The following is a 115,343-nucleotide window of genomic DNA, read 5'->3' as shown; positions in this document are numbered from 1 at the left end:
ATTGCTGGTGAAGGTCTTCGATCTTACTGTGAAGTGCCTCCAGTGTACTGTCATTGATGACGATGTCGTCAGCCATTTCTCTACGGGTATGACGTGATGCCTGACTCGCCATGATGGCTTTTACCTGCTCTTGCGAGTTGTTGTCTCGGGCCATGGTGCGTTGCAGTTGCAACTCTTCGGCTACATCCACCAGCAAAATGCGATTGGCCAGTTTGTGCTGTTCGGTTTCAAGCAGCAGTGGCGAGACAAACACAGTATAGGGCGAGCTTGAGTTTTCCAGCTGCTGGCGGATCTCCTCGCCGATCAGGGGGTGCAGTAATTGCTCCAGCCACAGTTTGTCGTCGGGGTTGGCAAAAATTTTTTCACGCAGTAAGGGCCGATTCAATTCGCCGGCAGAAGTCAAAATGTCAGGGCCGAATTTTTTGGCGATCGCATCCAGTGCCGGTTTGCCTTTTTCTACTACCACGCGCGAGGCAATATCCGCATCGACAATGGTGATGCCCAGTGACCCAAAGTGATCGGATACGGCGGTCTTGCCGCTGCCGATGCCGCCGGTTAGGCCGATAATCAATGTCACGGGATCAAGCCAGCCCTGCGTATTGCAGGTACGCCGCGGTTATCTGCTCTCCCCAGATCAGGGCGATCCATCCGGCAATGGCCAGATAAGGACCAAAGGGAATGGCCACGTTTTTATCACGGCCCTGAATCAGTATGCCGGCAATGCCAATGACAGCGCCCACCACTGAAGACAGGATGATGATTTGCGGCAAGGCCTGCCAACCCATCCAGGCGCCAAGGGCAGCCAGTAATTTAAAGTCACCGAAGCCCATGCCTTCCTTGCCTGTAACCAGCTTGAACAGCCAGTAAACAAACCAGAGTGACAGGTAGCCAAAAATGGCACCCAGAATAGAGCTCTCCAGATCGGTAAAGGTGCCGCTGATATTGGCGATAATGCCAAGCCATAACAGCGGCAGGGTGATGTTGTCGGGCAGCAGCTGGTGATCAATATCGATCATGGTCAGGCTGATCAGTGCCCAGGTCAGTATCAGGGTGTAGAGCAGCTGTTCAGTGGGCCCAAAGGTATAGGCCAGAAAGCCGCTGAGAATACCGGTTACCAACTCAATAATGGGGTAGCGTTTGCTGATCGAGGTCTTGCAGTTGGCGCACTTGCCGCCGAGAAACAGGTAGCTGATGACCGGGATGTTCTGCCAGGCGCGAATCGGTGCCTCACAGCTGGGGCAGCGGGAATTGGGGTAGACCAGACTGATTTTCTTGATGTCGGGTGCCGGTTGTTGCAGCAGTTCGCAGCAGTCCCGTTTCCAGCTGTTTTGCATCATCAGTGGGACGCGATGGATGACGACGTTAAGGAAGCTGCCAACCACGAGGCCGAGCAGGGTGATGCTGAAAATAAGAAAGCCGGTGTTGCCACCGGCTGCAATAAAATCGTTCATACAGATATCTTTTGTTTGAGGGAGTTAGCCAACAACTTCGCCGAGTTGAAAAATTGGCAGGTACATGGCAATCAATAAGCCACCTACTAGCACGCCGAGAACGGCCATAATCATTGGCTCCAGCAGCGAAGTTAAATTATCAACCATGTTGTCTACGGCCTCTTCATAAAATGTTGCCACCTTGTCGAGCATATCGTCCAGAGCACCTGATTCTTCCCCAATCGCGGTCATTTGTATCAGCATGGTGGGGTAAATTCCCTCAGATTTAAGGGAGCGGTTAAGTGGCAAACCTGTGGCGACCTCATCTTTGATCTTCATTACGGATTTTTGATAAACGGAATTGCATGTTGCACCGGCAACCGATTCGAGTGCATCAATCAAAGGCACGCCTGCTGCGAAGGTGGTGGAAAGGGTCCGCGCAAATCTGGCAATAATGGAGTTGTATACAATGCCGCCAATTACAGGCAGCTTGAGCACCAGTTTATCCACTCCGTCCGAGAAGGCTTTATTGGTTCGTCTGAGGTAACCAAATGCCATGACCGCACCTATGGAACCAAATAGCACGAGATACCAAACTTCTTGCATGAATTCTGAAATGCCCATCACAAACAGGGTGAAGGCGGGCAGTTCTGCACCAAAGCCGCTGAAGGTATCGGCAAATTGAGGCACCACCTTCACCAAAAGAATGGCGGTTACAATCAGGGCCACGACAATGACGGCAATGGGGTAAGTCATGGCTTTCTTGATTTTGGCTTTCAGTGCTTCCGTTTTCTCTTTATAGGTGGCAATTCGGTCGAGCATGGTTTCCAGTGCGCCGGATTGCTCACCGGCATCGACCAGATTGCAGAACAGCTCATCGAAATATTTGGGGTGTTTCTCCAGAGCAACCGCAAAGCCGCTGCCAGATGCCACATCGTCTTTGATCTCAAGTATCAAATTTTTGAGATTGCTGTTGTCTGAGCCTTCGGCAACAATTTCAAAACTTTGCACCAGTGGCACACCAGCTTTCATCATGGTGGCCATTTGTCGGGTAAAAATGGCGATGTCCTGCGGGGTGATTTTTTTGCCACCACCACCAAACATGGGCTTGGGCTTTTTTCTGACGCTGCGGGCCTTAATTCCTTTCTTTGTCAGTTGCGCTTTTACGAGAGCGACACTGTTGCCAATGATTTCGCCTTCAACTTTCGCGCCTTTTTTGTCGGTGCCTTTGTAAACAAAAATTTCCGTCGAATTTGCCGTCGCCATTTTATTATCCTTACAAATTAGTCCTTAGTTACGCGGTTGGCTTCTTCAAGGCTGGTTAGACCTTGTGCTGCTTTTCGTAAAGCCGAGATTCTTAGATTATTAAAGCCCGCTTCGCGTGCGGCGTCTGCGATCTGGATCGCATTTCCGCCCTCCATAATGATGCGTGAGATTTCATCGGTAACTCTGACCACTTCATAGACGCCAACCCGGCCTTTATAGCCGTTGGTGCATTTGTCGCAACCCACCGGGTGAAACAGTTGAAGTTCTTCACGGGGAATGCCGATGTCGTCAAAGCCCTCTTCGCTGAGAATGTCGTCGGGAATATCTTCTGCTGGCTTTTTGCATTCATTGCAGAGGCGTCGAGCCAGACGTTGCGCAATGATCAGGCTGACGGAGGTGGCCACGTTAAAGGCCGGAACCCCCATATTGAGAAGTCGAGTCAATGTTTCCGGAGCGCTGTTGGTGTGCAGGGTGGACAATACCAAGTGACCCGTCTGTGCCGCTTTGATGGCAATGGAAGCGGTGTCCAGATCGCGGATCTCACCCACCATGACAATATCAGGATCCTGACGTAGAAAGGAGCGCAAGGCTTCGGCGAAGGTCAGGCCGACTTTGGTGTTAACGTTTACCTGATTGATGCCTTCCAGATTGATTTCAACCGGATCCTCAGCTGTCGAGATATTCCTTTCGGTGGTGTTGAGGATGTTCAGGCCGGTATAAAGGGAGACCGTCTTGCCCGAACCAGTAGGACCAGTTACCAGAATCATGCCCTGCGGTTGCGCCAGAGCATCCATGTACATTTGTTTTTGGTCGTCTTCGTAGCCCAAAGCATCAATGCCCAGTTTCGCGCTGCTCGGGTCAAGGATCCGCAATACAATTTTTTCGCCAAACAGTGTTGGCAGCGTGTTAACACGGAAATCAATGGCACGGGTCTTGGTGATCTTCAGCTTGATGCGGCCATCTTGGGGGACGCGTCGCTCGGAGATGTCCATTTGTGACATGACCTTGAGTCGGGCTGCCAGTCGGGTTGCCAGTGTTGTTGGCGGTTTGGCTACTTCCTGAAGTATGCCATCGGTTCGAAAACGTACTCGGTAGGACTTTTCGTAGGGCTCAAAGTGGATGTCTGAAGCGCCGGTTTTGATCGCATCCAACAGTACTTTATTGATGAATTTTACAATCGGAGCCTCATCCGCTTCGGTATCGTCGTCATCCTTAGGGCCGTCTTCATCAACCGCTTCAATGTCGAGACCGTCAAGCGCGTCGTCATCGAGCCCGCCCAATGCATCACCGATGCTTTCTTCCTGGGCATTCAGATAGCTGTCAAGCAGGGTGGCCAGCTTGTTTTCTTCAACCAATACGGCGTCGGTGTTCAGGCCGGTATTGAATTTGACTTCGTCGAGGGCATGCAGGTTGGTCGGATCCGAAACACCCAGATAAAGCCTATTGCCCCGTTGGAACAGTGGCAGGGCATGGTGTTTTTGCAGCAGTTTATTGTCCACCAGCTTCTGCGGAAGACTGTCTTCGTTGATGGCGCTTAAATCAAAAATAGGTGACCCAAACTCTTCGGCGGCAGAAGCGGCGATCTTGTCAGAGGGTATGTCAAAGTTGTGAACCAGCTCGGCAACAAAGGTGCTTTTGTTCTTTTGGGTGGCATCCTGGGCACTTCTGGCTATGTCTTCGTCAATTAGTTGGTCAGCAACCAGACGACGGGCGAGTCCACTCAGCACCTTGACTGATTCGTTCATCAGGATATCCCTAGTTATATAATTCTAAATTAGCTCTAAGAGTGTATGTTAACTGACTGAAATGTAAATATTTTTATGGTTCGGAATGGTGCCAAGAAAGCTTCGGTGTGCGGTTTTCAGTATTTGCCTGTCAGCATAGCAGTTTGATGGCATGTGTCGAACAGGGGGTGAATATGACAAAAAATGTCACATTTGTGTTTCTGTCAGAGCCGGTCAAAGCCGATTTTGCGCTCTTGCAATATTGATTTGTTCTTATGCTGTTGTTTTTAAAGGTTTTTTTGTTTGTTGGCACAAACGCTGATATATAATCGCGTAAGTGCTTAACGTGGTGCTTAATGAAATTGATAAATAATCGGAGAATTTCTATGAAAGCTCAAAAAGGTCAAGCGGGTTTTACCCTGATTGAATTGATGATCGTTGTTGCCATTATCGGTATTCTGGCTGCAGTTGCCCTGTCAGCCTATCGCGACTATGTGGTTCGCTCTGAAGGTGGTGCGGCGATGAAAGGCGCCAGTGCGTTCGTGAGTAAAGCGCTGATTTGTGTTCAGTCCAATATTGGTTGTGCCGATGCTAATGATGACGACGATTTGAGCGCTAAGTTGACTTACGCTAATGATTTTGCTGCGGGTACTGGTGGTACCATTACTTGGACTGAAGATACCTGTAGTGTTGTTGCTACCATTACTGATGATGGTCAGGTTACCTACGCTGCGGGCGGTGGTGCTCTGTGTACCGAGGGTGCGGGTCTTTAATCAGTCCTGACTTCGGTCGAAAGCCAGCTTGGTGTACTCCTTGCTGGCTTTTTTTTTGTCAAAAGCTCAGCAGTTTTGGATGTCAATTTTGGCTTGAGTGCTAGTGGATTTCTAACGGGTTACTTCGGAGGCTTCCCATGAAGATACAACAAGGCTTTACCCTGATTGAATTGATGATTGTGGTCGCTATCATTGGCATTCTTGCTGCGGTTGCGGCGCCAGTGTTCCGGGATTATACCCTTCGCGCCGAGGGTGGGGCGGCCATGAAGGGCGCTTCGGTATTTGTCAATAAGGCGGCTCTGTGTGTTCAGTCGGGCGTCGGTTGTGATGATGCCAACGATGACGATGACTTGAATGATAAGCTTACCTATGGCGGCGATTTTGCCCAGGGGGCGGGTAACACCATTACTTGGACGGAAGATACCTGCAGTGTAGTGGCCACCATTGAGGATAATGGCCAACTGACTTATGCCGCTGGTGGTGGTGCCATGTGTCAAGAGGGGGCCGGTTTATAGGGCTGTGATTGCGTGGCCTTACATACTAAACCGCATCGACAAATCCACCGCCTTGCAATCCTTGGTTAGTGCACCGATGGAAATATAGTCCACGCCGGTTTCGGCAATGGGTCTTAAGGTCTCATTGGTGATGCCGCCAGAGGCTTCCAGTTTGGCGTTGCCGCCATATTGCTCTTTGTTCAGTTTGACTGCGGCGCGCATGTCGTCGTTGGAAAAGTTATCCAGCATAACGATGTCGGCTTGGGCATCGAGAGCCAGCTTTAGCTCGTCCAGATTTTCTACTTCCACTTCCACCGGTTTGCCCGGCGCCTGTTGCTTGGCGGTGGTAACGGCTTCGGTGATGCCGCCACAGGCGGCAATATGATTTTCTTTAATCAAGAAGGCGTCGTACAGGCCGATGCGGTGGTTGTGGCAGTTGCCACAGGTGACCGCGTATTTCTGGGCAGTGCGCAGGCCCGGGATGGTTTTGCGGGTGTCGAGCAGTTTGACGCCAGTGCCTTCGACAATGTCGGCGTACTTCTGGCTGATGCTGGCGGTGCCGGACAGCAGTTGCAGGAAGTTCAGTGCCGTGCGTTCGCCGGTCAGCAGTGAGCGGGCGCTGCCTTTCAGGGTAAACAGGGTGCTGTTGGCGGCGACCTGATCGCCGTCATTGACCTGCCAGCGCACTTCGACACTGGGGTCCAGTTGGCGAAATACTTCGTTAACCCACTCGGCTCCGGCAATCACACAGTTGTCACGCGTGATGATGGTGGCGCTGGCCTGTTCGGTCTCGGGGATCAGTTGGGCGGTGATGTCGCCGTCACGAATGTCCTCTGCCAGAGCGTTCTCGACGCTGTGGATCATGTCTTGTTTCAGGCCGGCGATGGTATCTAGCATGGTGAGCTCAGTGTAATTACTTGGTTGTTGGCTGGAAAGGTGGCGATTTTATCAGGCGCTTCGGGGCCTGTCAGTCTGGATGTCACGCGCTTGTGTGATATTTATCGGTTTCGGTTTGTGCAATCGTTCACGAATTTGATCTGCTGAGGAGGTGAGTCACTGTCAGGGCGATTATACTGCCAGTCACAGCGTTTCAGTTTGATGGTCGAAGTATGAATAACCCTGCGACAGCCCAAGAATCCGGTGTTTCCAGCTCTGCCGCGAAGATGCGTCATGGTGTGCGGCTGCGCCGGATAGTACAGGGAGCATTTTCTGGTGTTGATGACGCCTTGTTTGAAAAGGCCGATGGCGCGGCGACTAATAAAGAGCAGAACGATTGGTTTGAGATAATGCGCCACCTGCGGGTGTCCAGACAGGTTGTGGAGCAGCAGTTGCTGGTGGCAATGGATCAGGAAATTGATCGATTGGCGCTGCAGGGATTGGACTTTGATCAAGCCTCCATCAGCTTTCTGACCGGTGCCTATCATCGGGCTCTCGGGCGTTTGGCGACCACGCCGGTGGTGGGAGAAATGCTGATCCAGGAATTTCGCCGCCGCCTGGAGGCTTCGGGTCCTGTTGCTGGAGCTGACACTGTCACTGGGGCTGGCGCTGAACCGGAATTTGGCCGGTCCGATTTGACTGATGCGGCAGCGGAAGATTTTCACTTCAGGGCCTGGTTGCAGGGGCAGCTAATGCAGGGTGATTGCTCGCTGCCGCGGCTGGGGCAGTTCAATGACTGGCTGCAGGAGCGTCTGCCAGAGGGAATCGACATTCCCGAGGAAGAAGACAATACCTGTCGGGTGGTGGTTGGTCTATCACTGTTGATGGTCGAGGGCAGTCCCAGACCGGAGCTGGCCGAGCGTTGTTTGTGCCGATTGCTGCCAGCAGTTTTGGCCATGGCTCTGGATGATGGGGATTTTTTGAATTCCCGTGAGCACCCGGCACGATTTCTTCTCAATGAGGTCGTGGCCGGTTGTGCCACGGCTGATGATCCCGAGGTTTTTGCATCCGAGGTGATGTCTCTGGCTGAGGTGATCGAGGCGGGCTTGGGTGACTCCTCCGAGTCGGCGGCGGCTATTTTTCAGGTGGCGCTGGAAAATGTACGGCAGTGTGCTCAGCCAGTCGGGCAGAACTTGCAACAACAGCGGTTATGTCAGGTGGAGGGTGACCGGGCCAGAGCCGATCTGGCCAGAGACTATGTGCAGCAGCAGATCGATCTGATGTCAGAGGCTGCGATGGCCGGTGAGGTGCTGCCTGATGTGGTGCAGCAGCTGCTGGAGGGGCCCTGGCTGAATGCGATGTTATTGACCTATTTGCAGCAGGGGGAGGCTTCCGAAGCGTGGCAGGAACAGCGTCAGGTGGTGCGTGATCTGGCTTGGTCTGTGAGTGGCAACTATCAGTCTGTGTCAGAATTATTGGGGACCTTGCCGGGCTTGTTGCAGCGTCTGCGGGCGGGGATTGAGTCTGTTCCCCATGATTTATTCAAGGTCAATGAGTTATTTCGGCAGTTGGAACAGGTGCATCTGGCAGCGATGCAGCCGGGTTCTGTGCGGGCAGAGGCTGAAGTGGTCGCGGTTGCCCGGGGTGTGCCGGTTGCAGAGCCGGTGGATCAGTGGTTGGAGCAGGTTGAGCAACTGCGCCCTGGCTGTTGCTTTGATGTCTCCGCAGACGATGGTGAGTTGCGCTATCGGCTGGCGGCGTTTATCCGGGATGCCGATCGGTTGGTGTTTGTGGATCGCGACGGTGCCAAGGTGGCGGAAATGAGCCGTCGGGCCGTGGCTGATGCGATTCGTGATGAGCGTTTTCGCTTGGTGGCTTCCGATGATTTGTTTGATCAGGCGTTGCAGGCGGTCATCTCGGATCTCAGGAAGGCATGAGGCTTTGGCTCATCTCCTTCACTCCTTTTTGTATCGATTAAATGGATGCTCTAGAATGAAGTTATCGATTTAATCGGAGTTTTCATGAAGTATACCCTGCGCCATCTGGAGGTGTTTCTGGCGGTTGCCCGCGAGCAGAGTATCAGTCGTGCGGCTGAGCAATTGTCCATGTCCCAGTCTGCCACCAGTGCGGCTCTTCAGGAATTTGAGCGACGCTATGATATGCAGTTGTTTGATCGCTCGGCCAAGCGGCTTAAGCTTAATCCTTTGGGCGCAGCGATTCGCACCAAGGCGGAAGGGTTGATGGCGCATGCTCAGGAATTTGATCGCGAGCTGACCCAGCACGAGGAGCAGGGACATTTGCGGGTGGGTGCCAGTCTCACCATTGGCAATTACCTGGCCTATAAATATCTGGCGACCTATGTGCAGCAGCACCCCGCTGCCAAGGTGGCCATCGATGTCTCCAATACCCCGGAAGTAGCCGCAAAGGTGCTGAATTTTGAGGTGGATGTTGGTTTGATTGAGGCCGAGTGGCACCACGACAACCTCAATCTTCAACCTTGGCGGGATGACAGTATGATCGCCTTCTGTGCGCCGGGTCATCCCATGGCGGGCAAGAGTTGCTTGAGTGATCACGACATTCTCGGCTGTCACTGGATTCTGCGCGAGCCGGGGACTGCGCACCGTCAGGCGTTTGATGGTGCCATGCATGATCTCTTATCGGGGCTGGATATAAGACTGGAGCTGACCCATAACGAGGCGATTAAAAATGCGGTGAAATCGGGATTGGGGGTTGGGTGCCTGTCGCGAATTGCCATAGAGGACGAAATCCAGCAGGGGGTGCTGATACCACTGCCATTGAAGTCGCGGGCCATCGATCGGCGCTTCTACATTATTACTCACAGGCAGATGGCGCCGAATCAGGCGGTTGACTGGTGGCTGACGTTGTGTCGAAATGCCGGCCTTTGACCTTTTGGCTGGTTGCAACTGATTTTCAATGGTGCCGTGCACCGGGATTTTTTTGGGTTTGATCGATAGATGTTTGTAGAGCAATTTGCCCCCTGGTTGGTGGCCCTGAATCTGGTCGCCATCGTTTTGCTGCTGGTCTTTACCCGTATTCGCCCCTGGAAAATTTTTATTGCCTCCAGCTGTGTACTGTATATGACCGGGCTGCTGCCTCTGGATAAAACCTTGGCGGGCTTTTCCAATCCGTCGTTGCTGGTACTGGTGTTGTTGTTTTTTGTGTCCATGCCATTGGAACGCACGGCTCTGGTGCGCCGCCTGGTGGCGGCCATCGTCAATGGCTCTGTCCGGTCGTCCACCCTCAAACTCGGCGTGTTGGGTGCGTTGGTGTCTTCAATTGTCAATAATACTGCGGTGGTGGCGGCGCTGTTGGGCCCCCTTAAAAAGCAGCAAAAGATTGCACCTTCAAGGCTGCTGTTGCCGCTGTCCTACGCTTCCATTATTGGCGGAACCCTGACGTTGATCGGTACGTCCACCAATCTGATTGTGAACGGTTTTGTCCAGCAGGCGGGTTATCCGCCGCTGGATTTCTTTGCCTTTTCGATGATTGCTTTGCCAGTGGTGCTGTGTTGTCTGCTGGTGATGGTGGTTATTGCACCCTGGGCGTTGCCGAAGCGGGAAATTCAATTGAACAGGGTGACGCAGGAGTATTTTCTTGAGCGTGAGGTGGTGCCCGGATCGGCGTTGATCGGGCGATCGCTGCAGGAGAATGGTCTGCGTCGGCTGGAGAAAATTTTTCTGGTGGAGGTGATTCGCGGTGAGCGCGTGGTGGCGCCAGTAAGCCCTGAGTTTGTGGTTCAGGCCGGGGATGTGCTGGTGTTTACCGGCGATGTTTCGGCCATAGACTTGTTGGATGAATTCGACGGCTTGGAGTCACCCGAGGCTTTTAATTGGACTGTACGGGACAATGTCCGTGAAGTGATTGTGTCGCCCACGGCCAATGTTGTGGGAAGAACCATCAAAGCGGTGGATTTCAGGGCCAAATTCGATGCCGCAGTGGTGGCGGTTCGACGCGGTAATGAGCGGCTGCAGGGAGGGCTTGGACAGCTGGTGTTAAAGGCGGGGGATGCGCTGGTATTGGCTACAGGTCCGGCGTTTCAGCGGCATAACAAGGCGTCATCCGACTTTATTCCCGTGGGTGGGGTCGATGTCAGTCGCCTGTTGTCGCGGCGTGAAGAGCTGGCGGTCTACGCCGGGTTCGGGTTGATTGTAGCGCTGGGGGCCACCGGCTTTGTGCCTTTGCTCAAGGGGCTGATTGTGCTGGTGGCACTGTTGTTGGCGCTGCGGATTCTGACGGTTGATGACATCAAGGCCCGCTTTCCCTATGAGTTGGTGATTGTGATCACCGGGGCACTGGCTCTGTCTCAGGCCGTTTTTGATAGTGGTTTGAGTGATCTGATTGGCGATTTTGCCGGTGAGTATTTGGGTGGCTATGGGGTTGTCGGGGCGCTGATCGGATTGTTTTTGCTGACCTGGATACTGACCGAGTTGGTGACCAATAATGCCGCGGCTGCCATTATTTTCCCTCTTGCCATGGCGATGTCGTCACAGTGGGGGGGCGATTATATGCCCTTTGTTATGGCGGTGGCGTTTGGTGCCAGTGCCAGCTTTCTCTCTCCCTATGGTTATCAGACCAATCTGATGGTCTACAGTGCGGGTAATTATCGTGTGGTTGATTATGTGCGCTTCGGCTTGCCGGTGCTGTTGGTCTACTGCACGGTTTCTTTACTCATGATTGTGGGTCACTACGGCCTTTGATTTTGTCCTGATTTTTCGATGCTTGATTCCTGAATATTCTGGTTTTTCGAATTTGCCTGTGGGGCTATAATGGCCGCCATTTTCAATGGCAGTAACCGGAATTCGGACACGCTTATGCAAAGTCATCCAGCCCATGGTGGCGCCCTGATTGATCTCTATGCGCAGGGAGACAACCTGCAGCAAGCCAAAGCAAGGGCCAGAGACAATCGCTCCTGGGATTTGACCAACAAACAGATGCTCGACATTGAGTTGTTGCTCAATGGTGGCTTTTCACCTCTGACGGGTTACCTGTCTCAGGCGGATTATGATTCTGTGGTGCAACAGTTGCGCCTGTCTGATGGCACCCTGTGGCCGATGCCGATTAATCTGGATGTAACTCAGGCATTTGCCGATGAGATCGCCGTAGGGGAAGAGATTACCCTGCGTGACCCGGAAGGTGTGGTGATTGCCAATCTCTCGGTAACGGATATCTGGGTGCCGGATCGCGAGCTGGAAGCAAAGCAGGTGTTTGGTACGACCGATGGTTCGCATCCGGGGGCTGATTACCTGATCAATTGCAGCAATCCAGTCTATGTGGGCGGTAGCCTGACTGGTGTGACTCCGCCGCTGCATTATGACTTTGCCCAATACCGCAAAGACCCTCGGGCTATGCGTCAGCATTTTGCCGATCTTGGATGGGATAAGGTCATTGCCTTTCAGACCCGAAACCCCATTCACAAAGCCCATGTGATCATGATGAAGCGCCTGATGGGTGCCGAGCAGGCCAACTTGGTGATTCATACGGCCGTGGGTAAGACCAAGCCGGGTGATATCGATCATTATTGCCGGGTGCGCTGTTATGAAAAGATCCTGCCGTACTTTCCTGATGGTATGGCCGAGGTGGAAATCCTGCCGTTGGCCATGCGCATGGGAGGGCCTCGCGAAGCTCTGTGGCAGGCCATCATCCGACAAAACTATGGGTTCAGCCATTTTATTGTGGGCCGTGATCACGCAGGGCCTGGCCGCAACAATCTCGGTGGTTTGTTTTATGGGGCGACTGAGGCTCAGGAGTTCGTCAGCAATTACCAGGATGAGCTTGGCATCCGCATTCTCAAGGCGCCCTTTCTGCGTTATGTGGCAGACCGGGGAGAGTTCGTAGAGGAGTCGCAGCTGCTGTCAGGAGAGGCGGGGCTGTATATTAGTGGCGCGGAGCTTAAACAGTTACTGGTTGAGGGGAAGGACGTGCCTCAGTGGTTTGCCTATCCGCAAGTGGTGGAAGAGTTGAACCGAACCATGCCGCCGCGTCACAAGCAGGGCTTTACCCTGTTTTTTACCGGGTTGTCCGGATCCGGCAAGTCAACGCTTGCCAATGGGGTTATGGTAAAATTGCGCGAGTTGGGCAGTCGCAAAGTGTCGCTGCTCGATGGCGATGTGGTGCGCAAAAACCTGTCCAGTGAATTGACCTTTTCCAAAGAGCACCGCGATCTCAATATTCAGCGTATTGGTTATGTGGCCAGTGAAATTACCCGCAATGGTGGTGTGGCAGTCTGTGCACCCATTGCCCCCTATGCTGAAACCCGCCGGACGGTGCGGAACATGATTGAGGAAGAGGGGGTGTTTGTCGAAGTTCACGTGGCAACCCCGCTTGAGGTGTGTGAAGCGCGGGATCGCAAAGGTCTTTATGCCATGGCGCGTGCCGGAAAAATCAAGGGTTTTACCGGTATCGATGATCCCTATGACGTGCCGGAACACCCGGAAATGAGGATTGATACCTCACAGTTTTCAATGACCGATGCCGTATCACAGGTGATTAACCGCCTGCGTGATATGGGGTTGCTTGAGACATCTGAAACATCAGATTAAAACGTTTTTATTTTTAAAGTTAAACATTAACAGGTTGTAACAATGGACAAGAAAACTCTGACGCACTTGAAGTTGCTGGAAGCTGAAAGTATCCAGATCTTCCGCGAAGTGGCCGCCGAATTTGAAAATCCGGTGATGCTGTATTCAGTAGGTAAAGACTCTTCGGTGCTGCTGCACGTGGCGCGCAAGGCTTTTCACCCCGGTAAGATTCCCTTCCCCATGCTGCACGTGGACACCACCTGGAAATTCCGCGAGATGATTGAATTTCGCGATCGTATTGCCAAGGAATACGGTTTTGATCTGTTGACCCATACCAACCCGGAAGGTCTGGCTATGGGTGTTGGTCCGTTTACTCACGGCTCGGCCAAGCACACCGATATCATGAAAACCCAGGCTCTGAAGCAGGCGCTGGATCACTACAAGTTTGATGCGGCCTTTGGTGGTGCACGTCGCGATGAGGAAAAGTCTCGCGCCAAAGAGCGCGTATATTCTTTCCGTGATAAAAATCATCGTTGGGATCCGAAGAATCAGCGCCCGGAGCTTTGGAATATCTACAACAGCGCGGTGGATCCCGGTGAGAGCATTCGCGTATTCCCTCTGTCCAACTGGACCGAGCTGGACATCTGGCAGTACATCTTTATGGAAAATATTGAGATCCCGGATCTGTACTTTGCCAAAGAGCGCCCGGTAGTAGAGAAAGACGGTGTGCTGATTATGGTGGACGACGATCGTATGCCGCTGGATGAAGGCGAAGAGCCGGAAATGAAAATGGTGCGTTTCCGTACTCTGGGTTGCTACCCCTTGACCGGAGCGGTTGAGTCCGAGGCCGCGACGCTGCCTGAGATTATCCAGGAAATGCTGCTGACCAAAACCTCCGAGCGTCAGGGTCGTGTGATCGACAGCGATTCCGCCGGCTCCATGGAGAAGAAAAAGATGGAAGGTTACTTCTAAACAGCCTGAATAATGGCTTGTGTTTAAGCCAAGCTGTACAGCTCCGCTGTCATCCTGAACGCAGTGAAGGATCTTAGAGATTCTTCCTCCCGTTGGTCGTCAGAATGACAGGTCTGGAGCCTAACTGAACGAATACAAAGAGAAAGACCATGATCGAATCAAACGCTTTACTCGAAGAAGATATCCTGGGTTACCTGGATCAACACGAGAACAAAGAACTGCTGCGTTTTCTGACCTGCGGCAGTGTTGACGACGGTAAGTCCACCCTGATTGGCCGTCTGTTGCACGACTCCAAGATGATCTTTGAAGATCACCTTTCAGCCATCAAAAACGACTCGAAAAAATTCAATACCACCGACGAAGAATTTGATCTGGCGTTATTGGTGGATGGCCTGCAGTCCGAGCGTGAGCAGGGCATTACCATTGATGTGGCCTATCGCTACTTCACCACGGATAAGCGCAAGTTCATTATTGCCGACACCCCGGGGCACGAGCAGTACACCCGCAACATGGCGACCGGTGCGTCTACCTGTGATCTGGCGATTGTGATGGTGGATGCCCGTCATGGCATGATGACTCAGACCCGTCGCCACAGCTTTATTGCCTCCCTGCTGGGTATCAAGCACGTGGTGGTGGCCATCAATAAAATGGATCTGGTGGATTTCTCCGAGGATCGTTACAACGAAATCGTTGCCGATTACAAAGAGTTCGCCAAGAGCCTGAATATTCCGGATATCCAGTTTGCCCCGATCTCTGCACTGCGCGGTGATAACGTCGTCAACAAGTCGGAGAATACGCCCTGGTATCAAGGCAAAACCCTGATGGAGACTTTGGAGACCATCGAAATTTCCAAGGATCGCAATCTGGAAGATTTCCGTCTGCCCGTGCAGTACGTGATTCGCCCGAACCTCGATTTCCGTGGTTTCGCCGGAACCATCGCCTCGGGCACCATCAAGCCGGGCGACGCGGTTGTGTCACTGCCTTCCGGTAAAACCAGTAAAGTAAAAAGCATTTCCACCTTTAATGGCGATCTGCCCGAAGCCAGTGCCCAGATGGCAGTAACACTGACACTGGAAGATGAAATTGATGTGTCTCGTGGCGATATGCTGGTCAAGCAAGAAAATCTGCCCAGTGTCAGTAATGGTGTCAAAGCGCACGTTATCTGGATGGCAGAAGAGCAGCTGAAACTGCACAAGCAATACGCGGTGAAATTTGTCAGTAAGAAGTCATTGGGCAATGTGGTGGCGATTGAGCACAAGATTGATGTCAATACCATGGCCACCAGCGCTGCTGATACGCTTGAGCTGAATGAAATCGGTTTGTGCGATTTGAGTTTTGAGACGCCGGTTATCTTCGATAAGTACAATGACAATCGTGTCACCGGTGCCTTTATCATTATCGACCGAATCACCAACGGTACAGTGGGTGCCGGTATGATTGTCGATGACCTGGATCTGGCTGGTTTTGATACCAATATTTCCAATGCGGATCTGAAGCAAGAGTTGCGCAATAAATTGCAAAGCCTGTCTGAAGGTCTGGACGATCTGAGTGAGCCGCAGTTGATTGCACTCTACAAGCTGTTGAATCAAGCCTGACTCTGATTTCTTTGTGTTCGTATCGAACGTCATTCCCGGTTAACGGGGATGACGTTTTTTGTTTTTTGTGGGTGATTTTTATGGCGGATTTTGATGTCTTTAATGGCGATGCCGATGGCATCTGTTCACTGCTGCAGTTGCGCTTGGCGGAGCCTCGTGAAGCGACCTTGATTACAGGGGTAAAGCGCGATATTGCTCTGTTACAACAGGTGCAGGCGGGTTCCGGTGATCGGGTGACAGCGCTGGATATTTCCATGGATAAAAACAGTGCTGATCTGCAGCGCTTGTTGAATGAGGGAGCCGATGTTCTCTATGTGGATCATCACTATCCCGGTGACATTCCCGAATCAGAGCAGCTGATGGCGATCATCAACGAAGCCGCTGATACCTGCACCAGTATGCTGGTGAATAAGCACCTGAAGGGAGCCTACAGTCGCTGGGCTGTTGTCGGCGCCTTTGGTGACAACCTGAAAACCAGCGCTACCGCTCTGGCAAAGCCCCTCAATCTCAGTCCGTCGGAGCTCGAGCAGCTGGAGAATCTGGGCATTTATATCAATTACAATGGCTACGGTTCCGATTTGGCGGATTTGCATTTTGCGCCAGCGGATCTGTTCCGCGCCTTGCTGGCCTACAGTAACCCGTTGGATTTTGTGACTGATGGTAATGACGATTTTGCCAAACTTGAAGCCGGTTATAACACCGATATGGCCAACGCTGCGAGTCTCACCCCGGAGGTGGCTACGGATATCAGCGCGGTGTACATGTTGCCCGACCAGCCCTGGGCCAGACGTGTGAGCGGTGTATTTGGCAATGATCTGGCCAATAAATTTCCGGACCGGGCTCACAGTGTGGTAACGGCTAAAGCCAACGGTAATTATCTGGTGAGTGTGCGTGCGCCTTTGAGTAATAAATCCGGCGCGGTGGATTTGTGTCGCCAGTTTGCGACAGGTGGCGGTCGAGCCGCGGCCGCCGGTATTAATGATTTGCCAGCCGATCAGCTGGATGATTTTATTGCCGCGCTTGATGCGCAATATCGCCAGTAATAGCGTTTCAAAAGATCGTTTGTGAGAGTGTTATGAATCAGGCCAATACATCTGAAAATTTCTCTGTGGCATTACCGTCGTGGCGACAGGAACTCTATGAAGAGCTGCATGCCCGTCCTTTTCCTTTTATTCAGGGGGATGCCCAGGTCAGCCAGCTTGCCTGTCGACATGACATTGGTGGCGGTGAGTTGGCACGGCAACATCTGAGTGTGCTATGTCAGCGCTATGAATTACCTCTGCCGGAAGAGGATGCCTCCTGTCTTTACGTAAAGACCGATGACTTTGAATTGCGCTGGGAAATGCATACCGAGTTTTGCTCATACACCTTTATTGGCAGCAGGATTGAAGCGGTGCCTTTTGCCAAAACAGCGATTGAGTTGTTGCCGGCGGAGTGGTTGAGAGGCATCCCGGGTGAGGTGGTCAGTGCGGCTCATGTCAGTGTGATGGCGATGCCCGATGAGTTGGATAGTCTGGATATTCTGCGACAACACTTTGAGGAGCAGCGTCTGATTGGCAGTCGCATCGGCGATGACCGTGCCCACATCTGGACCAGTTTTCTGGCCAAGCAAGATGGTTTCTCCCGCTTTCTGATCCACAATAAGTCGCTTAATAAGTGTGAAATGGGGCGCTTGGTTCAGCGTTTATTGGAGATTGAAACCTATCGCTTGTTTTCGCTGTTGAGTTTGCCTTTGGCAAAAGAGTCACTGCCACAAATCAATCGCATGGATGAAGCCCTGTGCGAAGCCGTTAAAGATGTGTCCAGTATCAATGGCCACGCGGAAGAAAAGGCCCTGTTGCAGAAGTTGACCGACTTTTCCACAGAGATTGAATCCCTGAGGGCGCGAATCAACTTCCGTTCCAATGCCACTCAGGCCTATGCCCGGTTGGTAAAAAAGCGTATTGATGAATTGGCCGAGGTGCGTCATCCCGGTTTGCAGTCGCTGGATGATTTTCTTGGTCGCCGGTTTGCGCCGGCGGTGCGCACCATTGCCGGAATGTCCAAGCGGCTGGACGATCTGTCGACCCGTATTGATCGCGCCACCGATCTGATTCGCACCCGGGTGGATCTGGAGATTGAACATCAGAACCAAAAATTGCTGTCGTCGCTGAATGAGCGGGGACGGCGTCAGTACCGTCTGCAGAAAACCGTTGAGGGGTTGTCGGTGGTGGCCATCAGCTACTACCTGGTGGAGCTGATCAAATTGACTGTGCCGGGCAGCCGCTGGCTGGGTCTGGATGTCAATCCCGATGATGTGGCGGTATTTACTGTGCCTCTGATTCTGACGGTGATGATTCTGGTGTCTCGCAGTATTCGCAACAGGATGGACTGAACCCTGAAACTCCCAACCCTGGATACAGTCTGTTACCCTTGTGTCCAGTGATCACTGGTTTTAAATGTTATGACTCTGCTCTTTCTGTATCTTGCTGTCGCCATTGGCGTTTCTTTTCTGTGCTCCATTTTGGAGGCAGTGTTGCTGTCGATAACACCCAGCTATGTGCAGCAGGTGCAGGCCAAGCGGCCCCGGGCCGGCAAGCAGCTGGCAGCGGTAAAAGACAATCTGGATGAGTCGCTATCGAGCATTCTGATTCTCAATACCTTTGCCCACACCATGGGCGCAGCCGGTGTTGGTTCGCAGGCGTTGCAGGTGTTTGGGGAAGAGTGGGAAACACTGATTGCGGTGTTGCTGACTCTGGCCATTCTGTATTTTTCCGAAATCATACCCAAGACTCTCGGTGCCACCTTCTGGAAGCAGCTGGCCGTGCCCTCTTCTTTTATCATTGGCTGGTTGGTAAAGCTGGTCTATCCGCTGGTGTGGATCTCCACTCGCCTGACCCGCTTGTTCAGCTCCGGTAAAGGCAATGAAATTACCCGTGAGGAAATCATTGCTTTGGCGTCACTCGGTCATAAGGGAGGCGCACTGGTGCAACAGGAAAATGAGTACCTCTCAAATTTGCTGCAATTGCGAGAAATCAGAACGGAGCAAATTCATACCCCGCGTACGGTCGTGCACATGCTGCAGGAAAATATCACGGTCAAAGAGGCGCTGGATCACCCCCGTACCAGTCAGTTCAGTCGCATCCCCATTTACAGTCAGGGGGTCGATTATGTGCAAAACAAGGTGATCAAAACCGATTTGTTCGAGGCGGAGAGAAACGGCCAGGGGGATGAAGAAATTCGTCAGTTTGCCCAGCCGCTTGTCCGGGTGTCTGAAAAGTTGCCGGTACAGGGGTTGCTGAATCGCTTTATCAAGCAGAAAGAGCACCTGTTTCTGGTGGAGGATGAATTCGGCCAAACCTCCGGAGTGGTGTCACTGGAAGACGCCATTGAAACCCTGCTCGGACGTGAAATCGTCGATGAGCATGATCAAGTGGTGGACCTGCAGGCGCTGGCCAAAGATCGCTATCGTGACCGCTTGCGTGAGGCGCAGCAGGACGATGACGGCAAAGGCGACACCTGACCGATTGCCAATAAGCACAGGCGCTTTGCGGGGTTTTCCGTTATAGTTCCGGAAACACTCCTGGTTTAAAAACCTGATTTATAAAGAGGCTACCTTGGCCAAGCGCACCCCCTCCAAACGCACTCCGGGCAAGCATGATCCCTATCAGCAGCGGGAAGCGGAGAAATACGAAAACCCCATTCCCAGTCGCGAGTACATTCTGGAAGTACTGGCTCAGTCCCCGGGACCTATGACCCACGAAGCACTGTGCGACGTGTTGGCGTTGACGGATGACGATTCCATCGAGGCGCTGCGGCGACGTCTGATTGCCATGTCCCGCGATGGTCAGTTGATCAGCAATCGCAAACGCGGTTTTGGTTTGATCGACAAGATGGATCTGATTCGCGGTCGGATTCAGGGGCACAAGGACGGGTTTGGTTTTCTGATTCCCTTTGATGGCGGTGATGATCTGTATCTGTCGTTTCGGCAAATGCGCAAGGTGTTTGACGGCGATGAGGTGCTGGTACGCAAGATGGGGCGCGATGTGCGCGGTCGTCGAGAAGCCCATATTGTGGAAGTGCTGGCGCATAACACCAATCAGATTGTCGGGCGGCTGTTTCTGGAAAATGGCATCTACTTTGTGCGGCCGGATAATCCCCGTTTGACCCACGATGTGATTTTGCAAAAAGAAGACATTGGTGGCGCCAGTAAAGGCCAGTTTGTGGTGGCTGAAGTAACCCAACAGCCGGGGCGCAATAATCTGCCCACGGGCAAGGTCATGGATGTACTGGGCGATCATATGGCGCCGGGGATGGAGATTGATGTGGCCATCCGCGCGCACGGCATTCCCCACTTGTGGCCCAGTGATGTGCAGGCCGAAGCCGAGCAGCTGCCCGCCGAGGTGGCGAACAAGGACAAGTCCAAGCGCGTGGACCTGCGCCATCTGCCCTTTGTTACCATCGATGGTGAAGATGCGCGGGATTTTGACGATGCGGTTTACTGTGAGACTAAAAAGTCCGGTGGCTGGCGCCTCTATGTCGCCATCGCCGATGTTTCCCACTACGTGGGGGTTGGTTCGGCGCTGGATCGCGAAGCACAGGTGCGGGGTAACTCGGTGTACTTCCCGGACTTTGTGGTCCCCATGCTGCCAGAAGCTCTGTCCAATGGCCTGTGTTCACTGAATCCGCAGGTTGATCGCCTGTGTATGGTGTGTGAGATGACTATTTCCGAGGCCGGGCGGGTCAGTGGTTACAAGTTCTACGAAGGGGTGATTCACTCTCATGCGCGTCTGACCTATACCACTGTGGGCCAGATGCTGGAGCAGAAGGCTGATAAAAACAGCGGTGTGCGCAAGGCGCATCACGCGCTGGTGCCGCACATAGATGAGTTGCACAATCTGTATGGTGCATTGAGGGCGGCCAGAACCGAGCGCGGCGCGATTGATTTTGAAACGGTTGAAACCCGTATCCTGTTCGATGAGCAACGAAAGATTTCCCGGATTGTGCCCACCATTCGCAATGACGCTCACAAATTAATTGAAGAGTGTATGTTATGTGCCAATGTGTGCGCGGCACGCTTTTTGGAGCGGCACGAACTGCCCTCCCTCTACCGGGTCCACGAAGGCCCCCGCAGTGAGCGTCTGGAAAATTTACGTGAATTTCTGGGTGAGTTGGGTATGGGCATCCGCGGTGGTGATAATCCCAAGCCGTCCGATTATCAGACGTTGTTGCAATCATTGGGTGACAGGCCCGATAAAAACCTGATTCAGACCGTGATGCTGCGCAGCCTCAGTCAGGCGGTGTATCAGCCAGACAATAAGGGCCATTTCGGTCTGGGGTATACGGCCTATGCCCACTTTACCTCGCCCATTCGTCGCTACCCGGATTTGTTGGTGCATCGGGCGATTCGTCATGTAATTCGATCGCGAAAAGAAAGTTCTTCTGTCGTGAAACGTGCGATTCGCTCTGTGGTTAGCCCTGGTAAGGACAGCACAGTACAGCGGGTTAAAGGTGCCGGTGTTATTGCCAAAGCAAAAATCTATCCCTATGAAATGGCGGATATTCTGGCGCTGGGTGAGCAGAGTTCATTAACCGAACGCCGCGCCGACGAGGCCACCCGTGATGTAGTGAGCTGGCTCAAGTGCGAATATTTGCAGGATCATGTAGGCGATGAGTTTGCGGGCATGATCAGTGCGGTGACTAGCTTCGGCCTGTTTGTGGAGTTGAAAGATCTCTACGTCGAGGGGCTTATCCATATCACCAACTTGCCGCATGACTATTACCACTATGACGAGGCACATCATCGCTTGATTGGCGAACGCACTCGGCGGATGTTCCGTCTCGGTGATGAGCTGAAAGTGAGGGTGGCGCGGGTTGATCTGGATGATCGCAAGGTGGATTTTGAATTTATTGAACAGACGTCTTCTTCAAAATCGCGAAAAAAGGTCAGTCCTGCGGCACGCATGATGGCCGAAGAGGCCGGTGCCAAAACCAGGGGTAAGAAACCTGCCAAGGGGCCTCGCTCGGTTAAGGCTGGTAATAAAACGGCCAAGGCCATTAAAGGTAGCCTGTCCAAGTCGAAAACGGCTTCGGCCAACAAGAAGCGCAAGCCCAAGCCCAAGAGCTCAAACGGCAGCGGTTTAAGACGTAAATCCAAGCGTTAAAGTATTACATTATTGAATCTGTCATCTCGACGCGCAGCGGAGAGATCTCTCACAGTCGTCCGAGATGACTTCTGTGCGGTATGCTCGAGATGATATTGGAAGTTGTTATGGCAAAACTCGAAACCGTTTTTGGCCTGCACTCGGTGCAGGCCATTCTTAAAAGTGCGCCCCAGCGCGTCAATGAAATTCTGGTGCTGGAAGGTCGGCAGGATCAGCGTCTCAATAAAATTTTGGGCGCGGCCAAAACCAACGATATCAGAGTCAGACAGGCGCGACGCAAAGAACTGGATAAGTTGGTCAAAGAGGAAAATCATCAGGGTGTGGTGGCCTTCTGTTTTCCCGGTGAGGTGCACGACGAGCGCTTCCTGTTGTCCTTGATTGAAAAACTGGATGAGGCGCCCTTTTTGCTGGTGCTGGATGGTGTGACCGATCCCCATAATCTCGGTGCCTGTTTGCGTACGGCCGATGCCGCGGGCGTACATGCGGTGATCGCGCCCAAGGATAACTCCGCGAGTCTGACCGCGGTGGCACGTAAAGTGGCCTGTGGAGCTGCTGAGGTGCTGCCATACGTTCCTGTCACCAATCTGGCCCGAACCCTGAAGAAATTGCAGGAATTGGGTGTTTGGGTGATTGGCACCGCCGGAGAATCCGATGGCTCGGTGTATCAGGCGGATTTGAAAGGGCCTTTGGCATTGGTGATGGGGGCGGAAGGTTCCGGCATGCGCCGTCTCACTCGCGAGTGTTGCGACAGTCTGATTCATATCCCCATGGCGGGCGAGGTGAGCAGTCTTAATGTCTCTGTGGCCACCGGTGTGTGCCTGTACGAGGCCCTGAGGCAACGAGCAGAGAGTTAGTTTCAGGCAGATCCATCCGATGCCGCGGCAATCCCGTAATCCTTTACAACGACTGAATTGTTTACGGGGTTGCCAGAATGCGCTTGTTTTTATTGTTGTTTGTTTTTTCTCTTCTGCTTGGCTGCAGTCACCAGTCCATTGATGACTATCAGAATGGCCAGCCACCCTTTGTTCTGCAGGATTATTTCAATGGCCGGCTGTCGGCCCATGGGATTGTTAAAAACCGTTTCGGTAAGGTGATCAGGACCTTCAATGCCGAGCTCAATGGGCAGTGGCAGGCGGGTTCGGACGGTACCTCTGAGGGACTGTTGAAAGAAGTGTTCCGGTTCGATGATGGTGAGGTGCAGTTGCGTGATTGGCAAATGATTGCCACCGACCAATCGTCTGTTTTTGTAGGACGTGCCGGAGATGTGGTGGGCGATGCCCGTTTGCGTACCGCCGGCAACGCCCTGTTTATTGAATACACCTTGAGAATCCCTTATCAGGGCCGCAGTATCGATGTGTTTGTAGATGATCGCATGTATCGGGTTTCCGATTCGGTGGTGATCAACGAGTCGCGCCTCAGTAAATGGGGGATCGACGTTGGTGAGGTGGTGTTGACCATCATTAAGCACGAAGATTGATGGAGGATTTGGCAATGCTGAATATGGATTTCGCCAAAACCGTGGTGGTGGAGACCGCTGCTCAGGAGTGGTCTGCGAGCCCTATGCCGAAAGTGTTACGCAAGCCCCTTGCCCGGGAAGACGCTGAGCGAGGTCATGCAACCAGTGTGGTGTGCTATGAGCCAGGCGCGTCCTTCTATTCGCACAATCACCCTGGCGGGGAAGAAATACTGGTGCTCGATGGGGTGTTTTCCGATGAGACAGGTGATTTTGGCGAGGCAACCTATTTTCGCAACCCCCCGGGTTTTGTCCATGCGCCTTTCAGCCGCCATGGTTGCCTGATCTTCGTCAAATTGCATCAGTTTGCCGAGGGAGATCTGACTCGGGTCGCAATCAAAACCGATCAGCAGAAATTTTTACCTGAAGTCGATGGCATCGAAAAGTTGCCACTGCATGAGTTTGGTTCTGAGCAGGTCAGCCTGATCAAAGTGAAATCCGGGACACAAGTGGTTATCGAAGACAGCAGGGGTGTTGAACTGTTTTTACTGCGAGGTGCTTTGAGGGTAGCAGGGGTGGCGTCAGATCTCAGGCTTTTTGGTTGGTTGCGCACGCCACAAAAAATTGTGGCGCACGCCAACCAGGATACCCTGTTGTGGTTAAAAACCGGGCATTTGGGAGCCGTTCAGGACTGAATGCTCCCGGTTGCGGTTAAAAGTTATAACTGAACTCCATGGAGACACTTCTCGGTCTTTCGTAGATGCCATAGTAGGCCACGCCGGTATCACCGGTGAGTGTTTCAGACAGCGGCAGTGCGGTTGACTGGGTCAGAACTCTCTCGTCAGTCAGGTTGTTGCCAATCAGGGCCAGCTCCCAACTGTCGTCGCTGCTGGCCAGTGAAATGCGAGCGCCCACTTTGACGTAGCTGTCCTGCAGGGAGTTTGGATCCAGCGTGCTGCTGGCGTAGTAGTCATCACTGTAGTCCAGATTCAGACCCCAGTACATCATGCCCCAGTCGCCCACGCTGTGGCTGTAATCCAGACTGAGGTTGGCGGCGAACTCCGGAGTATTGGCCGCACGCTCGCCGTCGAAATTACACAGTCCGGCAGAGGAGTTGCTCGGTGTCTGGGTGGCGGCTACAGCCGGCGCACACTCGGCGACATCATAGTCCTGATACTCGTAATCCAGATAGGCTACCGAGGCACTCAGTAGCAGGTCTTCCATCAACAGGAAGCGGCCATCGATTTCGACACCCTGAATGATGGCTTCGGCGGCATTTTGCACATTGAAACCCACGGAGCCATCAAACTGGGTGATTTGCAGGTCTTCGTAGGTGGTGTGGAAGATGGCGGCGTTGATTTCGCCACGCTCGAAACGGAATTTGCCACCCAGTTCATAACTGCTGGCCTGTTCGTCTTCAAATTCAAAGGTGCCGGGTGAAGCGGGTGCACCGGGGAGGTTGTTGGAACGCATATCAAAACCGCCCGCTTTGCTGCCCTCGGTGTACGACAGATAAAACATGGTGTCGTCGCTCCAGTCGTATTGAAGGTTAACCAGAGGATCGAACTGGCTTTCGTTGCGCGTATCCTCAATGCTGTGGCCATAGATACCCAGCACGGCCAGAGTAGCGTCAAAGCCGGCCTGTCCGCCCAATGTGGCGGAGCCATCATTGATCAGGGTGCGGCTGCCGTCTTTTTCTTCATCGCTGTAGCGGCCGCCGGCGGTCAGGGTGAGCTGATCGGTGATGCGCCAGTTGAACTGGGCAAAAGCAGACCAGACTTCCGAATCCTGCTCGAAGGTTTTACTGGCAACGCCATTAACCGCGGTGGCCAATGCGCCCCCGCCGGCTGTCAGCAGGGTGTCGCCAAAGAACAGGTTGTCAAACACATCGGATTTGCTGTCCTGATAATAGAGGCCGGCGATGTAGTCAAAGTTGCCATCTGCAGGAGAGGCAATGCGGAATTCCTGACTGAACTGTTTGAAGTCTTCACCCTGATTGGTGCCATTGAACACGTCCAGATCGGTGTAGTCGACATCAATCAGTTCACGGGTGGTGAACTCCACGCTGGCCGTAGTTGAGGTCAGGGTGTAATCGCCCAAGTCGTAGTCAATGTTCAGTACCAGATTGTTGACCTGATTGTCGCTTTCCTGACCGTTGTCCTGACGTTTGTAATCTTTGCGGGTGTCCACATCGGCAAAATCCGGTACCAGAGAATAGGTGCCGACCGGTGTGTGATTCTCCATGGAGCGACCTGCGGTATCGAACTCGGCGGTTTCCGCTTTCAGGGTGATGCTCAGGTTGTCATCGTTTTCCCATAGCAGGGTACCGCGAGCGTAGGTCTCCTGAGTGTTGGGTTCTTCCCTTTTCAGACTGGTGTTGGTCATCCAACCGTCCATGTCGCGGTAGGACAGCACCAGGCGGCCGGCCATTTGCTCGGAAAGGGGGCCGGACACGATGGCGACGGTTTTGCTTTCGTCGTGCTCGAATTCGTACAGGGTTGAAATGGAGGCTTCAAATTCCCGTGTCGGTTTGGCGGACGTCAGGCTGATGGCGCCGGCAATGGCGTTTTTGCCAAACAGGGTTGGCTGTGGTCCCCGCAGTACTTCCACTCGCTCAAGATCAACCAGTGGCAGGCGGATTAACTGGCCTCGACCGTAGTAAACCTCGTCAACGTACATGGCGACCGATTGCTCGAAACCTTTGTTGGAGCCGGAATAGACACCGCGCATACCGATCTGGTTGGTAATGCCGGTTTTGGTGATTTGCAGGTTCGGTATGGAGCCGGACAGGTCGCCCAGAGAGCTGATGTTGTAACTCTCCAGTTTTTCGCCGCTGACGGCGTTAATGGAAATGGGGACGTCCTGCAGCCCCTCGGCGCGCTTTTGGGCTGTGACGATGATTTCTTCCAGCATCAGGTTCTCTGCGGCCTGCAGTGAGGGTGTGCTCAGTGTCAGGCTGGTCAGGGCAATGGCAGAAGCCAGAGATTTTCTTTTAAGTCTCATAGTGATATCTCCCTTCTTGTTTTCTTATATTTAGTAATTCTTATTGTTAGAGACCGTATGAATATATATAGTCTCATAACGATAGTAAAATAATTTCACGATTTTTATTTTCTATACAATTCCCTGTTAAGTATTTTTTGCTCTATAAGGCTGTGTAATCATCTGCCTGAAAGTGGGTGTCGTACTTGCAGTGGATGGCAAGTGTTCAATAAAAGGAGGTCGCGCAGATTCAATGGCAAATAAAAAACGTTCGATAATTTTTCTGGGGACAACCCTGCTGGTAGGGGTGTTGCTGGCGCTGGCTGGCAGTTGGCAGGGGATTGATTTTCAAGGGGTTCCCCTGTTCGCCTTGTGTGTGTTGCTGGCGTTTGCCATGCAGTGGCTGATGTTTGTTCCGGCCTATATCTGGCAAACCGAGCGCTACTATGATTTGACCGGTAGTCTGACTTACCTCAGTGTTATGGCTCTGGCGCTTTGGGGATCCGGCAAAACCGATCCTGTCAGTATTTTACTGGCGGTGCTGGTTGGGGTTTGGGCTCTGCGTCTGGGGAGTTTTTTGTTTGTAAGGATTCTGCAAGACGGCTCAGATCACCGATTTGATGCCATCAAACCGAACTTTCTGCGCTTTTTTGCCGCCTGGACAATTCAGGGGTTGTGGGTCTCTTTTACCAGTGCGGCGGCGCTGGCGGCGATTACTTCTACGGCCGAATCCGATCTGGGTTTGGCGGGCTGGATCGGTCTGATCATCTGGGTGTTGGGTTTTGCTTTGGAGGTGGTGGCGGATCGGCAAAAACGTCAGTTCAGGGCCAATCCGGAGAATGCAGGACAGTTTATCCAGACGGGGCTCTGGTCTGTATCCCGTCACCCCAACTATTTCGGTGAGATTCTGCTGTGGGTCGGTGTGGCGATCATTGCGGCGCCCATGTTGTCGGGTTGGCAGTACCTGTGTTTGATCAGCCCGTTGTTTGTTACGTTGCTGTTAACCCGGGTCAGCGGTATTCCCATGCTGGAGGCTACCGCCGATGAGCGCTGGCAGGGTCAACCCGAGTATGAGGATTACAAGGCGCGTACTCCGGTATTGATTCCCCGCTTTTGATATCAGAGTGTACTCTTGGTCATGGCACCGGATCTCACCAGATCCTGTGGCCAGGGCTTTTCGTGACAGTGTGCGCATACCACCTGTTGGCGCAGAGGTTTGCCGCACTGCTTGTGAAACATGTTCGGTGGCGGCAGGGGTTCTTTGACACCATCAACAATCCATTGGCGCAGAGCTAGTACAAAATTATTGGTGCTGCGGCCTTTTGCCGTGAGTTTGTATTTGTGGCGAGTTCGGCCTTCGGCGCAATCCACGCGCTCCATCATGCCGTCGGCGATCAGGGATTTAAGCCGGCTGTTGAGTATGCCCGGCGCTATATTGAGCATTTTCTGAAAATCGTCAAAGCGGGTAATTCCCAGAAAGCCGGCAATCAACAGCAGCAGGCTCCAACGGTCACCGATCAGTTCTGCCACACTGCTACCGGATTTTGAGGCTCTTGAGCGTTTTGGTGAGGATGAACTGCTCAGGTTTTTCAACTCTTCGACACCTTCCGAGCGGACCTGCCATTGGATGTCGTCGGCGGTTACAGGCTGGTGGCAGTGTTCGCACACGGACAGGGCGATAAACTCGTGGTGACAAGTTGTGTGAACCAGGGGCGGGTGTTTTTCGGTGTCGTTCGGTTGCCACTGGGTTTCCAGTTGCGAGGCAATCAATGAGGCACCAAACAGACCCATGCCTCTGGGGGTTAGATTGTATTCGGCGTGCTTGGTGTCGCGGATTGGGCGTTTATAAAGAACGTCATAGTCGATCAGATCTTGCAGGCGACGGGTCAGGGTTGCTCTGCTGATGCCGGTGTTTTTTCGAAATTGTTCAAAGCGGTTACAGCCATAGAAAGCTTCACGCAATATCATCAGCGACCAGCGGTCGCCGACAATATCAAGCCCCTCTACGATTTTACTGAGCAGTCGCGCTTCGGTCGTTTCCATGGGGCAAGTCTAACAGGCTTTTTCAATCAGTCGCGATTGTCTCGTGGCTTTCTGGGTTTTGCGGATTTCGGTTTGCCGGATTTCGGCTTGCTGCCACGCTCTTTTCTGGAGGACTTGCCTGAATCATCCGCTCTGGAAATATTGATCTTCTGATTGCGGATGTAGACCTTCTTCAAATAACCCAGCAGTTCATCGGGCATACCTTCTGGCAGGTCCACGGTGCTGTGACTGTCGTGAATTTTGATGTGGCCGATGAACTGGCTGTCGATGTCGGCTTCGTTGGCGATGGCGCCGACGATGTCGCCCGGACGAACCTGATGTTCGTAGCCCACTTCAATGCGGAAGGTCTCCATGCCCACTTCGGGCTTACCGCCGTCTTTGTGGTGCTTGCGTTCTTTGCGAGGTTTTTTCTCTTTGCGGCCTGCTGCGTAATCGTCACGACTGGGGCGAGGGCCACGCTCACGATCTTCCCGCTCAGGACGGAATTTCTCTTCCTTGATGTTTTTTGGATCCAGCAGAGGCTTATCGCCCTGGGCCATGGCCGCCAGAGCTGCAGCAATATCCAGTGGGTCACCCTGACTTTCCTCGCTGTAATCGAGAATCAGATCGCGGAAAAATGCCAGATCTTCATTGGCAATGGTGTCGTTGATCTGGCGCTTGAAATCATCGATACGCTTGTTGGCCACCTGAACTTTGGATGGCAATTCCAGCTGGGTGATGGGTTGCTGGGTGGCGCGTTCAATGGTGCGCAGCATGCGTTTTTCGCGAGGCGCAACAAACAGGATGGCTTTACCGCTGCGGCCAGCTCGGCCGGTACGACCAATGCGGTGGACGTAAGCTTCGGTATCGTAGGGGATGTCATAATTGACGACGTGGCTGACGCGGGCAACGTCGATGCCGCGTGCGGCGACATCAGTGGCGACAATGATGTCCAATTTGCCGTTTTTCAGACGTTCAATGGCGCGCTCGCGCAGCTGTTGGCTCATGTCACCATTAAGGGCAGCGGCGGAATAGCCTCGCGCTTCCAGTTTTTCGGCCAGCTCAGCGGTGGCGGTTTTGGTGCGCACAAACATAATGATGGCGTCGAATTCTTCCACTTCCAGAATTCGGGTCAGGGCGTCGAGTTTGTTGACGCCGCGAACCAGCCAGTAGAGTTGTTCGATCTTATCAACGGTCTGGGTCTGGGCTTCGATTTTGATGACTGCCGGATCGTTGAGGTAGGTGTCCGCCACGCGGCGGATTTCCTTGGGCATGGTGGCTGAGAACAGGGCGACCTGACGCTCTTCCGGGGTTTGATCCAGAATCCAGGTGACGTCGTCGATAAAGCCCATGCGCAGCATTTCGTCGGCTTCATCCAGAACCACGCTTTGTAGATGGTCCAGTTTCAGGGTGCCGCGCTTGAGGTGATCCATCACTCGGCCTGGTGTGCCGACAACCACCTGGGCGCCACGTTGCAGGCCGCGAATCTGGCTGCGGTAATCGGAGCCGCCGTAAACTGGCAGTACATGGAAACCCTTGAGTTTGCTGGCGTAACTTTGGAACGCCTCGGCGACCTGAATCGCCAGTTCGCGTGTGGGTGCCAGAATCAGGGCCTGGGTTTTATTGAGTTTGGGGTCGATATTGGTCAGTAGTGGCAGGGCAAAGGCCGCGGTTTTACCGGTGCCGGTTTGTGCCATACCGAGGATGTCTTCACCCTTGAGCAGGTGAGGAATACTTTCTGCCTGAATCGGCGATGGGGTTTCGTAGCCAACGGCTTCAATGGCTTGCAATACGGGTTCCGCCAAGCCGAGATCGGCAAAGCGTACGGAATCATTGGACATGAGTGTGCCTATAGATAGTGGGAGGTATGGCATTCACCTTCCCAATTGTCCGCTTCACAAGCGGATCTTCTATAGGTGCTGGCCAATCTCCAGAATATTCATCTCGCCAGGTCATAATAGCCCTGATCAGAGGGGGTGCGGACTATACACGCATTGTGGTTAAAAGGGCAGCAATATTTTTGGTTGTTGGCTGTTCCAGAGTCAGAAAATAACGCTCAAATTTCTGGCTGAATAGTGTACAATTCGCCCCCTGAAAATTTATTAGTTTTTAACCATAGGGTTTTTCCATGTTTGATAAATCTATCACCATCGCAGACTTTGATCCGGAACTGTGGGCGTCGATCCAGCACGAAGAGGTTCGTCAGGAAGAGCACATTGAGCTGATTGCCTCTGAAAACTACACCAGCCCTATGGTTATGGTGGCTCAGGGCACCAAGCTGACCAACAAATACGCCGAAGGTTACCCGCACAAGCGTTACTACGGTGGTTGTGAGTACGTGGATACCGCTGAAGAGTTGGCCATTGAGCGCGCCAAAGAGCTGTTCGGTGCCGACTACGCCAACGTTCAGCCGCACTCCGGTTCTCAGGCTAATGCCGCGGTTTATCAAGCGCTGTGCAAGCCCGGTGACACCGTTCTGGGTATGAGTCTGGCCCACGGTGGTCACCTGACGCACGGTGCCTCGGTAAACTTCTCGGGCAAAACCTACAACGCTATCCAGTATGGCCTGAATCCTGAGACTGGCGAAGTGGATTACGACGAAGTGGAGCGCCTGGCCGTTGAGCACAAGCCCACCATGATCGTTGCCGGTTTCTCTGCCTACTCTCAAATCATGGACTGGAACCGCTTCCGCGAGATCGCTGACAAGGTTGGCGCCTACCTGTTTGTGGACATGGCTCACGTTGCAGGTCTGGTTGCTGCCGGTGTTTACCCAAGCCCGATCCAGATTGCTGACGTTGTTACCTCTACCACTCACAAGACTCTGCGTGGTCCTCGTGGCGGTATTATCCTGGCCAAGGCCAATGAAGAGATTGAGAAGAAGTTGAATTCTGCGGTATTCCCGGGTGGTCAGGGTGGTCCCTTGATGCACGTGATTGCAGCCAAGGCGGTATCTTTTAAAGAAGCCATGTCTGATGATTACAAAGAGTATCAAAAGCAGGTTGTTGCCAACGCCAAAGCCATGGCTGCTACCTTTATTGAGCGCGGTATCAAGATCGTTTCCGGTGGTACTGAAAACCACTTGATGCTGGTTGATCTGATTGGCAAAGAGTACACCGGTAAAGACGCCGATGCGGCTCTGGGTGCGGCCAATATCACCGTGAACAAGAACTCGGTACCTAATGATCCTCGTTCTCCGTTCGTGACCTCTGGTCTGCGCGTTGGTACTCCAGCCATTACCACTCGCGGTTTTGGCATTGAGGAAACCGTTGAATTGACCAATTGGATGTGTGACGTGCTGGAAAGTCTGGAAAACGGTACTTCCGAGCAGGTAATTGCTGAGGTTAAAGACAAGGTTCTGGCTCTGTGTAAGCGTTTCCCGGTTTACGGATGATGGCTTCCCCCTGATCCTGTCAGTCTTTGAAAAACCACCCAATTAGGGTGGTTTTTTTTGTCTGAATGATTGTTGAGCTGAATCATTTTTATATCTGCAAGCCGGTATATACTGGTGCTGTGGAATTTCCGAGGGATAGGAGATGCAGTTTTCCAGATGGGTGTTGGCGTTTCTATTGGCGGTCTTGATGTGTGCCGCAGTGGTGTTTTTGTCCTGGTATGTCAATTACCAGCGGGTGCACGCCACTTCCAATAACTTTGCCCTGATACGAGGGCAATCCTTGTTTCATCTTGTGCAAACGGTTCGTGCCTGGAATGCCGGTCATGGCGGCGTGTATGTGCCGGAGACCGACACCACGCCTTCTAACCCCTACCTCAATGTACCCGACAGGGACGTGTCTGATTCTTTGGGCCGGCAACTGACAAAGGTCAATCCGGCCTACATGACCCGGCAAATATCCGATCTTCTTAAAGGCAGTGGGGTTGAATCAAGCCTTATCAGCCTGAAGCCCATCAATCCCGTCAACCGCCCCGATGATTGGGAGCGTAAGGCTCTGGAGCAGTTTGAGGTGGGCCAGCTGGATGAGTTGCTCGAAGTGGTTGAAGGCCATTATCGCTACATCGCACCGCTCTATATCAAGGACAGTTGTCTGCAGTGTCATGGTGCATTGGGTTATCAATTAGGGGACGTTCGAGGCGGTTTGTCCTTTAAATTCCCGGTATCCCATTCAACTCAATTGATTGAGAAGCAGATACACGGTGCCACCCAATTTCATCTGTTGGTGTTTCTGGTTCTGCTGGGGTTGGCAATAGCGTTGTTTTTGAGTGTCTGGCTGCTGAAAAACCAGTTGCAGGTCAGCCAGGAGCGCCGCCAGTTGCTTGAGCAGGAAGTTAAAGTCGATGGCTTGACGGGGATGTTGAATCACAATGCCATTGTCTCGACACTGGATAATGAGCTCAAGCGGGCGCAGAGGGCGCAGCATAAATTATCGGTCATGATGATTGATCTCGATTTCTTTAAGCGGGTTAACGATACCTATGGTCATCAGGCCGGTGATGAGGTGCTCAGGTCCGTTGCCGACTGTATCAGTGTGCACTTGCGGGAAATTGACGCTCTGGGCCGCTATGGCGGAGAGGAGTTTATGGCCGTGTTGCCCGATGCCAAGCTCAAAAATGCGGTCAAGGTGGCCGAGCGTATCCGCCGCGAGATCGAAGAGTGCGATTTTGCCATTGCCAGCACAGGTGATCGAGAAAGTCTGTCCGTAACCGCCAGTTTTGGTGTGGCGGAATTGCAACTGGCGGGTTGTGAGACCGCAGAGGCGATCATCGCCATAGCCGATCGGGCGCTCTATTTTGCTAAGGAAAATGGCCGCAATCGGGTGGCGACCCAGGCTGATGTAATGTGAATTTGGAATAAAAAAGGGGGCCGATTTGGCCCCCGAAAAGTTCAGCATAAAAAACTGACTATACGTGTGCACCGCTTAATACGGCGGCCAGAGCAACCTGTTCGGAAGTTGGCGCTGGTTGATCTTTGGCTGGCAGGTTCTGACCCTTGGCGGCAGCAGAGTCCGGGAATACCTTATAAACAATATTCATCAGCTGCTCCATGGAATCTGGAGAAATCATGCCCACCGCTTTCATGGCGCTGCCGGTCAGGTTGTTGATTTCGTGAGGCTGCTTGACGATGGCTTTTTCGATCAGATCAACCGCTTCTTCCGGTGTCAGAGTCGGTACCGAGTTGTAGATTGAAGTCGGGCCGATCATCGGGGTCTTAACCAGTGGCATATGAATGTTGGTAAATTTCACATTGTCGCTGCGGTATTCGCCGCCGGCACAGCGAGAAAAGGCATCCAGTGCGGCTTTTGAGGCAGCATAGGCCGAGAAGCGAGGCATAACGCCCGCGGCTACGGCGATGGATGAAATGTTAATAATGTGTCCGCTTTGCTGCTCTGACATGCTTGGCAGGCAGCCCATGATCAACTTCACTGGACCAAAGTAATTCAATTGCATGGTGCGCTCGAAATCGTGGAAGCGGTCATAGGTGAGCTTCAGTGAGCGACGGATGCTGCGACCGGCGTTGTTAACCAGAATGTCGATGCGGCCGTGATCGGCGAGAATGCGATTGGACAGTTCACCACAGGCGTCCAGATCAGACAGGTCGCACGGGTAGACATAGGCTTCGCCACCGAGGCTGATGATGTCGCGCTGGGTTTCTTCCAGTTTCTCAAGGCCGCGGGCAACGAGAATTACCTTGGCACCGGCTTTTGCCAGACGGTAGGCGAGGGCTTTACCAATACCGGAAGAAGCGCCGGTGACGACCACAACACGGCCCCGTATGCGACCTTCCAGAGTGCTCAGAGAGGCGCTGTCTTTATCCAGATTGCGTTCCCAGTACTCCCACAGCGTGCCGGCGTATTCACGCAGATCAGGAACCTTGATGCCGGTACCCTGCAGAGCGCGCTGGGTATTGCGGCTGTCGTAATAAGCACCGAATTTCAGCATCCCGATCAGTTCGCGAGGCATGTCCAGCTGGTCAAACACGCGGTCGGTGGCAAATTTGACCACGGGCATGTGATTGACCACGGATGACAGGGGCTTGGGTACCAGATTGAGCAGCTTGTTGGCGTTTACCCGAATCGGGAATTTTGGACCGTTGGCGGCTTTGGAAAATACCTGAATCGCGTCACCCATGGTGTAGGCCTTGGGATCTGTCAGGTGGAAGCACTGACCGTGATTGCCGCCTTCGGCAACGATGTGGTCAATGGCTTGGGCGACAAAATCCACGGGCACCAGATTGATAGGTCCGGCTTCCATGCCCAGAGTTGGGATAAAGCTGGGCATGATATTGCGCAGACGCTGAATCACTTTGAAGAAGTAGTAAGGGCCATCGATCTTATCGATTTCACCGGTCTGGGAGTGGCCTACCACAATCGCGGGGCGGAAGATACGCCATGGAATGGTGGTGGTCTCACGCACAATGCCTTCGGAATCGTGCTTGGTGCGCAGGTAGGGGTTGCTGTCCAGGTCAACGGCTTCTTTGAACATCTTCTCGGTCCAAGTGCCCTTATACAGGCCGCCGGCGGCAATGGAACTGATTTGGTTAAAGCACTTGGCGTTGATCTGTTCGGCCAGCGCCAGAGCCTGACGGGTACCCTCAACGTTGCTCTGATACTGTTCTTCGGCTGGCGCTTCAATGTCATAGATGGCAGCGGCGTGGATAAATTCGTCCACTTTGCCGTCCAGATCTTTGATGCTTTCTTCGGACAGACCCAGAAGAGGCTGGTTGATGTCGCCGATAACGGGCGTCAGAAGCGAGGGCTCAAAATCGTACTTCTGGGCAATTTCATCGAGCTTGTACTTGGAGGATTCGCGCACCAGGACGTAGATCTCGCCTTTGCGCTTGACCAGCTCGCTGATCAGATTCTTGCCAATAAAACCGGTACCGCCTGTCAGAAAAACATTCATGTGGTTAGTCCTTATTTAAATGTGAGAATGTTGGGATGAGCTAAGTATTGACCAAGATGGGTGACACGTCTTTTACATCCTAGGTAAAGTAGTGCTACTTTTTTGAAAAAATTACTTCCAGGGAAAAAATATGGATGTTGGTGATCAGATTTCACAGGGGGCTTTCGGTCGTCTGTTGCGCTATTGGCGCCAGGTGCGACGCCTGAGTCAGGAGGATGTCGCTCTGGAAATCGATTCCTCAATCAAGCACATCAGTTTTCTGGAAAATGGCCGATCTTTGCCCAGTCGCGATATCGCCATGCGCCTTGCCGCTTTTTTTCATCTTAACAACTGGGAAACCAACTACCTTCTGGCAGCTGCCGGATTGTCCCCAGTGCAGTCGGTCAAGCCCAAATCGGTCGAGTCGGAATTTATGGAGAAGTCGCTGACGGCCATATTGCGCGGCGCCGACCCTTTCCCTATGGCGATTATCAATCGCTTTGGTGACGTCTACCGTATCAATAAAGGCTGGATGGAGGTTATTGGTTCCCGAGTACCCATGATGGCTGAAACGGATGAGTTCAATATCATTGATATGGTGGTCTCCAAAGATGGGCTCAGGCCCTATATCGAGGACTGGGAGTCAATTGTTTGTGCTCTGCTGGTGTTTTTGCAGCAGGAAGTGCTGATGTTTCAGGACCGCAATTCCATCGATACCTTGCAGCGCTATTTGCGCGACAGTGATATTCCCACTGACTGGCGTTCCCGGGGCTCTAACCGATTGACGACATCCGGTATGTACACCCGGGTCCGGTTTCCTGGCGAAGATCCCCAAATTTTTATGCATGTTATCAATACGGTCGGATTGTCCCGATTCCTGCCCGAGCCGGCCTTAATGACCTACAGTATTTTTCCCGAGGATTGGTCGTTGGCAGAGGTGTGGCAAGAGCGAATAGACAGCAATGATTATCAACACCCCTGTTTGAAATATTGAGCGACTGAAATGAATGCCTTGCAAAAACTGGTAGTAACCGATGGTTATACTCTGAACCCCGGCGATCTCTCGTGGAGCGGCTTTGAGCCGTTTGGCGATCTGGTGGTTTACGATCGCACGGAACCTGAACAGGTGGTTGAGCGGTGCCTTGGAGCGACAATGGTCCTGACCAACAAGGTCATACTGGATAGACAGCTGATGATGCAATTACCAGAGCTGCGCTATATCGGTGTGCTGGCCACCGGCTACAACGTGGTGGATCTGGAGGCCGCCCGCGAACTGGGCGTCGTGGTGACCAATATCCCTGCCTATGGCCCCGAGTCGGTGGCGCAATTCGTGTTTGCCCTGCTGCTGAATCAGGTTCAGCCTATTCATTATTACAGCAATGAAGTCAACAATGGCCGCTGGTCAAAGTCGCCGGATTTTTGTTTCTACGATCACTCCATGCCTGAGCTGGCCGGGCTGACTATGGGCATTATCGGTTATGGTGCCATCGGTCAAAAAGTGGCACGCATAGCCAGAGGCTTTGATATGAAGGTATTGGTGCACACTCGTACTCCGCCGGAGGTTTTGCCTGAGGGAGTTAGCTCAGTATCCTTGTCGTCCCTGTGTCAGGACAGTGATGTGATCAGTCTGCACTGTCCGTTGACCAAGCAGAATCAGGGCCTGATCGATCAGGCGTTCTTAAAACAAATGAAATCTTCGGCCTATTTAATTAACACCGCCCGGGGTCCACTGGTAAATGAAGCAGAGCTTGCCGAAGCGCTGCAGCGCGGTGAAATTGCCGGTGCCGCACTGGATGTGCTGGCGGTTGAGCCGCCACCGCAGCAGCACGTGCTGATCGATCAGGAGAAATGCACAATTACGCCGCACATTGCCTGGTCTACTCTGGCTGCCAGAGGCCGCCTGATGAACATCGCGGTGGCCAATGTTGCGGCATTTTTGTCCGGTCGGCCGCAGCATGTCGTTAATGCTTAATAAACAATCTACAACAAGAAATTAATCAACAAGGGGAATGGGTATGTTCGGTTTTGATATTTTCGCAGTGGCCTTTGTGCTGCTCGGCATTATTTTGGTGGTAAAAGGGGTTAAAAGTGTTCCTCAAGGTGAGGTCTGGACGGTGGAGCGTTTCGGTAAATACACCCGCTCCCTGAACCCTGGACTGACATTGATTGTGCCTTTTATTGATGATGTCGGTCGCAAGCAAATTGTGATGGAGCAGGTGCTCGATGTGCCACCCCAGGAAGTGATCAGTTCCGATAACGCCATGGTGACCACGGATGCAGTGTGCTTTTACCAGATTATTGATCCGGTTAAAGCGGCCTATGAGGTTAATGATCTGGATCGAGCTATGCGCAATTTGGTGATGACCAATATTCGTGCCGTGCTGGGTTCTATGGAGCTGGATGCCATGCTCTCCAATCGCGATACGATCAATATCGAGTTGTTGAAAAAAGTGGATGAGGCCACCAATCCCTGGGGTATCAAGGTGACTCGTATTGAGATCAAGGATATTACCCCGCCGCGGGATCTGGTGGATGCCATGGCAAACCAGATGAAGGCCGAGCGTGAAAAACGGGCCGCGATCCTGAAAGCTGAAGGTGAACGTGAGGCAGCGATTAAAGTGGCTGAAGGTGAAAAGAAAAGTCAGATTCTGAAAGCAGAGGGTGAAAAAGAAGCGGCATTTCTGGAGGCAGAAGCCCGGGAGCGTGAAGCACAGGCCGAAGCCAAGGCAACTTACATGGTGTCGGAAGCCATCGCCAAGGGTAACCCGCAAGCCATCAACTACTTTGTGGCTCAGAAGTACACCGATGCCATTGCCCAGATTGGCATGGCCGAAAACAGCAAGGTGATTATGATGCCGTTGGAGGCCAGCTCACTGATTGGCTCGGTTGAAGGCATCAAGGATCTGATTGAATCCGCCTCCAGTAAAAATGCTTAACAGGTAGATCCTATGGAATTTATTACTCAAATGGAGCCCTGGCACTGGATGGCGCTGGGGATTGTGATTCTTGCCATCGAGGTAATGGCATCGACCGAACTGTTGCTGGGTATTGGCATTGGCGCTTTACTGACGGCCTTGGTGCATAAGATTTATCCGGGACTTAGCTGGCAGATGCAGTTGGTGTGGTTTGCGGTATTGTCAATTGTGGCCACCGTGATTTACTGGAAAAAATTTCGTGCCTCGAAACAGACCAGTGATCAGCCATTGCTGAACCAGCGAGCCCAGCAGTTGATTGGGCAGACATCGGTATTGGTGGAACCCATTGTCAATGGCAAAGGCAAGATTCAGGTGGCCGATGCCCTGTGGGCGGTACATGGACCGGATCTTGAAGAAGGCGCTGCCGTTAAAATTGTTGCTGCCGAAGGCATGACCTTGACGGTTGAGCCTGTCGCATGAGGCGTAAACCTTTGGCAGAGTAATTGGCCATGGCGGTCGCAGGCTGACCGTCATGTTCGAGTGATTTGTTGCCCCTCCTGCTGCGACTCTTTATTATGCTCCCCCTAATTTTAGGGCAAATATCACAGTCACTATGGCGGACATCAAAGGCCAGGCTGAAGCGAATCTCTCCAGCTTACAGCGTATTTTCACCATCCCGGAATCCAGCGGAGCAACTCTGGCGCAAATCGATGCCGAGATTTCTAACAATCTCGACGGCTTTTTGAGCGAGCGTATTGTTGCTTCAGAGAAGGATTTAACCGAAATCGAAGACGCTTTTTCGTCACCGCATATCCCTGATCAACCCTATTACGTCTCCGGTTATACCGATTTCATTCTCGACCATCTGGTTGCGCAGTCTGTGCATACGGCCGCGCCCGGCTTTATCGGCCATATGACCTCAGCTCTGCCTTACTTTATGTTGCCGCTGTCTAAAATTGTTACGGCGTTAAATCAAAATCTGGTGAAGGTTGAAACATCAAAGGCCTTTACGCCATTGGAGCGTCAGGTACTGGGCATGTTGCATGGCTTGATTTATGGCTTTGATGACGGCTTTTATCAGACCTGGATGCACAATCATACCCATGCCATGGGCGCTTTTTGTTCGGGGGGGACAGTGGCCAATATTACGGCCCTGTGGGCGGCTCGCAATCATGCGCTGGGCGAAGAGGCCGTTGCCAGACAGGGGCTGCATGGTGCCATGCAGGCGAAGGGGCTAAAAGGTCTGGTCATATTGGTATCCAGACGCGGGCATTACTCTCTGGCCAAGGCGGTGGATTTACTGGGCATTGGTCGCGACAACCTGATTGCTATTGATACTGACAGCCACTATCGGGTCGATGTTGATGCCATGCGTGACAAGGCTCTGACGCTGCAGGCTGACGGCTTTGGCATTCTGAGCATTGTGGGATTGGCCGGCGCCACAGAAACCGGCAGTGTCGATGACCTGTCATCACTGGCTGCGCTCAGTAATGAGCTGGGCTGCCATTTTCATGTGGATGCGGCCTGGGGTGGGGCGACATTGTTTTCGGATACGCATCGACACCGACTCAAAGGTATTGAGCAGGCGGATTCGGTCACCATTGACGCCCACAAACAGTTCTATGTGCCCATGGGGGCGGGAATGGTGTTATTCAAAGATCCGCAACGCCTGTCAGCGATTGAGCACCACGCTGAATACATCATTCGCAAGGGCTCGAAAGACCTGGGCAGTCATACCCTTGAGGGGTCCCGTCCGGGCATGGCTCTACTGGTACACGCCGGGCTCAATATTATTGGCCGCAAAGGCTATGAGCTGCTGATTGATCAGGGCATGGATAAAATCAGGTACTTTGCCGAGCTGATCAAATGCCATCAGGATTTTGAGTTGGTGGTTGAGCCGGAACTCAATATTCTGGGTTACCGCTTTGCCCCTGACTGGTTGCAGCAAGGATTACAGCAGGCCAGTTCTCAGCGAACGCAACAAGTGAACAGATGTCTTGATCAGATTACCCGCTTGATTCAGAAGGCACAGCGAGCCGACGGCCAGACTTTTGTGTCGCGGACACGTGTCGATGTTGATCTGTACGATAAGCAGGTGATCACGGTGTTCCGGGTGGTGTTGGCCAATCCGTTAACCACCCGCGATGTTTTGGCCGGGGTGCTGGATGAGCAGCTGGAGCTGGCGCAGCACGCTGATATTCAGGCGCTGCTGGCAGAGGCCAAAGCGCTGCTGGCAAGCTGATTGTTTACCCCGCTGAATGGCGGGGCAGACTCCACTCTTAGTTTCAGACCTTCTGATTGGCTATGGTTTCATCCCAGAATGGGGTGATGTGTTCTTCCTGTTTGAGCATCGCCAGGCTCTCCTCGGCAAAGCCGCTGCCGGCCTCGGTATAGAAGTTGAATACGTTGTTGATACCGGCTTCCAGCATGGTGCGGCGGTCGTCCTCGTAGCGGGCAATAGCGGCAATTTTTCCGGTGTATCCGGCGATCAACAGCTGTTCGGTGACATTGATACAATCTTCAATTGAAGGGACGGCAATCAACACCAGCCTGACGGTGGAGATATTCAGGTTCTCCCACATGTCGGCGTTTTCGGCATCGCCACAGAAGACGTGCATACCCTCTTGTTTGAGGTTGTTGATGCGGTTCGAGTCCGCGTCCATGCCCCAGACTTTATCTCCGACTTCCGAGTGCAGAGCCATATAGGCGCCTTTGCCCACCCGGCCGAGACCGATCAACAGTATTTCGGCACCCTGAGGGTGCTCCAGAACATCTTCCTTAAGCAGCTTGTCACTTTCAAAACGGCGGTACCATTGTTTGTGACCCGAATAGAAATGGTGGGCCTTGGAGTACCAGAGATTGGTGTAGATGAAAGAGAAGGAAACCGCCAGAGCCATGATCACTAGCCACTCATTGCTGAGCCAGCCATTATTGACGCTCAGCAGGGCGACGATCAGACCGAATTCACTGTAGTTGTTCATTGCCAGCGAGCTGAGGAAGGCGGTACGGCCGCGCAGTCGGAAACCGGTGAACAGGAAGAAAAACAGAATGAATTTCAGTGGCAGCAACAGGCAAATAAACAGAGCCGTGGCGATCATCGGCAGATCCGGCAGGGCGGCAAAACCAATGTTGAGGAAGAAGCCGATCAGGAAAATGTCCTTGAAGCTCAGCAGGGACTTGGATAATTCGCTGGCCTTGTTGTGAGAGCTGAGCAGCATGCCAATGATCAGGGCCCCCAAGTCACCTTTGATGTGGACCAGACTGAACAACTCATAACCACCGAGCGCGAGGAAAAAGCCTGTCAGGGGCAGCAACTCCCCGTGACCCGATTTTTCCAGAATTCGGCTGAGCCAGGGGTGTAGAAATACCAGTCCCAGTAGGCAGACTGCCCAGATCGACGGGGTTTTACCGGTGGCAAATACCAGAAAAATAACCGCGGCAATGTCCTGAATCACCAGGACTCCAATGGCTACTTTACCGTGACGGGTTTTCATTTCCCCATTTTCTTCCAGCAGTTTTACCACGCAGACGGTACTGCTGAAGCTCAGAGCGAAGCCCAGCAATGCCGCCGAATGCCAGTCCAGCCCGGCAAAATGTGAGCCGACCACCGCTCCGCCAGCCAGCAGGGTAGCACTGACTACCAGTGTCCAGATGCCCATATGGGTAAGGGCGCCGCCGAGGATTTCCGGTTTGAACAGGTCTTTGACGTTCAGTTTTAAACCGATGGTGAACAGCATCAGGGTAATGCCCAGATTCGCCAGAGTTTCCAGCTGCTCGTCGGGCTCTACCCCAGCGTAATGCAGTACGAAGCCTGCCAGCAGATAGCCAATCATGGGGGGCAGGTTGATCATGCGGACGCCCAGACCAAAAATGAAGGCGACAAAAATCCAGAGAAAATCCATAGTAACTTTTCTAAACAGTAACTTATTCTTAGAGGTTTATATTCTGCGGCAGCGATATGTCACAGAAAGCATTCAGTTGGCGCTTATTGTACGCAAGTTTTGCCTAAAGTCAGTGCTTTGCATCAAAGGATAGGGTCAGGCGGGCAGGGTAAAATGGAAATTGCTTAGGGTAGAAATGAAAAAAGCCCTGAGCGGGCTTTTCAAAAGGTAAGAGAGCAACATCCCTGTCGGTCCTTGTCGCATTGCCACATTCCTTGTAGCAGTCCTTGCGACAACTCATCTTGGAAATAAATATATCCACTACGCTGGCTTTTGCCTTCACCCGAACGGGTGATTTTTATATTTTTTGGCTTATTGGCTGGCCAGATTGGCTTCCCAGGTGCTGATCAGAGCTGTGACACCATTCGCTATTCTCTGCCAGTCCCGATATTCAATGGCTTGATTGAGGTAGCGAAGATCCTGATCCAGTTGCCTGAGTCCGGCCATGCCCATAACCCCCTGCAGTTGATGGCAGTGGTGGGCGAGCAGTTCGGTATTTCGTTCGTCTGCTGCAGCGCGAATGGCCCTCAACTGGGATTCAATTTCACCGGACAGCTGTTTGCTGTCGACTTGCAGGAGGCTTTTTTGTGAGCCGGTCAGTTTTAGTAATTGCCGTAACGTTGAGAAGAAGGTTTCTTCCTCGATCGGTTTGTAGCATACCGCACTGATGCCTTTGAACTCTTTGGTCGACAGCGTGTGGTCGTCCAGTCGATCGGCGGTTAACAGCACAATGGGGGTTTTGCTGTTGGGGTTGTGCTGCTGGCGAATCCTCTGGCTCAAGGCAATGCCGTCGAGTTGTGGCATTCTTTTGTCGAGCAGTATCAGGTCAAATGCATGGTCAGTGACTTGTTGCCACGCCGCCTCGCCATCCTCGGTCAGTGTCAGATTGGCTCCGGCGTTGCTGAGCAGGTCGTTCAGCAGACGCAGGGTGAAGCCATTGTCCTCGGCAATCAGGATGCGCTTTTCCGCCATGGGGCGGATTGTATTGATGCCTGTGGCTGGCCCTTCAATCTCCGCGGTGGTGCCTGAGTCTTTATCGGTTGTGCCACTGTTAAGGATGCTGATGGCTTTCTGCAGCCGGTTTGCTGTCAGGGGTTTGCGGGTAATCAATAACGGTGCAAAGTTCTTTTGTATGGCAACCCGGTCCAGTTCGCTGTGATCATTGGCCGCCACCAGGACTGGGCCGCGAAAGTGTTCACGAATTTCCCTGAGTCGGGCTTGAAGGTGGCATTCACCGGGATCATTCTGTGTTGTAGCCGTCGGTGTATGGCCAAGTAACAGCAGGGAGTTGTCGGGTGTTTTGTCAAGAGTTTCCAGCAGTTCGTTGGCTGCCGGTATGGCGGTGACATGGCTGGTATGCTTGAGCAACAGATTGCGCCAGCTTCTTTGCGACCAGTTGTTGCTCTCGTGAATAATGGCTCGACGCAGCGGCAAAGCCGTAGAAACTTTTGGCATTTCCCTGTTTGTCGCTCTCAGGGTAAAGCGCACCTCCGTGCCTTTGCCCAGTTCGCTTTCTGCATCGATACTGCCACCGAGCATAGTGACAAAGTCTCTTGTGATGGCCAGCCCCAGACCGCTGCCTTCGTGGCTGCGGGTGGTGCTGTTGTCCACTTGATAAAAGGGATCAAACAATTGGGTGAGGTGTTCGCTTTCAATGCCTTGCCCCGAATCTTTTACTTCAATGCTCAATAGCGGCGATTTGATGTTGTCATCTTCAACGGACACGAACACAACAATGTCGCCGTTTTCAGTAAACTTGATGGCATTGGCGACAATGTTGTTAAAGGCTTTGCCCAGTTTGTCCGGGTCGGTTTCGATTTGACGGGGCACATCGGAGTCGATCAGCAAGTTCAGTTCGATTCCTTTCTTGTATGCCGACAAGGCGTGCATATCGAGGATGTTTTGTAACAGCAGTTCCAGATTGAAGGTCTCTTTTTCCAATTCAAAGCCGCCGGAGTTGAGTTTGGAGAAGTCGAGAATGTCGTTGATGGTAGAAAGCAGCACTTCGGAAGTGGCGGCAATCATATCAATGTATTCCTTGCGAACCTGAGGGTCGTCACTTTTTTCCAGAATGCCGAGAAAACCCATGATGGCGGTCAGAGGGGTGCGCAGTTCATGGCTCATTCGAGCCAGGAAATCATCCTTGGCCTGATTGGCTTTGGTTGCCTCCAGTGTGGCGTCACGCAGTTCGATGTTCTTCTGGCGCAAATCATCCACGGAGTGACTCCAGAGGTCGGTCACTTCAATGATCGAATCCTGTAATTGCTGCTGTGATTCACCCACTTGGCGGGCCAGTTGATTAATGCCTTGCTCCAGTTGGCCAATTTCGGCACCGCTGATTTCATCAATTCGATGGTCGTAATTGTTGTGGCTGTATTGTTCGATGGCTTCAGAAATTTTGCGGATTGGCGTGGTCACGCTTCGTGAAAACAGCAGAGCCAGCCATAAGGCCACGGCCAGAATTGCGGAGGTGATCATCAGGTTGTTGCGGATGATGGCCATCTGACGGTTCTGGCTGGCTTCCAGATTAACCGCAATAACTACCCAGCCAACGGGTTTACGAGTGGCACCAGTGGTGGCCAGAATCTGGGTGTCGGTTTCCGGAGTGTCGGAAAAACTGATGGGGTTGGGGTAGACCGCATTGATAAAAATCCAGTGATTGTCGTAAACATAATTGCGACTGTGAGCCAGTTCTTTGGTATTGATCTTGAGCGCCTTGCCGCTGTTGCTCAGAGGAAACAGGCGCTGCTCGTCGTCGTAAAACTGAATGGCATCGATATCCGGATCTGCCAGAATATTGCGGGCGGTATTTTCCAGCGTTTCCCGGTCTGCTGCGAAGATAGCCAGTTCTGAAGCGATGGCCGTCTGCATCAATAGACGCTCGGAATTATTGCGGATGTTGGATTTTTCCCGCTCGATACCCGTCGCTGTGTGATACAGGGTAATCAGCAGGGTGGCCGCTATCATCGGTAAGGCTACCAGAGCCATAATCCTCGAACGGATCGGCCAGTTAGAAAAAGTAGTATTTATCATAACCCGGAATGCTGCGTATCTAGGGACTTCCTCAAGGTTTCCATGTCGAGTTGATAACGCAGCTTCCTGGCGACGTTTTTATTCATACTTAAGCTGAAGTTGCTTCCCGGTTGCAGCGTTGGCGTGGCTGCGCTGTCGGGTTTGCTTTCAAGAATTCTGGTGATGTCCAGAGCAATGTCTTCTGGCGAAGGGTGTATCGACAGCAGTGCTCCGGCATCTGTGTATTTCTTTGAGAACCCGATGACCGGGGTTTTGTGTTTAAGGCTGAGCTGAAGGATCAGGCGGGCCGACAGTCGGTTAAGGTGACTGTTGCCCGGCAGGACAATCACGCTGTCGTTGTTGCTGACCAGAGGCTTGAGTTGCTGGATCGGGTTGTCATCAATGCCCAGCTGGGTAATGTGCAACTCAACTTTGTCTGATGCGATGGCTGTCTCCGATTCGTTGTCGGTAGACAGCAATCCTATGCGGTGATTCGGCTGTTCCGAGTGCAGCAGGGTAGCAAGGCGAATCAGTCTGGGAAGAGGCTGGTCAATGCAGAGGCCGTGAACCCTGTCACGCTCCGGGTATTTCTGAAGAAGTTGTTTGAAAGCGGCTGCGGTGATAAAGGCACAGAGGGTGGCCGTTTCCCGGGTGTGACGCAACAGGTTTTCACAGGCCTTTGAGCCAATGGCTACCTGCCAGTCCGGGTGGGGTATTGCATAGTTTGGCGTCAAGCCCTTGTCGTTTGGAACTCCCTTGGGCAGTACCTGCTGTTCGATGGCTATATGAGAATGGCTGTTACGCAGTGCATCACTGAGGGTTTGAGCGGTTTGCTGGTAGACGCTGGCTGGTGAGGAGGTGACTATGCGCAGGCTGTACTCGGCACGAGCCTCCGATCCAACGATCAGAGACGCGAGCAAAATAATCTGTATGATGCAGCGCGAGCACATTGAACAATCCTTGTTAAGTGCTGTATCAGCTATGGATCAAGCCAAGCCTTTGCGACAGAAGCACGGCTTCTGTTCGGTTATGACAGTTTAGCTCAGTGAGTATTGCTTTCAAATGCGTCTTGACCGTGTTTTCTGAGATAAACAGGGTCTTGGCAATTTCCTTGTTGCTCATCCCCTTGGCCAGGCAGGAGAGTGTATCGAGCTGACGCCGGGTCAGATTATTGAGAATGGCGTCGCGGTTACTGGGGATTTCCAGATCCAGTTCCGCTTCCTGTGATGCCGAATCATTGATAGAAACTTCGGGGAAGCTGTTGCCGCCACTGAGGATGGTATTGAGTGCCTGACTGAGCACATCAAATCCTGAGCTTTTGTGGATAAAACCTCGCACGCCTATGTCGATCACTTTCTGTATATGGCTGGTGTTTTCGGTAGCGGAAAACACCACGACAGGCAGTTCAGGGTGTTTGCGACAGAGCTTTTTCAGAAAGCCAAAGCCGTCATCGCCGGGCATAAAGAGGTCTACCAGAGCCAGATTGACCGACTCTGCAGAGCAAAGTTTGAGCACTTCAGCCGAGCTTTCGCATTCAGTGACGTGCGATGCCGGGAATATCTCTTCCAGAGAGTTTTTGATGCCCATGCGGGTAATGACATGGTCATCGGCAATGACTATTTTTAGCGGCTCTGGTTTTGTGGACCCCGGTTTACTCATAATGCATTACCAGCGTAGGGCGGCGTTAAAGTAAGCGCTGCGACGGAAGAAGTTGCCGTCCTGATATTCTTGGTATTCGTCATCCGTGACGTTCTCGACTTTCAAATTAAGATCAATTTGGTATTCGTTAATCGACAGGTTCTTGCTGATGGAAACATCGAAACGACGGAAACGATCAATGTCACTGCCGCCACGCCAGTTGGTGAAGTTCTGGCGATAGCCCATCGCAGCAAAAGTCCAGCCTGAGTCCAGCTTATGAGTAAGTAGCACGCTGGTTACGTGCTCAGGTACTTCATGGAAGCGGCGTCGACCTTCGTATTCATCCCAGTCAGTCTGGCGCCAGGCATCGACACGACTGTTGGTGTGTTGAAAATAAATGGCGGTATTATCGATGGGCTTGGCAGTAATTTGAATGTCGTAGCCGGAAACCTGCCAGTCTTTGTTGTTGGTGAAGAAATAGGCCTTGCCATTGGCCAAGGGCTCCATAGCGGGGGACCAGCCCTGATGGGGGATTTCCCACTTCATATGATCAATGGCGCCTTCCATATCTTCATGGAAGGCGCGCCAATCGATGCTGAGCTTGCCATCGAAAAAGCTACCGAAATAGGCCAGTTGTAATTCATTGAGTTCTTCCGCCGCCAGATCGTCATCACCTATGAGGTGATAATCGACATAAGCGCCAGCCTGATAACGTTGTTCACGCTTGGCCTCGGCAATGGAAGGAGACCGGTATACCTTTGATGCACTGGCGCGCAAAGTATGTTGTGGCGCTATCTGGAAGTGAATGGAAGCACGTGGCGATATGTTGGCTTCATCCAATTTGTGGTCTTCAACCATAAACCCGACGTTGGTCAGTCAGCGCTCGGAAATCTGCCATTCGATGTTTGAGAACCCATACAGTATGTCGTTATCAACGTAACCGCTGTTATTGAGCTGTTGTTTGGATTTCAGCCGTTGCAATTTATAGCCGGCGCCCACCAGTGCACGAACACTGGCAACTGGATTGAATTGGTACTCCAGCTCTGCCTCGAGACTTTGGGCTTTTCGCTGACCCAGACCCCAGTTGGCAATTGGGTCCTCACCCAGAGCACCGATGACGATGGCTGGGGTCAGATCGCTGTCAGTGGCTGATAGGGGCAGGATCAGTTCATGGTTTGAGTCACTTTCGTAAAACGAAAAGTGCGCATCCCACTGATCATTTTCATTGGTGCGGTTCCAGGCGCTGGTAATCCACCAGCTGGTATTTTCATCGTCGCGGAATTCATCTGGGGCGTCGCCGTCGCCATAACCAAACCGGCCATCGCTGTAACCGAGCTCAAAACTGAAACTGTCGGTCAGGTTTGGCGTGAGTACGGCGTTAAGAACAAGGTGGTCGACCTCTGTGTCGTCGTCAACATTGTCCGAATTGTCGGGGCGGTAGCTTGGGTCTTTCTGGCAGTCACTTATGTCATCAAGCCCAAAAACAGTGCCGGATGCCTGAGTGCGAAGGCAGTTTTCAATATCAAAGCCGCTAAAACCGGAATTCTCCCGGTGTGCCATACGCCACTGCCCGTAGCCACCCTCAAAACTGAAATTGGAGCGGACGTTAAGATTACGGGTGTTTCTGTCGCCAACAGTGCTGGTGATATGGGTGCCGCTTTCTTTCAGCGGGCTTTTGGTGATGATATTGATGGCGCCCATAATGGCATTGGAGCCATAGGCCGGGACATTGGAGCCTCGCACCATTTCGATGCGCTCAATGTCGTCCGGGGTAATGCCCAGTGATTCCCAGGCGACGGTGGGGTAGGAGGGCAGATAGACACTGCGGCCATTAACGCGCACTTCCAGTCGCCGCGGGTCGTCATCGGTTGAGTCGTGGCCTGATACTCCGGGCAAAGAGCCGTTGATGTAAAAGCTGATATAGCTGGGTGCCAGACGAAACACTTCCACCAGACTGTTGGGGGCAAGGGCCTCAATCATCTCAGCGGTGATGACGGTTACCGAGGAAGGCGATGTTGAGGGGGTTTGCTCCATTCGGGAGCCGGAACTGATGGTCGGGATGTCGGTAAAAACATCGGTTTCATCAAAGTAATTGGCGGTGTTGGCAAGAGCCGGGCACGCGGCCAGAGAGGCTGCCGCCAGCAATAGGGTGTTTCGGGTGGTCATGATCAACGGTTCACTTGCTCTAAACCACGGTCCTTGTGGGTACATTCTTGTTCTTTTTGGGGCTCCTGGTGCATCCCTGTGATTACTCACTTACAGCTGGGAGTCTGGCTAGATTACCAGCGCTCAGTAGAATAAAAAACCTAGAATTCGCAAGAGGGCTTTTAAAAGCTGTAGCGAATCCCGGCATAGGCGTTGCTGTTATCCTCAAATTGGCCAAAGAAAGTGGATGGTTTTTCGCCTGCAAACAGGTTGAAACCCGCGGTTAGAAGTAAGTGGTCACTGTACTTGTAGCTGACTTTCGGTTGGGCAAACCAGTCCTGATCGGTGGGGGAGTAAAAGATAAAGAGTGACCACTCCAGATTTTGGTTCATGCGCAGCCAGGTGAGACGGGACGTCACCAGTTGCCGGTCTTTATCCCGGTAAGTATTGCCTGCCGGTTGTGACTGCCGGTACGGGTTGTAATCTTGAAGTTGTTCCAGATACCACTGCAACGAGCCGGTCAGGTTGCTGGCAAGTTCTCGCTCATAGGCCAGCAGCAGTCTTAATTCGGAGTTGGCGATAAACGGGTTGTCGCCCGAGCTGTCTGAAACGGAATCGTAATAACCGGCCTCAGCGCTGATGATGCCACCCGCCAGAGGGCTGCGCATGCTGGCGCCCCAGGCATTCAGTCGGGCAAAGTCGGGCTGGTTACGCTCGGGGTCGAAGCTGTTGGGGCTTTTCCAGTAGCCTCGATAGCCATAGGCAGCGTATTCAATGCCACGATGGGTTTTGTACAGCCGCAGCGCCCATTCGTCGCCAGTTGGGGGATGAGGCATGATGGGGTTTTCATCCCCCGCAGGCTGACCTGTCATGGCATTAAAGTAGGAGATTCGTTGGCCGTCGATATAGCGGTCTGGATCAAACTCGGGCGTCCAGACCAGATCGATATTGATGGCATCAAAGTAGAACGCCAGTTTCAGAGCGTCCGAAGGGGCCTTGAGGTATTCCTGATCGCGACCAATAAAGAAGCTGTTCCAGTCTTTGGGGAAGAGGTCGTTGATAAAAAGCTGATCGCCGACACCCCAGGTAAGGATCTGTCGCCCCAGTTTGGCATCCAGATGATGGCCAATGGGCAGTTGTAACCAGGCTTCTCTCAGGTCGATATAGCCCTCGCCCCGGTTCAGATGGATGTGGTTGGGGTGGTCCGCCAGAGCATCGCCCTGCAGGTCGGCGGTTACCCGTGCAGTAACAAGATTACCGGAATAATCCACTGCGGTTTGCAGGCGCAGCTCATTGATGCTGCCCGTGCTGGCATTGGGGTCATCTTGCAGTCGCAGACCGCCGCGCCACTCGAGAAAGCCTTCGCTGTGCCAGGGGCTGAATGTCTCAGGTTGCGGATCGTGCAGGCTGGAATTGTTATCGAAAGTTGGCAGTTGCGGCAGGGGATCACTGCTTATTCCGCCATCCAGTCCATCGGGCAGGCCCGGTAAAGATAACTCTTCAGTCAGTGCCGGGTGAGCTACCAAATAGAGCGACAGAGTAAAGACCAGAGCAGGTTTCATGGCAGTTCTCCCGGTGTTATCGCAAGTATTTGATGGGTGCGCGACGCAAAAAGCGTTCACTGAAAATCTCATCGGGCAGGTTGATGTTGTAATTGACCTGGGTGTAGCTCATTACTGTGGTGCTGCCACTGCGCAGGTCCTGCATGCTCGCCTGAATTACCGTGGGATAGCTACCAACTTTTTCCACTTTATGGGCTTTAGCGATGCGGTATTTCTCACCGTTGTTATCAAAATATTCGGTTTGCACCGGAATAAACGTGCCCTTGTGTACGTGCACAATATAGTGGCTGAACTCTACGCTGGCGGGATCCTTGGGGGTGTTTTTGAGAATGTAGTAATCGTCGGTGGTGTCGATCAATTCGTGGTGGTCGGCATCAATTGCGCGGCCACTGACGTCTTCGTAATAATAATCGGAGCCAACAAAGCTGGTGCGTTTGTCCGCGGCAGCAATGCGTTTTACCAGATCCAGAGCTGGCAGATAGAGCCAGCGGTCGTCATCTTCCTGTAAATGTTTCCACACCAGAAAGGACATCTTGTTGACATCCGCCGGGCGCTGGAAATGTACGTACATCTGCTGATCGCTCTTGTAGGCGTTGCCTTCCAGGTTGTCTGTATCGGCCTGATCGCGGCGCAAGATGGTGAAGCGACGTTCGCGTTGACGCCCCTGACTGTCGGTGATGAGCATATGGACCTGAGCGCGGCCATCTTTGCCCTGATAATAGGCGGTCAGGTTGGCGCGATTGACGATGTCTTCGACGCTCAAAGATTGTGCCCAGGTCGTTGCTGTGGCCAGCAAAAGGGCAAGGGTCTTGATCAGTTTCATGGATTCTTCTCCTCTGTTTCCGCCTGGAATAACAGGTTTTGTAACAGTTTAAGGCAGGCCGGCAGAATCAGCAGGGTAGCGATAGCGGCACTGATGATGATGGAAGCGATAAAAACGCCTACGGTTTGATAGGGCACCAGTGGTGCCATCAGTAATGGCGTAAATCCGGCGCCAAGAATGATGGCATTGCGTGAAATGGCTCGGGCTGGCTCGCCAAAGATCAATGGCGCGGCCTGCTGCCAACTGCCGGTTTCGCGCACCAGTTCACGCGAGCGAGCCAGAAAGTGGATGGCGTAATCCACCGCCAGTCCCAGGCTGAGGGCGCTCAGTACCGCCACAGGCATGTCGTAGTCTTTGCCGATCAGGCCGATAATGCCGTAGATCAGCCCCACGGTCAGGGTCAGGGGGATCATTGCCAGCAAGCCCCAGCTCAGTGAGCGAAACAGCAGGGTCATCATGGCCAGTACAATGGCAAAGGATCCAAGGAAGGCCTCCATCATGCCGTTCACCATTTTTCCTTGCCAGATAACATTAATGTACGTCAGTCCGAACCAATTGCTCTGGAGGTTCTGAGGCGCAGGATTGGTAGCGACAAAGTGGTTAAAGTGTTCCACCACCTGTTCCATGTCCTGATTGTCGCCACTGGTCAGTTGTAGCCACATCACACTGTGGCGAAAGTCCGGGGTGACAAAGTGCCAGAGGTCGTGGGGGCGATGGCTGTTCTGATAGGTGATCAGGGTTTGGCCCACGGCGTTGGCGCTGTCGGGAATGCGAAACTGTGCCGGATCGCCCAGTTGCAGTTCCCGGAACACGGTTTTGGTGACATCGGTCAGCGAGTTGACTTTGCCTACTGCGACACTGGTGAGCATGTGCGCCTGAAGCTGTTCGAGCCAGCGCAGGACTTCCGGTTGTTTGAATATTTGCCCGCGTTGTCGCTCTTCATCCAACAGCAGTTGCAGGTCGTCCCAGCTGTAATAGTCATCGCCTTCGGCCGATTGCAGGCCGGCGTCAACCAGTTGGGTGAGTTGCTGCCAGTCGCCTTGATTGGTCAATAGCTCCATGGCCTGATCATAGGGCGGTGCGGTATTGCCGAGCAGCAGTCCCTGTTGTTTCCTTGTGGCAATGGCTTTGGCAACCCGATTCAGGTCAATGGTCTGAGTGTCGGATTGCGGAGAGAATTCCAGGTAGGCCATATAGGTGCCGCCGAAGTGGTGGTTGAGAACCCGGTCGGCAACTCTGATGGGGTGTTCCGCTTCAAACCAGCGCGTGGGGTTGTCGTTGACGTTGATCTTGCTGATGCCGAAGCCGGCGATGATGGCGACGACTACGGAGATGGCCAGAATCCAGCCCGGCTTGCGCTGGGTCAGATTGCCTATGGCGCTCAGCAGTCGATTCAGGGGTGAGGGGCTGTCTTCCTGATTGTCGGCGCCATAGCCTTCCAGACGCGCTTCATCAATGGACATGATATAGGCCGGAATAAACAGCATCGTCCAAAGCCAGGCGAGAAAAACGCCAATGGCAATATACAGGCCAAATACCTGTACTGGCGGGATCGGGGTCAGCATCAACGAGGCAAACCCGGCCATGGTGGTCAGAGTGGTAAACAGCATGGGGGCGAACAGCTCATTGAGTACATGCTCAATGGTTTTGCGGCGATCTTTGTATTTGGGATAGACGTCAAAAAACTCCGACAGAATATGAACGGCATCCAATACGGCAATGGGCATGATAAAGATGGGGATCATGGAGCTCATGATGTGCAGCGTGTTGCCGCTTATGATCAGCAGGCCCATGGTGGCCAGCGAACAAACCATGGCCAGCACCATGGGTGAAACCACCAAAATCAGTCGCTTGAAGAACCACCACAGCAGGGCAAAAATCAGCAGCATGGCCAGCGGCGCTGAGATGGCCATCTGGATAAACATTTCCACGCCGAAGGTGTCTTCAGCGACAGGCAACCCTGTGATGTGGACTTCATCGCCCGACTGCTCCCAGCCCTGAGTAAAACTCAAGAGTTGGTTGCGGATGCGATAGGAGGTGTCCTTGCTGGTGATTGGCAGGTACAGGGCCAGAGCCTGGCCGTCTTCGGATACCAGAGTGCCGTTGAGAAACGGTATTTTCTGGGCGCGTTGCAATACCGCCAGTGCCTCGGCATCGTTTTGTGGTGGCGCGGGCATCAGCCAGGAAAAGTTCACACTGCCCAGTCCGCCCTGTTCAATGTTGTCGACGGTGGATGGGGCCATTAAATCAATTCGGACAACGCCCTGCTGGTTGCCGTTGTCATCCAGCCATTGCAGGCTTTTGGCAAATTCGGTGAGTTGGTAAACCCGGGTCAGTGAATCTTTGTTGAAAATGCCCTGGGGGTGCTGGTGATTGATCAGGCCCACCACGACCATGTCGTGGAGGTTGAAGCGCTCTTTGGCGTGATCGTGAAAAACCCGCACAGGCTCATCGGCCGACAGCATATTTTCCGGATCGGTATCGACTTTCAGGGCGTGCAGTTGCGGAAACTGTTGAGGCCAGAGTGATGGCAGTGCGGCAGCCCCTACTATTGTCAGAGTAGACAGCACCATCGCCCAAATAATGGTCTTTGGGTGGTTGAGTGCGTAGTGAATCATTCTTTGCTTGATGGCTTGGTACATGCTGATGCTCTCTGGCGAAGACAGTTTTAATATTAATTTTTTCTAATATTAGATAAATATAATATTAGCGTCAACTAATGCTTGTGTTATGATGGGTTCAATCTAAGCAAAGTAATATAGGTTGAGTATGGATCTGGAGACTATGCAGGCCAATGCAGCGCAGGCATCGGCGCTGTTGAAATCCCTGTCGAATCCGTCGCGGATGCTGGTGCTGTGTGCTCTGATGAATCGCGAACACACTGTAGGTGAGTTGGAAGAATTGACGGGCCTGAGTCAGTCGGCCATTTCCCAGCATATGGCCCGGTTACGTGATGAGGGGATTGTTGCGACTCGCCGTGAGGCCCAGTGGATTTATTATTCGCTGGTGGATGAGGCGGTTAAGGCCATACTCGAAACTATGCACCGCTTGTATTGCCCGGAAGAGTACCTTTGAAGTGGTTGCTCAACTGAAACTGAAGGTCAGGTTCAGATCCACATTAGCAAAGCGCTGCTGTTCTTTTTCCAGGTCGGCCTGAAACAGTTCAGAGCCGTGACGCCATTCCTCACCAAATTGCATGTCGACACCTTTCTTGGTGAAGCTGAGTTGCACATCACTGTTATCCCCTTCCTGACGGAAGCGATTCACCAGAATTGCCAGTCGCAGGATCAGAATGATTTTGAAAATCGGTTTGCGCTTGTAGTGGGTCAGTTCGGGCAGTGATTCTGGTCGCAGTTGTTTACGCTGGGATAACAGGATGTAGGCCAGCACTTCCTGTTGCTCCTGGTTGAAGCCGGCCAGAGAGGCGTTGCTGACGATGTAGTGGGCATGCTGGTTGGCTTTGTGGTAGTTGAGCTGGTGACCGACTTCGTGCAGCTGGCAGGCCCAGCGCAGCAGGTTGCGGTAGATGCCGTCTTTGAAATTCCAGGCGGCTGTGGCCCGATCGTATACCTGCAGGGCATCGCGCTCCACCCGAAAAGCCTGTTCAATATCGGCGTTAAAGCGATTGGCCAGTTGGCTGACGCTGAAATCGCGGACATCGCTCAAGTGAATGCGATCTTCCACTTCGGCCACCAGCCCTTCACGCAGAGCGTGATCACAGTAGATCATGGTGTCGATCTTCATGGTTTCGAAGACCGCAATCAGTGTGGCCAGTCCGCCACAAATAACACCATAGCGATCTTCGTTGACACCGGGTAGTTCGATATTGCTGACGTTGCTGGCGCTCAGTAGCTGCTGTTTGATTTTGTAGAGAATATCCAGAGTGATGATGCCGTTGGCATCGATGTTGGTGCAGACGAAACCCGATAAGGCCTTGATGGTGCCCGATGTCCCCAGGACGGTTTTCCAGCCGGTTTTGCGGTAGCGGCGCTTGATGGGGTCGAGCTGTTGCTCGGCAAAGATAATGGCTTTCTTAAAGGCGGCAGGGGTGATGTCTCCTTCACTGAAATAGTGATCGGAAAGGCTGACACAGCCGACATTGCAGCTGTGCAGTTGCAGCGGGGTGTGGTCTTTGCCGATGATCATCTCGGTGCTGCCGCCACCGATATCAACGATCAAATGATTGTGCTTGAGTACGTTGTTGTGACTGACCCCCTGAAAAATCAGGCGAGCCTCTTCAGTACCGCTCATGATTTCAATGGGGTAGGGCAGGAAGGTTTTGGCCTGATCGATCAGGGTTTTAATGTTGCGTGCGGTACGGAAAGTGTAGGTGCCGACAATGCGCACCAGATCGGGCTGGAATTGTTGCAGAATGTCGGAAAACATCTTCAGGGTTTGCAGGGCTGTCTCGATGGATTCTTGACTGAGGTTGTCATTGTCGTCCAGGCCTTTGGCCAGCGCCACCTGACGTTTTTCCCGGTGAAATACTTTAAGGCCGTGATCTGAGCTCTCAGCCAGCAGCATATGGAAGCTGTTGGAGCCCAGATCAATGGCGGCAATGCGCTGGCTGCTGTCGCTGATGATATTGTCTGAAAGGTTGTTTTCCGTTTGGTTCACACTATTCCTCTTGTGCGCGCAGTTCCTGCTCAAGCAGGTAATTGTGGATTTCCCTCTGCGAGCGAATTTTTTTGCCGCTGTGGCGCTCCACGTATTGGTTGGTCTGGTTGCGATCAAGTATACGGGCTTTGGCGTTGTCGCTCAGCTGAATGTCGAGGACGTCAATGATCTGCTGCTTCAGGGTTTCATCGTAAATGGGTGTGCCCACTTCGACCCGGCGGTCGATATTGCGCGTCATCCAGTCGCCGGAGGTGATAAAAACTTTGGGGTCGCCACCGTTGCCGAACACCAAAACCCGGGCGTGTTCCAGAAAGCGGTCAACAATACTGGTGAATTTGATGTTGGCCGAGCTGCCCTTGATGCCGGGCATCATGGATACCATGCCACGGATGATCATCTGTATCTCGACTCCGGCTTCGGCGGCTTCACAGAGTTTTTCGCTGAGCTGACGATCTACCAGATTGTTGGCTTTGATTTTCATAAACGCCGGTTTGCCTGCGCGGGCCAGGGCAATTTCGTTGTCGATCAGCTCGTTGAAGCGGCGCCGACTGTTGATTGGGGACAGGATCAGGTGTTGCAGTTTGGGATGGCGGTAGCTGTATTTGATGAACTGAAATACCTGAGCCACTTCAGAAGTGATGCCATCGTGTGCGGTAAACAGGCTGTAATCGGTGTATATGCGGGCGTTGCGCTCGTGAAAATTGCCGGTGCCGATGTGGGCATAACGCTTCAGATTGCGCCCTTCTTTGCGAGTGATCAGGCAGAGCTTTGAGTGGATCTTGAGCGAGGGTATGCCAAATTCAACCTGAATGCCGCGGGCCTGTAATTCACGGGATACCTTGACGTTGTTCTGCTCGTCAAAACGGGCGTGCAGTTCAACCACCACGGTGACCTTTTTGCCGTTACGTGCGGCGTCAGTGAGGGCGCCGAGCACTTTGGAGTTATTGGCCACCCGGTAGATGTTGATAAAAATTTCGGTGACCTTGGGATCAAACGAGGCCTGCCGTAACCACTCGGTAAAATAATTGAACGAGTGATAGGGGTAGTACAACAGTATGTCCCGCTCGGCGATGGCTTCAAACGCGCTGCTGTGGCGGTCAAAGCCCGCAGAGGGGATGGCGGGCATTTTTTTGAATTCAAGTGAGGCAGCGCCCACGTTGGGCATGCCAATAAAGTCTTTGAAGTTGCGAATCGCACCGCTGGGAATCAATGAATCGTAGCTGGAAAAATGCAGACGATGCTTGAGAAAGCGCACCATGCCCTCGGGCATGTTTTCATCGTACACCAGCCGTACGGGTTCAGCCGACAGACGTTTCTTTAGGCCGGAGGACATTTTTGCCAGCAGGCTCTCGTCAATTTCATTACTGAGATCCAGCTCGGCATCGCGGGTCATTTTAAATGAATAGGCGTGGACGCTGTCGTACTCGAAGGCCACCTTGAAGATGTCATTCAGTGCAAACGCGATGGCGTCTTCAAGCAGCAGAAATTGTTTGTGGTGCTCTTTTTCCTGAGGCAGCAGGATAAAGCGGTCGGTGTCTTTGGTGGGGACTTCGACCACCGCATAAGTGGTTTTGCTGCCCCGGATCATACCAACGGCCAGATAGAAGTCGTCATCACTGAGGCTGGCTTCCAGGTCCAGTGAGTCGTGGGCAATAATCGGTGAAATAAAGGGGCGTATGTGCTCCAGAAAGTACTGGCTTAACCACTCCCTCTGGTGGGCGGTCATCTGGGTATGACTGGCAAGCAGTTCAATATCCTTTTCGGCCAGTGCCTTATTGATCTTTTTGTAAGCACGGTCAAAGCGCTTGTTGAGCTTATTGACCATGTTCTGGATTTCGCTCAGCAGTTGCTCGTTGTCCGTATCCGGATCGTCGTCATTGCGCAGCATCATCTGGCGGCGAACATCGGCCACGCGCACCCGGAAGAACTCATCCATATTGCTGGAAAAAATACCCAGAAACCGCATCCGTTCAATCAGTGGCGTCATGGGATCTTCGGCCTCTTGCAGGACTCTGGCGTTAAATGAAAGCCAGCTTAACTCCCGCGGAATGAAAACCGGAGCTGAAGAGGTGGTTGTGACGGTGTCGGGTGCAGTCGGAGTGCTTGAATTCATAATGGGTAAGGCTGTATGCATTGGCGATTAAAATCTTAACACTATATGGCAGTTATATGACGGCGATATTTCATCGTCTTGCAATTTCTGAGCATATGGAGGCCATAATTACCGTTAATTTTGAAACTTTTGGCTTCGGTGTATCTGGGCGGCTGTGTTAAAATTGCCCGAATTTGCGTTGTTTAAGGCGATTTTCCATGCATTGCCCCTTCTGTCAGGCCGACGACACCAAGGTTATTGATTCCAGACTGGTTGCCGAGGGCGGCCAGGTCCGTCGTCGTCGAGAGTGTCTGTCGTGTCATGAGCGTTTTACCACTTATGAAATTGCCGAGCTGTTGTTGCCGCGTGTCATTAAAGGCGATGGCAGTCGTGAGCCTTTCGATGAAGAAAAATTGCGCGCGGGCTTTTTGCGGGCATTGGAGAAGCGTCCTGTAAGCTCGGAAGACATTGAGCGCGCCATTAACAGAATAAAACATGTTCTGCAGGCTACCGGAGAGCGGGAGGTGGCTGCCCGGATTATTGGTGAGGCGGTAATGGAGCAGTTGCGCGATCTGGATGAAGTGGCCTATGTCCGTTTTGCATCCGTGTATCGTCGCTTCAAGGATCTCAACGAATTTCGTGAAGAAATTGATCGTTTGGAAAGTGAGCCGGAAGCCTGATTGTCTATGTCATTCCCGTCTGAGTTGTCATCGTCAGATTATGAGTTTATGGCCCGCGCTATTCGTTTGGCGAGAAACGGGCTCTATACCACCATGCCCAATCCGCGAGTGGGTTGCGTGCTGGTCAAAGACGGTGCGGTGATTGCTGAGGGCTGGCATGCCCGGGCCGGAGAAGGGCACGCCGAGGTGCAGGCTCTGGCCGATGCCCGTGATCGCGGTGTTGAGGTGGCCGGTGCTACGGCTTATGTCACCTTGGAGCCCTGCAGTCATACCGGCAAGACCGGGCCCTGTGCAGATGCCTTGATCAAGGCCGGTATTGGTCGCCTGGTGTACGGAATGAAAGATCCCAATCCGCAAGTGGCTGGTCGTGGCCTGACGCGTATTGCTGAGGTTGGAATTTCTGTGGATGGCCCCATATTGGAGGCCGAGGCCAGACAGTTGAATCCGGGTTTTATCAAGCGAATGGAGTGTGGCCGTCCTCTGGTGCGTTGCAAACTGGCCATGAGTGTTGATGGCCGCACTGCGATGGCCAGTGGTGAAAGTCAGTGGATTACCGGCCCTGAAGCTCGCTCGGATGTGCAAAAACTGCGTGCCAGAAGCTGCGCTGTGGTTACTGGTGTGGGTTCCATACTGCTCGACGACTCGTCGTTGACGGTTCGCGCCAATGAACTGGGACTTGAGAACGCCGGCGATATCGCAAAGCGTCAGCCTCTGCGGGTGGTGCTCGATTCCAACCAGCGTCTCCACGCCGAGGCAAAGGTGGTACAATCCGCCGCCGCTACGTTGGTGGTGTCAACTGCCGATAAAGCCAACAGCGCTTTGCCCGCCGAGATCGAGCAGCTGTCGCTGTCGGCTGATGAGACCGGGCGGGTGAATCTGGGGGCGTTGCTCGATGAGCTGGGCCGGCGTCAGTGCAATGAGGTGCTGTTGGAGACGGGGGCAACCCTGGCCGGTGCATTTTTGCAGGCCGGTCTGATTGATGAATTGATTGTCTATATGGCCCCCAAATTGTTGGGCAGTCGCGGTCGGCCACTCTTGGAGCTGCCGTTCGATACCATGGATCAGCAGGTGCCGTTGACTATAAATGATGTGCGTGCCGTTGGGCGTGATTGGCGTCTGACCCTGATGCCAGACCTTGACACCAGACCCTGAGACCAGAGTCTCGGGCGAAACCTTAATAGGGTGATTTATGTTTACAGGAATTATTGAGGCCGTAGGCGAAATCGTTGCGGCAGAGCCCCGCGGTGGTGATTTGCGGCTGCGCATTAAAAGTAACGGGCTGGATCTGGCCGACGTAGAGTTGGGGGATTCCATTGCCACCAATGGTGTCTGCCTTACCGTGGTCGAGTTGCCGGGTGATGGCTACTGGGCCGATGTGTCAGTAGAAACTCTGGATTTCACTACCCTGCGCAGCTGGCAGGTGGGCCGCCGGGTCAATCTGGAAAAAGCGCTGACGCCGACAACCCGTCTGGGTGGGCATCTGGTCAGTGGTCATGTGGATGGTGTTGGTGAGGTGGTGAGTCGCCATCTGGATGCCCGCTCCTGGCGCTTTCGCATCAAGGCGCCGGCAGAACTGGCCAAATACATTGCCCACAAGGGCTCGATTACCGTGGATGGCACCAGCCTGACCGTCAATGCCGTTGATGGCGATGAATTTGAGCTCAATATCGTGCCGCACACCATTGCCGAGACAGTGATTGGTGATTATCAGGCGGGCACCCAGGTGAATCTGGAAGTAGACGTTATCGCGCGCTATCTGGAGCGTCTATTATTGGGAGATAAAGCGGCTGAGTCGGGTGCAGGCAAGGGCATTGATCTGGCTTTTCTGGCCGAAAATGGTTTTTACAAATGACCTCAACGCTGATTGAAGCGTATTCAAGCAGAAGATTTTAACAGACGGTTCGCGAGAGCCAATTGGTAAGCAAGCGTATTGCTCAGGATTTATTATGGAATTGAACACCGTAGAAGAATTAATCGACGACATTCGTCAGGGTAAGATGGTTATCCTGATGGATGACGAAGATCGCGAGAATGAAGGCGATCTGGTGATTGCCGCCGAGCAGGTGCGCACCGAGGATGTCAACTTTATGGCGACCCACGCCCGTGGTTTGATTTGCCTGACCCTGTCTGAAGATCGCTGCCAGAAACTGGATCTGCCATTGATGGTGAATGACAATCGCGCTCAGCACACCACCAACTTTACCGTATCGATTGAGGCGGCCGAAGGCGTCAGTACCGGTATTTCTGCTGCGGATCGCGCGCGCACCATACGCGCAGCCGTTGCTCGTGATGCCGTGGCCTCTGATATTGTGCAGCCCGGCCATATTTTTCCTTTGATGGCACAGCCCGGTGGCGTGCTGAGTCGTGCCGGGCACACTGAGGCCGGTTGTGATCTGGCGCGTCTGGCTGGGTTTGAGCCGGCCGCTGCGATTGTAGAAATCATGAATGAAGATGGCAGCATGGCCCGTCGCCCGGATCTGGAAAAGTTTGCCAAGGAGCACAATCTGAAAATCGGTACCATCGCCGATCTGATTCACTACCGCTCCATCAACGAAAAGACTGTCGAGTGTACCCGTGAGCGTACGGTTCAGACCCAGTACGGGGAATTCCAGTTGCACACCTATCTGGACAAGGCCCGCCAGGAAAAGCACTTTGCTCTGACCATGGGCGATATTCGCAGCGACGACCCCTGTCTGGTCCGGGTTCATGTGGGCAGTACAGCTCGCGATGTGTTCAAGATTGTTCGTCCCACCGATGGCGAATACGCCCCCTGGACCTTTGATCGCGCCATTCAGCAAATCGCCGAAGAGGGACGCGGTGCGCTGGTGATGATCTGTCACGATGAGACCACCGGTGACATTGAAGAGAGCATCGACTGGATGCTGTCTGGTAAGCAGGAACGCCCGAATCAGGATCTGGTGTACAAGCAGGTGGGAACCGGCTCTCAGATTCTGTGTGATCTGGGTATCCACAAGATGCGCCTGATGAGTGCGCCCTTCCGTTTCAGTGCCCTGTCCGGGTTTGATCTGGAAGTGGTCGAATACATCCATACTGCCAAATAATTGAATTGGCTAACTTGAACTGATTAAAAACAAGCGAGAAAACACATGAGCCAGATTACCGTTGTTGAAGGCGACTTCACCCAGTGCAAGGGCAAGTACGCCCTGATTGTCAGCCGCTGGAACAGCTTTGTGGTAGAGAGCCTGAAAGAGGGCGCTCTGGATACCCTGCGTCGTCACGGTATCACCGAAGATCAGATCACCATCTACTACGTGCCGGGCGCTTTCGAATTCCCGCTGGCAGCGCAGAAGATTGCGGCTTCCGGTAAGTTTGATGCCATCATCGCGCTGGGTGCCGTCATCCGTGGTGGTACTCCCCACTTTGAATACGTGGCCGGCGAGTGCACCAAAGGTCTGGCTCAGGTTTCCCTGCAGACCGGTGTGATTGTGACCTTCGGTGTGTTGACTGTCGACTCCATTGAGCAGGCCATCGAGCGCTCCGGTACCAAGGCGGGTAACAAGGGTGAAGAGGCGGCTGTGACGGCTCTGGAGATGGTTTCTCTGTTGGGTCAGGTGTAACACCGTGACCGATAGTAAGAAATCCAATGGTGTGTCCCCGGCTGCCAGACGCCGGGCGCGTCACTATGCCATGCAGGCCCTGTATCAGTGGCAGATGACTGGCAACAGCATCAACTCCATTGAGGCCGAATTTCATACCGATAACGACATGAGTAATGTCGATACGCTGTATTTTCGCGAGCTATTGCACAAGGTGCCGCAGAAACTGCCGGAACTGGAGGAATGCTTTACGCCTTACCTGCAGGAGCGCTCACTGGAAGAACTGGATCCGATTACTCTGGCTCTGTTGCGCCTGTCCACCTACGAATTGATGTTCCGTCTCGATGTGCCCTATAAAGTGGTGATCAATGAAGCGGTATCACTGGCGAAAAAATTCGGTGCGGCGGACAGCCACAAATTTATCAATGGTGTGCTGGACAAGGTTTCCCAGCAGCATCGCGCCATCGAAGTTAAAGCCGGCCGCTAGGTCGGCATTGTTTGTTTGCGACCATGCCGGCTGATGAATTTGCCCTGATTGAGCATTACTTCAGACGGGATAGTGGCGTGGCTGCTGAGGCTTCGGTTGCACTGGGGATTGGTGATGACTGCGCCTTGTTGGAGGTTCCCGCGGGTAAACAGCTGGCGGTGTCTCTGGATACCCTGGTGGCGGGCAGGCACTTTCCGGTTGATGCTTGTGCGGAAGAAATTGCCCAGAGAGCGTTGCGAGTCAGTGTCAGCGATCTTGCGGCCATGGGTGCGGAGCCTCTCTGGGTAACACTGGGTTTGACCCTGCCCGAAGCCGATCAGGATTGGCTTGAAGGGTTTTCCCGAGGGCTGTTTGCGGCCGCTGCAGAATTGGGTGTGGCGCTTGTGGGCGGTGATACCACCCGTGGGCCCCTGACCATGTCGCTGCAGGTGCATGGTGCGGTTAATCCACAGCAGGCCCTGAGACGCGATGGTGCGTCGCCCGGCGATGGTGTTTATGTCACCGGCAGTCTGGGAGACGGTGCGGCGGCACTGGCGTTGATTCTGGATCAGGCGCAAGCGGGTGATGAAGCACGGCAATATCTACTCGAGCGTTATTACCGTCCCCGTCCGAACCTGCAAGAAGGGCTGTTGCTGGCCGGGCTGGCATCCGCTGCCATCGATATTTCTGATGGGTTGGTGGCGGATCTGGGGCATATTTGTCAGGCCAGTGGCGTAGCGGCTCAAGTACAGGTGCATGATCTGCCCAGATCTGCAGCCATGTTGCAGGTGGCTGATGAAGGCCAGCAGCTGAGTTGGCCGCTCAGTGGCGGCGATGACTATCGGTTGTGCTTCACCCTGGCGCCGGGAAAAGAAGAGAGACTGCAGCAGCTGATCGAACAACAGCAGCTGATGGCTTACAGGATTGGCGACATAGTTTCAGGCGCCGGCGTTCACTGTTTTGATCAGGGACGCCGGCTGGACATAACGGCAACAGGATATAACCACTTTAGCAATGACTGATTCCTCCGGAGCGATCGACGCAAAAAGCATATTGAAGAATCCTGTACACGCGCTGGCGTTTGGGTTCGGTTCGGGGCTGGCGCCCAAAGCCCCGGGTACCTTCGGAACTCTGGCTGCCATTCCTTTGTATCTGCTGGTTCAGGATTTGCCTCTGATCAGCTATTTGATATTTCTTCTGGTGACCTTTGCTGTTGGTGTTTATCTCTGTCATAAAACGGCGGCCGATCTCGGTGTGCACGACCATCCGGGGATCGTCTGGGATGAATTTGTCGGCTATTGGTTGACCATGCTGGCGGCTCCACCAGGTTGGGGTTGGATTCTGCTGGGGTTTTTGGTGTTTCGTCTGTTTGATGTTCTCAAGCCTTGGCCGATCAAGTGGTTTGATCACCATGTTCACGGCGGCTTTGGCATCATGATTGATGATGTGCTGGCCGCATTGATGGCTTTGGCAGTAATGCACCTTGGGTACTGGTATGTGTTGGCTTAAGTCTCTTTTGATACTGGCCATCTCTCTGGGTGCGAGTCTGGCTCAGGGCGCTGACGTGGAAGTCAAAGGGCTGTTTAAAGGCAGTGCCATTCTGGTGGTCGATGGCAAACAGAAGCTGTTAAAGGCCGGGCAGAGCTTTGCTGGCGTAACCCTGGTTTCATCGAATAGTAAAGCCGCCGTGGTGGAGATCGATGGCGAACGCCACAAGTTGGGCATGTCGCGGAAAATATCCTCCACCTACAAGGCCGCCGAAAAAGTCGAAGTGCGACTGGCGCAGGTGCGGGGTGGCCATTACATCACCAAGGGCCGGATCAACAACCGGGCAGTGACCATGATGGTGGATACCGGAGCTACCTCGGTGGCAATGAGTCTGCCTCAGGCCAAGGCGCTGGGACTTGATTATCGCAATGGAACCCCCATTAGAATCAATACCGCCAATGGCGTCAGTCAGGGCTACAAAATTAATTTGCGCAGCGTTCAGGTAGGAGCGGTGCGTGTCGATAATGTTGAAGCTGTCGTCAATATGAGCGACTTCCCAGACATTATCCTGTTGGGCAACAGCTATTTGTCGCGGGTGTCCATGAGTAAGCAAAACGGCGTGCTGATTTTGCAATCGAAACTATAAGTCGGTCCATAGGGATCGTGATGAGAGGTTAACCGGTGACGGTTCGATACATAGAGTCTTCAAAATTACCGACCCCTTGGGGGATCTTTGAAATGCATGGTTTTGAAGACGGTGACAAGGAACACGTTGTCCTGAGCATGGGCGATATTCACGGTGATCAGCCGCTGCTGGCGCGCATCCATTCCGAGTGTCTGACGGGTGATGCATTGTTCAGTTTGCGCTGTGATTGTGGTGCCCAGTTGCAGGCCGCCATGCATCGCATTTCCGTTGAGGGGCGCGGGGTTATCTTTTATTTGCGTCAGGAGGGGCGCGGCATTGGTTTGCTGAATAAAATCAAGGCATACAATCTTCAGGATCAGGGGTGTGATACCGTCGAGGCCAATGAAAAACTGGGCTTTGGTGCGGATATGCGCGATTACTCAATTCTCAAGCCCATGATTGAGCACCTCAACATTGGTCAGTTGAAACTGATGACCAACAATCCGCGCAAAATCAAAGCCCTGCAGGAGCTGGGTGTGGATGTGGTCGAGCGATTGGCTCATCAGCCGGGTCGCAATCCGCACAATGCCAAGTACCTGGAAACCAAGAAAGGCAAGCTTGGGCATATGCTGGAAAATGGTGAAGACAGCGACAGCTGATGGGTATTTCACCTCCTACGTTATAAAGGGCTCACAGTGAGCCCTTTTTTTATGCCGCAGTGACACTGTCTGGTGTCGCCAGAGGCGGGACCGGGCAATCAAGGCAGTCTGCAAGGGCACGGAACAACTCCTGCTCCTCAATTTGGATCTTCCTGTCAGCTTCGATCGTAGTGGCTATGGCTTTCAGCAGCAGTGGCTTCTTCAGGGGCGCAAGCTGCCTTAATTGTTTGAGGGCGCTGTCGAGTCGGGGCAGGGATATGTGCTCTACCGGTAACAGGGGACAGTTGCTGATGGACAGTTGTTTGATGCCTGCATCATAGGCTGCTTGTGGGTTGGCGCTGCGCCCGAAGTGGGCAACGCTGCTCAGCAGTTGCTGGCAGTCTGGGGCCAGTTGATGCAAGGTCGAATGGGTTCTTGATGGTTTTTGTTTGGTGATGCTCAATCGGTTTTTTAGCAGCTGGTAGAGGGACCATTCAAAAATGGCCACTTGCCTGTCGTCACGGATCAGTGCGATTACGTTCTTGAGAAAAACCTGCTGTTGGGGTTCGGACATCTGTTGCAGCGCGGGCAGGCACAGCTCAAACAGGGGCAGCTTTTCGTGATCGGGTAATGCTTCTACCAAAGGGAATATCTGCCGGCAGAATTTATAGGTTACCGGGTGGGCGGCTTGTTTCAGCAGGTCCCAGCATGAGTCGGGTTGCTTTTGTCCTTTTAACAGCAGACCGTAGATGATGGCCCGGGCAGAATAGCCATCTTTGGCTGCCTGCATCAATGGCTCGGGTATGGCGGCAAGCAGAGTGCCGGCATGTTCAATGGCCTCAGGCGATGGTTCGCCGATCAGTTCGATGGCGTCTTCAAGGGTTGCTGTCTGGGTGGCGTTCCTCTGGCTACTGAATTGTGACAGGCTATCGGCGTGTTCGCTCGCAGCGGCCGTTGTAGTCTGAGGCTCGATAAAATCGCCACTCCAGCCGGGCTCAATACGCTTAATGCGCTCCTGCAGGGGAGGATGCGTGGCGCCAAGACTACCCAGCGAGCTTTTGATGGCGGAGCCAAAAAACAAATGGCTGAACTGTTCACTGTTGTGATGGCTGATTCTGGCGCGATCTGGCAGCCCGCCAATTTTTTTCAGGGCACCACTGATGCCCGCGGGATTGCGGGTAAATTGCACCGCGGAGGCGTCGGCCAAAAATTCCCTCTGGCGACTCACCGCCGCTTTGATCAAGCCACCGAAAAAGGTGCCGCTGTAGCCGATGATCATTAATCCCAGACCCAGAATGGCGCCTTTGTTTTGGTCGTTGTTGCGATTGCTGCCGTAGCGAACGTAGTGGCTGCCATAGCGTCGACTGCTGTAGTGGCCACTGGAATACATCATCATGCGTCCGATCAGGCCGATCAGCAAAATCCCGTGTAACACGCCGGTGAGTTTCATATTCAGTTTCATGTCGCCATGGAGAATATGACTGAATTCGTGAGCGATAACCCCTTGCAGCTGATCACGGTTCAGTTGTTCGAGACAGCCACGGGTAACGCCGATGGCGGCGTTCTGCGGGCTGGTGCCGGCGGCAAAGGCATTGATACTGCTCTCTTCGAGAAGGTATACCGCGGGAATTGGTGTGCCCGAAGCAATGGCCATTTCGGCAACCACGTTGAGAACTTTTTGCTCAAGAGTATCGTCCGTATTGACCTGAATCAGTCTCCCGCCCATCAGTTCGGCAACGTAACTTCCGCCCCTGGCCAGTTGTCGGCTTTTATACCAGCTCCCTGCCAGCACCACGGAAGCAACAACAAAACTGACACTGCCGAAAAGCTCCCAGGTGATGATGTCGAGAATGGGAAAGGTGCCAGCACCCAAGTCGTTATAGGCCGCAAAGCGTTGATTATTGTGGTGCTGGAAGTAGTAGATAAATGCCGCTACCAGCAGCGTGGTCAGAGCGATCAGACAGGCAACCGCTGCAGCAAACAGGGCCACCAGTTTTTTGGTGTTCTGGCGGGCCTGATCCTGGTGCTCGAAAAAATTCATGGTGGGTACACAACTGTGGTTGTAACAGCCTCTTTGGCAAGAGGCTTTATGTAGAAAGATACTTTGTCCGGAAAGACGCTCTTCTTAGAAAGACGCTCTTCTTAGAAGGACACTCTTGTTAGAAAGATACTTTTGGGGCCGCCTGTATCTGCACCGAGTCTTCAAATTCAAGCAGACTCATGTCATTGCGATGGCCAAAAATACCTGCCAGAGCGACAGGCGGGAATGACTGCTTATAGGTGTTGTAGGCGGTTGCGCCATCATTAAAGGCCTGGCGGGCAAAGGCCACCTTGTTCTCGGTGCTGGTCAGCTCTTCAGATACCTGTGCCATATTCTGATTGGCCTTCAGGTCGGGGTAGGCTTCCACGACCACGTTGAGTTTACCCAGTGCCTGGGTGAGTTGTGCCTCAGCACTGGACAGCGATTGCATGGCTGCGGGGTCGCCAGGGTTGCGAGCGGCCTGCTGCAACCCTCCCAGTGCGCTGTTGCGTGCGGCAATTACAGACTCCAGAGTCTCTTTTTCGTGCTTGAGATAGGCCTTGGCTGTTTCCACCAGATTGGGGATCAGGTCGTAGCGGCGCTTCAGTTGTACTTCGATTTGAGCAAAGCCATTGTCGGCACGATTCTTAAGTTTGACCAGTTGGTTGTAGATGCCGATAACGTATAGAACGATGGCGATCAGTACGACCCAAGTAATGATGGTTGAGATGTCCATAGTGCGTCCCTGTTGCGGCCATAAATTCGTTGAGAACGAATGGCTGTCTATTGGAGTCAAGCAAAATAGCGGGCGGTAAATTCTTCTGCCGCCAGCGGTTTGCTGAAATAGTAACCCTGAATTTCTTCACAATCGAGCCCGCTCAGATATTTTAGTTGGTATTCGGTCTCGACCCCCTCGGCCACAACTTTCAATCCCAGTGAATGAGCCAGATAAAGAATGCTTGCCACCATGGTTTTATCTTCTGGCTGGGTTTCCAGATTCATGACAAAGGAGCGATCGATTTTCAGCTTGTCGATAGGGAACTGCTTCAGGTAGCTGAGAGATGAGTAACCGGTGCCGAAGTCATCGATGGAAAGCTGGAAGCCCATGGCTTTGAGTTGATGCATGATGTCGATGCTGTGATGGATATCCTGCATCAGCATGCTCTCGGTGATTTCAAACTCAAGAAATTGTTCTATGCCACTGTGGGGTTTCACCATCCGCTGCAGACGCTTCATAAAATCCGGGTGCTGGAACTGCCGTCCGGACAGATTGATGGCCAGTTTGAAATCCCCTTGGGGTTGCCACTGCAGTATCTGCTCTATGCCCGTTTGAATGGCCTGTTCGCCAATGCCAATAATCAGACCCGATTGTTCGGCTACCGGGATAAACTCATCGGGGTAATAGCGAAAGCCTTGTTCGCCCGGCCAGCGCATCAAGGCTTCTGCACCCAGAATAGTGCGGGTCTTGGCGCACATTTTGGGCTGATAATGGAGGGTCAGTTGATCACTGTCCTGACGCAGATGTTTTTCAATGGCGTTGAGGCGCTGCTCGGTTTTATGGATTTCAACATTGTAATGCTGGATATACTCACTGTCCGATTGCTTGGCTTGCAGCAGTGCGGCGTCGGCACATTTGATCAGGTCGTGCAGTTTGTCTCCATCGTCCGGGTAGCGGCTGCTGCCGAGCCGGATGGGCAAGTAGAAGTCGCTGTCGCGCTGCCTTATGGGGTGCTCGGCCAGATTGAGGATGGTCTGCATGATTTGCCGTTGTTGTTCGCTGTCGCTGCCGGTAATGACCAGGCCAAAGGTGGTGCCATCAATGCGGAAAGGTTGCTGCCCAAGCAGGGTTTGCTGTTGGCTGCGAAGGGTCTGAATCAGGTTTTGGCAGAAGCCTTTGATCAGTGTGTCCCCGAATTGATAACCGTGAATTGAGGTAATGCGGTCAAAGCGGTGCAGGTTGATCAATACCAGACAGAAATTGTTGTGGCCTGACTGTGCCAGATGTTGTTCCAGCGACTGTTCCAGAGTCAGGCGATTGGGAAGTTCGGTGAGAGGATCATGGCTGGCCTGAAATTGCAGTTGCTGTTGGGCGGCAACCTTGTCCGTGATGTCTTCCAGATAGATATGACAGGCTTCCAGATCGTCAAGGCTGGAAGAGGCATACTGGAAGGTTCGACCCTGCTGATGAAATTCGCCTGTTGCTTTTTCCCGATGGTTTGAGCTGCAGGTGAGGTCTGCGGGTAGAAATTGCTGCCACTGCGAAAGCTGCATCTGTTGTAACAGTTGTTGGCCCGATGGGTTGGCGTAGGTGATATTGCCTTCAAAGTCTGCACTCAGAACGGGGTTGGGATTGCGTTCGGCAAACATGGCGATACGTTTTCTCTCGGCCGCCTCGCGCAGATAGCGGTCGACAAAGAAGCCAACAAATAGCGCCAGAGCGGTAATGCTGATGCTGAACAGGATCACCAGTTGTGAGCCTAATTCGTTGTTTTCCAAGCTGACCATGCTGCCTTTTTCCGCCTCTGCCGCAATGGCATCCTGCAGTTGCTTGAGCTTGCTGTTTACCTGATTGCCTGCCTCGGTCAGCCGGACAAGTTGTGCTCTGGCCAGATCCCAGTCAATGCTATTGCTGTCGAGATTGGTATCCAGTGCTGTGGCCTGTGCCTTCATGTTGTCGAACAGACGCGTCATCTCCCGGATGGATTCGTCCATCCGGGTTTGTCTCGCAATTTCCATGGTGTTGTCGTAGATGATGGTTTCGGCCTGCTGCAGTTGTGTCAGCAGTCTTGGGCGGTCGGTGGTGGCGTAGTATTCATAGAGCAGGCGCTCGTATTCGGTTTTTGCTTCCTGTAATTCCCTGACGGTTTGCAGTAGGGGCAGGGTCTGGCTGAACAGGGCTTTGTGGTTGTTCTGACTGTCGCGATTGTTGCTGAAAATAAAGCTGGATACTGTAACCGCCGCGACAATAACGACAAAATAGAGGGCAGCGATACGGTGGCGATAGGTCACAGGCAGACTTCCGATTATTTGGCTAGGAAAAAAGGTTGTATTTGCTCTGGGCTGATTAGTCAACTCACAACATAATAGCCGCAGTATAATTGTGGACCATTCATTCAGCTCACTGCAGCAGTATAGGAGAATTTATGTCAGATTCAGTTGTTATCGTGGGCATGTCACGCACCCCTATGGGAGGGATGCAGGGCATGTTCAGTGGTTTATCCGTAACCCAATTGGGGGCCGAGGCGATCAGAGGTGCACTGGCTGATGCCGGGGTGGCGGCTGCGGATGTTGATGAAGTTTTGATGGGCTGCGTGTTGCCGGCTGGAGCAGGTCAGGCTCCGGCCCGTCAGGCGGCTCTGGCAGCGGGGATCGATAAGCACACCCCCTGTACTACCGTAAACAAGGTCTGTGGATCCGGCATGAAAACCGTCATGCAGGCTCACGATGCCATCCTTGCCGGCAGTGCCGAGGTGATCGTGGCTGGTGGTATGGAGAGCATGACCAACGCGCCTTATCTGATGCCACAGGGGCGCAGTGGTTATCGCTTTGGTCATGGCGAGCTGTTCGATCATATGCTCTATGACGGCTTGCAGGACGCCTACAGTGGCGGTCCCATGGGCAGCTTCGGCGAGGTCTGTGCCGAGAAGTTCGGCTTTACCCGCGAGATGCAGGATGACTACGCTATTGAATCTCTGGCTCGTGCCAATAAGGCGATTACAGAAGGTAAGTTCCAGCGCGAAATTACTCCGGTGACATTAAAGACCCGCAAGGGTGAGACAGTGATCGATACCGATGAGCAACCGGGTAATGCCCGACCGGATAAGATCCCGTCACTGCGTCCGGCGTTCAAAAAGGACGGCACCATTACCGCGGCCAATGCCAGCTCCATTTCAGATGGTGCTGCGGCGTTGGTTTTGATGAAGCGATCTGAGGCTGAAAAACGCGGTCTGAATGTGATTGCGACGGTGCGTGGCCACTCCCAAAATGCTCATGAGCCAGAGTGGTTTACCACAGCGCCTGTGGGGGCCATGGAAAAATTGATGAAGCGTTTGCAATGGTCTTCAGATTCGGTGGATCTGTTCGAAATCAATGAGGCGTTTGCGGTGGTGACCATGGCGGCCATGAAAGAGCTGGATATTCCCCACGACAAGGTCAACGTTCACGGCGGTGCCTGTGCGCTGGGTCATCCTCTGGGTGCATCCGGTGCCCGCATTCTGGTGACCCTGCTGGGTGCGATGGAGACCTATGATAAGAAGACCGGTGTTGCCAGTCTGTGTATTGGTGGGGGTGAGGCCACGGCTCTGGCGGTTGAGCGGGGCTGATAATCACACTTGTCATTCCGAGCGCAAACCCATGTCATCTCGAGCGCAGCGAGAGATCTCTCAAGAGTGCTTAGATTCCAGGAGATCCATCGCATTGCGTGGCTCTGCTCGGGATGACTGTTATTCTTCCAGCTGCTCGCGAATCAGCTTAAACAGTTTGCGGGCACTGCTTGGGGGCTTTTTCTGGCTGGTTTCTTTCTGGGCGTTGCGAATCAATTGTCTCAGCAGTTGCACTTCCACTTGAGGAAATTCCGAGACAAACTTTTGCAGTTCGCTCTTGTCTCCGCTCAATAATTTATCTCGCCATTGCTCGGCCTGATGGTGCAGTCGAACACTGTGTTGCCCTTCATTTTGCAGCCGCTCGTAGGCGGCGCGAACATCATCCAGCTCGGCGCTGCGCATCAGTTTACCGATGTACTGTAATTGTCGGCGGCGGCCTTCGCGGTGTTTCATGCCGCGGGCTTCGGTAATGGCAATTTGCAGCTGGCCTTCCAGTGGGATTTTCAGGAACTGCTTGTCGGTCAGGTTAACCAGTTTTTCGCCAAAGTCCTGCAGCTCCTGCATTTCTTTTTTGATCTGGGTTCTGGATTTAACGACGGGTTCTTCGTCGTTATTGAAATCTTCAAAATCGGACATGGTGTGGGTTCTTAAGAGTAAAAGTAAGTGGCCAGACCCAGGAAGGCGAAGAAGCCCACCACATCCGTAATGGTTGTGAGGGTGACGCTGCCGGCCAGAGCGGGGTCAATCTTCAGGCTTTTTAAAATAATCGGGAGCAACGCGCCGGCGGTGGCTGCCGTTACCAGATTGATGATCATGGCACAGGCGATGATAATCGCGATCTTGGGGTCGCCAAACCAGACGCTGGTGATGGCGCCGAGTATCAAGGCCCAGAGCATGCCGTTGAGAAAGCCGACCCTGAGTTCCCGGGATAATAGCCAGTTGATGTTGTTGCGGCCGATTTGGCCAAGGGCCATGCCGCGAATCACCACAGTCAGTGTCTGGCTGCCTGCTACGCCGCCCATACTGGCAACGATGGGCATTAAAATGGCGAGTGCTACGACCTTCTCAATGGTGTCTTCGAAAATATTGATGACCGCTGATGCAATGATGGCCGTAATCAGATTGATACCGAGCCAGGTTGCGCGGCGGGGCATGGCTCGACGTACGGTGGCAAAGGTGTCTTCGTCTTCATCCAGACCGGCCATACTCATTAACGAGTGATCGGCGTCCTCTCGAATTACGTCGACCACATCATCAATGGTAATCCGGCCGACCACCCGGTTGTTTTCATCGATCACGGGTGCGGAAATCCAGTCGTGCCGCTCAAACAGATTCGCCACTTCGCTGTCGTCCATATCCACCGGAATGGCTTCAACGTCGGTGAGCATGACTTCCCGTACGGTAATGTTAGGGGAGGTGGTGAGAATTTTGGCAACAGGCAGCAGGCCGACAAATTGCCCCTGCTTGTTAATCACAATCAGATTGTCGGTGGAGGCGGGCAGCTCTTCATGGCGCCGTAAATAGCGCAGTACCACATCGAGCGTCAGGCGCGGGCGCACGGTGATGGTATCCGTGTTCATCAGGCCGCCGGCGGTGTCCTCATCGTAGGACAGTACCGATTCGACCCGTAGCCGGTCCCTAGCGCTCATGGCCGCCAGTACTTCCTTGATGACCCGGTCCGGCAGCTGCTGCAGGATGTCAGCAACATCATCGGTATCCAGACCTTCGGTTATGCCCACCACTTCGTCGGTGTTCATGCGCTGCAGAATCTGGGTCTGGATATCGTCTGACAGTTCCTGAAGAACTTCGCCCTCGGTGTCCTTATCGATCAAGCGCCATAGCATCCAGCGCGAAGGTGGTGGTGAAGATTCCAGCAGATGGGCAATCTCAGCCGGCTCGAGGCCATTGAGCATGCGGCGAATGGGCTTGAATGTGCCGCTGTCCAGAGCATCCTGAATCTCACCCAGTTGTGACTGGGTTTGCTGCAATATTTCTTTACTGGTCGATTGCATGAATGCTCTTGGTTTGGAAAGTGTGTTGTATCTCAGGGCCTATTTTAGAAGTTAAATGACTTTGCTTCTACTGATCTTCGCCAACAGGTTTGGCTTTTGATTGAACGGCTTGAGTTTTTTTCCTCGCTATTCGTCTTCACCAAAGCGATTGGCGATCAGCTCGACGATGGCTTGCATAGCCTCTTCCTGATCTTCGCCTTCGATTTCCAATTGCAATTGGCTGCCCTGATTGGCTGCCAGCAGCATCAGGGACATCACGCTTTTGGCGTCTACCATCTTGTCCTTGACGCCGGCGCGAATGCTGCTGCCGAAACGGGCAGCGGTGCTGGCAAACAGGGCAGCTGCGCGGGCATGCAGTCCCAGTTTGTTGACGATGGTGACGGTGTTGCTGAGCATGTGGAGAGTCCTTGCCGCCTTGATGGCTCAGAGCTGAGTGGTCTGAGTCGGTTATGAATATTTGTTCAGCTCGCGGTGGCGCAGCTGAGTGTTGCCGTGCTTATTCTTGAAATTGTTATACAGCTGTTCACATAGGAATACAGAACGATGATGCCCGCCGGTACAGCCAATGGCAACCGTCATATAACTGCGGTTGTTGGCAATAAATTTGGGTAGCCAGCGTTCAATAAAGCGGGTGATGTCGTCGAGCATGGTCTGAACATCTTCCTGTTGAGACAGAAAATCGATCACGGGTTGCTCTTGGCCGGTGTGCTTTCTCAGGTTTGGTTTCCAGTAGGGATTTGGCAGGCAGCGCACATCAAATACAAAGTCGACATCCACCGGGATGCCGTGTTTGAATCCGAATGACTGGAATTGCAGGGCGATACCGGGGGCTTCTTTTTCCGTGATGCGGTTTTTAATCAGGTCGCGAAGCTGATGCAGGCTCAGGTTGCTGGTGTCGATGGTCAAATCAGCGGTGAGGGCAATGGGGTCGAGCAGTTCGCTCTCCAGAGTCACCGCCTCTTTCAGATCCCGCTCTTCGTTGCTCAAAGGGTGTTTGCGTCTGGTTTCGCTGAAGCGTTTGATCAGAATCGGTGAGCGGGCATCGAGGAACAGGATTTCAATGCTCAGTCCGGGTTGTTGCGCCTGTTTCAGAAACTCCGGGAACCGTTGTAATTGTTCACTGGCGTTGCGCGCGTCAATGCTCACGGCAATATTCTGATCGCTCTGTTGCTCGCTGATGTTGTTAACCAGATTAGGCAGCAGGGCGGCGGGCAGGTTGTCGATGCAGTTAAAGCCGGCGTCTTCCAGAACGTGCAGGGCGGTACTTTTTCCCGATCCGGATCTACCGCTGATGACGATGAGTCGCATGGCCGGCTTCCTTGTTATGTGTTTACGGCGGAGTCTTGTTGGCTGGTTGCCGCCAAGTATAGAGCTTCGTTTGTTTCACTTTGGCGAAGTTTATTGGTGTATTCGGATTCGATCAGTTTTTCCGCCAGAGCCGACAGGGTTTGCAAGTGTGAATCATCGGCTTCTTCCGGGGCAATCAGGGCAAAGACGAGGTCGACGGGTTTGCCATCGATGGCTTCGAAGTCGATGGGTTTGTCCAGCTTAATCAAGGCGCCCACGGTGCCGATGCAATTACTGATGCGGCAGTGCGGTATGGCGATTCCCTGCCCCAAGCCTGTGGAGCCAAGTTTCTCTCTGGCGATAAAGCTGAGAAAAATGTCATCGGCACTCAGGGAGGGAATGTCTTCGGCGATCAGGTTGGCAAGAATTTCAATGGTGCGCTTTTTGCTGATGCCTTCTACGCCGCACAGGGTGCGGCGAGAATTCAGAAAGGTTTTAATTTCCATAAATCAACGATGATTGTGCCGTAATTTCTCTTTGTGCTTGATCAGTTGACGATCGAGTTTGTCTGACAAGGTGTCAATGGCAGCGTAGAGGTCTTCTGATTCGGAATTGGCAAAAAAATCTTTGCCGCTGACGTGTACGGTTGCTTCAGCTTTTTGAACCAGTTTTTCCACCGAAAGGATTACGTTGGTGCTGGTGATTTTGTCGTGATGTCGCTCCAGTTTTTCCAGCTTGGCGTGCACGTAGTCTTTAATGGGAGTGGTGAGTTCTACATGGTGGCCACTGATGTTGATTTGCATGCGTTACTCCTTCTGTTTTCATGAATACCATCACAGAAATTGAGCGGTGATGGCGGTGTGTTGCCGAGGCAACGATTGCGGCTTCAATAAACTCTCGACGATGATCAGATCAATCGCTTGCGCTCATTGGAGGCCGGAATTCCCAGTGATTCTCGATATTTGGCGGTGGTGCGACGGGCTACTTTGATGCCCTGCTCTTCCAAAAGTGCCGTTATTTTGCTGTCGCTCAGGGGCTTTTTGGGGTTCTCCGCGGCAACCAGTTTTTTGATGATAGCCCGAATTGCCGTTGAAGAGCACTCCCCGCCTGAGTCTGTGCTGACATGGCTTGAGAAAAAATATTTCAATTCCAGAATGCCCTGCGGGGTGTGCATGTATTTCTGGGTGGTAACCCGGGAAATGGTGGATTCATGCATGCCCACAGCATCGGCGATATCATGCAGTACCAGCGGCTTCATTGCCTCTGGACCATGGTCTAAAAACCCCTGCTGTTTTTCAACGATGCAGGTGGCCACCTTGAGCAGGGTTTCATTGCGGCTCTGCAGGCTTTTCAGAAACCAGCGAGCCTCTTGCAGATTGTCTTTGAGAAAGGTGTTGTCGCTGCTGGAGTCCGCGCGCTTTACCAGTGCCGCATAGTCATTGTTGATGCGAATCTTGGGTGCAATATCCGGATTGAGATTGACCATCCAGCGGCCTTCCTGCTTGCTGACGAAAACATCCGGGACGATGTAAGTGGTTTCGCCACTGTAAACCTGTTCGCCAGGGTTAGGGTTGAGGCTCTGTATCAGTTTTACCGCCTCAGTCAGCCCGGCTTCTTTCAGGCGGGTGCGACGCATCAGGGTTTTGTAGTCGCGGCTTCCGAGTAAGTCCAGATGCTTTTCAACAATCAGTTTGGCGGCATCGAGAAAGGGGGTCTGGTCATCGTACTGACGCAATTGAATGAGCAGGCAGTCACTCAGGTCGCGGGCGGCTACCCCGATGGGGTCAAACTGCTGGATACGGTGCAGAACGGCCTGGACTTCATCTTCTTCCAGGTCGTCCAGTTCCTGACTCAGGCCCGCAAAGATGTCGTCAAGGCTGCTGCCAAGCAGGCCGGAAGGCTCAATGGCGTCGATGATGGTTATGGCGATGGCTTCATCGCGGTCTGACATGGGGGTCAGGTTCAATTGCCACAGCAGATGGGACTGCAGCGACTCATCGGTATTGTGGCGATTTTCGAATGACATATCGCTGTCTTCGGGGGCTGCCAAACCGGTGCCGCTGGGGGCACTTTGGTAAATGTCGTCCCACTGGGTGTCTACAGGCAGGTCCTCGGGGATATTGTCCTGCCACTCGGGGGCATCACTGTCGCTGATGGCGGGAGCTTCATCCACTTCTGCAGCACTGGCCGTCTCGTTGGCAGTCTCTGTCTGGGACTCTGGTTTGTCGGTGGTGTTTTCCTGAGATGCTGCGGCTTCGTCTTCTGAAACCTCAAGCATTGGATTGGTGTCCAGGGCTTCCTGAATTTCCTGTTGCAGGTCCAGAGTGGAAAGCTGGAGCAGGCGGATGGCTTGCTGCAGCTGAGGTGTCATGGTCAGCTGCTGGCCGATTTTGAGTTGTAGCGATTGTTTCATGTATACCGATACAGCAGGTTGCTATCTTGGCCTTGCGGCATTCTTGCTGAGCTTTGAGATGTGGCTTCAAAGCTGTCATTTCACTGTAAGAAAGTGTAGTCAGAGGAGAGGGGAAGGGCAACGGCTAAATAAGCAAAATATATGCCGCAGTCCTCTTGACATAAAAGAAAACTGCAGCTTTTGGTTAAAGGGTGTGCTGGAGTGTTCGGGTTATAGACGAAATTGCTCGCCCAGATAAACTTCCTTCACTTTGCCGTGATTCATAATAACGTCGGCGTTGCCCTCGGCAATGATGTGACCCTCGCTGACAATATAGGCGTTTTCGCAGATGTCGAGAGTTTCACGCACGTTGTGATCGGTAATCAGAACGCCAATGCCCCGGTCTTTGAGGTGCTGGATAATCTGCTTGATATCACTCACGGATATGGGGTCGACTCCGGCAAAGGGCTCGTCGAGCAGGATAAAATCCGGGTCTGTTGCCAGGGCTCTGGCAATTTCCACCCGGCGCCTTTCACCACCGGACAGGGCCATGCCAAGGCTGTTGTGGATGTGGGTAATGTGGAACTCGCGCAGCAGGTTATCGAGCTTGTCCATACGTTGCTGACGGTTCAGGTCTTTGCGGGTTTCAAGAATGCCCAGCAGATTTTCCGAAACGGTCAGTTTGCGAAATACCGAGGCTTCCTGAGGCAGATAGCCGATACCGGCCCGGGCGCGGCCATGCATGGGCAGACGGGTAATGTCCTGATCGTCAATTCTGACTTCGCCGTTATCGGCCGCTACCAGGCCGGCAATCATGTAAAAACAGGTAGTTTTGCCGGCGCCGTTGGGGCCCAGTAAGCCAACAATCTGGCCGCTGCTGACTTCCAGTGAGACATCGATAACTACCTGACGTCCCTTATAGCTTTTCGCCAGATTCAAAGCGCGCAGTGTTGGCATGGGTTACTCTCCAGTTGCCTTTTGGCGTTCCGATTTAGGGGGGATCACCATGTGAATTCGTTTCGGGCGGCTGTTGCTGGTCTTGCCTGCGGCTTTTACGACTGAGGTTTTCATGTCGTAATTGATGCGGTCGCCTGTCATGGTGGTGCCATCGTCCTGAATCAGTTTGGCGTTGTTGATCAGGTGCAGCATTTCGTTTTCAAGTTTGTACTCGATGGTGCTGCCGGATGCCTTGACCATTTGCTTGTCCACGGCCGGTTTTTGATGGAAGTGGGCCGGTTTGCCGGTGGCCACTATCTCGCTAACCTGATTGTCGATTGTGTGGATGACTACCTTGTCGGCCAGGATTTTCAGGGTTCCCTGAGTCATCACAACATCGCCCTGATAGGTGGTGATGCCTTTGTTTTCGTTACGCTCGGCCTGATCGGATGTGATGTGAATCGGCTGTTCGCGATCGCTCGGCAGGGCCAGGGTGGGCATGGCTGCGACGGTTGCGATAAGGCTCAGTATAAGAGGCAGAATAGGCCTAAGGTGATTCATATAATCCTCGTACCTGTGACAGAAGTTTGATTTTGTCTTGTTTTAGAAACGCCTGCATGCCGGTGGCGGTGGTTGTCGATTCAGGGGTGGTGATCTTAACAGGTTTGTCGGACTCGGCGTAATGCTGATCGGGCTTTACCACCAGTTTCGATGTGGTCAGCTCCGATCTGGCGCCAGTGTCGGGGTCAATGCTCCAGGCGACAACGTTGTTGGTGAGAGTAATAACGCTGTTGTTTTTCTGGGAGCGACCGTTGTTGGCCGTGATGTGCCAGGGTGGGCCGTCCTCGCGGAACAGGATCAGTCTGGGGCTGCTGGCCTCGGTAAAGTCCCGTTGGCTGGGGCCTTTGCGCTTTACCTGAAAATGGCGCACTTCATCGGCCTCGAACTGGTGGTTGAGTTGGCCGTTGTCGCCAAAATGCTGGCTGTGGTGGTTGTCGACAATCACCGTGGGGTAGTCGGCACGTGAGCTGCGTTTGCTCTGCTGGGATTGGTCGCTGAGCAGTCCGCCCAGAATGTCTTCGGGGGAGGAGTCCCAGAAAAAAATCAGCGCCAGTGTCAGGCCGCTGATGATGATCAGTGATATCCAGTTCTTATTCATTGCCCGAGATGCCACCGCTGTTAAATGACGCCTGCGCGGAGAATGTCGTGCATGTGCAGGACGCCGATGGGGTGGTGTTCATCGTCTTCGACAATCAGGGCGGTTATTTTGCCGTTTTCCATTTGCCCCAGTGCTTCAGCGGCGAGAATGTCGCGGTGAATGGTTTTGGGTTTGGTCGACATGACGTCGCCAATGGTGGCGCTGCCAATATCTTGGCCCTGATCCACGCAGCGGCGCAGGTCGCCATCGGTGAAGACCCCGATAAGCTGGTTGTTGTCGTCAACCACGGTGGTCATGCCAAAACCTTTTTCGGTCATTTCCAGCAGGGCCTGAGAAATGGGGGATTCTTTTTTAACCCGCGGCACTTCATTGTCGCCGTGCATGATGTCTTCGACTTTTAACAGCAGTTTTCGCCCCAGTGCGCCGCCCGGATGGGAAAACGCAAAGTCTTCAGCGGTAAAACCTTTGGCTTCCAGCAGGGCAACGGCAAGGGCGTCACCCATGACGAGAGTGACGGTGGTGCTGGACGTGGGGGCCAAATCCAGTGGGCAGGCCTCCGACTCGATGCTGATATCAAGATTGACTGCCGCCGCTTCGGCCAGAGGGGAGTCCGGGTTGCCGGTCATGCTGATCATGGGGATGTTCATGCGCTTGAGTAGCGGCAGCAGGGTGACCACTTCGGCGGAAGATCCGGAGTTGGAAATGGCGATGACCACGTCCTGGCGAGTGATCATGCCCAGATCGCCGTGGCTGGCTTCACCGGGGTGAACAAAGAAAGCCGGTGTGCCGGTACTGGCCAGAGTGGCGGCGATTTTATTGCCAATATGGCCGGATTTTCCCATGCCGGTGACAATAACGCGCCCCTTGCAGGTCAGAATCAGGTCGCAGGCCTTGATAAAGTGTTGGTCAATTCTTGCTTCCAGGGCGGCCACGGCCTTGGTTTCAATGTCGATGGTGCGCTTGCCTGCAGTCAGCATCAGCTGGTGGTTGTCGCTTAGAGTCATTTTACTTCTCTGTGTTGATCCGGGTTGCTGTAGTGAGCTGGACTCATTTGAACAGCAGGTAGTAATAGGCAATATAGCTCGCCAGCAGCAGACAGCCTATTCTGCGGCCGAGGCGGGCGTGTCCAGTGCCTTTGTCGCCGCGATTGCCGAAGGCGTAGTCGGCGATGATGGCAAGACACAACAGCAGTGTGACCGCAGCCATGGCAATAAAATCCCTGGAAAAGACACTGGCATCCATGGTCAGTGGGCTGACCAGACCTGGTACGGCCATTACTGCCAGAATATTAAAAATGTTGGAGCCAATGATGTTGCCAATGGCCATGTCGTGATGGCCTTTGAGTGCGCTCATTATGGAGGCTGCCAGCTCCGGCAGGCTGGTGCCGATGGCGATAACGGTCAGGCCGATAATCAAGGGGCTGACCCCGAAGGCTTCAGCGACCGTACGCGCCCCCCAAACCAGCATCTCTGAGCTGGCGATCAGGGCGCCCAGACCGATGACGAACCAGAAAATGGCCTTGGTCATGGAGTCGTCGGGTATTTCCGAGTCCTCCTCCTCCGGGGAGGGGTGTTTCTTCTTGGTCCAGATCATCAGGCTCAGGAGGGGTATCAGGCTGCCTGCCAGCAGGACGCCCTCCCAAAATGACAGGTGGGCATCGTAGAGGGTAATGCCGGCAATGGCTGTTACCAGCAGCAGGATCGGGATTTCCTGATTGATCAGGTGTTTCTGGATCGGCATGGGCGCGATCAGAGCGGTAATCGCCAATACCAAACCGATATTGGCCAGATTGGAGCCCAGTGCATTGCCCACTGCCAGTTCTCCGGCGCCTTTGAGGGCTGAACTGATGGAGACCACGATCTCGGGTGCCGAGGTACCCAGTGAAACAATGGTCAGGCCGATAATCAGGCGGCTGACGCCCAGATTGTTGGCAATGGCGGCGCTGCCTCCGACAAAGCGGTCGGCGCTCCAGATCAGGCCAATAAAACCGGCCAGAATGGCGATGCAGGCGAGCCAGAAATCGGGCATGGGGTGTCCTTAAATAATACTTAGAGAATAATTTGCTGAAGGCTGCTCAACGGCAGGCGCAAATGGTATATTGGAAAGTCTTGGTTGTCAGTAAATAGCTGAAAATAGCTGACGCGGTAATCCGTGTTGTAACCCGGTAAGAATAGTAAGAATAGTAAGAATAGAGAGTATCAAGGAATGAAAATTTTGCAGTTATCCCCAGCAGTGCGCTGGTTGTCGGTGGTTGTCTTAAGTTTGTTGGTCAGTGTGGCGGCTCGCGCAGAGCAAACTCCACATCAAGTGGTTGAGGGTGTGACCGCGGATGTGTTGCAGGTCGTGCAGGACAAGAAGGCGTTGCCCGATGAGCAGCCAGAGGTGTTTTATCAGGCTGTCAGTGAGGTGCTGTCGCCGGTGATTGCCTTTGATTACATCGCCAGAGGGGTGATGGGGCGCTATGCCAAGCAGGCCACCCCTGAGCAGCGTCAGCGTTTTACCGAGGCGTTTCAGAGTGATCTGATCAATACCTATGCCAAGGGTATGGCGGCTTTTGGTGAAGAGCGTATCGAGGTGTTGCCGCCGGAGGGCGACATCGCCGGGCAGAAGCGTGTCAGTGTGGTGCAGAAGGTTTACACCGCCGACGGTGAGAATATCGTCTCCTATACCATGGGTAAAAGTAAGAAGACCAACGAGTGGAAGTTGCTGAATGTGGTTATTAATGGTGTGAATCTGGGACAGACGTTCCGTTCGCAGTTTGCTCAGGCCATGCAGGAGGCAGGTGATCTGGAGCAGGTCATTACGGATTGGTCAGCGCAAAGCTGATCAATGGTGTGGATCAATTGATGCGCTTTGAAGGCTTTTTCTTTAGAATGCGCGCCTGATTTTTTTAAGGGATAAAAAACATGCAAGCGGAACAAATTAAAGCCTTGTTGGAAAGTGCCATTGAGAGTGCTGAGGTGACCGTTGCTATTGATGGCAGTCACGTCAATGTAGAGGTGGTGAGTCCCGCGTTTGCCGGTCTTACGCCGGTGAAGAAACAGCAGCTGGTCTACGGCGCCCTCAGCGATCAAATCGCCGATGGCACCATTCATGCGGTCAATATGAAGACCTACACCCCAGAGCAAAAAGCTCAGTCTTGATCTGCGCTGACCCTATTTCAGGATTCCTCTATGGATAAATTGATTATTAACGGCGGCCATCCGATTGATGGTGAGATCTGGATTTCCGGATCGAAAAATTCCGGCTTGCCGATTCTGGCTGCAACCTTGCTGGCAGAAACCCCCATGCATGTGGGCAATCTGCCGCATTTGAATGACATTACCACCATGCTGGCGCTGCTGCGTTGCATGGGGGTTGGCTTGACCATCGATGAAAAGATGGCGGCTGAGATTGATACCTCCTCGATTAAAGAGTTTACGGCCCCCTATGATCTGGTGAAGACCATGCGGGCTTCGATTCTGGTACTGGGCCCGATGTTGGCGCGCTTTGGTGAGGCCAATGTGTCCTTTCCCGGCGGCTGTGCCATCGGCAGTCGTCCTGTGGATATCCATTTGCGTGGTCTCGAGGCCATGGGTGCCACGATCGAGATCGATGAAGGCTATATCCGTGCTCGTTCTGACGGTCGCCTCAAAGGTGCGCATATCTTTATGGATACGGTCACGGTTGGCGGTACAGAGAACCTGTTGATGGCGGCGGTGCTGGCCGAGGGCAAGACCATCCTGGAAAACGCCGCGCGTGAGCCGGAGGTGGTGGATTTGGCCAATTGTCTGGTAGCGATGGGCGCCGATATCAAAGGTATCGGCTCCGATACCCTGACCATCCACGGGGTGGAGCGCTTGTCGGGTTGTCGTTACAACGTGATGGCGGACCGGATTGAAACTGGCACTTTTCTGGTGGCTGCCGCTGCGGCCCGCGGTCGCGTCAAAGTTAAAAATACCACTGAACATATTCTTGAGTCGGTGTTGCTTAAGCTGGAAGAGGCCGGAGGTCACATCAGTACCGGCAAAGACTGGATTGAGTTGGATATGAAAGGCAATCGCCCCAAAGCGGTAAACCTGAAAACGGCCCCTTATCCGGCGTTTCCAACCGATATGCAGGCCCAGTTTACTGCAATGAATGCGGTGGCCGAGGGTACGGGTACCGTGATTGAAACCATCTTCGAGAATCGTCTGATCCAGATTCACGAGCTCAATCGCATGGGGGCTGACATCAAGCTTGAGGGTAATACCGCCATTGTGACGGGTGTTGACCAGCTCAAAGGAGCGCCGGTGATGGCGTCGGATCTGCGAGCCTCGGCCAGTCTGGTTATTGCCGGCATGGTGGCAGAGGGTGAAACCATTGTGGATCGCATTTACCACATTGATCGTGGTTACGAGTGTATTGAGGAAAAGCTGCAGTTGTTGGGTGCCCGCATCCGCAGAACTGCAGGCTGAGTGGACTTTTATTTATGTCAAACCAATTGACCATTGCCCTGACCAAGGGGCGCATCCTCAAGGAAACCTTGCCGCTGCTGGCTGCGGCCGGTATCGAGCCGCTGGAAGACATCAGCACCAGCCGCAAGCTGATTTTTCCCACCAATCACGACAATGTGCGTTTGGTTGTGTTGCGCGGCGTGGATGTCACCACCTACGTCCAGTTTGGTTCCGCCGATCTGGGGATCTCCGGTAAGGATATCCTGATGGAGAATGGCACCGATGGCCTCTACGAGCCGGTGGACCTGAATATTGCCCGCTGTCGTTTGATGACGGCTGGCATAAAAGGCCAAAAATTACCTGAAGGGCGCATTAAGGTGGCTACCAAGTACGTCAATGTCGCCAAGCGCTACTACGCGGCGCAGGGGCGCCAGGCGGATTTGATCAAGCTGTACGGCGGTATGGAGCTGGCGCCTTTGATGGATTTGTGTGACGAGATTGTCGATATCGTGGATACCGGCAATACCCTCAAGGCCAATGGTCTGGAGCCGCGAGACCATATAGCGGATATCAGTTCCAGATTGATCGTTAATAAGGCCTCCATGAAGACCAAGCACCAGCAGATTCAGGCCATTGTTGATGCAATTCAGGCTGCCGTGCAGGTATAAGCCATTTTTATCGGGAAATCAGATTTACCATGAGTGACGCCATAGCAATGCGCCGTCTGCAGGCGGGCAGTTCCGAATTCGACAGTGAATTAAAACAATTACTGGCGTGGGAATCGGTCTCGGATGATGCCGTAGCGGCTACCGTCCGGGAAGTGCTGGATCGAGTGCGGGTCGAGGGTGATAAAGCCCTGCTGGAGTACACGGCCCGATTTGATAGGCTGCAAGTGGCTTCCGCGGCGGAGCTGGTGGTTCCCAAAGAGCGTTTGCTGCAGGCTCTGAAGGATATTCCCGAGGAGCAGAGACAGGCACTGCAGGTGGCTGCGGATCGGGTTCGCAGTTATCACGAGCATCAGCGTCAGGATTCCTGGCAGTACCGGGAAGCGGATGGCACGGTTCTGGGACAGCAAGTCACGGCTATGGATCGCGTGGGCTTGTATGTTCCCGGTGGCAAAGCCTCCTATCCGTCATCGGTGCTGATGAATGCGATTCCGGCCAAGGTTGCGGGTGTTGCTGAAGTGGTGATGGTGGTGCCCTCGCCCGATGGTGAATTGAGCGATATGGTGCTGGCTGCCGCGGCCATTGCCGAAGTGGATACAGTGATCACCGTTGGTGGTGCTCAGGCTGTGGCGGCTCTGGCCTATGGTACTGAGACGGTTCCCAAGGTGGATAAGATTGTTGGTCCGGGCAATATCTTTGTGGCTACGGCCAAGCGGGCCGTATTTGGTGTGGTGGCCATCGATATGATTGCCGGTCCATCAGAAATTCTGGTGGTGTGCGATGGCAAAACCGATCCAGACTGGATTGCCATGGACCTGTTTTCTCAGGCCGAGCACGACGAACAAGCGCAGTCCATTCTTATTGCAACCGACAAACATTATCTGGACCAGGTGGAGGCCAGCATCAATCGGCTTCTACCAACTCTTGCTCGCGAGCCCATTGCACGTCAGTCACTGAGCGATCGCGGGGCTTTTATTCTGGTGGATGATCTCGATCAGGCAGCCGAAGTGGTGAATCTTATTGCCCCGGAGCACCTTGAGTTGTCTGTAGCGGATGCCGAAGCCATTTTGCCGAAAATCCGCCATGCGGGAGCCATTTTTATGGGCCGCTACACCGCTGAGGCTCTGGGCGATTATTGTGCTGGCCCCAATCATGTCCTGCCGACTTCCGGTACGGCCCGTTTCTCGTCCCCGCTGGGTGTTTACGACTTTCAGAAGCGCAGCTCCATCATTGCCTTTTCGCAAGAGGGGGCTTCAGAGATGGGCAAGGTGGCTTCCGTGCTGGCGCGAGGCGAATCTCTTGAGGCGCATGCGCGCTCTGCAGAGTACCGGATCAAGCAATAAGGTGTTGGGAGGGGCCAGTGCATTCTGGCGCTGGAACTGTGTCAGCGGGCGGTATCCTGCAGGTCTGGCTTGATTCCCAGGGTGGCGGTGGTGTTGTGCTGCTCACCTTTTCGGAGAAAAATGACATCGACCTTGTCTCCGGGGCGTCCCCGGGCAATCTTATTCATGCTCAGCAGGCCGTTTTTCACCATCAAATCATTCAGTTTGATGATGATATCACCCGGTCGAATTCCGGCCTGATGGGCGGGACCGTTATTGTAAATCGCCGTAATGATGACGCCATCGGTTGAGTCGAGGCGGAAAGACTGTGCCAGCTCCGGCGTGATCTGCTGGGCTTCTACGCCAAGCCAGCCTCGAACCACCTTGCCGTATTTGATCAGGTCCTGCATGGCCGACACCGCAATGTCGGCCGGAATGGCAAAGCCAATTCCCACTGAGAAGCCGGTTTTATCAAGAATGGCTGTGTTGATCCCCAGCAGATTGCCGTGGGCGTCGATCAGTGCCCCGCCAGAGTTGCCGGGGTTGATGGCGGCATCGGTTTGAATAAAGTTTTCGTAGGTGTTGATGCCCAGACCGTAGCGCCCGGTGGCGCTGACAATGCCCTGGGTGACTGTCTGGCCTACGCCAAACGGGTTGCCAATCGCCAATACTACGTCGCCAACTCTGGCGCTGTCCGGATTGCCAACTTTGATGGGGGTTATGTTGTCCAGTTCAATCTTGAGGACAGCCAGATCGCTTTCACTGTCACTGCCTATCTTGGTGGCTCTGGCTTCGCGGCCATCGTAGGTGAGGGCCAGAATTTCTTCTGCGCCTTCGATGACGTGGTTGTTGGTGACTATGTAACCGTCGCGACTGAGGATAACGCCGGTTCCCAGTGCGGACTGCATTCGCTCCTGTTGGGGCAGGTCAGAGTTGTTGAAAAAATGCCTGAACAGGGGGTCGTCCAGCAGAGGATGGCGGCGTTGTTGTGACCGTTTGCGGGTGTAAATATTGACTACCGCTGGAGCGGCGATATTGACAGCTTCCGAGTAGGATACGGGGCCAGACCAGTTGCCATTGCTGGGCGATAGCGAGGCATAGTGCATGCCGTCTGAGTGTGCGTTGAGTTCGCGCTTTTGTTCCAGCTGCAGCCAGAGTGCCACGCTGACGCCCAGCAGCAATCCGACCACTACGGGCCAGCCGAGAAAATCAATCAGCTTCTTGACGGTCATTGGCCTCTGGGTTCGAACTTAATCAGGATACGATTTTTATTTCGGCTGTTTCTTCGGGTGGGGTTTCCATACCAAAGTCTTCGCTCAGCTGACCTTTATCGCCCGGGTTTTTTGGGGCCCAGTCACGCGGTGGTTCGGTTACTGCTTCCTCGGCTTGGGCCGGTGTGGCTGAGCGGGTTGGGGCACTGAGTTTGCCGTCACCGGCATCGATCAGCTGGCGGCTCAGATCCGGGTTGGAAAGCTTCAGGGCGCTGTCGGCTAGATGCTCGTATACATCTTTATAGCTCTGAGTGAGGCTGTTGACGAGACGCGAGGTTTCGGCAAAGTGTTCAGAGACTTCCTGTTGATAGCTCAGTAGCTTGTCTTCCGTTTCCTGCAGGCGCTTTTCAGTGACGCGATTCTGTTGCTGCTGTGGATGCAGGGTTTTGGTGAGCAGGGCGCCAATCAAGGCTCCGGCTATGACTGCTACAAGGGCGGTAAGAATAAGAGCACTGAGTGAAAACACGGATAAACCTCTATCTATATCGTAAGCGTATTTTATTCACTACAGGAATAAAATACGGGAATGGCTGTTATAACATAGTCGCTATTGCGGAGTCTTTCATTATTGCAATTAGACTGTGACTGACAACTGGACAAATGTCGCACTTGCGTCAATTGGCAAGGCTGATTAGAGTGTGCGCCGCCCGAAAATCTGGAACTTTACTGCTATGTCTACCCCTATAGAGCGATATCAACGCGATTTGCAGCGAGACGATTTCAACTATGATCCCGCCCAGGAGCAGGCTGTTAAGCTGTTGCAAGACCTCTATGATCGCTTAGTGACAGCCTATGAACGGGAAAGGCAACCCAAGGGGCTGATGGCTCGTCTCAAAACCGCGGTGTCCGGAGAGCAGCGTCAGTTAGAGAAAGGGCTTTATTTCTGGGGTGGTGTTGGTCGCGGCAAGACTTACCTGATGGATAATTTCTATGAAAGTCTGCCGTTCAAGCAAAAAATGCGGGCCCACTTTCACCGCTTTATGCGCAGGGTCCACAAGGAGTTGCGCGAGCTCGATGGCGAGAAGAACCCGCTGCAGAAGGTGGCCGATCGTCTGGCGGATGAGGCCCGGGTTATTTGTTTTGATGAGTTTTTTGTCTCTGACATCACCGACGCCATGATTCTTGGCACTCTGATGCAGGAGTTATTTGGCCGTGGTGTGTCTCTGGTGGCGACCTCCAATATTGTTCCAGATGGTCTCTATAAAGACGGTTTGCAGCGTGCCCGCTTCCTGCCGGCGATTGAGTTGCTGAACAAGCACACGCTGGTGGTGAATGTGGACGGGGGGGTTGATTACCGTTTAAGGGCTCTGGAGCAGGCTGAACTCTACCACCACCCGCTGGATGATGTGGCTGATGCCAGCCTGTTGAAGAGTTTTGAAAGTCTGGTTCCGGATAAGGAAGAAATTCGAGCGGGCGTCGAAATTGAAGTCGAGGGTCGCCCCATTATGAGCCGCTATGAGGCGGAGGATGTGGTCTGGTTCGATTTTATGGCTCTTTGCGATGGCCCCCGTTCACAAAATGACTACATTGAGCTGGCGCGGGAGTACCATGCTGTTCTGGTGGCCAATGTGCCGGAGTTGGGGCGCGATACCGATGATCAGGCCCGTCGTTTTATCAATATGGTCGATGAGTTTTACGATCGTAACGTAAAGTTGATTGTGTCTGCAGAGATGCCTCTGGAGGCTATCTACGCGGGTGGTAAGCTGAATTTTGAATTTGAGCGTACCACCAGTCGTTTGCTGGAGATGCAGAGTCACGATTATTTGGCTCAGCCGCATAGGCCTTGAGTGCAGGCTAAAGGTTAAATTTTATTCAATTTGCCCTTGTAATAAAGTTCTCCGCTCTATAGAATTCGCGCTCCGTTTTTCTGCGGAAATATGTATCTCCAATAGGCAAAGGCAAATACAACATGAAGACTATTAGTGCCAAACCAGAAAGCGTTCAGCGCGACTGGTATGTAATTGACGCCGAAGGGAAGACTCTGGGCCGTATGGCTGTAGAGATCGCTACCCGTCTGCGCGGCAAACACAAGCCTGAGTACACCCCTCACGTTGACACCGGTGATTACATCGTTGTTATCAACGCTGAGAAAGTGCGTGTTACTGGTAACAAGGCTAAAGACAAGATCTACCACAGCCACACTGGCTATCCTGGTGGTCTGAAATCCATCAGCTTCGAGAAGCTGATCGACAAAGCTCCAGAGCGTACCATCCAGAGTGCCGTTAAAGGCATGTTGCCGAAAGGTCCACTGGGTCGTGCGATGTTCAAAAAACTGAAAGTTTACGCCGGTAGCGAGCACCCACATACTGCTCAACAGCCGCAAGAACTGAATATATAATCTGGGGGCTTTGAAAAATGGCTGCAACACAATACTACGGTACTGGACGCCGTAAAACTTCTACAGCTCGTGTATTTATCGCTCAAGGCAGCGGTCAAATCACTGTAAATGACAAGTCTCTGGACGAGTATTTCGGCCGCGAAGTGGCTCGCATGATCGTGCGTCAGCCTCTTGAGCTGGTTGAAATGACTGACAAATTCGACGTTAAAGTTACCGTTAAAGGCGGCGGTAGCTTTGGTCAGGCTGGTGCGATTCGTCACGGTCTGACTCGTGCTCTGATGGAGTACGATGAGAGCTTGCGTCAGCCACTGCGTGCTGCGGGTTACGTTACCCGTGACGCCCGTGAGGTTGAGCGTAAGAAAGTGGGTCTGCGTAAAGCACGTAAGAAGCCACAGTTCTCCAAGCGTTAATTTATTTTTCGCAAAAGCGATGCATCTTGGCCCGGGTTGGTTATCCATCCCGGGCTTTTTTATTTGCAGGGATGTAATGGCAGATATGTGCTCCTGCAATATTTGCACTTCCGCCATCCATGGTGGTCGTATGTCGCGAGAGGCGCACGGCCAATAGCGACCGCCAAGTCAAAAATATGATTTTCAGGGGCGTTTTGATTATTTTCCCCCTATGGAAATCATGGTTTCTCTTGAGAGAAACAGCCAACTTCTTTAATATGTGCGCACTTTTTTGTGGGCTTATTTTAATTCGAAGCTAAGTTGCTGAATTTATGGCTATCTTGAGTCATTTATAGAGGCTGATATGGGAGAAATGCGTCATGAGTGGTGACGGAGTGAACACGGGGCGTCGTCGGTTTTTAACCGCGGCAACTTCCGTTGTGGGTGCAGCAGGTGCCGTTGGTGCTGCCGTACCTTTTATTGGGTCCTGGAATCCGAGTGCCAAGGCAAAAGCTGCTGGTGCCCCGGTTAAGGCCAATCTGAGCAAGATTGAGCCAGGTCAGATGATCATTGTTGAATGGCGCGGTAAGCCCGTTTATGTGGTTCGTCGTACCCCCGAGATTCTGGCTAATCTGGAAAAGCTGAATGATCAGCTGCGTGATCCTGAGTCTGTAGAGCCACAGCAGCCTGAATACGTAAAGGGCATTGCCCGTAGTATCGAAGGCAAGGAAGAATTTCTGGTGTTGCTGGGTCTGTGTACTCACCTGGGTTGCGCGCCTATGTACCGTCCGGAAGTTGGTGCTGCCGATCTCGGCGGTGACAGCTGGTTGGGTGGCTTCTTCTGCCCATGCCACGGTTCCAAATTCGATCTCGCTGGCCGCGTAATGAAAGGCGTACCTGCTCCGATCAATCTGGAAGTGCCGCCTCACCGCTATGAGTCAGACAGCGTGATCACCATCGGTTTGGACCAGGAGGCTTGAGACAATGAGTAAATTCCAATCATTTATGGCCTGGGTTGATGCGCGCCTGCCAGTAACTCGCGCGTTTGAAGACCATATGAGCAAATACTACGCGCCGAAGAACTTCAACTTCTGGTATTTCTTTGGTGTGCTGTCCATGTTGGTCCTGGTCAATCAGTTGTTGACTGGTATCTGGCTGACCATGAACTACACCCCTTCTGCAGAAGAGGCTTTTGCTTCTGTTGAATACATCATGCGTGATGTGGAGTGGGGCTGGTTGTTGCGTTATATGCATTCCACCGGTGCCTCGGCCTTCTTTGTGGTGGTCTACCTGCACATGTTCCGCGGCTTGATGTATGGCTCTTACAAGGCGCCACGCGAGCTGGTGTGGATCTTTGGTATGACCATTTACCTGATCCTGATGGCTGAAGCCTTCCTTGGTTATGTATTGCCATGGGGTCAGATGTCCTACTGGGGTGCCCAGGTGATTGTATCTCTGGCTGGTGCGATTCCGGTTGTAGGTGAAGACCTGGTTCAGTGGGTGCGTGGTGACTTCCTGATCTCCGGTGCGACCCTTAACCGCTTCTTCTCACTGCACGTTGTGGCTCTGCCAATCGTTCTGTTGGGTCTGGTTGTACTGCACATTCTGGCTCTGCACGAAGTGGGCTCAAACAACCCTGACGGTGTTGAAATCAAGAAAAACAAGGATGAGAACGGTATTCCTAAAGACGGCGTGCCTTTCCACCCGTTCTACACCGTTCACGATCTGGTTGGCGTAACTGTCTTCCTGTTTGTGTTCTGTTTTGTTCTGTTCTTTATGCCTGAGATGGGCGGTTTCTTCCTGGAGTATGCCAACTTTGAAGAAGCCAATGGCCTGAAGACTCCTCCGCACATTGCGCCGGTTTGGTACTTCACTCCGTTCTACGCCATCCTGCGTGCTGTGACCTTTGATATTGGTCCTTTCAGTTCCAAGTTCCTGGGTCTGGTGGCCATGGGTGCGGCAATTGCCATCCTGTTTGTACTGCCTTGGCTGGACAAGAGCCCGGTTAAATCCATGCGTTACAAAGGCAACTTCAGCCGTATCGCACTGTTGGTTTTCGCTGCCTCTTTCGTGATTCTGGGCTATCTGGGTGTTAAGTCTCCGACTCCGGGCCGTACCATCCTGTCTCAGGTTTGTACTGTGATTTACTTTGCTTACTTTATCGGTATGCCTTTCTGGACTGCGCGCGAGAAGTGTCAACCAGAGCCAGAGCGTCTGCAAAGCAAAGGTCTGCCCGGCATTATGGTGTTCGGTGGCTTTATCCTGTTCGTACTGTTGACGGTAGTGCCTATTAAGGCTGTAGGCGCGGAAGGCGCCTTCAAGTGTGGCGCTATCCAGTGTGACGAAATGGTTCCGGACCTGAATGACAAGGAATCCCTGCAAAGTGGTGCCAAGTGGTTTGCCAACTATTGCATGGGTTGTCACTCAGCAAAGTTCTCCCGCTATGAGCGTGTAGCCGATGATCTGGGTATTCCCCATGAGCTGGCTCTGCAGAACCTGGTGTTTGATGATTCCAAAATTGGTTCTCTGATGACCATCGCAATGGACCCGGCCGCTTCCAAAGCCTGGTTTGGTGCGACTCCTCCAGACCTGACTCTGGTGGCGCGTTCTCGCTCCCCGGAGTGGCTGTATACTTATCTGCGTAACTTTTACGCTGATGACACGCGTCCTACCGGTGTGAACAACAAGGTGTTCGACAAGGTCGGTATGCCTCACGTAATGATGGAGCTGCAGGGTTTGCCTGAGTGTGCCCCTGGTCCTGTACTGGATAGCAAGGGTCGCATCGTGCGTGATCCTGTAACCGGCCAAGCTGTTGCAGAGGCGCCATGTGGTAGTCTGGAAGTAGGCGACGTCAAAGGCACCATGTCTGAGGAAGAGTTCGACAAGGCCATCTACGATCTGGTTAACTTTCTGGAATACGTAGCTGAACCTGTTGCAGAAGAGCGTAAGACCCTGGGTGTTTACGTGCTGCTGTTCCTGGTTGTACTGTTTGTATTCGTTTACCTGCTGAATCGTGAGTATTGGAGAGATATTCACTAATCCAACGATTCAATAGTTGTCTCGGGCGGGCTGTTTTTGCAGTCCGCCCGTTTGTTTTTGTGTTTTTTAAGTTGAGGTGATTCTATGGGTGTTGTGGCTAAACGTTCTTCCATGACATATTTTTCCGATGCACAGGACCATTACAGCCATCGTGTACGTATTGTGCTGGCTGAGAAGGGTGTGTCGGTTGAAATTATCGATGTCGATCCAGAGAACAAGCCTGAAGCGCTGGCGGAATTGAATCCGTATAACGCACTGCCGACTCTGGTTGATCGCGATCTGTCCCTCTATGAGACCAAGGTCATGATGGAGTACCTCGACGAGCGTTTCCCGCATCCACCGCTGCTGCCTGTTTATCCGGTTGCGCGCGCCCAGAGCCGTTTGTGGATGCACCGCATTGAAAAAGACTGGAGTCCGCTGGTTGATACCATTCTCAATGGTCAGGACGATGATGCTATCGAATCCGCCCAAAAAGAATTGAAAGAAAACCTGCTGACAGTGGCCCCGATCTTTGCTGAGCTGCCTTACTTTATGAGTGAGGAGTTCACCATTGTTGATTGCTGCCTCGCTCCAATTCTGTGGCGTCTGGATATCATGGGTATTGAAATACCCAACACCAAGCAGGCCAAGCCTCTGCATGACTACATGGAGCGCCTGTTTGCCCGTGAGTCTTTCCAGGAGAGCATGACCGAGCTTGAGAGAGAGATGCGCTAAGTCGCACTGATGCCGAGGATTATTTTATGTCGATGACCTCCAGCCGGCCCTATATGATTCGGGCGCTGTACGAGTGGATTGTGGACAATAAGTGCACGCCTTATCTGCTCGTTGATGCCCATATAGAAGGCGTTAGTGTGCCGCAGGAGTTTGTCAACGAAGAGGGTCAGATTGTTCTCAATATTGCACCCTCTGCGGTTCAGGGGCTGGTTATTCGTAACGATGCCATTGATTTCAATGCTCGTTTTGGTGGCGTGCCAACGGATATCTACATTCCCTGTCAGGGCGTGATGGGTATCTATGCCAGAGAAAATGGTCAGGGTATGATTTTTGATCCGGAGATTAATCCTGAGCCACCAGCACCTTCAGACGGTGACGGCTCCTCGGTTCCGGGGTCTGGCAAAAAGCCCAGCCTCAAGGTGGTAAAATAAACAAAAAAGCCGCAACAGATATGTCGCGGCTTTTTTGTTTTTGGCTGTTTGTCTGTGTGGTTACTGTTTTAATTCCTTGTCTGTAAACTCGTCGGCAAACATGATGCTGGACAGGTAACGTTCACCTGAGTCAGGCAGAATTACTACAATATTTTTGCCTTTGTTTTCAGGTTTTTGTGACACCCTGAGGGCTGCAGTCAGTGCCGCACCACAGGAAATGCCCGCCAGTATCCCTTCTTCTTTCATCAGTCGCTTGGCGGTGCCGACCGCATCCTCATTGGATACGTGCTCAACAGCGTCCACCAGACTGAGATCAAGGTTGCCGGGAATAAAGTTGGCGCCAATGCCCTGAATTTTGTGGGGAGCCGGAGTAATGTCTTCGCCCTTTATTGCCTGACTGATGATTGGAGACGCCTCCGGTTCAACGGCAACAATTTCAGTATTGAGGCCTTTTTCATTTTTCAGGTAACGGGCGATGCCACTGATGGTGCCACCGGTGCCCACGCCGGCGACCAGAATGTCTATCTGGCCATCCAGGTCTCTGTATATTTCCGGGCCGGTGGTTTTTTCATGAATCTCCGGGTTGGCCGGATTATCAAATTGTCTGGGCATAAAGGTGTTGTCCGGATCGCTGGCAACGATTTCTTCCGCTTTTGCCACGGCCCCTTTCATACCGAGTTCACCCGGGGTCAGTTCCAGTTCCGCTCCCAGTGCTTTGATTAATTTGCGGCGCTCCAGGCTCATGGTGTTGGGCATGGTGAGCACCAGCCGGTAGCCTCGTGCAGCACAGACAAAGGCCAAGGCGATACCGGTGTTGCCGCTGGTGGGCTCTACCACTGTCATGCCCGCTTTCAGTGTTCCGCGTTTCTCGGCATCCCAGATCATATTGGCACCAATTCGGCATTTAACCGAAGCAGCGGGGTTACGTGATTCCAGCTTGGCGAAGATATTGTGATCGGAAATTCGTCCCAAGCGTACCAAAGGTGTATTCCCAATTGTTTGGGAGTTATCGGGGAATGTATGTGCCATGTTGGAGTCCTTGGTTGATTTGATCTGGCTGCAATAGCAGTGAAGTATAGCCGTCTATGATAATAACCGGATCAGGCGAGGGCTATATAGCGATTTAAAATTAACCATTTTTTTATAATGACTAAAACGTATTGGTGCGTTATTGCCATCTCAATAATACTCAGTTGTGTTGGTTCGAAACCAAAATAACTATAAATAGAGTCATTGATGAGGAGTCACATATGGCCATTTTGGAACACACGCTCGGAATCATGCTTCATCCAGACAGTGAGTGGAAAGCGATTCGAAATGAGCGCCATTCGTTTATGCAGGTTTTTATCAGTCACGTGCCGTTTCTGGCTTTGATCCCAGTGTTGGCTACTTACTATGGTGTAACCCAGGTGGGTTGGACTATTGGGGGCGGTGAGCCGGTCATGTTGACCACTAACAGCGCCATGAGTTTGTGCGCTGCAACCTATGTAGCTCTTCTGGCCTCGGTTTATATTCTTGGTGAATTTGTAAACTGGATGGCAAAAACTTACGGTGTGCAGGATGAGGCGGAACAGCGTCATTACGAGGGTACCGCGCTGGCTGTTTATGTCAGCACGCCAACATTCCTTGCGGGTATTTTTATGGTGTACCCGGACATGTGGCTCAATGCGATTGCCATGGGACTGGCGTTAGCCTATTCAATTTATCTGGTTTATGAAGGCATCCCAATCCTGATGAACATCAACAAAGAACAGGCGTTTATGTACGCCACTTCTGTTGTAACCGTTGGGCTGGTGCTGGCCGTGACCGTACGTATTATCTCGGTGATGATTTGGGGCGTTGGCATCGGACCTGAGTACGTCAGCTGACCAAGCGCTAATTTAACCGTACAGAAACCCCGCCTTAGCGGGGTTTTTTGTGTCTGGCATATAAGGTTGTGGCAGTGTCAGGGTTTCAGGCGAATATTGAAGGCGATGGATATTCGCTCACCTTGTCCCTGATAAGGGTGGACACTGTGCGTGAGCCAGGCGGGAAATACGACCAGCAGACCTGACTTGGGCGTGACGGTGAATTTATGGCCGAATTCATAACCGGGAGCAGGCATGGCGGCAGCGCCCGGACGAGGGTCCTGAAATTCCAGTTGGCCGCTTTTGGGGATGTCGTCATTGTCATCACCGCAACAAACGTAATAGACCGCGCCCCAGTGAAAACCGGGATGAATATGACTGGAGTTGTATTGGCCCTGACGATTGATGTTGGCCCAGGCGTAGATATCCACGTTGCGCCTGGTTGGGCTGTCTTTGATCGGCCGATGCTGATTGAGAAAGCCAATGGCCTCTCCCACCCGGCTGACCAGGTGATTGATATCGGGGTCGTTCCAGTCTGCCAAATCCTCTTTCGAGCGCCAGCCGCCAATATTGCTTCGTTGTGAGCTTCCGGTGCGCCAATCCGGGTGCTCTTTCTCTTTTTGGATAAAAAGACGGTGCAGATTGCGGTTGGTCTCATCCATATCGGTGAACTGGTGCTTCAATATCGGTGTGGGATACAGCTGCTGAAGGGAGCTTTTAAAGGGGTTGATGTTGTTGCTCATGATGCGCCTGATCCTTGGGTAGCTATTTGGCAGAATAGGGCGATGATAGAATTTTTAAAAGAGAGCGATTTGAAATATTTTCAGTATTTGCCGGTTTGATACCTTCTTATTTGCCTTTTCAGAGCTTAGAATAGTCGCGCATTTATAAATACAAAGGTTGGGCATTTCCTTTATGTTTCTAAGGGTTATGACTCGCCACAATAATTTCTGACTGTCGATGTGAAGGATCTGATTATGGAACTGATTAACTTTTTGGCTCGCTGGGGGCACTTGCTGTTCGGTATTACCTGGATTGGTATGCTGTACTACTTCAACTTTATTCAGGGTGGCTACTTCAAGCAGGCTTCTCCTGAAGCTTTGAAAGATGCCAAAGCAAAACTGGCTCCTGAAGCACTGTGGTGGTTCCGCTGGGGCGCCATGTTCACTTTTATCACCGGTGTTATTCTGCTGATTGGCATGATTAAGACTACCGGTCTTAACGGTTACATCGTAGCGGGTGTTGCTCTGGGTACCCTGATGTTCCTGAACGTTTGGCTGGTTATCTGGCCTAACCAGAAAATTGCTCTGGGCCTGGTAGAGGGTGGTGATGCACCAACTTCTGCAGCCAAAGCCCTGCTGGCTTCCCGTACCAATACCCTGTTCTCCGGTTCTATGGCTTTCTTCATGTTGGCCAGTGGTCATCTGGGTGCTCTGGGTGGTGCCGGTTACGCTTCTGATACCTTTGGTACTGACCTGATTGTTGTGCTGGCGATCGTGGCAGCTCTGGAAGTGAACGCTCTGGTTGGTAAGCAAGGTCCTATGACCACTGTTCGCGGTGTTATTACCTGCAGCATGGTTCTGACCGCTGTCTTGGCTGGTGTGTTTGTGGCTGTATAATAGCTGAGCACTGACTAGCTGAAGAAAAAGCCGGGGCATGCCCCGGCTTTTTTGTGATTGATACAAAACTCGACGGATTAAACGCAATAATGGAACGCAAAGAGCCTACCTTTTCTGCCATGGATACCGCCCACGAGGCGGATGATACCCCCATTTTAAATCAGCAGGTGGGCAATAAGGCTGCCAAAACCGGTAAGCAGTCTCAGTCGCCCAAATCGCCTGCGGCGAAGAGGGGCACACCTCAAACAGTGGCTGCTGTTGAGAAGTCCGGTGGGTCTACACTGACTGTAATCGCCTTGCTGGTCGCTGTGATTGGTCTGGGGTTGGGCGGTTATTTGTATTTGGCTCTGGAAAAGGCGCAAAGTCAGCTGGCGGAGTCCAACAGCCGTTTACAGGAATTGCAGCAGGCTCTGGTGCTGTCGGGAGACGAGTCCACTCAGTCAGTTTCTGCCCTGCAGGCCAATTTGATCAGCAGCCAGAAGGAACTGAAAAAACTTGTGGCTGACCTTAAAGAATCCAATCATGAGATTCGCAAGTTGTGGGATACCCGTAACGTGAATAAAAAAGCCATCGCAGCCAACAAAAAAGCCATCGACTCCACGAGAAAGAGTGCCGATGCCAGTGCCTCTGCCCTGAAACCTATGGCCGGGGATGTTAAAAAATTGCAAGACCAGTTGGCCGCTCAAAAGAAGGCGTTGCAGCTGGTTAAGTCGGACGCCGGTCAGGCGCTTGAGAGTGCTACCCTTTTGTCTGGCAGTATTGAGCAACAGCAGCAACGGCTGCGTGATCTGGTGGACCAGGGTAATCTGACCAGTGGGCAATTGCGTGATTTGAGCAGCCAGGTTAAAGCCCATGACGAAGCCATTCGCTCTATTGACGCCTTCCGTAAAAATACCAATAACGAAATTTGGAAATTGAAACAGGCTCGGGCACCTGCTGCACGCCCGGCTCAATAATCTTCCCGTTTTCTGCGGAAACCTTCCCCGACTTTGGTCGATGAGCCGGTGGGGGAAGGTCCAAAGCCGCGCAACTCTACGCTATCTAGTGTAAACTTCAGGCCCAGAAATTATCCGGACTTTTACAGGTGGGCTGTCACTGGGCCGGTGGTTTCGGTTATTTAATTCACCGGACAAGAGATGTTGCATAATGACCACGGTAATCCGCAAAGATGACTTGATCGAGAGTATCGCTGACGCTCTCCAGTACATTTCCTACTACCACCCCAAAGATTTTATTCAGGCTGTGAACAAGGCCTATGAGCGTGAGATCAATCCCGCGGCCAAAGATGCCATGGCTCAGATCCTGATCAATTCCCGCATGTGTGCCGAGGGTCACCGCCCCATCTGTCAGGATACCGGCATCGTCAGTGTCATTATGAAAATCGGCATGGATGTCCAGTGGGACTCCGATGGCATGAGCATTGATGACATGATCAATGAAGGTGTGCGTCGTGCTTACGGTCACCCGGATAATGTCCTGCGTGCCTCCGTGCTGGAAGACCCGGATGGTGCCCGCAAGAATACCAAAGACAACACTCCGGCCATGATTACCTACAAAATGGTGCCCGGCGACAAGGTGACCTGCCATGTCATGGCCAAAGGTGGCGGCAGTGAGGCCAAAACCAAATTTGCCATGCTTAACCCGTCCGACTCCATTGTCGATTGGGTTTTGAAAATGGTGCCAACCATGGGTGCGGGCTGGTGTCCGCCTGGTATTCTGGGTATTGGTATTGGCGGTACTGCGGATAAAGCACTGGCGATGGCCAAAGAAGCCTTACTGGATCCCATCGATATTCAGGATCTGAAAGAAAAGGGTGCTGATAATCGCGCGGAAGAACTGCGTCTGGAACTGTACGAGAAGGTTAACAAACTGGGTATTGGTGCTCAGGGGCTGGGTGGTTTGACCACGGTTCTGGATGTAAAAATCAAAGACTGTCCAACCCACGCGGCCAATAAGCCGGTTGCCATTCTGCCTAACTGTGCCGCTACCCGTCTGGCCAAGTTTACTCTGGATGGTTCCGGGCCTTCCCTGCAAACGCCTCCAAGTCTGGAAGACTGGCCTGAGATTACCTGGGAAGTTGGTAATGCGCGCCGTGTTAACCTTGATGAGATCACCAAAGAAGATGTTGCCGAGTGGCAGCCGGGTGAAACTGTTTTGCTGTCCGGTAAATTGCTTACCGGTCGTGATGCTGCGCACAAGCGCATGGTGGATATGATCGGCCGCGGCGAAGAACTGCCAGTGGACTTCACCAATCGCATGATCTACTACGTAGGCCCGGTTGATCCAGTGGGTGATGAGGTTGTTGGACCTGCTGGACCGACCACGGCAACCCGAATGGACAAATTTACCCGTACCATGCTGGAGCAAACCGGTCTGTTGGGGATGGTGGGCAAAGCCGAGCGTGGCCCCATTGCCATTGAAGCGATCAAGGACAATAAGGCCGTGTATCTGATGGCCGTCGGTGGTTCTGCGTATCTGGTGTCCAAGGCAATCAAGGCGTCCAAAGTGGTTGGCTTTGAAGATCTGGGTATGGAAGCCATCTACGAATTTGAGATCAAGGATATGCCGGTTACCGTTGCGGTAGACGTTCAGGGTGAATCGGTTCATCAGACTGGCCCGCAAATCTGGTCCGCCAAAATCGAAGAGCAGGCGCTTGAGATTCAATAACGCTGTTTGAATTGCAAAGTGTTTAGTTCTGAAAAGCCGGGTGTTATAGCCCGGCTTTTTGCGTTATAAAAAACGATAAAAATAATTGGGGAATCGACATGAGCAAAACCGTATTTATTACCGGAGCCTCTTCCGGTCTGGGTAAAGGCATGGCCGAAGAGTTTGCCAGGCGTGGCTATAATCTGGCACTGGCCGCGCGCCGATCTCTGGAAGAGCTGGCGCAGGATTTACAGAATCGTTTTGGTGTTCGCGCCGTAGCTTATGCGCTGGATGTCAGTGACGCCGATGCGGTGAAGGGCTGCTTGGAACAGGTAAAGTCCGACTTTGATCAAATCGATATTGTGATTGCCAATGCCGGTATCGGCGTTACCATGGCCATTGGCAAGGGGGATTTTTCCGAGGCGCAGAAAACCGTTGATACCAACATCACCGGTTTGATGGCGACGGTTGAGTTTGCACTGCCGATTCTGCGCGAACAGGGTTTCGGTCAGATTGTTGGCATCAGTTCGGTGGCGGGTCTTAGGGGGATGCCGTCGATTGGTGTTTACAGTGGTACCAAAAGCTTTGTTACCAGCTATTTGCAAACTCTGCAGGTAGAGGCCTGGCGTGAAAATATTGACGTTACCATTCTGGCGCCGGGTTACATTGATACGCCCATCAATCAGGGCGCAAAAAGTCGTCCTTTTGTAATTCCTCTGGAAAAGGGGGTTGTGGAAATGGTTGATAAAATCGAAAAGAAAGTCAGTTACTCTTTTGTGCCGGGCTGGCCATGGCATGTTGTCGGGCGCATCATAAAAATTCTGCCCAATCGCTTTTTTGCCAAATAAATTTGCTCCCCTCTGGTATAAACCGACTAAGATAATAAGTGCGGCGCGATGTTGATGTCGCTGCCGTTGGCCCTTCTTCCTTGTAGACTTAAGCAGATTTTTTTGTATAACCCTTTTGTCTTAAAAAAGGCCCGATTGAGGCTTGTTTCGGCCTGTTATTTAGCAGTTTTCTCAGCAGCAATTTTGTCATAAGCAATCAGTCTTTAAAGCGCCTGTCGGCGCCTGATGCCTCTTCTAATCTGTAGGTATCCCGACGTCTTTTTTAACTATTACAAATGACGACATCGGGTAACGGCAGATCAAGGAGGGGCCGCACCATGAATCAACATTTATCTTTGCAAAACTCAGGACGACTCAGGCAAATAGCCTGCGGGTTTTGTCTGTCACTCAGTTACGTGCTTCCCGCGAGCGCTGTCGATGTTCCGGAGGCAATGGCAAAAAAGTATCAGGCAGCGATGGAAAAACGTTCCATCGGTGATCTTTATTCTTCTATCGATGATCTCAACAGTTTGCTGAGTAATAACCCGACTTTGCATCGAGCTCGGCTGGAGCTGGCGGTAACCTATTATCGCGCTGCCGAGTACGAACAAGCGAAACGGCATGCTCAGCAGGTGTTGAGTGATCCCAATACACCGGAAGGCGTCAGGCAAACCGTCGAGTTGTTTCTAGAGCAAATAGAATCGCTCCGTCAGGCAGAAAGTGAAAGACGTCATAGCACTCAGGCCTTTATCGGCATCGGTGGTGGTTATGACGATAACGTCAATGCCGGTCCCGGCAGTGACACCTTCGAATTCAACGGTCTCAGATTCTTTCTTGATCCCCAAGACGGCGAGCAGAGCGATGCATTTGGCACCATCAGTGCTCGGTTTAATCACTCCTACCGTATGCCGGGAACCGCGGATATTGGCTCTCGTCCCGTCAACATGCTTTGGCAAAGCGGTGTCAGTGTGTACCGCAAGGAGTATCAGGATGAGCATCCTTATACCGTAGACGTTATCGGTGGCTCCACGGGTATGGCCTGGGCTTCGCGCACCAACTGGCGGGCAAGTCTGGATCTGAAGCTCGATTATGTGCGATTGGGTGACGACGCTCTAGCGCTCTATTCCAGTTTGAATCCGGTCTACACGGTGGTTTCCGGTAAGAATGAATACACCCTGCGCGGGCAATGGTTGTATCGCGAATACATGGCGGACGATGACAAGGATCGGGAAGGTGACCGCGTGTTGTTCGGCGGTGACTATCAGCGCAATTTTACCGCCAATGTCGCCATGAGGCTGGGGGCCAGCCTCTATGAACAGGATGGTCGTGTCGATTACGAAGAATTTGATGTCGAGGACTATTACATCAGTGGCTTCTGGACCGCCTGGGAAGGTGGTGTTCTTTATGTAAGAGCCAGTTATAGGGAGACCGATTACGAGGGGCTGGAGCCCGTATTCAATGTTGGTCGCAGAGAAGATGAAACTCGTTACGTGCTGGGTGCCAGCCACAACTTCAAAAGTGGCCGCATGGAAGGTTGGGGCATCAGTGGCCGTGTCAGCTTCAGTGACAACGAGTCAAACATCAGTATCTATGAGTATGACCGCACGTTGTACAGTGCGGAGTTAACCAAGCGCTTCTAGTGCTGGGAGGTGTTTATGTACACAGTTGAAATGAAAAAAATCTTTACCATCAGTGCGTTGAGCTTGGCTATTGCAGTGGCCAACCATGGTGTTTATGCCGACGATCCCAGTCTGGCGCCGGAAGACTGCGTGGTAGAAGGCGGACAGGGTGAATCACTGGCCGAGTGGGGCATGTGGTGTGGTGTTGGCAGTTTTCTGGCCGCCTTGTCAGATCTGGACCCTACCGCGGCAGGGCCTGATGGTGGGCCAAGTTTTGATGGTGGGCCGGGTGATCCCACCGGTCGAGGTGAGGCGGACAATTTCGAGCCGGGTGTTAATCCTGAAGACGATCCCGACGATGATCCGGTCACGCCTCATATCACTCCGCCAGAATCAGACGGTCAGTTTGTGGGGTATTTTGCCAGTCAGGACTATTCCTACGAATACGATTATGAAGACGAAAGCGAAGGTTATGGCTATGGTGGTGATGTTTCAAATCATCAAACCGGAGGTTTTGATCTGTCTCTGCAGGATGGGGATATGTACGACGGCTATGGCGACTTCTTTTTTGAAGGCTATGGCGATGGCTATGGTGGTGGCTATGGCGAAGGTTATGGCGACCCGGATACCGTTGATTACAGCCGCTATGATAAGGACGGCAATCCGATAGATGGTAACAGCTTTAATTCGGATGATGATTACTACAACTACGATGAAGATGGCGGCAGCAACCAAAATACTGATGTTTATCTTGAAGACGATGAAGATGAGCCGGGCTCATTTTATGCCGGTCGCAGCTCTTACTCTTACAGCGATGAAGATTCCCCTTACACCAGTCAGGGAGAGGGCATTGTGGGTATGGAAGTGGTCGTTTATAACGACTATGAGGATGAAAATGAAGGCTATGGAGGACCTGTACAATTACTGGATTTCGATGAGTCCTATGAGGTATTGAAGAACTATTGGGCGGGTTACTTTGGCGAATCCATGTATCAGAGTGGTCGTGACGGTTATTCAGAAATGGGAAGGGATGGTGCTTTTGTTGCTGGTGTGTTCACTACCCTGGAAGAAGTTCAAGCCATGGTCAGTGGCGATGTCAGTGCCACTTATACCGGTAACTCCCATCAATGGATGCAGTCAGTTCGGTTAGAGGTCGATTTTGGCGATGAGCGTTTCTCCGGTGAATTCGGTGATATGGATCCCTACAGCAAAGGGGATGGCGGGCATCGATATGAGCAAGGACATGAGCTTTACGGCCGAAGGTGTTATCGATGGTATCCACCTGATATCCGAATCGGTCTCTGCGGATGCGGGTTTTGTCCAGGGTTCTTTCTTTGGCGAAGAGGGGCGCATTATTGGTGGCGCCTACGATATTACCAAACAGGGTGATCGGGTTGTGGATGTCTTTACAGCGGTAGAGGGTGAAGGCAACCGAATAGAAGTGGACGAGTACTACTATGACGATTGATTACCCGATTTAATCAAGCTAAGTTTAAGCCCCGCATGTTCGGGGCTTTTTTATGCATGGAGGAAATGGTGGCTCGTATATTGTGCGTCTGGGAAATGGGCTCCTCGCTTGGGCATCTCACCAACCTCAAGCTGTTTATCGATGAAGCCCTGCAGCAAGGGCATAAGGTCAGTCTGGCGGTCAGAGAGTTACAGAACGTCACCACCGTGTTTGATCTGGGTAATATACAGTTGTTGCAGGCGCCTTTTATTAAGCACCCAAGGCGAAAGTACAAGACGCCCATGATCAGCATTTCCCAGTTGATCCTTCGGCAGGTGTTCACTAACCCTCAAGAGCTGGCCGGGCTTTATCACAGCTGGAACAGTCTGTTTGATCTGGTGCGGCCCGATGTGGTGATCTACGATCACGCGCCTTCGGCGCTGGTTGCGAGCTTTGGCAAGCCCTGGCAGAAGTGGGTCATAGGCAGCGGTTTTCTGGTACCCCGCAGTGATGGCCCTTTTTTGGGCGTTTTTCCCGGTACCCCCAAGAGCCGGGAAAACGATGGCATCCTGGAGCAATCCGAGCGGCAATTACTGGCGCTGATAAATCAGGTGCTGGCGGAGTCGGGTCGAGCTGAAATGACTTCGGTTAAGGACATCTATCAACAGTGTGACCAACAGTTACTCCTGACGCTGCCCGAGCTGGATCACTTTGGGCGTCGCCCCAAGGGCAACTACCTTGGGCTCAAGTGGAATGTATCGACTAACCCTGCCCACTGGCTACCCCGCGACGCAAGATACAAAGCGTTTGCCTATCTGAGTTTCTTTCCTGCGTTGCCTAAGCTGTTAAATGAGCTGATCGCCCGGGATGTCAATTTGCTGCTGTATTCTCGCAATTTGCCGCCAGAATTGGTGCGGGATTATTCTGACCGGGTGGCATTTACAGATCAGCCCGTGGACCTGAAACAGGTACTGGGTGAAGTTGATTTTGTTATCAATCATGGCAATCACGCCTCTGCAGCACAGGCTTATACTATGGGGTGCCCGCAGTTGTTGTTGCCCAATCATCAGGAGCAACTGTTTTTGTCACGCCGGGTAGAGCAGCAGGGTGGCGGGGTTGTGGCAATAAAACAGCAGGAGGACCTCAGTGAGGTGCTTGATCGGCTTATGCAACTGGCACACGGTGGATTGCCGAAGCCGTCTGAATCGATTGATCAGGTTGTGCTGTTCGATTCGATCCACAATCTTATGATGAGCCTGACTGAATAATCACTGCCGGTCAGTTAAACATTCAAGATCCCCCCCTGTTTGAGGGGTGACGCTTTTTTTATTTTCTCATTAGAATTGCCCAAATTCTGTACAGCACCGTATTTCTGCCTTTGGGGGGCTAGGTTCATTAGACCACTGCAGTTGCTGTCACTTATAACAATACAAAAACCATTAGGGGAGCAGATCTTGAAAGGATTACACCATCTGAGACGTGGTATGGGAGCTTTGTCTGTCTGTGCGGCAGCCATGCCGGCACTGGCCATTGAAGTACCGGCAGAGCTGGAAAAGCAGTATCAGGCCGCCATGGAGTCGCGCGCCAATGGCGATCTGTACGATTCCATTGAGCACCTCAACAGCCTGTTAAGCAATAACCCCAATTTGCATCGTGCCCGCTTGGAGTTGGCGGTTACCTATTACCGTGCGGCCCAGTATGAGGCAGCCAGAAAACAGGCCGATATGGTGCTGAGTGATCCCAATACCCCGGATGGTGTAAAAGAAACCATTCAGCTGTTTATCGAACAGCTCGATGCCATGAAGACGGCTGAAGATGAACGTCGTCACAACTGGCAGGCCTTTGTCGGTGTTGGCGGTGGTTACGACGATAACGTTAATGCCGGTCCGGCCAGTGAAACCTTTGATGTCAATGGCCTGGTCTTTATCCTCGATGGCGAAGACGGTGAGCAGAGCGATGCCTTTGCCACCATCAGTGCTCGTGTTAATCACTCTTATCGCATGCCCGGTACCGTCAATATCGGTTCTCGCCCGGTGTTGATGTTGTGGCAAAGCGGTGCCAGCATTTATCGTAAAGAATACCAGGATGAGCATCCCTACACTGTGGATGTAGTCAGCCTGTCCACAGGCCCTGCCTGGGCGTCCAGCACCAATTGGCGCGCCGATCTGGATCTTAAACTGGATTATGTGCGTTTGGGCGATGACGCTCTGGCACTGTATTCCAGTCTCAATCCGTCTTATACCTACGTCGATGGCAAGAACGAATACTCTCTGCGCGGCCAGTGGCTGTACCGCGAGTATATGGCTGAAGATGACGCCGATCGCGAAGGCCAGCGCTATCTGCTGGGTGCCGACTATACGCGCAACATCAATGCCGACATTGCCATCAAGGCCGGTGCCAGCGCCTACGAGCAGGATGGCCGCGTTGACTACGAAGAGTTTGACGTTCAGGAATTTTATCTCAGCGGTTTCTGGACCGCCTGGGAAGGCGGCGCCCTCTACGCTCGCGTCAGCTATCGTGAAACCGATTATCAGGGGCAGGAGCCTGCGTTCAATATCGGTCGCGAAGAGGATGAAACCCGCTATGTTGCCGGTTTCAGTCATAACTTCCGCAGCGGCAAAATGGCCGGCTGGGGTATCAGTGGCCGTGCCAGCTACTCCGATAACGAATCCAATATCAGTATTTACGAATACGACCGCAGTGTTGTCAGCTTTGAGCTGACCAAACGTTTCTAAGGAGAACGACTTATGAAAAAGACTTTTGCAATCAGTGCCTTAAGCCTGGCAATCGCTGCCGGTAACGTCCATGCCAATGCGCCACAAACCTGTGTCGCTCAGGGTGGTCAGGGCGAAAGCCTGGCCGAGTGGGGTATGTGGTGTGGCGTCGGCAGTTTTCTGGCGGCTCTGTCCGAGATGGATCCAACCGCAGCCGGCCCGGAGGGTGGCCCGGATCTGGATTTGGGTGTGGGTGATCCTACCGGTCGTGGTGAGGCGGATGGTTTTGAGCCGACGGTTACGGCCAATTCAGCAGAGCAGCACATTCAGCAGCCCGCTGAGCAACCTGCAGGGCAATTGAATGGCTATTTCGCTGGTCTAGAAATCCAGTATGACGGGCGCGAGGATTCCGGTTACGGAGCTACCGTTGGAGGCTTTTCCCTGAGTATGGAAGATGGCTATGAGGGCTACGATCCGGGTTACGGAGAAGGCTATGGTGAAGATATTGTCAGCTTCGCCAAATACGATGCCGATGGCAACCTGATTTCAGAGTTTACTGATGGTTCCAATGACAACGGTTACTATTCTAGCGGCGATGAGGATCAAGCCACCAGCGGCTATCGTTATACCTATGTTACAGAGCAAGAAAATCAAGAGTCCAGCGGTAATTTCTCTTCTTATGGCTCGGAATCTCGCTGGGATTACAACGCAGACCCAGCGGTGGATGAAAACGATTATGAGTCAATATATGGCAATGAGGTTTATGTCTATCAAGAGTCCGATGATCAGGTTGCCGTATTCAGGGGGCTAGGTCTGGATGATATGACCTTGTTAAAAGGTTACTGGGCTGGGTATATCTATCAGAGCAGCTATGGCTATATCGATGGCTCTGGCATGAGTTCAAGCGAGTGGTTCATCGCCGGAACCTTTACTGCACTGAATGAAATTCAGGATATGGTCAGTGGTGATGTCAGCGCGGTTTATACCGGCAATTCCCATAGGACCTTGCAAAGTGTTCGTCTGGAAGTTGATTTTGGTGGTAGAACCTTTGAGGGAGATTTCGGTGATATCGAGTACTCCTGGATGAAAGACCAGCTGGGTATCGACCAAGCGAAGGATATGAGCTTCAGTGCTTCCGGTGTGATTGATGGTGTGCATCTGATCTCAACTGAAGTTTCTGCGGATGAGGGCTTTGTCCAAGGCTCATTCTTTGGCGAGAATGGTGACATTGTGGGTGGTGCTTATGATGTCACCATCGATGGTGATCGCGTGACCGACGTATTCACCGCCGTTGAAGGTGAGGGAAATCGCGTTACTGGTGGTCCAAGTTAAAGTATCTGTCGATACTGTAAAAAGCCCCGTTTACCGGGGCTTTTTTATGCCTGCAATTTACAGCCGAATCGCACTGGCCACCGAGCGGGCAATTATTTTGCCGTCTTTGTTTTTGATGGTGCCTTCCGTCGCAAACATTCTCTTGCCGGCATGATCGACACTGGCTTCTATAATCAACTGTTCGTTGTCGTCGCGCACTGCGCCAATAAATTTTACGGTCAGATCCGTCATGGTATGAAACTCACTGGCGCCGAGTTTGGTCATTACTGCTGCGCCCATGGCGGTATCAATCAAGGAGGCGAGGATGCCGCCGTGGAGAGAGCCGATCAGATTTTGATGGCGATCCTTGGGGGTGTAGTGGTAAATCACCCGGCCCTCTTCAATATGCTCAATGGTGTAACCGAGATTCTCTGCCATACCGGAACGGTTTTCCTGCGCTTCAAACTTTTTCAGTCGCTCCATACCGGTTAAATGTTTTTCGTTGGTCCAGTTCGTCATTTTGATCTCATTAATATTATCTGTATCTACGTGTGGCATGGTGTGAGGGTGGATGCTGGGTTTGCCTTTCTGAGACCGTTTGCCACACGGATGTGGCAATCGAGTCTACAGGGATGTATTGACGGCGTGTCTCAGAAAGGCAAACCCAGTAGCCGCCCGTATTCAGAAATTCTTTTCTTCACAACAAAGCGCTTTAACTTCCCGGCGTACCACTTTGCCCACAGGGTTGCGCGGCAATGCATCTAAAAAATATATCTTCTTCGGCGTTTTTACATCGCCCAATACAGCTTTTAATTGGGTTCGAATTACGTCACTTTCTATCAGATTTTGATCGGTTAAACACACCGCCGCTTCCACGCGTTCACCCCAATAGGCATCTTCTACTCCGAACACGCTGCATTCCTTTATTTCAGGCAACTGCATTAATGCATTTTCGACTTCGGCCGGGTAGACATTAAAACCGCCGGATATGATCAGCTCTTTGCTGCGCCCCTGCAAAAACAGATAGCCGTTGCTATCAAGATAGCCCAGATCACCGGTCAGTAACCAGTCGTTCGAAAATGTCTCTCGGGTTTTATCCGGTTCTTCAAAATAGCCGGGCATCACAATTTGTCCGCATGTTGCCACCTCGCCGGTTTCACCGGTTTTAACGAAGTTGCCCTGATTATCCAATATGGCAACGTCACTCAATCGGCAGGCTTTACCCACAGAGCTTTGCAGTTGCTTATTTTGCATGTCGGCAGCGTTCATGGCGGTGATGGTCATGGGGGCTTCGGTTTGGCCGTAAACGGTGGACAAGCGGGGGCCAATGGTTTCAATGACCTGATGGATTTTTTCCGGCGGCATGGGGGCGGCACTGTAGGTCAGGTGGCGCAGTTTCGGAAAATCCTGTGCCGTGATTCCCGGCTGGTCCAGCAGCTTATAAATCAATGTGGGTGGCATAAAGCTGACGCTGGCGCCGTCGTCTGTAAAAGCCTTCTGAATTTGCTCCGGGTCGGGCGAGGGCAGCAACAGATGCCGCCCGCCGGTGCCCAGTATCGGGAAAATATAATGGGAGCCACCGTGGGTCAGTGGCGCCACCGCCAGATTGGCATCCTCGTGATCAAATTCAAATATGGCCTGCATATTGGCAATCACGGCGGCGACATTGTTGTGGGTTTGCACGACGCCCTTGGGCTCGCCGGAGGTGCCCCCGGTAAATTTTATGCACATTGTCGCCGAGCCATCGGGAATCACTGGCGTAAACGCGGCATCGCGAAAGGCTGCCATCCGGTGTCGGCAATCGTCGCTCGAGCCATCATCCAGTAACCATTGTTCAAGATCGTTTGCGCTTACCTTGTCCAGACTTTGTCGATCAATCAGCAACAAACTCAGACAACTTTTTTGGATCAACTGCTGGTTGAGCTGGGCGCCGTTTTTCGGATTGATGGGAACCCAGACAAAACCGCCGATGACGATAGCCAAGTGGGCAACCAGATGATCGATATGATTTTGGGCGCAAAGTCCGATGTGGCTGCCCGGGGGTAAATGGGCCTGCAGGGCCATCGCCAGAGCTTCACTGCGACAAACCAGTTCCCGATAGCTGATTTTTTCACGGGGGTCTTCTGCGGCAATGGCTTGCGGATTGAGGGCGAGTCCACGATAGAGATGTTCTGCGGGTAACAGCAGCGGTTGGGTGTCAGTTTTGTTCATGGCTTTTCAAGTACCGTTACCACGGTCGCGGCTTCTTCGGTTTCGTAAAAACCGCCACCGTTTTCGGCGACGGCAATACGGGCATTTTGCACTTGTCGTGGGCCGGCTTCATCGCGCAACTGGGCGACCAGTTCGTGCAGTTGCATAATGCCGGTGGCCGCTACTGGGTGCCCTTTGGAGACCAAGCCGCCGGAGGGATTGACCGGTACCTTGCCACCCAGCTTGGTGTTCCCCTGCTCGGTAAATATTCCCCCCTCACCCATAGGGCAGAGGCTGAGGTTTTCGATTTGCTGAATTTCTGCGTAGGCGCTGGCGTCGTGTACCTCGACCACATCGATGTCTGCGGGCGCTATGCCGGCTTGCTGGTAAGCGCGGTCGGCGGCCTTGCGACCAATGTGATTGGCAAAATCATCCGGCTGCCTGTGGCTGCCGCTGACCAGACTGATGCCGCGGATGGCGATAGCCCGTTGCTTGCCAAATTGTTTCAGAGCTTGTTCGGAGCAGACAATCGCGGCGGCTGCGCCGTCGGAGATCGGTGCGCACATGGGAAGGGTAAAAGGCCAGGCTATCAGTCGTCCTGCCAGAACCTCGTCCACGCTCATGTCGGTCTGATATTGCGCCAGAGGATTCATAGTGGAATGCCAATGGTTCTTGGCCGCGGCAGCGGCAAACTGTCTTTGGGTAGTGCCAAAGGTTTGCATGTGCAACCGGGCCTGCGCCGCATAGCTGTCCATAAAAAAACTGCGCTGGCCGGTGTCCATAGTACGCAGTTGCTCGGGGATTAAATCCGTACTTTGATTCAGTGCCCATTGATGAAATTCGTCGAGCCGATAAATGTCGGTGCCGCCTTTAAACGCGTTGAACATGGCGTCGCGCTTTTCCGGGAAAAACATTTTTTCTGCCCCCACCACCAGCGCGGTATCGCACATGCCCGCTTTGATGTGAGCGACCGCCTGTAATATCGCCGTTGAACCGGAGGCGCAGGCGTTTTCAATATTGGTGATCGGCAGGGTTTCAAATCCAAGAGGCCTGAGTACGCATTGGCCCCGCACGCCGTTCTGACCCTCCAGTAATCCCTGACGAGTATTGGCAAACCAAGCGGCGTCGATTCGGGAACGATCCATGTCGGCATCCTGCAAGGCCAGATTGACGGCTTCACGAGTCAGGTCTTATACGCTGCGGTCCGTCTGCTTGCCCAGGCCGGTCATGCCAATGCCGAGAATATAGACATTACTCATCGCATCAATTCACCATGATTTTACGTTGCACGATACGAAAGCGGCTGGCTACAAACGCCAGGTCTGTCAGACAGGCGTTGCCGGCCGGATTCAGGCCAGTGACGTGGTAGTCGCTGTAGGCGGCGGCAAAATTAATCGGCATGCCGATCAGATTGCAGGCTACCGAGGCGCCGGCGTTGTTGTAGGCATCCTGCGCGGTCTCCAGAAAATCCTGATCGACAGAATAAACGTGTGAAGTGATGGCGCCACGTTCACGTGCATCGCGGATGGCTGCGTCCAGACAGTTTTCTGCCGAGTCGCCCTTGATCAGGAATGAAATGGGCCCGAACAATTCTTCGCGATATAAATCGCTTTCGGATTGAGTCACTGCAATCATCAGTGGTGTGGCGGTGCGGGCATTGGGGAATCCCGGATTGTCGTAGGGGCCCGAGTCGCGCAAAATTTTACCCCGCTCGTGCCCTTCACTGCGCAACCTTTCGATGCTCTGGTAAATGTCATTACTGACCAGGGTGCCACAGAGGAAAGCGGCATTTTTAGGATCGGCCAGATGATTTTCCACGGCGTTGACCAGCCCCTTAGCCACATCATCAAAACTGATGTGTTTGCCGTCGGCGATAATGCCCTCGGCAGGAATGTGGATGTTCTGCACGCTGGTGCACATCTGTGCCGAGGCCTGACACAGGGAGTGAGCGATGGCCTTGCACATGCCGGCAAAATTGTCGGTGGATTCAATCACCACAGAGTTGCAGCCGGCGGTCTCGGTGTACACCAAAGCGTTGCGGCAGTTGTTCTCGATCCAGTTGCCGAAGGTTGGGCTGCCGGTAAAATCAATGATGGCGGTATCCGGGTGCTCCAGCAGCGCCATGGTGGCAGGTTCTTCGCGGGTATCGGCCACCATGGTCACCAGATTGGGATCAAAGCCGGCCTCAGCAAGTACCTCGCGGCAAACGCTGACCACCAGAGCGACCGGCAAAATGGCACTGGGGTGGGGTTTGAATACCACCGGGTTGCCGGTGGCCAGACTGGCGCACATGGCCGGGTAGCCATTCCACAATGGAAAGGTGGCGCAACAGATGTTGACGCTGACGCCCCGCGGCATCAGTTTGTAGCGCTTCTGTAATTTGGCGGCACCGTCGGCGCCGAAGGTTCTCTCCCAGTCGGCACTGTCAGGCACATCTTGCATGGCCTTGTAGGCGTAGACCAGAGCTTCCAGACCGCGATCCAGAGCGTTGGCGCCGCTGCCGGCAAAGGCCATGATGTAGCTTTGCCCGGCGGTGTGCATGGTGGCGTGGGCGTTTTCAAACAACTGCTGGCTGCAGCGATCGAGCATTTCCAGACAGATGCCAATGCGGGTTTCCGTGCCGGCGTCACGCCAGGCGGGCATGGCGGTTTTTATGTGCTCAAACAGAATGTCGGTTGCCACCTTGGGGTAGGTGATACCCAAAGGTTGCTGGGTGTAAGGGGATGTCTCGGCACCGGTGCGGCCTACTTCACCCGGTTGCTGCAGCGGGTAGTCTTGATTGAGCATGGCTTCAAATCGGGCTTTGCCGGCGGCGGGAATTTCCTTGCCGTGGATCTTGCTGCTGGGGCTCTCGGTGTAGGCGGTCCAGGAGTAGCGTTTGTCACAGGCATCCAGTGCTTTGCTGAAGGTGGCTTGGTGTTTTTCGAACCAGTTGCTCATAGTGTTTCTCTGATAAAATCCCATGTAACTTGTGTTATTAGACTAACAGTTGTGTCGATCGATTGGCAAGGCTGTTATGTCTCTAGGGTTTTACCTTTTGCGGTTTTCCAGTAGCATCATGCCCCATGCAAGCAGCTCAACTTTTATTGTCCAATCCAGTAGCGCGGGGATTAAATATTCTCGGTGATCGCTGGGCCATTCTGATTCTTCGTGAAGTTTTTTTGGGGCAACATCGCTTTGAAGAATTTCGCACCCGCACCGGAGCTTCCAGAGGGACTCTGTCGAAACGATTAGAGACTCTGGTTCACAATGGCATCCTCTACAAAAATCCTTATCAGACGGCACCGGTTCGATACGAATACCGGCTGACGGATAAGGGCCGGGCTCTTTACCCCTGGGCGCTTTTGATCTGGCAGTGGGAGACCGAATGGGCGGATCAACTGTCGGCCAACATACCGTCTCGCCTGACCCATTTTCATCCCGATGAACATGCTCTTTACCCGGTGGCGGTTTGTCGTCACTGTCGTGAGCCGTTGCACTTTGATGATGTCGAGCGGGTGGTCCGGGAAGAGGAAATTAAATCCGCACCCAAAAATATCAGTGAGTTTGGCAGTCAGCGGCGCTCGCGCAATAGCGGTAACAACAGTCAGCTGCTGGGGCATGTCACGGACATCATTGGCGATCGCTGGACACTGTTGCTGATGGCCGCGGCGTTTGTTGGCCTGAGTCGCTATGATGATTTTCGCCAGCAGCTGGGTGTGGCCACCAATATTCTCGCCGATCGCTTAAAGATGCTGGTGGACGCCGACATCCTCAAGCGTGAAGAGTACCAAACCAATCCGCCGCGGTTTGAGTATCACCTGACGACAAAAGGCAAGGCGCTTTATCCGCAGACGATGGCGTTGCGTCAATGGGTTCAGGAGTGGCTGCCGCCGGTTTCTCATCCTTTTACTCTGGTGCATCGCAACTGTGGGCACGAGTTACAGACCGATGTGATTTGTCAGGGCTGTGGTGAAGTGCCCGGTGCCGATGAGGTGCGCTTCAGCTAGGACTCTGGCACAGAGTGCTTGTAGCTGAGTAGCTTGCTTTGTAACTCTTCCGGGTTGATGGGTTTGGCCAGATGGTCGTCCATGCCGGCAATAAAACACTGCTCCACCAGCTCCGACAGGGCGTGTGCCGTTAATGCACAGATATTGCTGTGGGGGCGTTGTTCTTCACGTTCAATGTCGCGAATCATGCGGGTGGCTTCGAAACCGTCCATGATGGGCATGTCGCAGTCCATCAGGATGGCCTGATATTTTTCTCCCGACCGTCTGTACAGCTCTACCGCCTGTAAACCATTGTGGGCAACATCGCAGCTTACGCCCAGACGATTCAGCAGGGCGCTGGCGACTTTGATATTAACGCTGTTGTCTTCAACCAGCATCACCTGCATGCCCGCCAGATCAGACAGCTCTGAAGGTGGTGTCAGGCTTTTGGGTTGTGTGTCAGTCGTGACGCTTGCCAGCGGGATGGTGGCAGTAAAGCAGGAGCCTTTGCCGGGAGTGCTGGAGACGGTGATGTCACCCCCGAAGATATTGGCCAGCTTGCGGCTGATGGCCAGTCCCAAACCGGTGCCGCCATAGAGGCGGGTGGTCGATGTGTCCGCCTGTTCAAATTGGGCAAAGATTTTCTCGATTTTGTCTGCGGGAATGCCGATGCCGGTATCACACACATTAAAAGCAACAACCAGTCGCGATTCCGTTTTGGCGGTTATGACGACATTCAGATTGACTTCGCCTTCCTGGGTAAATTTGCAGGCATTACTGAGCAGGTTGTTGATGATCTGATTGAGTCGGGCGCTGTCGCCGATCAGTTGCTCGGGAATGTCTGCATCTATAGTGTCCGTAATCGTGATGTGTCCCTGATGCTCAATCCGATAGGGCGTCGTGATATTGTTGACAAATTCACGGATGTTGAATGGCGAGGGGTCGAGTACCACTTTGCCTTCGGATACTTTGGCGTAATCCAGAATGTCGTTAATAACAGACAGCAGGGTCTCGCCAGAGCTACTCAGGATATCCAGATACTGGCTGTCCTGAGCGGAGAGCTTGGAGTCTTTCAGCAGCGATGCCATGCCCAGTACGGCATTCATCGGCGTGCGAATTTCGTGACTCATGTTGGCGAGAA

Annotated in this window: 102 protein-coding genes (2 of these 102 cut by a window edge); 58 read left to right on the top strand and 44 right to left on the bottom strand. The window is 52.9% G+C overall.

Annotated elements, in window-relative coordinates; genetic code table 11:
• The 4 genes in view from coaE to pilB are tightly spaced (at most 24 nt apart) and all read right to left on the bottom strand, a layout consistent with a single transcriptional unit that may run on beyond the window.
• Positions 1-577, bottom strand: partial view of a dephospho-CoA kinase gene (coaE, locus tag ACPXV9_RS12425; protein WP_423897552.1) — the 5' portion only. 23 nt of this gene lie to the left of the window's left edge; only the first 577 of its 600 coding nucleotides appear in the window; its start codon is at positions 575-577; the stop codon falls past the left edge of the window.
• A gap of 4 nt (positions 578-581) precedes the next feature.
• Positions 582-1,451 (bottom strand): prepilin peptidase, encoded by an 870-nt coding sequence (locus ACPXV9_RS12420; protein WP_423897550.1) that lies wholly within the window; start codon positions 1,449-1,451, stop codon positions 582-584.
• A gap of 24 nt (positions 1,452-1,475) precedes the next feature.
• Positions 1,476-2,696 carry a type II secretion system F family protein gene (locus ACPXV9_RS12415; protein WP_423897548.1) on the bottom strand — a complete coding sequence of 407 codons (1,221 nt, stop codon included), beginning with the start codon at positions 2,694-2,696 and terminating at the stop codon, positions 1,476-1,478.
• Between the two features lie 17 nt (positions 2,697-2,713).
• Positions 2,714-4,441: a type IV-A pilus assembly ATPase PilB gene (gene pilB, locus ACPXV9_RS12410; protein WP_423897547.1), complete on the bottom strand. Its 1,728-nt coding sequence runs from the start codon at positions 4,439-4,441 to the stop codon at positions 2,714-2,716.
• Between the two features lie 365 nt (positions 4,442-4,806).
• On the opposite strand from pilB, the gene ACPXV9_RS12405 reads away from it, so the two are divergent.
• Together ACPXV9_RS12405 and ACPXV9_RS12400 are read left to right on the top strand one after the other, a co-directional pair.
• The gene (locus tag ACPXV9_RS12405; RefSeq protein ID WP_423897546.1) at positions 4,807-5,193 is read left to right on the top strand and encodes a type IV pilin protein; all 387 of its coding nucleotides are present in this window, start codon (positions 4,807-4,809) and stop codon (positions 5,191-5,193) included.
• Positions 5,194-5,330: 137 nt separating this feature from the next.
• Positions 5,331-5,708: a pilin gene (locus tag ACPXV9_RS12400; RefSeq protein WP_423897543.1), complete on the top strand. Its 378-nt coding sequence runs from the start codon at positions 5,331-5,333 to the stop codon at positions 5,706-5,708.
• Positions 5,709-5,726: 18 nt separating this feature from the next.
• Here ACPXV9_RS12400 and nadC read toward each other — a convergent pair whose 3' ends face one another.
• On the bottom strand, positions 5,727-6,584 hold the full coding sequence (gene nadC / locus ACPXV9_RS12395) for a carboxylating nicotinate-nucleotide diphosphorylase (RefSeq protein WP_423897541.1): 858 nt from the start codon (positions 6,582-6,584) through the stop codon (positions 5,727-5,729).
• A gap of 212 nt (positions 6,585-6,796) precedes the next feature.
• On the opposite strand from nadC, the gene ACPXV9_RS12390 reads away from it, so the two are divergent.
• The 13 genes from ACPXV9_RS12390 to ACPXV9_RS12330 all read left to right on the top strand — a co-directional run bounded on the left by ACPXV9_RS12390 (position 6,797) and on the right by ACPXV9_RS12330 (position 23,960).
• Positions 6,797-8,500 carry a DUF1631 family protein gene (locus tag ACPXV9_RS12390; protein WP_423897539.1) on the top strand — a complete coding sequence of 568 codons (1,704 nt, stop codon included), beginning with the start codon at positions 6,797-6,799 and terminating at the stop codon, positions 8,498-8,500.
• Positions 8,501-8,584: 84 nt separating this feature from the next.
• Positions 8,585-9,469, top strand: a complete 885-nt coding sequence (locus tag ACPXV9_RS12385; RefSeq protein ID WP_423897537.1) for a LysR substrate-binding domain-containing protein — start codon at positions 8,585-8,587, stop codon at positions 9,467-9,469.
• A gap of 69 nt (positions 9,470-9,538) precedes the next feature.
• Positions 9,539-11,281, top strand: coding sequence for an SLC13 family permease (locus ACPXV9_RS12380; RefSeq protein ID WP_423897535.1), 1,743 nt, complete (start codon positions 9,539-9,541; stop codon positions 11,279-11,281).
• A gap of 114 nt (positions 11,282-11,395) precedes the next feature.
• On the top strand, positions 11,396-13,123 hold the full coding sequence (locus ACPXV9_RS12375; protein ID WP_423897533.1) for a bifunctional sulfate adenylyltransferase/adenylylsulfate kinase: 1,728 nt from the start codon (positions 11,396-11,398) through the stop codon (positions 13,121-13,123).
• A 42-nt stretch (positions 13,124-13,165) separates the two neighbouring features.
• A complete protein-coding gene (gene cysD, locus ACPXV9_RS12370) occupies positions 13,166-14,074 on the top strand; it encodes a sulfate adenylyltransferase subunit CysD (protein WP_423897530.1) in 909 nt (302 codons plus the stop codon).
• 149 nt (positions 14,075-14,223) lie between these two features.
• Complete coding sequence (cysN, locus tag ACPXV9_RS12365) at positions 14,224-15,669, top strand: sulfate adenylyltransferase subunit CysN (RefSeq protein ID WP_423897529.1); 1,446 nt, start codon at positions 14,224-14,226, stop codon at positions 15,667-15,669.
• An 80-nt stretch (positions 15,670-15,749) separates the two neighbouring features.
• Positions 15,750-16,712: a DHH family phosphoesterase gene (locus ACPXV9_RS12360; RefSeq protein WP_423897528.1), complete on the top strand. Its 963-nt coding sequence runs from the start codon at positions 15,750-15,752 to the stop codon at positions 16,710-16,712.
• Positions 16,713-16,744: 32 nt separating this feature from the next.
• The gene (locus ACPXV9_RS12355; protein WP_423897525.1) at positions 16,745-18,043 is read left to right on the top strand and encodes a DUF3422 family protein; all 1,299 of its coding nucleotides are present in this window, start codon (positions 16,745-16,747) and stop codon (positions 18,041-18,043) included.
• 69 nt (positions 18,044-18,112) lie between these two features.
• Positions 18,113-19,171, top strand: a complete 1,059-nt coding sequence (locus ACPXV9_RS12350; protein ID WP_423897523.1) for a CNNM domain-containing protein — start codon at positions 18,113-18,115, stop codon at positions 19,169-19,171.
• A 94-nt stretch (positions 19,172-19,265) separates the two neighbouring features.
• Complete coding sequence (gene rnr, locus ACPXV9_RS12345) at positions 19,266-21,812, top strand: ribonuclease R (protein ID WP_423897521.1); 2,547 nt, start codon at positions 19,266-19,268, stop codon at positions 21,810-21,812.
• Between the two features lie 107 nt (positions 21,813-21,919).
• Positions 21,920-22,666 carry a 23S rRNA (guanosine(2251)-2'-O)-methyltransferase RlmB gene (gene rlmB / locus ACPXV9_RS12340; protein WP_423897519.1) on the top strand — a complete coding sequence of 249 codons (747 nt, stop codon included), beginning with the start codon at positions 21,920-21,922 and terminating at the stop codon, positions 22,664-22,666.
• A 77-nt stretch (positions 22,667-22,743) separates the two neighbouring features.
• The gene (locus ACPXV9_RS12335) at positions 22,744-23,289 is read left to right on the top strand and encodes a DUF3833 family protein (protein WP_423897517.1); all 546 of its coding nucleotides are present in this window, start codon (positions 22,744-22,746) and stop codon (positions 23,287-23,289) included.
• Positions 23,290-23,303: 14 nt separating this feature from the next.
• On the top strand, positions 23,304-23,960 hold the full coding sequence (locus tag ACPXV9_RS12330) for a cupin domain-containing protein (RefSeq protein ID WP_423897515.1): 657 nt from the start codon (positions 23,304-23,306) through the stop codon (positions 23,958-23,960).
• 16 nt (positions 23,961-23,976) lie between these two features.
• Here the strand turns inward: ACPXV9_RS12330 and ACPXV9_RS12325 are convergent, their stop codons facing one another.
• Positions 23,977-26,268 carry a TonB-dependent receptor gene (locus tag ACPXV9_RS12325; protein WP_423897513.1) on the bottom strand — a complete coding sequence of 764 codons (2,292 nt, stop codon included), beginning with the start codon at positions 26,266-26,268 and terminating at the stop codon, positions 23,977-23,979.
• Between the two features lie 232 nt (positions 26,269-26,500).
• Here ACPXV9_RS12325 and ACPXV9_RS12320 point away from each other — a divergent pair, with 232 nt between their 5' ends.
• Positions 26,501-27,364: a DUF1295 domain-containing protein gene (locus ACPXV9_RS12320; RefSeq protein ID WP_423897510.1), complete on the top strand. Its 864-nt coding sequence runs from the start codon at positions 26,501-26,503 to the stop codon at positions 27,362-27,364.
• A 2-nt stretch (positions 27,365-27,366) separates the two neighbouring features.
• Here ACPXV9_RS12320 and ACPXV9_RS12315 read toward each other — a convergent pair whose 3' ends face one another.
• Positions 27,367-28,290 carry a winged helix-turn-helix transcriptional regulator gene (locus tag ACPXV9_RS12315; protein ID WP_423897507.1) on the bottom strand — a complete coding sequence of 308 codons (924 nt, stop codon included), beginning with the start codon at positions 28,288-28,290 and terminating at the stop codon, positions 27,367-27,369.
• A gap of 26 nt (positions 28,291-28,316) precedes the next feature.
• Positions 28,317-30,110 (bottom strand): DEAD/DEAH box helicase, encoded by a 1,794-nt coding sequence (locus ACPXV9_RS12310; RefSeq protein WP_423897504.1) that lies wholly within the window; start codon positions 30,108-30,110, stop codon positions 28,317-28,319.
• 287 nt (positions 30,111-30,397) lie between these two features.
• Between ACPXV9_RS12310 and glyA the strand changes: the two genes are divergently transcribed.
• Positions 30,398-31,660, top strand: a complete 1,263-nt coding sequence (gene glyA, locus ACPXV9_RS12305) for a serine hydroxymethyltransferase (protein WP_423897501.1) — start codon at positions 30,398-30,400, stop codon at positions 31,658-31,660.
• A 142-nt stretch (positions 31,661-31,802) separates the two neighbouring features.
• Positions 31,803-33,065, top strand: coding sequence for a diguanylate cyclase (locus ACPXV9_RS12300; RefSeq protein WP_423897499.1), 1,263 nt, complete (start codon positions 31,803-31,805; stop codon positions 33,063-33,065).
• A gap of 58 nt (positions 33,066-33,123) precedes the next feature.
• Here ACPXV9_RS12300 and ACPXV9_RS12295 read toward each other — a convergent pair whose 3' ends face one another.
• The gene (locus tag ACPXV9_RS12295; protein ID WP_423897496.1) at positions 33,124-35,124 is read right to left on the bottom strand and encodes an SDR family oxidoreductase; all 2,001 of its coding nucleotides are present in this window, start codon (positions 35,122-35,124) and stop codon (positions 33,124-33,126) included.
• 130 nt (positions 35,125-35,254) lie between these two features.
• Here ACPXV9_RS12295 and ACPXV9_RS12290 point away from each other — a divergent pair, with 130 nt between their 5' ends.
• The 5 genes from ACPXV9_RS12290 to panP all read left to right on the top strand — a co-directional run bounded on the left by ACPXV9_RS12290 (position 35,255) and on the right by panP (position 40,260).
• A complete protein-coding gene (locus ACPXV9_RS12290) occupies positions 35,255-36,097 on the top strand; it encodes a helix-turn-helix domain-containing protein (RefSeq protein WP_423897495.1) in 843 nt (280 codons plus the stop codon).
• A 9-nt stretch (positions 36,098-36,106) separates the two neighbouring features.
• Complete coding sequence (locus tag ACPXV9_RS12285) at positions 36,107-37,075, top strand: D-2-hydroxyacid dehydrogenase (protein WP_423897492.1); 969 nt, start codon at positions 36,107-36,109, stop codon at positions 37,073-37,075.
• 43 nt (positions 37,076-37,118) lie between these two features.
• On the top strand, positions 37,119-38,039 hold the full coding sequence (locus tag ACPXV9_RS12280; protein WP_423897489.1) for an SPFH domain-containing protein: 921 nt from the start codon (positions 37,119-37,121) through the stop codon (positions 38,037-38,039).
• A 12-nt stretch (positions 38,040-38,051) separates the two neighbouring features.
• The gene (locus tag ACPXV9_RS12275; protein ID WP_423897487.1) at positions 38,052-38,498 is read left to right on the top strand and encodes an NfeD family protein; all 447 of its coding nucleotides are present in this window, start codon (positions 38,052-38,054) and stop codon (positions 38,496-38,498) included.
• A 133-nt stretch (positions 38,499-38,631) separates the two neighbouring features.
• A complete protein-coding gene (gene panP / locus ACPXV9_RS12270; protein ID WP_423897484.1) occupies positions 38,632-40,260 on the top strand; it encodes a pyridoxal-dependent aspartate 1-decarboxylase PanP in 1,629 nt (542 codons plus the stop codon).
• Positions 40,261-40,303: 43 nt separating this feature from the next.
• Here panP and ACPXV9_RS12265 read toward each other — a convergent pair whose 3' ends face one another.
• The 9 genes from ACPXV9_RS12265 to ACPXV9_RS12225 form a co-directional block, all read right to left on the bottom strand.
• Complete coding sequence (locus tag ACPXV9_RS12265; protein ID WP_423897481.1) at positions 40,304-41,920, bottom strand: cation:proton antiporter; 1,617 nt, start codon at positions 41,918-41,920, stop codon at positions 40,304-40,306.
• 351 nt (positions 41,921-42,271) lie between these two features.
• Positions 42,272-44,947 carry an ATP-binding protein gene (locus tag ACPXV9_RS12260; RefSeq protein WP_423897479.1) on the bottom strand — a complete coding sequence of 892 codons (2,676 nt, stop codon included), beginning with the start codon at positions 44,945-44,947 and terminating at the stop codon, positions 42,272-42,274.
• A 41-nt stretch (positions 44,948-44,988) separates the two neighbouring features.
• A complete protein-coding gene (locus ACPXV9_RS12255) occupies positions 44,989-45,921 on the bottom strand; it encodes a hypothetical protein (RefSeq protein WP_423897476.1) in 933 nt (310 codons plus the stop codon).
• Between the two features lie 25 nt (positions 45,922-45,946).
• Positions 45,947-46,630, bottom strand: a complete 684-nt coding sequence (locus tag ACPXV9_RS12250) for a response regulator (protein ID WP_423897475.1) — start codon at positions 46,628-46,630, stop codon at positions 45,947-45,949.
• Between the two features lie 6 nt (positions 46,631-46,636).
• Positions 46,637-47,449 (bottom strand): TonB-dependent receptor domain-containing protein, encoded by an 813-nt coding sequence (locus ACPXV9_RS12245; RefSeq protein ID WP_423897473.1) that lies wholly within the window; start codon positions 47,447-47,449, stop codon positions 46,637-46,639.
• Between the two features lie 36 nt (positions 47,450-47,485).
• Positions 47,486-48,775 carry a TonB-dependent receptor plug domain-containing protein gene (locus tag ACPXV9_RS12240; RefSeq protein WP_423897470.1) on the bottom strand — a complete coding sequence of 430 codons (1,290 nt, stop codon included), beginning with the start codon at positions 48,773-48,775 and terminating at the stop codon, positions 47,486-47,488.
• 161 nt (positions 48,776-48,936) lie between these two features.
• Positions 48,937-50,316, bottom strand: coding sequence for a hypothetical protein (locus ACPXV9_RS12235; RefSeq protein WP_423897468.1), 1,380 nt, complete (start codon positions 50,314-50,316; stop codon positions 48,937-48,939).
• Positions 50,317-50,332: 16 nt separating this feature from the next.
• Entirely contained in the window at positions 50,333-51,139 is an 807-nt protein-coding gene (locus ACPXV9_RS12230) for an outer membrane lipoprotein-sorting protein (protein ID WP_423897465.1), read from the bottom strand.
• Complete coding sequence (locus ACPXV9_RS12225) at positions 51,136-53,781, bottom strand: efflux RND transporter permease subunit (protein ID WP_423897462.1); 2,646 nt, start codon at positions 53,779-53,781, stop codon at positions 51,136-51,138. Before ACPXV9_RS12225 ends, ACPXV9_RS12230 begins: the two co-directional genes overlap by 4 nt.
• A gap of 127 nt (positions 53,782-53,908) precedes the next feature.
• Here ACPXV9_RS12225 and ACPXV9_RS12220 point away from each other — a divergent pair, with 127 nt between their 5' ends.
• Positions 53,909-54,214: an ArsR/SmtB family transcription factor gene (locus ACPXV9_RS12220; RefSeq protein WP_423897459.1), complete on the top strand. Its 306-nt coding sequence runs from the start codon at positions 53,909-53,911 to the stop codon at positions 54,212-54,214.
• Between the two features lie 9 nt (positions 54,215-54,223).
• On the opposite strand, the gene ACPXV9_RS12215 is transcribed toward ACPXV9_RS12220, so the two are convergent.
• Both ACPXV9_RS12215 and ppk1 read right to left on the bottom strand, forming a co-directional pair.
• Positions 54,224-55,756 carry a hypothetical protein gene (locus ACPXV9_RS12215; RefSeq protein WP_423897458.1) on the bottom strand — a complete coding sequence of 511 codons (1,533 nt, stop codon included), beginning with the start codon at positions 55,754-55,756 and terminating at the stop codon, positions 54,224-54,226.
• Position 55,757: 1 nt separating this feature from the next.
• Positions 55,758-57,869 (bottom strand): polyphosphate kinase 1, encoded by a 2,112-nt coding sequence (ppk1, locus tag ACPXV9_RS12210; protein WP_423897456.1) that lies wholly within the window; start codon positions 57,867-57,869, stop codon positions 55,758-55,760.
• Positions 57,870-58,066: 197 nt separating this feature from the next.
• On the opposite strand from ppk1, the gene nrdR reads away from it, so the two are divergent.
• The 10 genes from nrdR to ribA all read left to right on the top strand — a co-directional run bounded on the left by nrdR (position 58,067) and on the right by ribA (position 65,323).
• Positions 58,067-58,528: a transcriptional regulator NrdR gene (nrdR, locus tag ACPXV9_RS12205; RefSeq protein ID WP_423897453.1), complete on the top strand. Its 462-nt coding sequence runs from the start codon at positions 58,067-58,069 to the stop codon at positions 58,526-58,528.
• 6 nt (positions 58,529-58,534) lie between these two features.
• Positions 58,535-59,680, top strand: coding sequence for a bifunctional diaminohydroxyphosphoribosylaminopyrimidine deaminase/5-amino-6-(5-phosphoribosylamino)uracil reductase RibD (gene ribD / locus ACPXV9_RS12200; RefSeq protein ID WP_423897451.1), 1,146 nt, complete (start codon positions 58,535-58,537; stop codon positions 59,678-59,680).
• A gap of 37 nt (positions 59,681-59,717) precedes the next feature.
• On the top strand, positions 59,718-60,380 hold the full coding sequence (locus tag ACPXV9_RS12195) for a riboflavin synthase (protein WP_423897448.1): 663 nt from the start codon (positions 59,718-59,720) through the stop codon (positions 60,378-60,380).
• Between the two features lie 94 nt (positions 60,381-60,474).
• On the top strand, positions 60,475-61,590 hold the full coding sequence (gene ribBA, locus ACPXV9_RS12190) for a bifunctional 3,4-dihydroxy-2-butanone-4-phosphate synthase/GTP cyclohydrolase II (RefSeq protein ID WP_423897446.1): 1,116 nt from the start codon (positions 60,475-60,477) through the stop codon (positions 61,588-61,590).
• Positions 61,591-61,635: 45 nt separating this feature from the next.
• A complete protein-coding gene (gene ribE, locus ACPXV9_RS12185) occupies positions 61,636-62,106 on the top strand; it encodes a 6,7-dimethyl-8-ribityllumazine synthase (RefSeq protein WP_423897443.1) in 471 nt (156 codons plus the stop codon).
• Positions 62,107-62,110: 4 nt separating this feature from the next.
• Positions 62,111-62,572, top strand: a complete 462-nt coding sequence (gene nusB / locus ACPXV9_RS12180) for a transcription antitermination factor NusB (RefSeq protein WP_423897440.1) — start codon at positions 62,111-62,113, stop codon at positions 62,570-62,572.
• A 23-nt stretch (positions 62,573-62,595) separates the two neighbouring features.
• Positions 62,596-63,573, top strand: a complete 978-nt coding sequence (thiL, locus tag ACPXV9_RS12175; RefSeq protein ID WP_423897604.1) for a thiamine-phosphate kinase — start codon at positions 62,596-62,598, stop codon at positions 63,571-63,573.
• On the top strand, positions 63,566-64,060 hold the full coding sequence (locus tag ACPXV9_RS12170) for a phosphatidylglycerophosphatase A family protein (protein ID WP_423897437.1): 495 nt from the start codon (positions 63,566-63,568) through the stop codon (positions 64,058-64,060). Before thiL ends, ACPXV9_RS12170 begins: the two co-directional genes overlap by 8 nt.
• The gene (locus ACPXV9_RS12165) at positions 64,047-64,685 is read left to right on the top strand and encodes a retropepsin-like aspartic protease family protein (RefSeq protein ID WP_423897435.1); all 639 of its coding nucleotides are present in this window, start codon (positions 64,047-64,049) and stop codon (positions 64,683-64,685) included. The genes ACPXV9_RS12170 and ACPXV9_RS12165 overlap by 14 nt, the downstream gene beginning before the upstream one ends.
• Before the next feature lie 35 nt (positions 64,686-64,720).
• Complete coding sequence (gene ribA, locus ACPXV9_RS12160; RefSeq protein ID WP_423897433.1) at positions 64,721-65,323, top strand: GTP cyclohydrolase II; 603 nt, start codon at positions 64,721-64,723, stop codon at positions 65,321-65,323.
• 49 nt (positions 65,324-65,372) lie between these two features.
• On the opposite strand, the gene ACPXV9_RS12155 is transcribed toward ribA, so the two are convergent.
• The 3 genes from ACPXV9_RS12155 to ACPXV9_RS12145 all read right to left on the bottom strand — a co-directional run bounded on the left by ACPXV9_RS12155 (position 65,373) and on the right by ACPXV9_RS12145 (position 70,331).
• Positions 65,373-67,343, bottom strand: coding sequence for a M48 family metallopeptidase (locus tag ACPXV9_RS12155; RefSeq protein ID WP_423897432.1), 1,971 nt, complete (start codon positions 67,341-67,343; stop codon positions 65,373-65,375).
• A gap of 118 nt (positions 67,344-67,461) precedes the next feature.
• Positions 67,462-68,058: a LemA family protein gene (locus ACPXV9_RS12150; protein WP_423897430.1), complete on the bottom strand. Its 597-nt coding sequence runs from the start codon at positions 68,056-68,058 to the stop codon at positions 67,462-67,464.
• 56 nt (positions 68,059-68,114) lie between these two features.
• A complete protein-coding gene (locus tag ACPXV9_RS12145; RefSeq protein WP_423897429.1) occupies positions 68,115-70,331 on the bottom strand; it encodes a putative bifunctional diguanylate cyclase/phosphodiesterase in 2,217 nt (738 codons plus the stop codon).
• A 134-nt stretch (positions 70,332-70,465) separates the two neighbouring features.
• On the opposite strand from ACPXV9_RS12145, the gene ACPXV9_RS12140 reads away from it, so the two are divergent.
• A complete protein-coding gene (locus tag ACPXV9_RS12140) occupies positions 70,466-71,644 on the top strand; it encodes an acetyl-CoA C-acyltransferase (RefSeq protein WP_423897427.1) in 1,179 nt (392 codons plus the stop codon).
• Between the two features lie 120 nt (positions 71,645-71,764).
• Here ACPXV9_RS12140 and yjgA read toward each other — a convergent pair whose 3' ends face one another.
• The 12 genes from yjgA to ACPXV9_RS12080 form a co-directional block, all read right to left on the bottom strand.
• Positions 71,765-72,280 (bottom strand): ribosome biogenesis factor YjgA, encoded by a 516-nt coding sequence (gene yjgA / locus ACPXV9_RS12135; protein ID WP_423897425.1) that lies wholly within the window; start codon positions 72,278-72,280, stop codon positions 71,765-71,767.
• An 11-nt stretch (positions 72,281-72,291) separates the two neighbouring features.
• On the bottom strand, positions 72,292-73,656 hold the full coding sequence (mgtE, locus tag ACPXV9_RS12130) for a magnesium transporter (RefSeq protein WP_423897422.1): 1,365 nt from the start codon (positions 73,654-73,656) through the stop codon (positions 72,292-72,294).
• Positions 73,657-73,782: 126 nt separating this feature from the next.
• Positions 73,783-74,052, bottom strand: coding sequence for an HPr family phosphocarrier protein (locus ACPXV9_RS12125; protein ID WP_423897420.1), 270 nt, complete (start codon positions 74,050-74,052; stop codon positions 73,783-73,785).
• Between the two features lie 51 nt (positions 74,053-74,103).
• On the bottom strand, positions 74,104-74,964 hold the full coding sequence (gene rapZ / locus ACPXV9_RS12120; RefSeq protein WP_423897418.1) for an RNase adapter RapZ: 861 nt from the start codon (positions 74,962-74,964) through the stop codon (positions 74,104-74,106).
• 14 nt (positions 74,965-74,978) lie between these two features.
• Positions 74,979-75,449 (bottom strand): PTS sugar transporter subunit IIA, encoded by a 471-nt coding sequence (locus tag ACPXV9_RS12115; RefSeq protein ID WP_423897415.1) that lies wholly within the window; start codon positions 75,447-75,449, stop codon positions 74,979-74,981.
• Between the two features lie 3 nt (positions 75,450-75,452).
• Complete coding sequence (hpf, locus tag ACPXV9_RS12110) at positions 75,453-75,746, bottom strand: ribosome hibernation-promoting factor, HPF/YfiA family (RefSeq protein WP_423897413.1); 294 nt, start codon at positions 75,744-75,746, stop codon at positions 75,453-75,455.
• A gap of 104 nt (positions 75,747-75,850) precedes the next feature.
• Positions 75,851-77,356: an RNA polymerase factor sigma-54 gene (locus ACPXV9_RS12105; protein ID WP_423897410.1), complete on the bottom strand. Its 1,506-nt coding sequence runs from the start codon at positions 77,354-77,356 to the stop codon at positions 75,851-75,853.
• Positions 77,357-77,566: 210 nt separating this feature from the next.
• Positions 77,567-78,292, bottom strand: coding sequence for an LPS export ABC transporter ATP-binding protein (gene lptB, locus ACPXV9_RS12100; RefSeq protein ID WP_423897408.1), 726 nt, complete (start codon positions 78,290-78,292; stop codon positions 77,567-77,569).
• Positions 78,293-78,295: 3 nt separating this feature from the next.
• Positions 78,296-78,772, bottom strand: coding sequence for a lipopolysaccharide transport periplasmic protein LptA (lptA, locus tag ACPXV9_RS12095; protein ID WP_423897405.1), 477 nt, complete (start codon positions 78,770-78,772; stop codon positions 78,296-78,298).
• A gap of 46 nt (positions 78,773-78,818) precedes the next feature.
• Positions 78,819-79,430, bottom strand: coding sequence for an LPS export ABC transporter periplasmic protein LptC (lptC, locus tag ACPXV9_RS12090; protein ID WP_423897402.1), 612 nt, complete (start codon positions 79,428-79,430; stop codon positions 78,819-78,821).
• A gap of 20 nt (positions 79,431-79,450) precedes the next feature.
• Complete coding sequence (locus ACPXV9_RS12085; RefSeq protein ID WP_423897400.1) at positions 79,451-80,434, bottom strand: KpsF/GutQ family sugar-phosphate isomerase; 984 nt, start codon at positions 80,432-80,434, stop codon at positions 79,451-79,453.
• A gap of 43 nt (positions 80,435-80,477) precedes the next feature.
• A complete protein-coding gene (locus tag ACPXV9_RS12080; RefSeq protein WP_423897398.1) occupies positions 80,478-81,458 on the bottom strand; it encodes a calcium/sodium antiporter in 981 nt (326 codons plus the stop codon).
• Positions 81,459-81,644: 186 nt separating this feature from the next.
• On the opposite strand from ACPXV9_RS12080, the gene ACPXV9_RS12075 reads away from it, so the two are divergent.
• The 5 genes from ACPXV9_RS12075 (at position 81,645) to hisD (ending at position 85,853) form a co-directional block, all read left to right on the top strand.
• Positions 81,645-82,256 carry an MlaC/ttg2D family ABC transporter substrate-binding protein gene (locus tag ACPXV9_RS12075; RefSeq protein ID WP_423897395.1) on the top strand — a complete coding sequence of 204 codons (612 nt, stop codon included), beginning with the start codon at positions 81,645-81,647 and terminating at the stop codon, positions 82,254-82,256.
• 80 nt (positions 82,257-82,336) lie between these two features.
• The gene (locus ACPXV9_RS12070) at positions 82,337-82,573 is read left to right on the top strand and encodes a BolA family protein (RefSeq protein ID WP_423897394.1); all 237 of its coding nucleotides are present in this window, start codon (positions 82,337-82,339) and stop codon (positions 82,571-82,573) included.
• 30 nt (positions 82,574-82,603) lie between these two features.
• Positions 82,604-83,866 (top strand): UDP-N-acetylglucosamine 1-carboxyvinyltransferase, encoded by a 1,263-nt coding sequence (gene murA, locus ACPXV9_RS12065; RefSeq protein WP_423897391.1) that lies wholly within the window; start codon positions 82,604-82,606, stop codon positions 83,864-83,866.
• Between the two features lie 14 nt (positions 83,867-83,880).
• Positions 83,881-84,513 (top strand): ATP phosphoribosyltransferase, encoded by a 633-nt coding sequence (hisG, locus tag ACPXV9_RS12060; RefSeq protein ID WP_423897389.1) that lies wholly within the window; start codon positions 83,881-83,883, stop codon positions 84,511-84,513.
• A gap of 29 nt (positions 84,514-84,542) precedes the next feature.
• On the top strand, positions 84,543-85,853 hold the full coding sequence (hisD, locus tag ACPXV9_RS12055) for a histidinol dehydrogenase (RefSeq protein WP_423897386.1): 1,311 nt from the start codon (positions 84,543-84,545) through the stop codon (positions 85,851-85,853).
• Positions 85,854-85,894: 41 nt separating this feature from the next.
• Here hisD and ACPXV9_RS12050 read toward each other — a convergent pair whose 3' ends face one another.
• Positions 85,895-87,064: a trypsin-like peptidase domain-containing protein gene (locus ACPXV9_RS12050; RefSeq protein WP_423897383.1), complete on the bottom strand. Its 1,170-nt coding sequence runs from the start codon at positions 87,062-87,064 to the stop codon at positions 85,895-85,897.
• A 22-nt stretch (positions 87,065-87,086) separates the two neighbouring features.
• A complete protein-coding gene (locus tag ACPXV9_RS12045) occupies positions 87,087-87,569 on the bottom strand; it encodes a YhcB family protein (protein WP_423897380.1) in 483 nt (160 codons plus the stop codon).
• A gap of 205 nt (positions 87,570-87,774) precedes the next feature.
• Between ACPXV9_RS12045 and zapE the strand changes: the two genes are divergently transcribed.
• The 7 genes from zapE (at position 87,775) to ACPXV9_RS12010 (ending at position 94,014) form a co-directional block, all read left to right on the top strand.
• Positions 87,775-88,890 (top strand): cell division protein ZapE, encoded by a 1,116-nt coding sequence (gene zapE / locus ACPXV9_RS12040; protein ID WP_423897379.1) that lies wholly within the window; start codon positions 87,775-87,777, stop codon positions 88,888-88,890.
• Positions 88,891-89,012: 122 nt separating this feature from the next.
• Positions 89,013-89,441 (top strand): 50S ribosomal protein L13, encoded by a 429-nt coding sequence (gene rplM / locus ACPXV9_RS12035; RefSeq protein ID WP_423897377.1) that lies wholly within the window; start codon positions 89,013-89,015, stop codon positions 89,439-89,441.
• A 17-nt stretch (positions 89,442-89,458) separates the two neighbouring features.
• On the top strand, positions 89,459-89,851 hold the full coding sequence (gene rpsI, locus ACPXV9_RS12030; RefSeq protein ID WP_423897375.1) for a 30S ribosomal protein S9: 393 nt from the start codon (positions 89,459-89,461) through the stop codon (positions 89,849-89,851).
• Positions 89,852-90,210: 359 nt separating this feature from the next.
• Entirely contained in the window at positions 90,211-90,810 is a 600-nt protein-coding gene (gene petA, locus ACPXV9_RS12025) for a ubiquinol-cytochrome c reductase iron-sulfur subunit (RefSeq protein WP_423897374.1), read from the top strand.
• Positions 90,811-90,814: 4 nt separating this feature from the next.
• Positions 90,815-92,869, top strand: a complete 2,055-nt coding sequence (locus tag ACPXV9_RS12020) for a ubiquinol-cytochrome c reductase (protein ID WP_423897372.1) — start codon at positions 90,815-90,817, stop codon at positions 92,867-92,869.
• Positions 92,870-92,953: 84 nt separating this feature from the next.
• Positions 92,954-93,583, top strand: a complete 630-nt coding sequence (sspA, locus tag ACPXV9_RS12015; protein ID WP_423897369.1) for a stringent starvation protein SspA — start codon at positions 92,954-92,956, stop codon at positions 93,581-93,583.
• Positions 93,584-93,609: 26 nt separating this feature from the next.
• Positions 93,610-94,014, top strand: a complete 405-nt coding sequence (locus ACPXV9_RS12010) for a ClpXP protease specificity-enhancing factor (RefSeq protein ID WP_423897366.1) — start codon at positions 93,610-93,612, stop codon at positions 94,012-94,014.
• A 60-nt stretch (positions 94,015-94,074) separates the two neighbouring features.
• Here ACPXV9_RS12010 and cysK read toward each other — a convergent pair whose 3' ends face one another.
• A complete protein-coding gene (gene cysK / locus ACPXV9_RS12005) occupies positions 94,075-95,043 on the bottom strand; it encodes a cysteine synthase A (protein ID WP_423897363.1) in 969 nt (322 codons plus the stop codon).
• Between the two features lie 221 nt (positions 95,044-95,264).
• Between cysK and ACPXV9_RS12000 the strand changes: the two genes are divergently transcribed.
• Positions 95,265-95,882 carry a Yip1 family protein gene (locus ACPXV9_RS12000; protein ID WP_423897361.1) on the top strand — a complete coding sequence of 206 codons (618 nt, stop codon included), beginning with the start codon at positions 95,265-95,267 and terminating at the stop codon, positions 95,880-95,882.
• Positions 95,883-95,959: 77 nt separating this feature from the next.
• Here the strand turns inward: ACPXV9_RS12000 and ACPXV9_RS11995 are convergent, their stop codons facing one another.
• Positions 95,960-96,604 (bottom strand): 2OG-Fe(II) oxygenase family protein, encoded by a 645-nt coding sequence (locus ACPXV9_RS11995; protein ID WP_423897359.1) that lies wholly within the window; start codon positions 96,602-96,604, stop codon positions 95,960-95,962.
• Positions 96,605-96,838: 234 nt separating this feature from the next.
• On the opposite strand from ACPXV9_RS11995, the gene ACPXV9_RS11990 reads away from it, so the two are divergent.
• The 9 genes from ACPXV9_RS11990 (at position 96,839) to ACPXV9_RS11950 (ending at position 108,065) form a co-directional block, all read left to right on the top strand.
• Positions 96,839-97,480 carry an antitermination protein NusG gene (locus ACPXV9_RS11990; protein WP_423897358.1) on the top strand — a complete coding sequence of 214 codons (642 nt, stop codon included), beginning with the start codon at positions 96,839-96,841 and terminating at the stop codon, positions 97,478-97,480.
• Between the two features lie 89 nt (positions 97,481-97,569).
• The gene (locus tag ACPXV9_RS11985) at positions 97,570-98,436 is read left to right on the top strand and encodes a hypothetical protein (protein ID WP_423897355.1); all 867 of its coding nucleotides are present in this window, start codon (positions 97,570-97,572) and stop codon (positions 98,434-98,436) included.
• A 190-nt stretch (positions 98,437-98,626) separates the two neighbouring features.
• Positions 98,627-100,147 (top strand): fumarate hydratase, encoded by a 1,521-nt coding sequence (locus tag ACPXV9_RS11980; RefSeq protein WP_423897353.1) that lies wholly within the window; start codon positions 98,627-98,629, stop codon positions 100,145-100,147.
• Positions 100,148-100,245: 98 nt separating this feature from the next.
• Entirely contained in the window at positions 100,246-100,974 is a 729-nt protein-coding gene (locus tag ACPXV9_RS11975) for an SDR family NAD(P)-dependent oxidoreductase (RefSeq protein WP_423897351.1), read from the top strand.
• A gap of 431 nt (positions 100,975-101,405) precedes the next feature.
• Positions 101,406-102,593, top strand: coding sequence for a hypothetical protein (locus ACPXV9_RS11970; RefSeq protein WP_423897349.1), 1,188 nt, complete (start codon positions 101,406-101,408; stop codon positions 102,591-102,593).
• A 15-nt stretch (positions 102,594-102,608) separates the two neighbouring features.
• Positions 102,609-103,961 carry a hypothetical protein gene (locus ACPXV9_RS11965; protein ID WP_423897346.1) on the top strand — a complete coding sequence of 451 codons (1,353 nt, stop codon included), beginning with the start codon at positions 102,609-102,611 and terminating at the stop codon, positions 103,959-103,961.
• A 147-nt stretch (positions 103,962-104,108) separates the two neighbouring features.
• A complete protein-coding gene (locus ACPXV9_RS11960; RefSeq protein WP_423897344.1) occupies positions 104,109-105,287 on the top strand; it encodes a glycosyltransferase in 1,179 nt (392 codons plus the stop codon).
• Between the two features lie 216 nt (positions 105,288-105,503).
• Positions 105,504-106,754, top strand: coding sequence for a DUF2860 family protein (locus ACPXV9_RS11955; protein WP_423897342.1), 1,251 nt, complete (start codon positions 105,504-105,506; stop codon positions 106,752-106,754).
• 12 nt (positions 106,755-106,766) lie between these two features.
• Positions 106,767-108,065, top strand: a complete 1,299-nt coding sequence (locus ACPXV9_RS11950; protein ID WP_423897341.1) for a transferrin-binding protein-like solute binding protein — start codon at positions 106,767-106,769, stop codon at positions 108,063-108,065.
• A 57-nt stretch (positions 108,066-108,122) separates the two neighbouring features.
• Here ACPXV9_RS11950 and ACPXV9_RS11945 read toward each other — a convergent pair whose 3' ends face one another.
• The 4 genes from ACPXV9_RS11945 to paaN form a co-directional block, all read right to left on the bottom strand.
• Positions 108,123-108,563 (bottom strand): PaaI family thioesterase, encoded by a 441-nt coding sequence (locus ACPXV9_RS11945; RefSeq protein ID WP_423897338.1) that lies wholly within the window; start codon positions 108,561-108,563, stop codon positions 108,123-108,125.
• A 162-nt stretch (positions 108,564-108,725) separates the two neighbouring features.
• Entirely contained in the window at positions 108,726-110,255 is a 1,530-nt protein-coding gene (locus ACPXV9_RS11940; protein WP_423897336.1) for a class I adenylate-forming enzyme family protein, read from the bottom strand.
• A complete protein-coding gene (locus ACPXV9_RS11935) occupies positions 110,252-111,421 on the bottom strand; it encodes a thiolase family protein (protein ID WP_423897601.1) in 1,170 nt (389 codons plus the stop codon). The genes ACPXV9_RS11940 and ACPXV9_RS11935 overlap by 4 nt, the downstream gene beginning before the upstream one ends.
• Positions 111,422-111,497: 76 nt before the next feature.
• Positions 111,498-113,174, bottom strand: coding sequence for a phenylacetic acid degradation protein PaaN (gene paaN, locus ACPXV9_RS11930; protein ID WP_423897333.1), 1,677 nt, complete (start codon positions 113,172-113,174; stop codon positions 111,498-111,500).
• Positions 113,175-113,299: 125 nt separating this feature from the next.
• Between paaN and ACPXV9_RS11925 the strand changes: the two genes are divergently transcribed.
• The gene (locus tag ACPXV9_RS11925; protein WP_423897330.1) at positions 113,300-114,223 is read left to right on the top strand and encodes a winged helix-turn-helix transcriptional regulator; all 924 of its coding nucleotides are present in this window, start codon (positions 113,300-113,302) and stop codon (positions 114,221-114,223) included.
• Here ACPXV9_RS11925 and ACPXV9_RS11920 read toward each other — a convergent pair.
• Positions 114,220-115,343, bottom strand: partial view of a PAS domain S-box protein gene (locus ACPXV9_RS11920; protein WP_423897328.1) — the end only. The gene runs 1,354 nt beyond the window's last position; the window shows 1,124 of its 2,478 coding nt (coding positions 1,355-2,478); its start codon lies off the right edge, out of view — the gene reads right to left on this strand; it ends in the stop codon at positions 114,220-114,222. The two genes, ACPXV9_RS11925 and ACPXV9_RS11920, sit on opposite strands and share 4 nt — an antisense overlap.

The sequence above is a fragment of the Candidatus Pelagadaptatus aseana genome (genome assembly GCF_040362265.1).
Lineage (GTDB): Bacteria > Pseudomonadota > Gammaproteobacteria > Pseudomonadales > Cellvibrionaceae > Pelagadaptatus > Pelagadaptatus aseana.
Note: the sequence above shows the minus strand (reverse complement) of the source record. Positions and strands in the feature narration are given on the sequence as shown.

Bases quoted from the DNA above. Each gene is read 5' to 3' on its own strand.
- ribD (WP_423897451.1), top strand. From the start codon at position 58,535: ATGTCATTCCCGTCTGAGTTGTCATCGTCAGATTATGAGTTTATGGCC.
- hisD (WP_423897386.1), top strand. From the start codon at position 84,543: ATGAGTGACGCCATAGCAATGCGCCGTCTGCAGGCGGGCAGTTCCGAA.
- ACPXV9_RS12165 (WP_423897435.1), top strand. From the start codon at position 64,047: ATGTGTTGGCTTAAGTCTCTTTTGATACTGGCCATCTCTCTGGGTGCG.
- ACPXV9_RS12350 (WP_423897523.1), top strand. From the start codon at position 18,113: ATGACTCTGCTCTTTCTGTATCTTGCTGTCGCCATTGGCGTTTCTTTT.
- ACPXV9_RS12375 (WP_423897533.1), top strand. From the start codon at position 11,396: ATGCAAAGTCATCCAGCCCATGGTGGCGCCCTGATTGATCTCTATGCG.
- ACPXV9_RS12330 (WP_423897515.1), top strand. From the start codon at position 23,304: ATGCTGAATATGGATTTCGCCAAAACCGTGGTGGTGGAGACCGCTGCT.
- yjgA (WP_423897425.1), bottom strand. From the start codon at position 72,280: ATGTCCGATTTTGAAGATTTCAATAACGACGAAGAACCCGTCGTTAAA.
- ACPXV9_RS11990 (WP_423897358.1), top strand. From the start codon at position 96,839: ATGGAACTGATTAACTTTTTGGCTCGCTGGGGGCACTTGCTGTTCGGT.
- ACPXV9_RS12385 (WP_423897537.1), top strand. From the start codon at position 8,585: ATGAAGTATACCCTGCGCCATCTGGAGGTGTTTCTGGCGGTTGCCCGC.
- ACPXV9_RS12360 (WP_423897528.1), top strand. From the start codon at position 15,750: ATGGCGGATTTTGATGTCTTTAATGGCGATGCCGATGGCATCTGTTCA.
- ACPXV9_RS11980 (WP_423897353.1), top strand. From the start codon at position 98,627: ATGACCACGGTAATCCGCAAAGATGACTTGATCGAGAGTATCGCTGAC.
- ACPXV9_RS12140 (WP_423897427.1), top strand. From the start codon at position 70,466: ATGTCAGATTCAGTTGTTATCGTGGGCATGTCACGCACCCCTATGGGA.
- ACPXV9_RS12265 (WP_423897481.1), bottom strand. From the start codon at position 41,920: ATGGATTTTCTCTGGATTTTTGTCGCCTTCATTTTTGGTCTGGGCGTC.
- hpf (WP_423897413.1), bottom strand. From the start codon at position 75,746: ATGCAAATCAACATCAGTGGCCACCATGTAGAACTCACCACTCCCATT.
- ACPXV9_RS12195 (WP_423897448.1), top strand. From the start codon at position 59,718: ATGTTTACAGGAATTATTGAGGCCGTAGGCGAAATCGTTGCGGCAGAG.
- paaN (WP_423897333.1), bottom strand. From the start codon at position 113,174: ATGAGCAACTGGTTCGAAAAACACCAAGCCACCTTCAGCAAAGCACTG.
- ACPXV9_RS12295 (WP_423897496.1), bottom strand. From the start codon at position 35,124: ATGAATGTTTTTCTGACAGGCGGTACCGGTTTTATTGGCAAGAATCTG.
- panP (WP_423897484.1), top strand. From the start codon at position 38,632: ATGGCGGACATCAAAGGCCAGGCTGAAGCGAATCTCTCCAGCTTACAG.
- ACPXV9_RS12390 (WP_423897539.1), top strand. From the start codon at position 6,797: ATGAATAACCCTGCGACAGCCCAAGAATCCGGTGTTTCCAGCTCTGCC.
- lptB (WP_423897408.1), bottom strand. From the start codon at position 78,292: ATGCCAACACTGCGCGCTTTGAATCTGGCGAAAAGCTATAAGGGACGT.
- ACPXV9_RS12000 (WP_423897361.1), top strand. From the start codon at position 95,265: ATGGCCATTTTGGAACACACGCTCGGAATCATGCTTCATCCAGACAGT.
- cysD (WP_423897530.1), top strand. From the start codon at position 13,166: ATGGACAAGAAAACTCTGACGCACTTGAAGTTGCTGGAAGCTGAAAGT.
- ACPXV9_RS12230 (WP_423897465.1), bottom strand. From the start codon at position 51,139: ATGAAACTGATCAAGACCCTTGCCCTTTTGCTGGCCACAGCAACGACC.
- petA (WP_423897374.1), top strand. From the start codon at position 90,211: ATGAGTGGTGACGGAGTGAACACGGGGCGTCGTCGGTTTTTAACCGCG.
- glyA (WP_423897501.1), top strand. From the start codon at position 30,398: ATGTTTGATAAATCTATCACCATCGCAGACTTTGATCCGGAACTGTGG.
- ACPXV9_RS12240 (WP_423897470.1), bottom strand. From the start codon at position 48,775: ATGACCACCCGAAACACCCTATTGCTGGCGGCAGCCTCTCTGGCCGCG.
- ACPXV9_RS12020 (WP_423897372.1), top strand. From the start codon at position 90,815: ATGAGTAAATTCCAATCATTTATGGCCTGGGTTGATGCGCGCCTGCCA.
- ACPXV9_RS12290 (WP_423897495.1), top strand. From the start codon at position 35,255: ATGGATGTTGGTGATCAGATTTCACAGGGGGCTTTCGGTCGTCTGTTG.
- ACPXV9_RS12235 (WP_423897468.1), bottom strand. From the start codon at position 50,316: ATGAAACCTGCTCTGGTCTTTACTCTGTCGCTCTATTTGGTAGCTCAC.
- ACPXV9_RS12310 (WP_423897504.1), bottom strand. From the start codon at position 30,110: ATGTCCAATGATTCCGTACGCTTTGCCGATCTCGGCTTGGCGGAACCC.
- ACPXV9_RS12010 (WP_423897366.1), top strand. From the start codon at position 93,610: ATGTCGATGACCTCCAGCCGGCCCTATATGATTCGGGCGCTGTACGAG.
- ACPXV9_RS12325 (WP_423897513.1), bottom strand. From the start codon at position 26,268: ATGAGACTTAAAAGAAAATCTCTGGCTTCTGCCATTGCCCTGACCAGC.
- nrdR (WP_423897453.1), top strand. From the start codon at position 58,067: ATGCATTGCCCCTTCTGTCAGGCCGACGACACCAAGGTTATTGATTCC.
- nadC (WP_423897541.1), bottom strand. From the start codon at position 6,584: ATGCTAGATACCATCGCCGGCCTGAAACAAGACATGATCCACAGCGTC.
- zapE (WP_423897379.1), top strand. From the start codon at position 87,775: ATGTCTACCCCTATAGAGCGATATCAACGCGATTTGCAGCGAGACGAT.
- lptC (WP_423897402.1), bottom strand. From the start codon at position 79,430: ATGAATAAGAACTGGATATCACTGATCATCATCAGCGGCCTGACACTG.
- ACPXV9_RS12400 (WP_423897543.1), top strand. From the start codon at position 5,331: ATGAAGATACAACAAGGCTTTACCCTGATTGAATTGATGATTGTGGTC.
- ACPXV9_RS12070 (WP_423897394.1), top strand. From the start codon at position 82,337: ATGCAAGCGGAACAAATTAAAGCCTTGTTGGAAAGTGCCATTGAGAGT.
- rpsI (WP_423897375.1), top strand. From the start codon at position 89,459: ATGGCTGCAACACAATACTACGGTACTGGACGCCGTAAAACTTCTACA.
- ACPXV9_RS11985 (WP_423897355.1), top strand. From the start codon at position 97,570: ATGGAACGCAAAGAGCCTACCTTTTCTGCCATGGATACCGCCCACGAG.
- ACPXV9_RS12255 (WP_423897476.1), bottom strand. From the start codon at position 45,921: ATGTGCTCGCGCTGCATCATACAGATTATTTTGCTCGCGTCTCTGATC.
- ACPXV9_RS12155 (WP_423897432.1), bottom strand. From the start codon at position 67,343: ATGAATTTTTTCGAGCACCAGGATCAGGCCCGCCAGAACACCAAAAAA.
- rapZ (WP_423897418.1), bottom strand. From the start codon at position 74,964: ATGCGACTCATCGTCATCAGCGGTAGATCCGGATCGGGAAAAAGTACC.
- ACPXV9_RS11950 (WP_423897341.1), top strand. From the start codon at position 106,767: ATGAAAAAGACTTTTGCAATCAGTGCCTTAAGCCTGGCAATCGCTGCC.
- ACPXV9_RS12280 (WP_423897489.1), top strand. From the start codon at position 37,119: ATGTTCGGTTTTGATATTTTCGCAGTGGCCTTTGTGCTGCTCGGCATT.
- ACPXV9_RS12285 (WP_423897492.1), top strand. From the start codon at position 36,107: ATGAATGCCTTGCAAAAACTGGTAGTAACCGATGGTTATACTCTGAAC.
- ACPXV9_RS12420 (WP_423897550.1), bottom strand. From the start codon at position 1,451: ATGAACGATTTTATTGCAGCCGGTGGCAACACCGGCTTTCTTATTTTC.
- lptA (WP_423897405.1), bottom strand. From the start codon at position 78,772: ATGCCCACCCTGGCCCTGCCGAGCGATCGCGAACAGCCGATTCACATC.
- ribE (WP_423897443.1), top strand. From the start codon at position 61,636: ATGAGCCAGATTACCGTTGTTGAAGGCGACTTCACCCAGTGCAAGGGC.
- ACPXV9_RS12275 (WP_423897487.1), top strand. From the start codon at position 38,052: ATGGAATTTATTACTCAAATGGAGCCCTGGCACTGGATGGCGCTGGGG.
- ACPXV9_RS12415 (WP_423897548.1), bottom strand. From the start codon at position 2,696: ATGGCGACGGCAAATTCGACGGAAATTTTTGTTTACAAAGGCACCGAC.
- hisG (WP_423897389.1), top strand. From the start codon at position 83,881: ATGTCAAACCAATTGACCATTGCCCTGACCAAGGGGCGCATCCTCAAG.
- ppk1 (WP_423897456.1), bottom strand. From the start codon at position 57,869: ATGAATTCAAGCACTCCGACTGCACCCGACACCGTCACAACCACCTCT.
- ACPXV9_RS12405 (WP_423897546.1), top strand. From the start codon at position 4,807: ATGAAAGCTCAAAAAGGTCAAGCGGGTTTTACCCTGATTGAATTGATG.
- ACPXV9_RS11975 (WP_423897351.1), top strand. From the start codon at position 100,246: ATGAGCAAAACCGTATTTATTACCGGAGCCTCTTCCGGTCTGGGTAAA.
- mgtE (WP_423897422.1), bottom strand. From the start codon at position 73,656: ATGCAATCGACCAGTAAAGAAATATTGCAGCAAACCCAGTCACAACTG.
- ACPXV9_RS12260 (WP_423897479.1), bottom strand. From the start codon at position 44,947: ATGGCTCTGGTAGCCTTACCGATGATAGCGGCCACCCTGCTGATTACC.
- rlmB (WP_423897519.1), top strand. From the start codon at position 21,920: ATGGCAAAACTCGAAACCGTTTTTGGCCTGCACTCGGTGCAGGCCATT.
- ACPXV9_RS12225 (WP_423897462.1), bottom strand. From the start codon at position 53,781: ATGTACCAAGCCATCAAGCAAAGAATGATTCACTACGCACTCAACCAC.
- ACPXV9_RS12150 (WP_423897430.1), bottom strand. From the start codon at position 68,058: ATGGACATCTCAACCATCATTACTTGGGTCGTACTGATCGCCATCGTT.
- murA (WP_423897391.1), top strand. From the start codon at position 82,604: ATGGATAAATTGATTATTAACGGCGGCCATCCGATTGATGGTGAGATC.
- ACPXV9_RS12250 (WP_423897475.1), bottom strand. From the start codon at position 46,630: ATGAGTAAACCGGGGTCCACAAAACCAGAGCCGCTAAAAATAGTCATT.
- ACPXV9_RS12105 (WP_423897410.1), bottom strand. From the start codon at position 77,356: ATGAAACAATCGCTACAACTCAAAATCGGCCAGCAGCTGACCATGACA.
- ACPXV9_RS12220 (WP_423897459.1), top strand. From the start codon at position 53,909: ATGGATCTGGAGACTATGCAGGCCAATGCAGCGCAGGCATCGGCGCTG.
- ACPXV9_RS11945 (WP_423897338.1), bottom strand. From the start codon at position 108,563: ATGACGAACTGGACCAACGAAAAACATTTAACCGGTATGGAGCGACTG.
- thiL (WP_423897604.1), top strand. From the start codon at position 62,596: ATGCCGGCTGATGAATTTGCCCTGATTGAGCATTACTTCAGACGGGAT.
- ACPXV9_RS12085 (WP_423897400.1), bottom strand. From the start codon at position 80,434: ATGACTCTAAGCGACAACCACCAGCTGATGCTGACTGCAGGCAAGCGC.
- ACPXV9_RS11940 (WP_423897336.1), bottom strand. From the start codon at position 110,255: ATGAACAAAACTGACACCCAACCGCTGCTGTTACCCGCAGAACATCTC.
- ACPXV9_RS11965 (WP_423897346.1), top strand. From the start codon at position 102,609: ATGTACACAGTTGAAATGAAAAAAATCTTTACCATCAGTGCGTTGAGC.
- ACPXV9_RS12115 (WP_423897415.1), bottom strand. From the start codon at position 75,449: ATGGAAATTAAAACCTTTCTGAATTCTCGCCGCACCCTGTGCGGCGTA.
- pilB (WP_423897547.1), bottom strand. From the start codon at position 4,441: ATGAACGAATCAGTCAAGGTGCTGAGTGGACTCGCCCGTCGTCTGGTT.
- cysN (WP_423897529.1), top strand. From the start codon at position 14,224: ATGATCGAATCAAACGCTTTACTCGAAGAAGATATCCTGGGTTACCTG.
- ACPXV9_RS11995 (WP_423897359.1), bottom strand. From the start codon at position 96,604: ATGAGCAACAACATCAACCCCTTTAAAAGCTCCCTTCAGCAGCTGTAT.
- rplM (WP_423897377.1), top strand. From the start codon at position 89,013: ATGAAGACTATTAGTGCCAAACCAGAAAGCGTTCAGCGCGACTGGTAT.
- ACPXV9_RS11970 (WP_423897349.1), top strand. From the start codon at position 101,406: ATGGCAAAAAAGTATCAGGCAGCGATGGAAAAACGTTCCATCGGTGAT.
- ACPXV9_RS11925 (WP_423897330.1), top strand. From the start codon at position 113,300: ATGCAAGCAGCTCAACTTTTATTGTCCAATCCAGTAGCGCGGGGATTA.
- cysK (WP_423897363.1), bottom strand. From the start codon at position 95,043: ATGGCACATACATTCCCCGATAACTCCCAAACAATTGGGAATACACCT.
- ACPXV9_RS12380 (WP_423897535.1), top strand. From the start codon at position 9,539: ATGTTTGTAGAGCAATTTGCCCCCTGGTTGGTGGCCCTGAATCTGGTC.
- ACPXV9_RS12320 (WP_423897510.1), top strand. From the start codon at position 26,501: ATGGCAAATAAAAAACGTTCGATAATTTTTCTGGGGACAACCCTGCTG.
- ACPXV9_RS12315 (WP_423897507.1), bottom strand. From the start codon at position 28,290: ATGGAAACGACCGAAGCGCGACTGCTCAGTAAAATCGTAGAGGGGCTT.
- ACPXV9_RS12080 (WP_423897398.1), bottom strand. From the start codon at position 81,458: ATGCCCGATTTCTGGCTCGCCTGCATCGCCATTCTGGCCGGTTTTATT.
- sspA (WP_423897369.1), top strand. From the start codon at position 92,954: ATGGGTGTTGTGGCTAAACGTTCTTCCATGACATATTTTTCCGATGCA.
- ACPXV9_RS12050 (WP_423897383.1), bottom strand. From the start codon at position 87,064: ATGACCGTCAAGAAGCTGATTGATTTTCTCGGCTGGCCCGTAGTGGTC.
- ACPXV9_RS12355 (WP_423897525.1), top strand. From the start codon at position 16,745: ATGAATCAGGCCAATACATCTGAAAATTTCTCTGTGGCATTACCGTCG.
- ACPXV9_RS12125 (WP_423897420.1), bottom strand. From the start codon at position 74,052: ATGCTCAGCAACACCGTCACCATCGTCAACAAACTGGGACTGCATGCC.
- ACPXV9_RS12170 (WP_423897437.1), top strand. From the start codon at position 63,566: ATGACTGATTCCTCCGGAGCGATCGACGCAAAAAGCATATTGAAGAAT.
- ribBA (WP_423897446.1), top strand. From the start codon at position 60,475: ATGGAATTGAACACCGTAGAAGAATTAATCGACGACATTCGTCAGGGT.
- ACPXV9_RS12335 (WP_423897517.1), top strand. From the start codon at position 22,744: ATGCGCTTGTTTTTATTGTTGTTTGTTTTTTCTCTTCTGCTTGGCTGC.
- ACPXV9_RS11955 (WP_423897342.1), top strand. From the start codon at position 105,504: ATGGGAGCTTTGTCTGTCTGTGCGGCAGCCATGCCGGCACTGGCCATT.
- ACPXV9_RS12300 (WP_423897499.1), top strand. From the start codon at position 31,803: ATGCAGTTTTCCAGATGGGTGTTGGCGTTTCTATTGGCGGTCTTGATG.